Consider the following 113,382-nt stretch of genomic DNA (forward strand, 5'->3'; position numbering starts at 1 on the left):
CTATCGCCTGAAAAATTTGTTAGGGTAAGCGGCAATATTTCAGGGAGATGCTCATGACCGCCACCTTACTTTTCTCGTTTCTCTTCGCCATTACCATTTTGACGCTGACGCCGGGCTTTGATACGGCGCTGGTGCTGCGTACCGCCGCCGCGCAGGGCTGGCGACGCGCCAGCGCAACGGCCCTCGGCATAAATCTCGGCTGTCTGGTGTGGGGCGTAGCGGTAGGCTTTGGCCTCGGCGCACTGCTGCTGGCGTCGGAAATGGCCTATAACCTGTTGAAGTGGGTCGGCGCGGCCTATTTGCTCTATCTCGGCGTCAAACTGCTGCTTAATCCCCGGACGCAGGCGCAGGATGAAACGGCAGCCGAAGTGGCACAGCAGAGCTATTTCAGCTGCTTTAACCGCGGCCTGTTCGGCAATCTGCTTAATCCAAAAATCGGCGTGTTTTACGTCACCTTTATGCCGCAGTTTATTCCGGCGGGCGCGTCGGTGGCCCTCTGGTGCAGCCTGATGGCGCTGATGCATGTTGCGATTGGCCTGCTGTGGAATGCCGTACTGATCGGCGGCAGCCACTACTTCGCCGCACACCTGCGCCGCCCGGCGGTGCTCAAAGTGATGGACCGCCTGACGGGCATGGTGTTTATCGGCTTCGCGGCGAAGCTGGCACTCTCTCGCCGCTAAGGCTCAGGGTTTGGTGGCGACCAGCACCGCGCGCAGCGGCGCCGGGTAGCCTTCTACCGTTTTGCTGGCGTCTTGCGGGTCGAGGAATTCCGCCAGCGATTCGCTGGTCATCCAGCTGGTGCGGCGCTGCTCGTCGGTGGAGGTTATCGCATAGTCGACAATCTTCACGTCGACAAAGCCGCACTTCTCCAGCCAGCTCTTCAGCGCCAGCGCCGAAGGAATAAAGTAAACGTTACGCATCTGCGCGTAGCGTTCCCCAGGCACCAGCACATCCCGCTCATCTCCTTCGATCACCAGCGTTTCCAGCACCAGCTCGCCGCCGCTTACCAGCTGATTTTTCAGCTGAAGCAGGTGATCGAGCGGCGAACGGCGATGATAGAGCACGCCCATAGAGAAAACGGTATCGAACGCCTGCAGCGTCGGCAGCTGCTCGATGCCGAGCGGCAGCAGATGGGCGCGTCGGTCGTCGCCCAGCAGCTTGCGCACCGCTTCGAACTGGCAGAGGAAGAGCTGCATCGGATCGATGCCGACCACCAGATGTGCGCCTGCACCCACCATGCGCCACATGTGATAGCCGCTGCCGCAGCCGACGTCCAGCACGGTTCGACCCGCCAGCGACGAGATGTGCGGCGCGACGCGCTGCCACTTCCAGTCGGAACGCCATTCTGTATCGATCTCAGTGCCGTAGAGCGAATAGGGGCCTTTACGCCACGGCATCAGGTTGCGCAGCAGTTTCTCGATGCCCTGACGCTGACGGTCGCTGAGATCGTCGTGCTGCGCGCTGACGCTGTGCAGCAGGTCAAGCTGCTGCGGCTGCAACAGCGGCAGATGCTCAACCGACTTCTCCCAGTTGCGGAACAGGCCATGCAGGTTCTCTTTCTGCCAGGCGGCGATCTGCGCCGGCAGCACTTCCAGCCAGCTGGCGAGGGGGCCAATGGCGATTTGCTGATAAAAACGACCAAACTCAATCATTTCAACGCCACCAGCGAACCGAAGTTAAAGCACTGGAACCAGAGTTCCGCGTGAGAGAAGCCCGCCTGTTTCAGGCGCGCTTTATGCGTCTCCACGCTGTCGGTCAGCATCACATTCTCCAGCATGCTGCGCTTCTGGCTGATCTCCAGCTCGCTGTAGCCGTTGGCGCGTTTAAAGTCATGATGCATATTGAACAGCAGCTCGCCTACTTCAGCGTCTTCCAAGCTGAACTTCTCCGACAGCACCAGCGCGCCGCCGGGCTTCAGCCCCTGCCAGATCTTCTCCAGCAGCTGCAGGCGCGCAGGCGGTTCGAGAAACTGCAGCGTGAAGTTAAGCACCACCAGCGAGGCGTTTTCGATGGCGATGTCGCGGATATCGGCTTCGATGACGTTAACCGGCGTCTCGGCGCGAAAGGCGTCGATATGACGGCGGCAACGCTCGACCATAGCAGGGGAGTTATCCACGGCGATGATGGTGCAGCCGGGCGCTTTGATATTACGGCGAACCGAGAGCGTCGCGGCGCCAAGCGAGCAGCCCAGATCGTAGACCTGGCTGTCGGGCGTGACGAAACGCTCGGCCAGCATGCCGATCATCGAGATAATATTGGAGTAGCCGGGCACGGAGCGCTGAATCATATCGGGGAAGACTTCAGCCACGCGCTCGTCAAAGGTCCAGTCGCCCAGCTTATCGATGGGGGCGGAAAATAGCGTATCGCGGTCAGACATAGTAAATCCGGAAAGACAACGGAAAGGGCGCTATTCTGGCAGAAAGTGCGGCGGGCTGCACCCTTTACCCCCGCAGCCGGTTAATGCAGCGTCAGCACCAGATCCCAGGGCAGATAGATAAGATTAAACACCGCCATGCCGCACAGCGCAAACAGCGTCAGCATCATGCCATACTTGCGTCCGGCAAGCGCGCTGCGGCGCAGCCCCTGCGCATGAATGACCCGCCCGGCGAAAAAGATCAGACCGGTGAGATGCACCATCCAGATATCGGCACCGTTCATCTCCATCATCACCAGCAGCAGCAGCGCCAGCGGAATGGTTTCTATGGCGTTGCCGTGAATGCGTATCGCCACGCGCAGATCGTGAAAGCCCCCGTCGCCGAAAGCGACCCGATAGTGACGACGATAGCGCACCACGTCCAGCGCGAACTTCATCACCATCAATACGCCCAGTACCACATATAACGCGCTAATCATGTTTATCCTCTTTTATCAGAACAGCGACGCCTGCTGCGGCCAGGCGGGGCCGCTGCCGATAGCGGCGTCGATAGCCTGCAGCTGCGGCCATAAACGCTGCACCAGCGGAAACACCTGGCCCATATCCGGCGTGTGGATAAAGAACAGCGCATCGCCCTCTGCCTGCCATTGTGCCAGCTTTTCGCGCCAGACCTGAAAATATCGGTCGCTCTCGTCAACGTCGTCGCTGCCGATAAAGCGCACCATCGGCAGCTCGCCGGTACGCACCGCATGAGGAGGCACGCGCGGCTTTTGCTCGCGCGCATGCAGGGCTGCGGGGCTTTGCGATGTTGAGGCGTGCACCGGACGGCTGTCTAAAATCACCCGGTTGACGCCGCGCGCCTGCAGGCCCTGATTAAGCGCGCGCTCCGCCTCGCCCTTGGCGAAAAAAGCGGCGTGGCGCACTTCGACGCCATAGCTGAAGCGGCGCGGAAGACCATCGAGAAAGCGCCAGAGATCGGCAAGCTGCGCGGGCGAAAAGGTGGCGGGCAGCTGCAGCCAGTACTGTCCGATGCGGTCGGCCAGCGGATCGAGCAGACGCAAAAAATCACTCAGCAGGTCGTCGGTGTGCTGAAGCTGCGCCCGATGGCTGATGGTCTGCGGAAATTTAAAGCAGAAGCGGAAGTCGTCATGGGTCATATCGCGCCAGCGCTGAACGGTGTCGGGCGCGGGCAGCGCATAAAGCGTGGTGTTGCCCTCCACGCAGTGGAACAGACGGGCATAATCAGCCAGACTCTCAATGCCCCAGCGTTTCCAGTGCGAATGCTGCCACTGCGGCAGGCCAATACGAAGGGTCACGGCCTCTCCTTTCCTGTGAACGTTGCTCTCTAGAGTAGCCTGTTTAGCCGGGGGAGGAAAAACAGACGACGAAATGCGCGGTTTGGCGCGGCTCTACTTATCCTGCCTGCCTTTTTCCATTATAATGGCCGCCTTTTTTGCGGCAGCATCTCAAATGGTTACGCGGCCTGATGCTGCAGGCAGCAGCGGCAAAGTTAAAAGGATACGTTATGCGTACAGAATATTGCGGACAGCTCAATCTGTCTCATGTGGGTCAGCAAGTCACTCTTTGCGGCTGGGTCAACCGCCGTCGCGATCTGGGAAGCCTGATTTTTATCGACATGCGCGACCGCGAAGGTATCGTGCAGGTCTTCTTCGATCCCGATCGTCAGGAGGCTTTTCAGCTGGCGTCTGAGCTGCGCAACGAATTCTGCATCCAGATCACCGGCACCGTTCGCGCACGCGACGAGAAGAACAAAAATGCCGAGATGGCCACGGGCGAAGTAGAAGTGTTCGCTGAGGCGCTGACCATTATCAACCGCGCCGAACCGCTGCCGCTCGATTCCAATCAGATCAACAGCGAAGAAGCGCGTCTGAAGTACCGCTACCTCGATCTGCGCCGTCCTGAAATGGCGCAGCGCCTGAAGACCCGCGCGAAGATTTCCAGCTTTGTGCGCCGCTTTATGGACAGCGAAGGCTTCCTTGATATCGAAACCCCGATGCTGACCAAGGCGACGCCGGAAGGCGCGCGCGACTATCTGGTGCCGAGCCGCGTGCATAAAGGCAAATTCTATGCGCTGCCGCAGTCGCCGCAGCTGTTTAAACAGCTGCTGATGATGTCTGGCTTCGATCGCTACTATCAAATCGTGAAGTGTTTCCGCGATGAAGACCTGCGCGCTGACCGCCAGCCGGAATTTACCCAGATCGATATCGAAACGTCGTTTCTCACCGCGCCGCAGGTGCGTGAGATCAACGAACGCATGATCCGCCAGCTGTGGCAGGAAGTAAAAGGGGTCGATCTCGGCGAGTTCCCGCAGATGACCTTTGCTGAAGCGATGCGTCGTTACGGTTCCGACAAGCCCGATCTGCGTAACCCGATGGAGCTGGTGGACGTCGCCGATCTGCTGAAAAATGTTGAATTCCAGGTGTTCGCCGGTCCGGCCAACGACGCCAAAGGCCGCGTCGCCGCGCTGCGCGTGCCTGGCGGCGCGCAGCTGAGCCGCAAGCAGATTGACGAATACGGCAAATTTGTAGAGATCTACGGCGCGAAAGGGCTGGCGTGGATGAAGGTTAACGCGCGCGCTGACGGCCTCAACGGCGTACAGAGCCCGGTAGCTAAATTCCTCAACGAAGAGATCGTAGAGGCGATTCTGAGCCGTACCAGCGCCGCTGACGGCGATCTGATCTTCTTCGGTGCCGATCGTGCCAAAGTGGTGGCGGACGCGCTGGGTGCGCTGCGCCTGAAAGTGGGCCGCGATCTGCAGATTACCAACGACAGCGCCTGGGCGCCGCTGTGGGTGATCGATTTCCCGATGTTCGAAGAGGATGATGAAGGCGGTCTGGCGGCGATGCACCATCCGTTTACGTCGCCGAAAGAGATGACGGCAGAAGAACTGGCGGCCGATCCGCTGAGCGCGGTCGCGAACGCTTACGATATGGTCATCAACGGCTACGAAGTGGGCGGCGGTTCCGTACGTATCCACAGCGGCAAAATGCAGCAGGCAGTGTTCACCATTCTGGGTATTGAAGAGCACGAGCAGCGCGAGAAATTCGGCTTCCTGCTCGACGCGCTGAAATATGGCACGCCGCCGCACGCGGGCCTGGCTTTCGGTCTGGATCGTCTGACCATGCTGCTGACCGGCACTGAGAACATCCGCGACGTGATCGCCTTCCCGAAAACCACTGCGGCGGCCTGTCTGATGACCGAAGCGCCAAGCGAAGCTAATCCGGCTGCGCTGGCAGATCTGGGCATCCAGCTCGCGCCGAAGAAAGAAAAGTCAGAGAATAAGTAATGGGCTATAAACATCCGGTATCGGTTCTGGTAGTGATTTTCGCGCAGGATACCGGCCGGGTGTTAATGCTGCAGCGACGCGATGACAGCGGCTTCTGGCAGTCGGTCACCGGCAGTCTGGAGGCGGGGGAAACCCCGATGCAGGCGGCGCGGCGCGAAGTGCTGGAAGAGCTGGCCATCGACGTCGCGGGTGAAAAGCTGGCGCTGGAAGATTGCCATAAAGAGATCGAATTCGAGATCTTTCCGCACTATCGCCATCGCTACGCGCCAGGCGTGACGCACAATCGCGAACACTGGTTCCGCCTGGCGCTGCCTGCCGAGCGGCAGCCGACGCTCAGCGAACATCTCGCCGCGCGCTGGCTCGATCCCGCCGCTGCCGCAGCCCTTACCAAGTCCTGGAGCAATCGCCAGGCGATTGAAGAGTTTATTTAGCTGCCCGCCGTGTCTGTTCCGGCGGCATTCTGGATCGTAAAAAATTGGCGCACTCCCACCGGAGTGTACCTTGAGACTTAAACAGTCAGGCGTTATCAGCGCCGCGAGGTTGTTCACCGCCAGCGCAGCAGCCAAAGCGTACTTCTGTACGTGAGGATGACTCGCAAAGCTCGCCCCTTCAGGGGCGTTCAAGTTGTAAACAACTTGTGCGAGCACGGCCGGGGAAGAAAATCGCAAGCAAGATAGCCTGTACGATGCCTAAACTGGAGAAAAGATCTAATGGCTGGTCATAGTAAATGGGCGAATACCAAGCACCGCAAGGCGGCTCAGGACGCCAAGCGCGGTAAAATTTTCACCAAAATTATTCGTGAACTGGTTACTGCCGCGAAACTCGGCGGCGGTGACGCAGCGTCCAACCCGCGTCTGCGCGCCGCCATGGACAAAGCCCTGTCCAACAACATGACGCGTGACACCATGAACCGCGCTATCGCGCGCGGCGTGGGCGGCGAAGATGATTCCAATATGGAAACCATCATCTATGAAGGTTACGGTCCTGGCGGTTCGGCGGTGATGGTGGAGTGCCTCAGCGACAACCGCAACCGCACCGTAGGCGAAGTGCGTCACGCCTTCACCAAAACCGGCGGCAACCTGGGCACCGACGGTTCGGTCTCCTACCTGTTCAGCAAGAAGGGCGTCATCTCCTTCGCGCCGGGCCAGGATGAAGACAGCGTAATGGAAGCGGCGCTGGAAGCGGGTGCAGAAGATGTGGTGAGCTATGACGACGGCGCGATCGACGTCTTTACCGCATGGGAAGAGCTGGGCGCGGTGCGCGATGCGCTGGAAGCTACCGGCCTGAAAGCGGATACCGCTGAAGTCTCGATGATCCCCTCTACCAAAGCGGAACTGGATGCCGAAACTGCGCCGAAGCTGCTGCGCCTGATCGACATGCTGGAAGACTGCGACGACGTGCAGGAAGTCTACCATAACGGCGAAATCTCCGACGAGGTTGCGGAAACGCTGTAATGGCGTTCCCGTTTAGCCTGCACACCGGAGACGCGGCATGGCGATAATTCTGGGCATCGATCCCGGCTCGCGCGTGACCGGCTACGGTGTGATTCGTCAAACCGGCCGCCAGCTCACTTACCTGGGCAGCGGCTGTATCCGCACCAATACCACGGAGCTGCCGGCGCGTCTGAAGCTGATCTATGCGGGCGTCACCGAGATCATCACGCAGTTCTCGCCGGACTTCTTCGCTATCGAGCAGGTCTTTATGGCGAAGAATGCCGATTCGGCGCTCAAGCTGGGGCAGGCGCGCGGCGCGGCGATCGTCGCGGCGGTGAATCTCGATCTGCCGGTGTTTGAGTATGCCGCGCGTCAGGTGAAGCAGACTGTCACCGGCACCGGCGGGGCGGAGAAGAGCCAGGTACAGCATATGGTGCGCACCTTGCTCAAGCTGCCTGCCAATCCGCAGGCGGACGCCGCCGATGCGCTGGCGATCGCGATTACGCACTGCCACGTCAGCCAGAACGCGACGCGCATCAGCGACACTAAACTGCTGCTGACGCGCGGGCGTCTGCGTTCAGGCTAACCGGCTGCGCGGGTTTTCCCTGACGACGGTCGGGCCGACAAGCCGGAAAGCGCGCTAAGTCAATAAATTCAGGCTGGATATTCATCCAGCCTTTTTTATGTTATAAATCCCGCCACATTCGTTGATTAAGGAAGCGTTCAGGTGATAGGTCGTTTACGGGGCAATATTCTGGAAAAGCAGCCGCCGCTGGTGCTGATTGAAGCGCACGGCGTGGGTTATGAAGTGCATATGCCGATGACCTGTTTTTATGAGCTGCCTGAACTTAACCATGAAGCGGTGATCTTTACTCACTTTGTGGTGCGTGAAGACGCGCAGCTGCTGTTCGGCTTCAACAACAAACAAGAGCGCGCGCTGTTTCGCGAGCTGATTAAAACCAACGGCGTCGGCCCTAAGCTGGCGCTGGCGATCCTCTCCGGCATGTCGGCGCAGCAGTTCGTGACGGCGGTGGAGAAAGAGGAGATTGCCGCGCTGATCAAACTGCCGGGCGTCGGCAAGAAAACCGCTGAGCGCCTGGTGGTCGAGATGAAAGACCGCTTTAAAGGGCTGCATGGCGATCTCTTCTCCGGCGAATCCGCCTTTACCCTTACCGCGCCAGATGCCGAGCCTGCAAGTAATGATGCCGAGGCGGAAGCGGTTGCGGCGCTGGTGTCGCTGGGTTATAAACCGCAGGAAGCCAGCCGCATGATCAGTAAGGTTGGCAAGCCTGACGCAGACTGCGAAACCCTGATCCGGGAAGCGCTGCGCGCCGCCATTTGAGGTAAGTCATGATTGAAGCCGACCGTCTGGTCTCCGCCGCCAGCTATAACGAAGAAGAGAATCTCGACCGCGCTATTCGCCCTAAACTGCTGTCGGAGTATGTGGGCCAGCCGCAGGTGCGCGAACAGATGGAAATTTTCATCAAGGCGGCGAAACTGCGCGGCGATGCGCTGGATCACCTGCTGATTTTCGGCCCGCCAGGGCTGGGGAAAACGACGCTGGCGAATATTGTCGCCAACGAAATGGGCGTCAATTTACGCACCACCTCTGGTCCGGTGCTGGAGAAGGCGGGCGATCTGGCAGCGATGCTGACCAACCTCGAGCCGCACGACGTGTTGTTTATCGATGAGATCCACCGCCTGTCGCCGGTAGTGGAAGAGGTGCTTTATCCGGCGATGGAAGATTATCAGCTGGATATTATGATTGGCGAAGGCCCGGCTGCGCGCTCTATCAAGCTCGATCTGCCGCCCTTTACGCTGATTGGCGCCACCACGCGTGCCGGTTCGCTCACCTCGCCGCTGCGCGACCGCTTCGGCATCGTGCAGCGCCTGGAGTTTTATAACGTGCCGGACCTGCAGCACATCGTCAGCCGCAGCGCCGCCTGTCTGGGCCTGCCGCTGAGCGAAGAAGGCGCGCTGGAAGTGGCGCAGCGCTCGCGCGGCACGCCGCGTATTGCAAACCGCCTGCTGCGCCGCGTGCGCGACTTCGCTGAGGTGCGCGCCAACGGCGAGATGAGCGGCAACGTCGCGGCCAGCGCGCTCGACATGCTTAACGTTGACAGCGAAGGCTTCGATTATATGGATCGCAAGCTGCTGCTGGCGATTATCGACAAGTTCACCGGCGGGCCGGTGGGGCTGGATAACCTGGCGGCCGCCATCGGCGAAGAGCGGGAAACCATTGAAGATGTGATTGAGCCCTTCCTGATCCAGCAGGGCTTTATTCAGCGCACGCCACGCGGCCGTATGGCCACGCAGCATGCCTATCGCCACTTTGGCATAGCGCGTAACGAGTAATCAGACGGCGGGTTTGCGCGCCATGCTGAGGATAAACAGCAACGCGGCGCTCAGCACCACCGATGGACCGGCAGGCGTATCGTAGAAGGCGGAGAAGGTGAGGCCGCCCGATACGGCGAGTATGCCGACAATCACCGCCAGGCCCGCCATTTGCTCCGGCGAGCGCGAAAAGCGGCGCGCCGTCGCGGCGGGAATAATCAGCAACGAGGTGATGATCAGCGCGCCGACGAATTTCATCGCTACGCCAATGGTCAACGCCGTCACCAGCATCAGGATCAGGCGGGTGCGCTGAATATTGACGCCATCCACCTGCGCCAGCTCCGGACTGATGGTCATCGACAGCAGCGCGCGCCACTGCCACGCCATCACCGCCAGCACCAGGATCACGCCCGCGCCCATCCTCCATAAATCATCAGGCGTGACCGCCAGCAGATCGCCGAACAGATAGGCCATCAGGTCGACGCGCACGTTCGACATCAGGCTGACCACCACCAGACCCAGCGACAGCGCGCTGTGCGCCATAATGCCCAGCAGGGTATCGATCGCCAGGTGCGGCCGACGCTCAAGGAATACCAGCCCCAGCGCCAGGCAGACGGTCACCAGGATAACGGCATAGTAGGGATTGATGTTCAGCAGCAGGCCAAAAGCGACGCCCAGCAGCGAAGCGTGCGCCAGCGTATCGCCGAAGTAGGACATTTTGCGCCAGACCACGAACGATCCCAGCGGCCCGGCCGCCAGCGCCAGCATCACGCCGCCCAGCCAGCCCGGTAATAACAATTCAATCATGATGGACCCTGTTTTCTGCGTAGCACGATACGTCCCTGAAGATCGTGACGATGATTATGGTGATGACGGTAAATAGCCAGCTGCTGCGCGCCGCTCGGGCCGAACATGGCGATAAATTCCGGATGCTGCGACACCGCCTCCGGCGTGCCGGAGCAGCAGATATGGTGATTCAGGCAGAGCACCTCATCGGTTTTTGCCATCACCAGATGCAGATCGTGGGAGACCATCAGCACGCCGCAGTTAAGCTCGTGGCGCAGCTGGTCGATCAGATCGTAAAGCGCCACCTGGCCGTTCACGTCGACGCCCTGCGTCGGTTCGTCCAGCACCAGCAGCTGCGGCTGATTGAGCAGGGCGCGCGCCAGCAGCACGCGCTGCGTTTCTCCGCCCGAGAGCTTTTGCAGCGGCGCTTTCAGCAGATGACCAGCCTGCACGCGCTTTAGCGCCGGCAGCACGTCGGCGCGTTTCGCACCGCGGGTCAGCAGCATAAAACGCTCAACGGTGACCGGCAGCGTCGGATCGATATGCAGTTTTTGCGGCACATAGCCAATGCGCAGCGCCGGGTCGCGCTTCACCTGACCTGAGGTCGGCTCCAGCAGTCCCAGCACCACGCGCACCAGCGTGGATTTCCCGGCGCCGTTAGGGCCGAGCAGCGTAAGGATGCGTCCGGGCATCAGTGTCAGGCTAATGCCTGACAGCACGGGACGGCGTGCAAAATGCACAGAGATGTTTTCAAGCGTGACGAGTGAGGTCATGTTATTTACAGGTTGCGCAGAATTTCGAATGTTATAATATCACATCCCATCCCCAGGTCACGATGGAATGATGCATTATGTTACACATTAATAAGCGTACAGTTTTTACCCTTTCTGCGCTGGCGCTGGCCGCCTCGCTCTCTCTTCCTGCGCAGGCGAATGTCGTCGCCTCGATTAAGCCTTTGGGGTTTATCGCCGCCGCCATCGCTGATGGCGTCACGCCGGTGGATGTGCTGCTGCCGGATGGCGCCTCCGAACACGATTACTCGCTGCGTCCTTCTGACGTAAAACGTATAAAAAACGCAGACTTAGTGGTGTGGATCGGCCCGGAAATGGAGGCATTTATGACAAAGCCAGCCGCTGAATTACCCGCCAGTAAAAACCTTGAAATCGCCGATATGCAGGCGGTTAAGCCGTTGCTGCTGAAGGGCGGCGAAGACGACGATGACGATCACGACGCCGCCGCGCACCAGGGCGATGAAGCGCATGATGAAGCGGGACATCAACATCATCATGGAGAGTTTAATATGCATCTCTGGTTGTCGCCGCAAATATCCAGGCTAGCGGCGGTTGCAATCCATAGCAAATTATTGGAACTTATGCCCGAAAGCAAAGCCAAACTTGACGCTAATCTCCAGCAGTTCGAAAGCGAACTGGCGGTTACCGACAAGCACATTAGCGCGCAACTCGCGCCGGTCAGCAACAAAGGGTATTTCGTTTTTCATGACGCTTACACCTATTTTGAAAAACACTACGGCCTCTCGCCCAGCGGGCATTTTACCGTAAACCCTGAAATTCAGCCGGGCGCACAGCGTCTACATCAAATTCGAACACAGTTGGTTGAGCAGAAGGCCGTTTGCGTCTTTGCTGAGCCACAATTCAGGCCAGCCGTCATCGATGCGGTTGCCCGCGGAACGCAAGTGCGCAAAGGCACACTGGATCCGCTGGGGACGAATATCAGCCTTAGTCAGGACAGCTATGTGAAGTTTCTTTCACAGCTGTCAGGTCAGTATGCGAGCTGCCTGAATGGAGCATGAGGAATAGGTAAAAGTGCAGCAGATAGCCCGCTCTGTCGCCCTCGCATTTAACAATTTGCCGCGCCCCCACCGCGTTATGCTGGGGACTTTAACCGTTGCTACTCTGGCCGTCGCCGTCTGGCGGCCTTATATCTACCATCCCGCCGATGATGCGATGCCGATCGTTAAAAGCATCGAACTGGATAAAAATCAACTGCGTACGCTGCTGCCAGAGGCCAGCGAACCGATTGATCAAACCACCTCCGAACCTGAAGAGGAACTGCCCGGCGACGACATCGACAGCGATGTGCCGGACGTAGCGGGAACGCATGAATATACCGTCTCTTCCGGCGATACGCTGAGCAGCGCCCTAAATCAGTACGGCATCGATCTGGGCGACATCAACGCGCTGGTGAGCAGCGATAAAGAGCTGCGCAGCCTGCAGGTCGGCCAGCAGCTGAGCTGGACCTTAACCGATGACGGCGCTTTGCAGTCTCTCACATGGGATATCAACCGTCGTGAAACCCGCGTCTATCAGCGCGGTGATAACGGCGCATTCACCATGCAGACCAAAATGCAAAAGGGTGAGTGGCAGAACAGCGTATTAAAAGGCGAGGTGCATGGCAGCTTCGCCAGCAGCGCGCAGCGTGCCGGCCTGACCAGCAGCGAAGCCAGCGCGGTGATCAAAGCGCTGCAGTGGCAAATGGATTTCCGCAAGCTGCACTCTGGAGATGAGTTCAGCGTGCTGATGTCGCGTGAAATACTCGACGGCAAGAGCGCGCAGAGCCAGCTGCTTGGGGTGCGCCTGCGCTCCGGCGACAAAGACTACTACGCTTTCCGCGCCGAAGATGGCAAGTTCTACGATCGCAACGGTTCCGGTCTGACGCGCGGCTTTATGCGCTTTCCAACCGTGAAGCAGTATCGCGTCTCCTCTAACTTCAACCCGCGTCGCCTTAATCCGGTGACGGGCCGTATCGCGCCGCATAAAGGCGTGGACTTCGCGCTGCCGGTCGGCACGCCGGTGCTGGCGGTCGGCGACGGAGAGGTGGTAATGGCGAAAAACGGCGGCGCGGCAGGCAATTATGTGGCTATTCGCCACGGCCGTCAGTATATGACGCGCTATATGCACCTGAAAAAGGTGCTGGTGCAGCCGGGCGAGAAGGTAAAGCGCGGCGATCGTATCGCTCTGTCGGGTAATACCGGCCGCTCCACCGGACCGCATCTCCATTTTGAAATCTGGATCAATAACCAGGCGGTCAATCCGCTGACGGCGAAACTGCCGCGTATGGAAGGCCTGACCGGCAAAGAGCGCAGCGATTATCTGGCGCAGGTGAAAACCAATCTGCCACTGTTGCGCCTTGAGTAATCCGCTCGCAACGCTACGCCATAAGACCGACGCATAACGCGTCGGTTTTTCCATTCCGCATCGGGGATTGCAAATTTACCTGTCGCCACTATCATTAGCGCGTCATTGATTGAGGCGAGTGCATGGAAACCCCAAAAAAAAAGAATATTGAGTTTATTCCCGTTTTTGAACGTTCTTTCCTGAAACCGAAATACTGGGGCGGCTGGCTGGCAATCGGCGCGCTGGCGGGCATGGCGATGCTACCGGCGAAGGTGCGCGATCCGCTGCTCGGCAGGCTGGGAAAAATGGCGGGTAAACTGGCTAAGGGTGCCCGTCGTCGCGCGCTGATCAATCTTTATTACTGTCTGCCGGAGCTGAGCGAAGCGGAACGCAGCGATATTGTCGATGAGATGTTCGCCACGGCGCCGCAGGCAATGGCGATGATGGCGGAACTGGGCATGCGCGATCCGGCGCGGATCCGCCAGCGCGTCGACTGGCACGGCCGTGAAATCATTGACCAGCTGCAGGCGGAAAAGCAGAACGTTATTTTCCTCGTGCCCCACGGCTGGGCAGTGGATATTCCCGCTATGCTGCTCGCCTCGGAAGGGCAGATGATGGCGGCGATGTTTCATAACCAGAGCGATCCGCTGCTCGATTATGTCTGGAACCGGGTGCGGCGTCGTTTCGGTGGCCGTATGCATGCCCGCAACGACGGCATCAAACCTTTTATTAGCTCTGTGCGCCAGGGCTACTGGGGCTATTACCTGCCCGATCAGGATCACGGCGCCGAACACAGCGAGTTTGTCGACTTCTTCGCCACCTACAAAGCGACGCTGCCCGCGCTTGGCCGTCTGATGAAGGTGTGCCGCGCGCGCGTGGTGCCGCTGTTTCCGGTTTATAACAGCAAGACGCACCGGCTGGAAATCTATGTGCGTCCGCCGATGGATGACCTGCTGGAAGCGGACGACAACACGCTGGCGCGCCGCATGAACGAAGAGGTTGAAGTCTTCGTTCGCCCTCATCCAGAGCAGTACACCTGGATCTTAAAGCTGCTGAAGACGCGTAAAGAGGGCGATATCGAGCCCTATAAGCGCAAAGAGCTCTATCCAAGAAAATAGAAGAAAGGCCGCAACGGCAGACGGCTGAGCAGCTTGCTATGTGAGTAGCATGGGTCGAAGAGCAAAGCGTCCCGCGACAGGGATGTCGCGGGCCGAGCGAGCATGGATGCCTTGAGCGACTTTGCGATCGAACCATGCTACTCGCATTCGCACTGTAACCTAAACTTCCACTACCTGCGCGCGCCGCTTGCGCTCGCGTAGAAACAGCGTCACCAGCACAAACCAGAGCACGCCGCTGATGAAGTTGATCAGGCTAAACCAGGGCGTCCCGCCGTTAAAATACCCGCTTTTCGCCAGCTCAATACCGATCGCCAGCGTCAGGATGCTGATCATCCCCAGCATAGCCGCAACGCTGCCTTTGCCCGCGTCGCTGGCGTAGAGCGTCAGGCGATAAAGCCCGGCGTTAACCATCCCCGCGCCAAAGGCGTACAGACTCAGTCCGGCGGTCAGAAACAGGTAGCTGTGGCTGTTCAGCAGGTTCGCCAGCAGCGCGATGCCCAGCCCAGCGAGAATCGGCCAGGCGGCGAACTTCACCGGCTGCTCAATGGGAACGCGCCCGGCCAGCTTGCCCAGCGTAATATTCCCGGCAATCATCGCCAGAAACACCGGCAGCTGCAGCAGGGCATAGTGCATACGCGACAGATGTTCCTCATGCATCAGGATCACCGGCGAGAGCGCCACCCAGGTCAGAATGGGGATAAACACCAGCCCGATGGCGAAAGAGCCCAGCATCACCATCCGGTCGCGCGCCAGCTGGCGATAGGTGCGCGCCAGCTGCGGCAGCGCTATCGAGTGGCTTCGGTCGCCCGCGGTCTCAGGCATTACGCGCCACAGAATAATAAAGGCGAGGGCGCTGAGCAGGGCGAACAGCCAGAACATACTGCGCCAGCTCGCTGCCGTCAGCCATGCGGCGCCCGCCAGCGGGCCAGCCAGCGGCGCCAGCAGCGCGACGTTCGCCATCAGCGCCATAACGCGTACCGCCAGCGCCTCGTCAAAGGCTTCCTGAATCGCCGCATAACTGACCGCGCCAATAAAGCAGAGGCTAATGCCCTGAATAAAGCGCAGCGCGACAAATTCTCTGATGGAACCGACCCAGGTGGTCAATACGCAGGCCGCAATGAAAAAGAGAATGCCGCCCAGCATCACCGGGCGACGGCCATATTTATCGGAGAGCGGACCAAGCAGCCACTGCAGCACCACGCCGCCAAGCAGGTAGGCGGTCAGCGATGTCGACACCCACTCTGGGCCGACGGCGAACTCCTGGGTGACCAGCAGCATACCGGGCTGGATCATGTCGTGAGCGATATAGGTGGCGAATTCAAACAGCACCAGCGCCAGCGGAAACAGCAGCAGGCCTGCCGTGAGTTTGCTGACGGGTTGATAGCGCGGCATCCAGACTCCTTTTAGAAAAATAAAACGCGACCGCCAGGCGGTCGCGTTGTTTACAGCTTCAGAACAGCGGCTGGGCGCGCGTTAGTCTACGCGCAGCACCCGGCTGGTATTGGTGGTGCCGGTCGCGCCCATAACATCGCCCTGCGTCACAATGACCAGATCGCCCGAGACGAGAAAGCCTTTATCGCGCAGCAGATTGACCGCATCGTGTGCAGCCACCACGCCATCATTATCGCTGTCAAATAACACCGGCGTCACGCCGCGATAAAGCGCCGTAAGGTTCAGGGTGCGCTCATGGCGCGACATAGCGAAAATCGGCAGACCGGAAGTAATGCGCGACGTCATGAGCGGCGTGCGGCCTGACTCGGTCATCGTGATAATGGCGGTCACGCCCTGCAGGTGGTTAGCCGCATACATAGCCGACATCGCAATCGCTTCTTCGATATTGTCGAAGGTCACTTCCAGGCGATGCTTGGATACGTTCACGCTGGGGATCTTTTCCGCGCCCAGACAAACTTTCGCCATGGCGGAAACGGTCTCAGCGGGGTACTGACCAGCGGCGGTTTCCGCTGACAGCATAACGGCGTCGGTACCATCGAGTACGGCGTTAGCGACGTCCATCACTTCGGCGCGTGTAGGCATCGGATTGGTGATCATCGACTCCATCATCTGCGTGGCGGTGATGATGGTGCGGTTCAGCTGACGCGCGCGGCGAATAAGCGCCTTCTGAATGCCAACCAGTTCGGGATCGCCGATTTCGACGCCCAGGTCGCCACGCGCCACCATCACCACATCGGAGGCGAGAATAATATCGTCCATCGCTTCCTGCGTCGCGACCGCTTCGGCACGTTCGACTTTCGCTACCAGCTGCGCTTCACAGCCCGCCTCGCGCGCCAGACGACGCGCATAGTTCATATCTTCGCCGCTGCGCGGGAAAGAGACCGCCAGGTAATCGACGCCGATCTTCGCGGCGGTAATAATGTCCGCTTTATCTTTTTCGGTCAGCGCTTCAGCTGACAGGCCGCCGCCGAGCTTGTTAATGCCTTTGTTGTTGGAGAGCGGGCCGCCGACGGTGACTTCGGTGAATACCTTCATGCCCTGGACTTCCAGCACCTTCAGCTGCACGCGTCCATCGTCGAGCAGCAGAATGTCCCCTGGCACCACATCTTCTGGCAGGCCTTTATAGTCGATGCCGACTTTCTCTTTATCGCCTTCGCCTTTGCTCAGGCTGGCGTCCAGCAGGAAACGGTCGCCCACGTTGAGGAACACTTTGCCCTCTTTAAAGGTCGAGACACGAATTTTCGGGCCCTGCAGATCGCCCAGAATCGCGACGTGACGACCCAGCTTCGCGGCGATTTCGCGCACTTTATTGGCGCGCAGCTGATGATCTTCCGGGGTGCCGTGAGAGAAGTTGAGTCGAACAACGTTTGCGCCTGCGGCGATGATTTTTTCCAGATTATTATCGCGGTCTGTGGCCGGGCCGAGGGTTGTAACGATCTTGGTTCTTCTGAGACGTCTTGACATGAAGGACTCCGTTGACAAATTTGCGTATCCCCTAAAGTGGACAGGGCGTGATGATTATTCTAACTGAAGGAGAGCCTGTGATACGACTCACATTGTAAATGTGATGTTAATTTTTTTGTTTCGCTGCGTTTTCCATGGTGTCGGGCTTATCGAAACGCGAATCTTTTAAGGCCTCTTTCACTCGTTTCAGGTTTTCACGAAACGCGCCGCCGCGCTCGAGAATAAATCCGGTCGCCAGCACGTCGATAGCGGTGAGCTGCGCCAGGCGGGAAACCATCGGCAGATAGACATCGGTATCTTCCGGAACATCAAGCGTTAACGCCAGCGTGGCGACCTCGGCAAGCGGGGACGCGGGAGAAGTGATGGCTATCACAGTGGAACCGTTTACACCGGCAAGGCGAGCCAGTTCTACCATATTTTTCGTGCGGCCAGTATGTGAAATTAAAACAAAAACGTCGTCTGAACGACTATTTATACAACTCATGCGCTGGATCACAATATCCTCAGACCAGACGACCGGCAGATTAAAACGCAGAAACTTATTAAAGGCGTCGTGCGCCACCACCGCCGAGGCGCCCAGACCAAAGAACGCCACTTTTTGCGCCTGCGACAGGGCCGCTACCGACTGCTGCACCACGGCGAGATCGAGCTGGTTACGTACGCGTTGCAGACCGGCCAGCGCCGAGTCGAAAATTTTATGGCTGTAACCTGCGGTATCGTCATCTTCATCCACGTCGCGGCTGACCCAGCTCAGTCCTTTCGCCAGGCTCTGCGCCAGCTGCAGTTTAAAATCGGGGAAGCCGCGGGTGCCGAGCCGACGGCAAAAGCGATTAACGGTCGGTTCGCTGACGTCAGCGGCGCGCGCCAGGCGGGCAATGCTGGAGTGTATCGCCTCCTGCGGATCGGCGAGGATCTGCGCGGCGACCTTACGTTCCGACTTGCTGAGCGTCGCCAGCTGCGCCTCGATTTTTTCCTGAATGTTCATAACCCGATGACCGTTATCGCTTTTATCGATGCCAGCAATGGCTGGCAGAGGGGGCATAAAAGCGTGAATATACCGCGTTCACCATGACCGCGCGCAAGTATGGGTAAGCCGATACTGAAAATTTTTGTCATAATTTGAACCGGATTCGATTTTGCCGGACATCGGCCGCAACGCTACAGTGGGTAAAAGCGCACGCAGTATCACATCGGCACGCCTTATTCCGTCCAGAGTTAACTCTGCGGACCAGCATAGAGTCAGGTTTACCTGACCCCCTGAAATAAGTACATTGTGCTGAAAGAAAATTACAACACGGACCCGGTGGATGAGGATGCAAACGCCAACGGGATCATCCTGCAATGAGGAGAGGAAAATGGCGGTAACACAAACAGCCCAGGCATGCGATCTGGTGATATTCGGTGCCAAAGGCGATCTTGCGCGCCGGAAACTGTTGCCTTCACTGTATCAGCTGGAAAAAGCGGGACAGATCCACGAGGAAACCCGCATCATCGGCGTGGGACGCGCCGACTGGGACAAAGCAGCCTATACCAAAGTGGTGCGTGAAGCGCTGGAAACCTTTATGAAGGAGAAGATTGACGAAGCGCTGTGGGACAAGCTCAGCGGTCGTCTCGACTTCTGCAACCTCGACGTCAATGATACCTCCCATTTTCCCAAACTGGGCAAAATGCTCGATCAGGCAAAACGCACCACCATTAACTATTTTGCGATGCCGCCAAGCACCTTCGGCGCTATCTGTAAGGGGCTGGGCTCAGCGAAGCTGAACGCCAAACCGGCTCGCGTGGTGATGGAGAAGCCGCTCGGCACCTCGCTGGAAACCTCGAAAGAGATCAACGACGCGGTAGGCGAGTTCTTTGACGAGAGCCAGGTATTCCGTATCGACCACTATCTTGGCAAGGAAACGGTGCTGAACCTGCTGGCGCTGCGCTTCGCTAACTCTATCTTCGTCAATAACTGGGATAACCGTACGATCGACCACGTGCAGATCACTGTGGCCGAAGAGGTCGGTATCGAAGGTCGCTGGGGCTACTTCGATCAGGCTGGCCAGATGCGCGATATGATTCAGAACCACCTGCTGCAGGTGCTCACCATGATCGCCATGGCACCGCCGTCCGATCTCAGCGCCGACGCGATTCGCGATGAGAAAGTTAAAGTGCTGCGCTCGCTGCGCCGTATCGATCAGACTAACGTGCGCGATAAAACGGTACGCGGCCAGTACACCGCTGGCTTCGTGCAGGGTAAAAAAGTGCCGGGCTATCTGGAAGAAGAGGGCGCCAATAAATCCAGCTCAACGGAAACCTTCGTCGCCATCCGCGTTGATATCGACAACTGGCGCTGGGCGGGCGTTCCGTTCTATCTGCGTACCGGCAAGCGTCTGCCGACCAAATGTTCTGAAGTGGTGGTCTACTTTAAAAACCCGGAGATGAACCTGTTCAAGGATTCCTACTCCGAGCTGCCGCAGAACAAGCTCACTATTCGTCTGCAGCCGGACGAGGGCGTCGATATCGAGATCCTGAACAAAGTGCCGGGTCTGGATCACAAGCACAAACTGCAGACCACCAAGCTGGATCTGAGCTACTCCGAGACGTTCAATCAGTCGCATCTGGCGGACGCTTATGAACGCCTGCTGCTGGAGAGCATGCGCGGTATCCAGGCGCTGTTTGTGCGCCGCGACGAGGTAGAAGCAGCATGGACCTATGTCGACTCCATTATCGAGGCCTGGGCCGCCGACGGCGACTCCTCCAAGCCTTATCAGGCTGGTACCTGGGGGCCGGTGGCGTCCGTGGCGATGATCACGCGCGACGGCCGCTCGTGGAACGAGTTCGAATAATCCTGACATCAGCCCGCCGCGTGCGGGCTTTTTTGTACCTGTACGCAGGAAAGTGAACCGCAGTTTCAAAAATTATCCAGGGCGGATAGACGATGCGGAAGGCGATCCTGTATGGTAGTGACGCATTGATGGCGCGGCACACGGCAGGCGCCGGTATGGATAAGCAAGGGGAACCGATGAAGAACTGGAAGACGAGTGCTGAAAAGATTCTGACCACTGGACCTGTGGTGCCGGTGATCGTAGTGAACAAGCTGGAACATGCGGTGCCGATGGCGAAAGCGCTGGTGGCGGGCGGCGTTCGCGTGCTGGAAGTGACGCTGCGTACGCCGGTGGCGATGGATGCGCTGCGCCTTATGATTAAAGAGGTGCCGGAGGCGATCGTTGGCGCAGGAACCGTTATCAACACGCAGCAGCTGCAGGAAGTGACCGAAGCAGGCGCGCAGTTCGTTATCAGCCCTGGCGTCACTGAGTCGCTGCTTAAGGCCGCGGTAGAAGGTCCGGTGCCGCTTATTCCGGGTATCAGCACCGTTTCCGAACTGATGACCGGCATGGATTACGGCCTGCGCGAATTTAAATTCTTTCCGGCGGAAGCGAACGGCGGCGTCAAGGCGCTGCAGGCGATCGGCGGTCCCTTCCCGCAGGTGCGCTTCTGTCCGACCGGCGGCATTTCGCCCGCCAACTATCGCGACTATCTGGCGCTGAAAAGCGTGCTCTGTATTGGCGGCTCCTGGCTGGTGCCAAACGACGCGCTGGAGACGGGCGACTGGGATCGTATTACGCGTCTGGCCCGTGAAGCGGTGGAAGGCGCGAAATAATTACTGGCGGTGAGCAGGGCGCTCACCGCATGATGATTAGCCTTCGACCTTGACCGCCGCCGCGCTGGCGATAGCGCGCGCGACGGCGTCATTAATATTTTCACCGCTCGCCAGAGCGACGCCAAGACGGCGCGAACCGGCGATTTCCGGCTTACCGAACAGGCGCAGCTGCAGTCCCGCGCCCAGTGCCGCTTCTACATTAACGAACTTCAGGTTCTGGCTGTGCAGCTGCGGCAGGATCACCGCCGACGCCGACGGGCCGTACTGGCGAATACCGCCGATTGGCAGACCGAGAAAAGCGCGTACGTGCAGAGCGAACTCGGAGAGATCCTGCGAAATCAGCGTGACCATGCCGGTATCGTGCGGGCGCGGCGACACTTCGCTAAAGATCACCTCGTCGCCGCAGACAAACAGCTCGACGCCAAACAGGCCGTAGCCGCCCAGCGCCTTCACCACTTCGCCAGCGATCGCCTGCGCGCGCTGCAGCGCCACGTCGCTCATCTGCTGGGGCTGCCAGGATTCGCGATAGTCGCCATCTTCCTGACGATGGCCGATGGGCGCGCAGAAGTGAAGGCCATCAACCGCGCTCACGGTAAGCAGCGTAATCTCGAAATCGAATTTGACGACCCCTTCGACAATCACACGGCCTGCGCCTGCGCGTCCGCCTTGCTGCGCATATTCCCAGGCGTGGTCGAGCTGGCTGGCTTCGCGAATAAAGCTCTGGCCTTTGCCTGAGGAGCTCATCACCGGCTTGACGATACAGGGAAAGCCGATCTCCGCCGCCGCCGCTTCGAAACTGGCCTTGCTGTCGGCGAAACGATAGCTGGAGGTGGGCAGCCCCAGCTCTTCCGCCGCCAGCCGACGGATGCCTTCACGGTTCATGGTCAGGCGCGCGGCGCGCGCGGTAGGCACCACGCGCTGGCCCTGCTGCTCCAGCTCAATCAGCTTATCCGTCGCGATCGCTTCGATTTCCGGCACCACATAGTCGGGCTTTTCCTGCGCGATAAGCGCGGCCAGCGCCTCGCCGTCAAGCATGTTCACTACGTGGCTGCGGTGCGCCACATGCATTGCGGGCGCATCGGCGTAGCGGTCTACGGCGATCACTTCCACACCCAGTCGCTGGCACTCCAGCGCAACTTCTTTACCCAGCTCACCCGAGCCTAACAGCATGACACGCGTCGCAGCGGGACGCAGCGCAGTTCCAAGAGTCGTCATAATTTCACCTGTGAGTCAAAACGCGCGCGCAGTATAAACGAAAACGTTTGCGTTCTCATCTTCTGGCGCTTTGCCTCTCTTTTCTCACCTTGACGTTTACTGACGCCCGGTGGTGCAGAGTAGAGTCCTTGTCGCTACGAAGGAGAGAATAATGAACAACCTGTTGCAACAGCTACAGTCGCTGCTGACGAAAAAGGATCACAGCGGCGGCAACGGAGGATTAAACGAGATGCTGGCGCCCGGCGCACTGGGCGGGCTGGCAGGCTTGCTTATCGCCAGCAAAAAATCACGTAAGCTGTTAACCGAGTATGGCGGCAAAGCGCTGATTATCGGCGGCGGCGCAGCGGCAGGCGCGGTGCTGTGGAACAAATATAAACAGCGCGTGCGCGATACGCACCAGCATGAAGCCGGTTTCGGCGAGCTGCAGACCCCGGCGGATCAGCGCGCCGAACGTCTGGTCACGGCGCTGGTTTTCGCCGCCAAAAGCGACGGCCATATCGACGATCGCGAGCGTGCCGCCATAGAGCGCACAATTCATGAATCGGGCTACGGTCAGGCGGCGGAAACGCTGATCCAGCAGGCCATTAACCGACCGCTCGATCCCGCCTGGCTGGCGGCCGACGTTAAAAATGAGGATGAAGCGCTGGAACTCTATTTCCTCAGCTGTGCCGCTATCGATATCGATCACTTTATGGAGCGCAGCTACCTCACCGCGCTGGGCGACGCGTTGAAGATTCCGCAGGACGTGCGTGACGGCATTGAAAAGGATTTGCAGACGAAAAAAGCGCAGATCGCAGCGGAATAAGCCACCTGCGGCCGCCTTGCGCGGCCGCAATAACAACGCGTTACGCACAAAAATTTGGCTTCCCCGCCACCTGATGCCACCCTTAAAGAGTATTAATAACAGGGAGACGGAGCATGCAGGCCCCCAGCGCAAAAAAAATTCCTCATGAAATGACGCTCCATGGCGATACGCGCGTGGACGATTATTACTGGCTGCGCGACGACAAGCGCGATAATGAAGAGGTGCTGGACTATTTGCGTGCCGAAAATAACTACGGCAAGCAGATTATGGCGACCCAGCAGCCGTTACAGAACCGCATTTTAAAAGAGATTGTCGATCGCCTGCCGCCGCAGGACCATTCGGTTCCCTATGTGCACAACGGCTATCGCTATCAGAGTCGCTATGAAAGCGGCAACGAGTATGCCGCGTATTACCGCCAACCCGCCGAGAGCGCCGAGACCGATGAGTGGACGCTGCTGCTGGACGCTAACCAGCGCGCCTCGCACAGCGAGTTCTACACCATGGGCTCGCTCAATATCAGTCCTGACAATAAGGTGATGGCACTGGCGGAAGACTTTCTCTCCCGGCGGCAATACGGCATCCGTTTTCGCTGCCTTGAGAAAGGGAGCTGGTATCCAGAAGTATTAAACAACGCCTCGTCCAGCTTCGCCTGGGCGAATGATTCGCGCACGCTCTACTACGTGCGCAAACATGAGCAAACGCTGCTGCCTTATCAGGTCTGGCGACATGAACTTGGCACGCCGCAAAGTGACGACCAACTGGTTTATGAAGAAAAGGATGATACCTATCATCTCAGCGTGCATAAAACCACGTCTGAACATTTCATTCTGATCGCGCTGTTCAGCACCAACACCAGCGAGATCCAGCTGATCGACGCCGGTTTCCCGGACGCCACGCCGCAGGTATTTTTGCCGCGCCGTAAAGATCATGAGTACAGTCTGGATCACTATCAGCATCAGTTTTATATCCGATCGAACCGGGACGGCGAGAATTTCGGGCTTTACCGTACGCGCTGGCTGGATGAGTCGCGCTGGGAAACCCTGATCAAGCCGCGCGATCATGTCGTGATGGAAGACTTCCAGCTGTTCCGCGACTGGCTGGTAGTAGAGGAGCGCCAGCGCGGCCTCACCAGCCTGCGTCAGGTTCACTGGGAAACCGGGGAAGTGACCGGCATCGCCTTTGACGATCCCACCTATGTCACCTGGCTGGCGTTCAATCCTTCGCCGGAAACCAGCAAGCTGCGCTATGGCTACGGCTCGATGACCACGCCGACCACGCTGTTTGAGCTGGATATGGACACCGGCGAACGGCGCATCCTCAAGCAGAGCGCGATTGGCAATTTCGACCCGGACAACTACAAAAGCGAGCATCACTGGATTACGGCGCGCGACGGCACCGAAGTGCCGGTGTCGCTGGTCTATCACCGCAGGCACTACCAGCCCGGCAAAAACCCGATGCTGGTCTATGGCTACGGCGCCTATGGCAGCAATATGGAGGCGGACTTCAGCGTCAGCCGCCTTAGCCTGCTCGATCGCGGTTTCGTCTACGCGCTGGTCAACGTGCGCGGCGGCGGCGAGCTGGGACAGCGCTGGTATGACGGCGGCCGCCTGTTCAACAAGATGAACAGCTTTACCGACTTTATCGACGTCACGCAGGCGCTGGTGAAAAAGGGCTTTGGTCAGCCTGAGCAGCTCTATGCTATGGGCGGCAGCGCGGGCGGCCTGCTGATGGGTGCCGTAATCAATATGGCGCCGGAACTCTTTCACGGCGTGGTGGCGCAGGTGCCCTTTGTCGATGTGGTCACGACGATGCTGGATGAGTCGATCCCGCTTACCACGGGTGAATATGATGAGTGGGGCAACCCTAACGACGCCGATTACTACGGCTATATTCGTCAGTACAGCCCCTACGACAATGTCGAGGCGAAAGCCTATCCGCATATGCTGGTGACCACCGGGCTGCATGATTCTCAGGTGCAATACTGGGAGCCAGCGAAATGGGTGGCGAAACTGCGCGCGCTGAAGACCGACAATAATCTGCTGATGCTCTGTACGGATATGGATGCCGGTCACGGCGGTAAGTCAGGACGTTATAAATCCTATGAGGGAATTGCGCTGGAGCTGACTTTCCTGATCGCGCTGGCGCAGGGCAGCCTGCCGCCGCAGCGCGATTATTGATCGTCGCTCAGGTATCGACGCAGCGCCTGCCGCAGCGGCGGGCGCAAATCGCGCACGTTCTCCAGCACCCAGCGCAGATAGCGCGGATCTTTACGCGCAATGGCGGCGACGCTTTGACCACGATACTTGCCGAAGGGCAGCACGTCGCCCGCCACGCTGGCGGGCTGGCAGCGCTGCGCCATCTGCAACGCATCCCAGCCGGAGGTCTCCATAATACGGATCAACAGCGCGGCGGTAACGTAACAGTCGTAAAGCGCGCGGTGGGCATGCAGATCGGCGGGGGGCGATACCTCCAGCTTCAGGCTGTGGCGCAGCGCCTGATTGCCGTACTTAATGCCAGGCCAGAGCTGGCGCGACAGCATCATGGTGCAGATCCAGTCGCCGTGCATTTCCGGCAGCATGCGGCGATCGAAGCTGGCGTTATGCGCAACATAGAAAGCGCTGCCGTGATAGCGGCCAATCGCCTCTTCGATAGTGGGTTTGCCAACCACCATCGCTTCGGTAATGCGGTGGACGGCCATCGCCTGACGGCTGATTGGGCGGTCAGGCAGGATCAGATCGCTCATCGGGTTGACGATCTGGCCGTCAATCACATCGACCGACGCCACTTCCACCACGCCACCCTGTAGACCGCAGGTTTCGGTATCAATTACGCGTAGCATGAATTACTTCAGTTTGGGTTCGTAGGGCAGGCGCGAAAAGTTCAGCGACGCCTGGCGATAGTGCATCAGTCGCTGGCGAAACCAGTCGCGAAGCGCCGCAGGCTGCTCGTTTTCAACCATTTCAGCCACTACCGGCATGTTGTAGCGCTCTTTGAACGCCACGCCCGCTGCGGCCAGTTCAACATTGACTTTATCTTTCTCTTCCTGAGAAAGCAGGGCGAGGTTTTGACTCATGGTGATCTCCTGAAGACAGGGGGCAAAAATAATGCTTATCCCGCTCTGAATCAAGGGCAAAGGATAGCATCGCTGGCCCTCGACACCTTAAAAGCCACGGCGTATCCTTGCCCACGTTTGCCGCTGATGCGATGGCTAAAAGGATGATCCCATGCAGAAAAGAACCCTCTTAACAGGCGCTGCCGTCTCGCTGCTGCTGTTCAGCCAGTCGGTGCTGGCGCATGCTCACCTGAAATCGTCCCAACCGGCCGATAACGCTGTTATCGCCGCCGCGCCGCAGGCGCTGACCCTCAGCTTTACCGAAGATGTGGAACCCGCTTTTAGCGGCGTAACGCTGCTGGATGCCGGTAAAAAAACGATCGCCAGCGAGAAAGCGCAGCTGGATGCGAAGCAGCACAATCGGCTGATCGTTCCGCTGAAGGCGCCGCTGGCCGCGGGCGATTACCAGGTTAACTGGCACGTACTGTCGGTTGACGGACATAAAACCCAGGGCAGCTACCGCTTTAGCGTGAAGTAATCAGTGACTTTGCTGTGGATCCTGCTGCGTGCGCTGCATTTCGCCGCCGTGATGCTGCTGGCGGGTAGCGCATTTTACACCGCGCTGTTAGCGCCGGTACGCTATCGTCGTGCGCTGGCGCAGCGTCTCGACGCCATAATGCGCGGGTGCATCTGGCTGGCGCTGCTCAGCGGACTGCTGATGCTGGCAACCCAGCTGGCGTTGATGAGCGGCGACTGGCGCAATCTGAGCGACGCTCTGATCTGGCGTGCGGTGCTGAGCACGCGCTTTGGTGCGGTCTGGCAGTGGGAGATAGCGCTGGCCGCGGCAACGCTGCTGGCGAGTCTGCTGCGTAATGAACGACGGCAGCAGGCGTGGCTGGTGGGCGCGCTGTTGCAGCTGGGCTGTATGGCGTTGACCGGACATGCGGCGATGCGCGAAGGCGCTGTGGGCGCGCTGCAGCAGGCTAATCATGCGCTGCATCTCATCGGCGCCGCCTTCTGGACGGGCGGCCTGTTGCCGCTGCTTATTCTGATGCGCGAGGCGCGGCAGATCGATCGGCGCAGCGACGCCATTCGCACCATGATGCGCTTTTCGCGTTACGGACATCTGGCGGTCGCCGCGACGCTGCTCACTGGCGTGGTGAATACGCTGCTGATCGTCGGCTGGCCTCGCCAGTGGCATGGCGGCCTTTACAGCGAACTGTTAGTTGTTAAGGTGACGCTGGTGGCCCTTATGGTCGCTATTGCGCTGCTCAACCGTTACGTGCTGGTGCCGCGTTTTCGCCGCGCGGGGAAGGGCGCGCAACATAAATTTATTCGTATGACGCAGCTTGAACTGCTGCTGGCATGCGCAGTGGTTGGCCTGGTCAGCGTCTTCGCCACGCTGTCGCCAGCCTGAGTTTGACCCGTTTTGACTGAGTAAAAAGGTAGGCTATTTTGCTGAAGAAAGTGATCCCCGCAGTGCTGTTATTATCTCTCTGTGGCCAGGCGCTGGCGGCGGAGATTATTACCGTCAGCCGTTTTGAGGTGGGTAAGGCGGCATGGCCCTTTAGCCGTGAAGAGGTGATGTTAACCTGCGAAAAAGATGGCTCGCTGTTCGCCATTAATCCCAGCACGCTGATGCAGTATCCGCTCAATGATAAAGCCGAAGCCCGCGTGCAGGCAGGCCAGGTGAAGGCGCAGCCCATCTCTGTAATCCAGGCGGAAGACAAGGCGCATCCAGGCCAGATGATGAGCCTGCAGCCGATTATCGAGCGTACACAGGCGCTGTGCGATAAATAATCCTGACCAGGGCGCGATGCTCTTTCGCGCCTTCTTTCGATGATTCTGCCGCCAGGATCACACTCTGATCCTGCGGATCCCCTCTGCCCGGCTGTTCGCTGGCATTTCCAAAGGCGTGGTCTAATCTTAACTGGCAAGGCGAAATCGCCTGCATTAATGCCAACTTTTAGCGCACGGCTCTACAAGAGCCATTTCCCTGGACCGAATACAGGAATCGTGTTCGGTCTTTTTTTGCGCCATGAATTTAGACGGTGCATCCCGTTATCTGACCCTTTCCTGAGGCGTCTTATATCCCGACCAGCCGAGTCTCTTTTCTGAATCAGCGAACACCCCTGTTTTGTGTCGATGCAGCCATCACGTAACACACCTCTTTTACTTTACCGCGCCAGGCGTAAGCGCGTGGCCTCTTCTGGCGATAATCTGCCTGCTTCAGCAGAAACTAAATCCTGAACCGGGAGACGAATATTACTTTTCTGTCTCAGCCACCTTTCTTTTTATGTTATTTCTTTGACGTTAGTAAAAATATATTAACAGCGCGCCGGTTAAGCTTATTGCCCTGTTTCAGGTAAGTTGCTGAAGATAAAGTTATTACCCTGCGCTTCGCTGTAATATGCGATTTTAAATTATCGCTTCGCTAATAAATAAATGGGTTTTCTGGTGTGAAATAGCCTTGCAGATACAGGCTGGTCGTCTAGTATTAATCATGCAACACGAAATACGGCTGGCGTAACAGATTTATGCCGGTTGCCATTTACTGAATGACAATATGTCCAGGAGGATATTATGGCCGAGCATCGTGGTGGTTCAGGTAATTTTGCAGAGAACCCTGAAAAAGCTTCAGAAGCAGGTAAAAAAGGCGGTCAGCACAGTGGCGGTAATTTCGCTAACGACCGTGAAAAAGCTTCAGAAGCAGGTAAAAAAGGTGGCCAGAATAGCCATAGCGGCGGACGCAAGTCTTAATAAACAGAATATTTTAGAGTCTGTTTAAGCCACCAACCCCGGCATTCTATGTCGGGGTTTTTTTATGCGCTGTAACAGCACATTAGCCGCTCCTTTTAAAAAATCATGCTGAAACGTTTACAGGCAGAGCGACTATTTAAGACTTTTCATCTTGCTGGAGACGGGCGGCAAGGTAAGATCCCTGTTTTACAGGGAGGCCGTTATGAAAAATGTTGTGCTGAGCATGCTCGCTAAAATATCAAAAATCGATGCGGAAACGAAGCAGCTCACCGCGCGCGTCGAAGCGCAATCGCTGCTGATCAGCGCGCTGGTGTTAGCCGTCAGCAGGCAGGGCGGCGTAACCGAGATGATTGATAGCGCAAACAAAGCGATCAATACCGTGATTGAATCGGCCGATTCTGATGAAATGCTGAAGTCAGATGCCGCCATTCTGCTGCATGAATTCCAGGAGTTGCTGACCATATCCAGAGCGGTTGATAAAGCAGATAACGAAATCGACCAGGATGGGCTCGCTCATATCAGCGGCGTTTCTCACCTGACTGGCTCTGAACCCCAGGAAAAAGACAAGCTTTAGCCTGCCTCCAGCCCGCCTTGCGGGCTGGCTGATGCGCCTGCTTTAATATTTGGTCTCAGACACCCCTTTTATGCCGCCATCTTCCGACAGGCCGCTGCGCAGCGCTGACAGGCCTGCGCGCAGTGCTGGCAGTGATCGTGCTGATGCTGACCGCACTCGTCCGCGCACTGCTGGCAAACGTCCGCACAGAGCTGACAGAGCGCAACGGCTGATTCGCTCTGCTGCGCAATAAACTGAGCGGCCAGGCGACAAATCGCCGCGCACTGCATATCGAGCTGAATGCAGCCCCGCATCATTTCAATATTTTCTTCACGCAGACAGGACGCCGCGCAATTATCGCAGGCAGCGGCACAGGCATAACAGGCTTCCAGGCACTGTTTATATTCACTGTTCATATTTCCTCCTTATCATTTCGTGGTGACTGATTAAGCCTAAAAAATATTGGTGATTATGCAAGTCGCAGACAGAGAAGCGATTCTGCCAGCGCTACGCTAAAAAATGGCGTTGATAAAAAATAGTGTGGGTTGACCTTATAAACATTATGCTTATTTGCAGCAGGGCTGCGTCAGCCACCAAATAGCCGATAACTTTTTTTTGACGCTAAGTGTTTAATATTTCTGACGAGGCAGGGGGATCTGCCGCTTATATTTTGTCCGAAAAATTACGGTCGCGCTTTCATTTTTGTGAAACCTCTTCCAGGCTTGTCTGGCTTATTCTTGAAAAAAAGCCAGGAGATAAATATGTTTCACCATTCTTCAAAACTTCAATATCCCGTACGCGTCGATAAACCGGATCCGGAATTTGCCATGCTGCTGCAACAGGCGATTGGCGGAGTGGAAGGGGAGATTCGTGTGGCGATGCAGTACTTCTTCCAGGCCATGGGCGCCCGTGGCGACGCGCGTATTCGCGATCTGCTGATCTCTACCGCGACCGAAGAGCTGGCGCATATCGAAATGCTGGCGCATGCCGTCGCGCTGAACCTGGAAGGCGCACCGCTCTCCTATCAGGAAGCGTCGGCGAAAGATCCGGTCGTCAACGCGGTACTGGGCGGCATGAACCCGCGTCATATCCTTTCATCGGGTCTGGCGGCGCTGCCGGTCAACGCCAACGGCGTGCCTTTCGATATGAGTCATATCTATGCCTCAGGCAACGTAGCGGCTGATATGCTGGCTAACGTGACGGCCGAAGCGACAGGCCGCGTGCTGGCGACTCGCCTGTACAATCTGACCGAAGATACCGGCATGAAAGATTTCCTCTCTTTCCTGATTGCGCGCGACACCATGCACCAGCAGCAGTGGCTGGCGGTAATCGAAGAGATGGGCGGGCTTAACGCTTCGTTGCCGATTCCTAACAGCTTCCCGCAAAGTGAAGAAGCCAGCGAACACTCTTACTATGTGCTTAATACGTCGCTGGATAAACCGCTGCCGAAAGGTCGCTGGTGCGAAGGTCCTTCGTTTGACGGCAAAGCCCAGTTTACCGCTAAAGAGAAGCCTGAGCTGCTGGGCGATGAGCCGCTGCTGGGTCATGCCCGTCCAGGTTCCGGCGCGCAAAGCGAACAGGAACTTTCCGGTACCGTACCGCCTGCATTAAAACCTTAATCGCAACGTGCCCAGGGAAGGGCGCGCGCCACTGATTGATTTCAGCGCGATATATCCAGTAGCGAACCGTATTACAGATGTGTGCGGTGCGATATTTGGCCTGACAGGGACGTCACCTTATCCAGCCGCCATCCTTTTTGCTTTACGTCCTTTTCTTACGGGAAAATAAAGTATCGCCTTAACCTGCCGCAACGCCCTCCGTACCAGCCTGAATCAGAGTCCAAAAAAATATTTTTTTCGGGATTGAGCAACGCGATGAATTTAACCCCTCAGCGGCGCTTAAATGAAAAACCCCGACGGGCGCCGGGGTTAACTGAAGCACTTATTTTGTATCAAGCACCTGTTGCAGCCAGACCAGCTCATCATCGAAGCCGGACTCGCGTAACAGCTGGAAATAGGATTGCTGAATGTCGGCGGAGACAGACGCCAACAGCATACCCAGCATCCCTTTAGTTTTACAGATTTCTAATGCGGCGTTTTCGAGAGAATCAAGGTTAAAACTTACGTTATCAAGCGTTTCAGCGACCATTCTTATTCTCCTGACGGAGGTAATCAGCCATCCCTCCTTTGCTGTGTGTATCTGCTCCACATTGTGGACGGGCTGAGGTCTCACACTAACGCAGTTTTGTCTGTCAGAAACATCCTGATATCTGAACAGTAATCGTCACGCTCTGGCGCTTTTATGCGCAAAAATTACGAAAAATCTGAGTAGCAGGCAGCGAACATCGCGTCAGGCAGATCAGCCGACAAACAGCAGATGCACGAGACGCGCCAGCGATTCCAGCAGGAGCAGACTGCCGACGAAGATCAGCACTAACACGCTAATAAATTGTTTCCGGCTATTCATCACGCCTCCCTGAAGATGTGACCGGCTATACTTTAACCCGCACTTAATAAACCTCTGGTTAACAAGCGGGATCGAAATGCACTACCAGTATCTCAATGGTGAAAACTGGCAAAACATATGGGTTGTGGGCGACCTGCACGGCTGCCGCAGTCAGCTTGATGCATTGCTGCTGGAGAACGGTTTTGACAAGCAGAGCGACCTGCTGATTTCCGTCGGCGATATCATCGATCGCGGGCCAGACAGTCCCGGCTGTTTAGAGTTGTTAGAACAGCCGTGGTTCCGCTGCGTGCGCGGAAATCATGAAGAGATGGCGATTGAGGCGTTACAGTGTCACGACAGGCTGAACTGGATGATGAACGGCGGAGAGTGGTTCTATAAGCTCAAGGGAGCGAAGCTGATTGCGGCGCGTCATGCGCTCAAACGCCTAACCACTCTGCCGCTGATCCTGCATCTGCAGCTTGCGGATCGCATTGTGATAGTGGCGCACGCGGACTATCCGGCAGCGCGCTACGCCTGGGAGCAGCCGTTAGACTGGCATAAAGTGGTGTGGAACCGCGAACGCATCACCCGGCTGCAGGCGGGCGATGCGGGAAAAGAGGCGGGGGAAATAGGCGGCGCGGATGAGTTCTATTTCGGCCATACGCCGCTACAGCGTCCGCTGGAATCGGGCAACCTGCGCTATATCGATACCGGCGCGGTGTTCGGCAACCGGCTGACGCTGGTGCAGCTGCAATAAGGCTCAGCGGAACAGGCGACCGTCGCGCACCAGCTCGCGTGGGTAGCTGTTTTTAATGCGGCTGCCGACGCGTTTCGCCAGGCCGAGCGGCTGCTGCTGGTAAGTCACAATCATTTCATCACGCTGCGGCGGCGTCTCCGGGAAGATATCCCGTCCGCGATACCACTCCAGCGCCTCGTCAGCAGACAGTTCAAATGTCCGTTGCGCATCCAGCTGCGCCAGCGCGATGACCGCTTCATGCTGCCAGCGGTAGCCTCGTGCAAAGGTTTCCGCCAGCTTCAGGCCGATACGGGAGAAGCGAACGCTGCCGAGCAGCGGCGTAATTGCCTCTGGAAACAGCCAGATCTCTTTATCGCGCTGCCACAGCGTCAGTTCGTCGCTCCATTGCAGGCCGACCGACGCCGCCGCGTTAGCGACCTCTGCCGCCATCTTTTTATTCACTGGCGTAAAGGGCAGCTTGCCCAGCCTGTAGCCGGGCTGCGGCAGCGGCGCGACCGAGGCGGTTTTACGCAGCCGCGCGACGAAAAAGCCTTCGCTGTCGAACAGCTGCGGAAACACGTGCAAAAAGCCTTCCGGCGTTAAAGCCTGCGCGGCATCGGCGAAAAGCGCGTCGAGCGGAACGACCTCTACCGCCTGCGGATAGCGCGCCAGCAGCCAGGCGATCACCTGCTGGTTCTCTATCTGATTGAGTGTGCAGGTGGAATAGACCAGGATACCGCCCGGTTTAAGCGCATGGAAGGCGCTTTCGATCAGATCGCGCTGGGTGGCAGCAATCGCCTCGGTGCTGCTCAGCGACCAGTTTTTCAGCGCGTCGGCGTCTTTACGGATCACCCCTTCGCCCGAGCAGGGCGCATCCAGCAGCACGGCGTCAAACTGTTCCGGCAAGGCGGGGCCGAAGACGCGTGCGTCAAAATGGGTGAGGGCGACATTGCTGACGCCGCAGCGGCTGATATTGGCGTGCAGCACCTTGACGCGGCTCGCCGAAAATTCGTTGGCAAGGATGGCGCCGCGGTTGCCCATGCGCGCCGCTATCTGCGTGGTTTTCGAGCCGGGCGCGGCCGCCATATCCATCACCCTCAGCGCATCGGGCGCGGCGTCAAACAGCGCGCTGACCGGCAGCATAGAGCTCGCTTCCTGAATGTAAAACAGCCCGCTCAGATGCTCCGCCACGCTGCCCAGCGGCAGACTCTCATCGTCGCGCTCAATCCAGAAGCCTTCCGCGCACCAGGGCACCGGCGTCAGCCGCCAGCCATAGTCAGCCGTCTGGGTGAGGAAATCCGCTACGCTGATTTTGAGCGTGTTGACGCGGATAGTGCGACGCAGCGGTTGCTGGCTGATGGCGATAAAGCGTTGCAGCTCGGCGTCATCGGGCAGCGCGGCGCGCATCAGGTCAAGAAAGTCAGAGGGGAAAAGATCGGCCACGGGCAGGTTCCAGTTGAAACGTTGAGGTCAAAAACAGGGGCGGCAGTGTAGCACGAAAAGGGTGACGTCGCTCCAGGCCGCTGGTCCGGTAGTCAGACAGCAGGGAACAAAAAACCAGGCGCTCCGCGGCAGGGAAAACGCAGAGCGGTTTTGAACAACGCAGATACGCACCGTAAGGCCAGGGTGCGTATCTGCGTGGGACGAGCTGGCAGCAAGACCATGTTATGCGTCTTTGCGAGCGGGGCTTGAACCCTCGCTCGCACCACAATACCAGGTGTTGCCGACCAGCTTACTGTCGCGGATCGGGGATAGCCGTTCCCCAGCTGCGCCAGTTTTTCGGCGCTTCATCCTGCAGCAGGAAGTGCTTGTCTGCGCCCGCCTGCGGCGCCAGCGGCACCGTCGGCGGCGTGGCGAACTGAATGCCGCCGCGAATAAACTGCTGGAAGGTGCCGGTTTTCACCACGCCGCCAATCAGGCCGAAGTCGAGGTTATAGCCTGACGCCAGCCAGAACACGGAGTTGTTGCGCACCAGATGTTGATACTTTTTGCTGATGCGCAGCGCAATCTGCACCCTGTCCGCCATATTGCCCAGCGAAGTGCCGGTTACGGTGCCGACCTCGACGCCGCGGAACAGTACCGGCGTACCGATAGAGAGCGAGCCCGCCTCGGCGGCGTCGACATAAATCGTCAGCCCGTTCAGGTAGCGTGAATCGGTAATGGTACTCTCCTGCAGCTCGAAAATACGCGCCGGTCCTCCTTTGCCTGGGTCGACGTTGACGTAGGGCTGCAGGAGCGTCTCCAGATGATTAACGCCAGCCGGCGAGATCTCTGGCGACACTACCGAGAAGTGACTGCCGGTGCGCGCAAAGTCCTGTACATACTCTGGATAGAGCACCGCCTTCGCGACTACCTGATTATTATCTTTACTCAGAGAGAGGGACTCCACCTGGCCGATGTTAATGCCCAGATAGCGAATCGGCATCCCTTCCGACAGCTTGCTGGCGTCGTAAGTATGCAGGGTAATCTGGCTGCCGACCGCGCGCGCCGCCGTCTCGGAAGGATAAAGCGTGCGCTTGCTGCCTTTGGCGTTCGCCGCGCCGCTCATATTGTCGAAGCTGATGGCGCCGCGCAGCGCACGGTTAAGCGGCGATGCCTGTACCGTCAGGCCGCTGCCGTTAAGCTGCACGCGCGCGCCGCCTTCCGCCCAGAACACGCTCTCGCTGGTCAACAGCTTGCGATACTCCGGTTTGATATGGACGGCGATATCGAAGGCGCTGGCGCGCGGCGTGACGTCAACGATTTCGCCGACCTCATATTTGCGGTACAGCACCACCGAGCCAGCCTGCACGTCCGGCAGGCTGTTGGCGGTCAGCGTCAGGGTAGTGGAAGGGCGATCGCCGATAATGCCTTCCTCCGCTTTTTCGGCGTCGGCGAACAGCGGGTAAGCGGATTTAACCGCGCCCTGATTGCCCGGCTCAAGACGAATGCCGCCGTCGACCCATTCGCGCGCGCTGGCGCCCAGCACTTTCATGCCGTCGAGGCCAAACTTCACGTCGAGGCGACTGTTGACGATAAATTTGCTGTCGCCGTGCACCAGGTTGCGATAGGCCGGCTCAATCGCCGCGACAAACAGAATGCCTTTCTCATTCAGCTCGCGCGAAATGACCTGGCCGATCTTCATGCCGTGCAGCATGACCGGCTGACCGGCATCGATGCCATAACTTTCCGGCGCGCTGAGTTTCACCGTCAGCACGTCAGGCTTCTGCAGCAGCGACTCGCTGGCGGGCAGCACGGTAAAGTGGCTTTGCGGCTCGCCGTCGCCTGGCACCAGCTCAAGCGTATTGCCGGTCAGCAGGCTGCTGAGATTGGTATCGGTCAGGCTCACCTTCGGGCTGCGCATCTCAATGCGCGTGCCGCTGCGCATCAGATTGACGACGGAGGGATCGAGCGTCAGCTCTCCCGTGACTTTCCCGCCGCTCAGCAGATTCAGTTTTGTCAGGCTGCCGACCTCGAGGCCCTGATAGACCAGCGGCGTCCGGCCCGCTTTCAGGTTATTGCCGTCAGGCAGATCGAGCGTCACAATCACGCCGCGCTGGCTGCGCGCCAGATCGGGATAGAGCCGGTAGTTCTGGTCCGTTTTCGCCTGCGGCGAATCGTCTGGCGAGTCAAAGGCGATGGCGCCGTTGACCAGCGCCGCCAGGCTCTCCAGCTCGACCTTCGCGCCGCTGAGGCTGACGTCGGCGCTCAGGCCGGAAACATTCCAGAAGCGGCTGTTGGTTTTAACCAGATTCTTAAAGCGGCGTTCGATTAGCACATCAATGGAGACGCCGTCCGTTTTGCTGTTGATGCTGTAGTCATAGACGCGGCCGACCGGGATTTTGCGGTAGTAAACCAGCGAGCCGGAATTGAGCGCGCCGAGATCGGGCGCGTGCAGATGGATCAGCAGCTCGCCGGTATTAACGCGGTACTTGGGCTGGGTATCCTGCGCAATAAAGTTATCGCGCGGTTTGCCGCTGCCCGGCATCATGCCGATATAGTTGCCCCCCACCAGCGCATCGAGTCCCGATACGCCCGCCAGCGAGGCTTTCGGCGTCACCAGCCAGAACTGGGTGTTCTCGCGCAGCGCCTCTTTCATATCGCTTTTGATGCTCGCCTTGATCTGGATAGTGCGGTAGTCATCGCTCAGATTGATGCCCTGCACGGTGCCGACCTCCACGCCCTGATAGCGGATCGGCGTGCGGCCCGGCACGATGCCGTCCGCCGACTGGAAGTTAATGGTGATCACCGTGCCGCGCTCTTCGTAGTTAGTCCAGAGCAGCCAGCCGGCGATCAGCATCGCTACAATCGGCAGGAGCCAGAATGGAGAAACCTTACGTTTGCTGCGCAGCGTCGCGTTAGTCGGTGTAGTCGGCGTTTCCTGTTGCATGTGCATCCCAAAGCAGGCGGCTGTCGAGCCACTCAACGGCCATAATGGTCAGGATCACCGCCGAGCCGAAATAAAACGCGGCGGGTCCCATGGTAAAAGCCAGCAGCTGATCGCGATTGACCAGCGACATGGTTAATGAAATCACAAAGAGATCCAGCATTGACCAGCGGCCAACCCAGGTAACGACCCGCAGCAGGCGAATACGGGTTTTTAGACCCTGCTCGCAGCGGAAGTGAATACTTAACAGCAGCGTCAGCATGACCAGCACCTTAGTAAAGGGCACCAGAATACTGGCGATAAACACCACCGCCGCCACCGGAATATTGCCGGACGCCAGGCCAAGAATGCCGGAAAAAATCGTATCTTCGCGTCGCGAACCATTAAGGTAGACCACAGAGATAGGCAGCAGGTTAGCGGGAATAAGCAGTACAACAGAGGCGATAAGCGCCGCCCAGGATTTTTGCAGGCTGTGGCGACGCCGGAAGTCAAGGGGCGTATGGCAGCGCGGGCAGCGGCCGCGCGCGTCCGGCTCGCCGGTATTGTGGCAATTAAGGCACACCTGCAGTTTGTCGCGGGCAGAACCATACTGCTTCTGTGGATAAAAATGTTCCCAGAGCTGCTCGACGTTAAGGTGGATCAAGGTCAGCAGGCTCAGCGCCGTTAACGTCAGATAGGCGGCCAGCCCGTAGCCGACCTCCAGCGAGGCGTAATCCTGCACCTTGATCGACGCCACCGCAATGCCCACCAGATAGATGTCGAGCATTACCCACTCTTTGACCTTTTCCAGCATCAGCAATACCGGCCGCAGATTCATCCCCAGCCGGTGGCCGATGCTGAGATAGCCGATACCGACGACGAGCGCGGCTGGCGCGCCGATAGTGCAGAACGCCACCATCGAAGCAGTAAGCACATTGCCCTGTTCCGCCATCTGGATCACGCCGCCCAGCAGGCTGGCGTTAATGCGCATGCCGAGCAGGCGAATATCCACCAGCGGCAGGGTAAAGGCGAAAGGCATCAGCACCAGGATCATCGCGGCCATGACGGTCAGCCGCGTCATCGACCAGTCACGCCCGCTGATAATTTGCGCATGGCAGCGTGGACAATAGGCAGACTGATGCGATTTCACATCCGGTAAGGAAAAAAGGGTATCGCATTGCGGACAACGCTGATAACGTGCGTGGGGCAATGGCTGGCTGATAGCGTGAATTTTCATAGGGTGATGCAGGTTTCGCCCGGATATTTGTCGCTGTGACCGGATGCGGTCGTGGGGCAAAAAAACGTTTTCACGTTTCAGGCACGCCCGCAAAGGGCCCACGTTTCGATCCACAAAAATCTAAGGTTATAGCAACTAACGCGATGATTCACCTTGTGGCGGTGGATATTTAGTGCTTATTTTAACGGGCGGTTAATAAAAGCCGCTCTGTTGTTAATGTTAATGGTTAAACAATGAACAAAACTGCCTTTTACGCTGATTTGAATCGCGATATGCGCGCTTTGCTCGCGGGCGAGACCTCGTTTCTCGCCGCGCTGGGCAATTTCAGCGCGCTGCTGTATGAACGCCTCGACGGCGTTAACTGGGCGGGCTTCTACCTGCTGACTGAGGCCGATACGCTGGTGCTGGGCCCCTTTCAGGGCAAAATCGCCTGCGTGCGCATTCCGGTAGGCAAGGGGGTGTGTGGTACGGCAATAGCGCAGGATAAAGTGCAGCGCGTCGACGACGTGCACGCTTTTCCCGGCCATATCGCCTGCGATGCCGCCAGCAATGCCGAGATCGTGATTCCTCTGAAAGTAAACGGCACGCTGGTGGGCGTTCTGGATATCGACAGCACGGTGTTCAATCGCTTTGACAGCGAGGATGAAACAGGGCTGGTTGCACTGACTGATGGGCTTTGCGACGTGCTCGCGCACAGCGAGATCGAAAAATTTTTGCAGCTGACGCGCAGCTAATCGACTGGATCGCATGGCATTTGGCAATGTTGTCATTATAATGTCGCCTGTTCATGCCTGCTCTGGTCGGCAAATCCGTTGTAATCAGGAAATTTCATGGAAAATCAACCTAAGTTGAATAGCAGTAAAGAAGTGATCGCCTTTCTGGCGGAACGTTTTCCAAACTGCTTTAGCGCTGAAGGTGAAGCGCGTCCGCTCAAAATCGGCATCTTTCAGGATCTGGTAGAGCGCGTTCAGGGCGAAATGAGTCTGAGTAAGACCCAGCTGCGTTCAGCGCTGCGTCTCTATACTTCCAGCTGGCGTTACCTTTACGGCATTAAAGCTGGCGCAACGCGCGTCGATCTCGACGGCAACGCCTGCGGCGTGCTGGACGAGCAGCACGTGCAGCATGCGCGTCAGCAGCTGGAAGAGGCGAAAGCGCGCGTTCAGGCGCAGCGCGAGCAGCAGAAGGCCGCGAAACGCGAAGCCGCAGGCGAAGAGGGCGCTGAACCGCGTCGTCCGCGTCGGCCCGCCGCACGCAAGCCAGCTGACGGCGATGCGCCGCGCAAAGCGCGTCCTCAGTCGCCGCGTCCGGCCGCTCAGGATCGCAAACCGGCTCCGCGCCCGGCGGCGCAGGCTAAACCCATCACCGATACCTCAACTTTGCAACCAGGCCAGAATATCAAAGTCAAAGCAGGCAAAAGTGCGATGGACGCTACCGTTCTTGAAGTGTCAAAAGACGGCGTTCGGGTACAGCTCGCTTCCGGCATGGCAATGATTGTGCGCGCAGAACACTTGCAGTTCTGAAACGGAGGCTGACCCCGGCATGAACACCCTGTTAAAAATCGGTATGATTGTGGGCCTGCTACTGGCAGGCCCTTCATTTGGCGCAGAGAATATTACCCGCGCCGATCAGATCCCTCAGCTTCATGAAGATCCGCAGGACCCCACCGTCAGCGAACGCGTGACCTCCCGCTTTACCCGCTCTCACTATCGCCAGTTCGATCTTGATCAGGCCTTTTCGGCGAAGATTTTCGATCGCTATCTGAATATGCTCGACTACAACCACAACGTGTTGCTGGCATCAGATGTGGCGCAGTTTGCCGATAAAAAAACCACGCTCGGCGACGAGCTGCGCAGCGGCAAGCTGGACGTGTTTTACGATCTCTACAATCTGGCGCAGAAACGCCGTTTCGAGCGCTATCAGTACGCGCTTGACGTGCTGAACCGTCCGATGAACTTTACCGGCAACGACACCATCGATATCGATCGCGCCAAAGCGCCCTGGCCGAAAGATCAGGCCGAGCTGAACGCGTTATGGGACGCCAAGGTCAAATATGACCAGCTCAGCCTGAAGCTGACCGGTAAAGATGACAAAGAAATTCGCGATGTGCTGACCAAGCGCTACAACTTTGCTATTCGCCGCCTGGCGCAGAGCAACAGCGAAGATGTCTTCCAGCTGGCGATGAACGCGTTTGCGCATGAAATCGATCCGCACACCAGCTATCTGTCGCCGCGCAACACCGAACAGTTCAACACCGAAATGAGTCTGTCGCTGGAAGGCATCGGCGCGGTGCTGCAAATGGATGATGACTACACGGTGATCAACTCTATGGTCGCGGGCGGACCGGCGGCGAAGAGCAAATCGATCAGCGTCGGCGACCGCATTGTCGGCGTCGGTCAGCCAGGCAAGCCGATGGAAGATGTAATCGGCTGGCGTCTTGATGATGTGGTAGCCAAAATCAAGGGGCCGAAAGGCAGCAAAGTGCGTCTTGAGATCCTGCCTGCGGGCAAGGGCACCAAAACCCGCACTGTCTCTCTGACGCGTGAGAAGATCCGCCTTGAAGACCGCGCGGTGAAAATGAGCGTGCATAACGTCGGCAAACAGAAAGTCGGCGTACTGGATATTCCTGGCTTCTACGTCGGTCTGACCGATGATGTGAAAGTTCAGCTGCAAAAGCTGCAGAAGCAGAACGTCGACAGCGTTGTGATCGATCTGCGGACTAACGGCGGCGGCGCGCTGACCGAAGCGGTATCGCTTTCCGGTCTGTTTATCCCGAGCGGTCCGGTGGTGCAGGTGCGCGACAATAACGGTCGCGTCCGCGAGGACAGCGACAACGACGGCGTCGTCTACTACAAAGGCCCGCTGGTGGTGCTGGTAGACCGCTTCAGCGCCTCGGCATCCGAAATCTTCGCTGCGGCGATGCAGGACTATGGCCGTGCGCTGATCGTTGGCGAGCCGACGTTTGGTAAAGGCACCGTGCAGCAGTATCGATCGCTGAACCGCATTTACGATCAGATGCTGCGTCCTGAATGGCCTGCGCTGGGTTCCGTTTCCTACACTATCCAGAAGTTTTACCGTATCAACGGCGGCAGCACGCAGCGTAAAGGCGTGACGCCGGACCTGCTGATGCCGACCGGCGTGGAAGCGGCGGAAACGGGCGAGAAGTTCGAAGACAACGCGCTGCCCTGGGACAGCATCAATGCCGCGACGTATACCAAAACCGGCGACGTCAAGCCGCTGGTCGCGCAGCTGACCAAACAGCACGAAGCGCGTATCGCCCAGGATCGCGAGTTCCAGTACATCATGAAAGATATCGCTCGCTTTGATGCGATGAAGGACAAGCGCAATATCGTGTCGCTTAATCTTGCCCAGCGCGAGAAAGAGAACCACGAAGAAGATGCGCTGCGTCTGGAGCGGATTAACGCGCGCTATCAGGCGGAAGGCAAAAAGCCGCTGAAGAGCCTGGACGATCTGCCGAAGGATTATAAAGAGCCCGATCCTTACCTCGACGAGACGGTGAAAATCGCCAACGACCTGGCGCAGCTGGATAAATCACAGCCTGCTGCGTCCACTCCCGCCGCGCAGTAAGCGCAAGGGATTGAAAAGCACCGCGCCGCGGTGCTTTTTTTTGCCCAGAGGATCGGGAACGGTTGCCGAAACCAGCCGCGCGGCGAAAGCGTGACTAAATGTAAAGTTATGTCTTTTTAGGCACTTAAAGGTTAAGGTCGCTTGAAATGCGGCGCGATGACCCTAGGATAAGGATCCGCGCAGTCAGCGCATGAACAACTGAGGAAAATTAACTTTTATGATGCGTATTGCTCTTTTCCTGGTGACCAACTTAGCTGTGATGTTGGTCTTTGGGCTGATCCTCAGCCTGACAGGGATCCAGTCAAGCAGTGTTCAGGGCCTGATGATTATGGCAGGCCTGTTTGGCTTTGGCGGTGCGTTTGTTTCACTGCTGATGTCGAAGTGGATGGCGTTGCGTTCGGTCGGCGGTGAAGTAATTGAACAACCCCGGAATGAAACGGAACGCTGGCTGATGCAGACCGTTGGCCGTCAGGCGCAGCAGGCAGGTATCGCCATGCCGCAGGTCGCTGTGTACCATGCGCCCGATATCAACGCGTTCGCCACCGGCGCGCGTCGCGATGCGTCGCTGGTCGCCGTTTCCACCGGTCTGTTGCAGAACATGAGCCGTGACGAAGCGGAGGCGGTGCTGGCGCATGAGATCGCGCATATCGCTAACGGCGACATGGTGACCATGACGCTGATCCAGGGCATCGTGAACACCTTCGTGATCTTTATTTCGCGTATTATCGCGCAGGTGGCGTCGGGCTTTCTGTCCGGCAACCGTGACGGCGAAGAGGGCGGCAACGGCAACCCGCTGGTCTACTTCGCGGTGGCAACGGTGCTGGAGCTGGTGTTCGGTATTCTGGCCAGCATCATCACCATGTGGTTCTCACGTCACCGTGAGTTCCACGCCGACGCCGGTTCAGCGAAGCTGGTGGGCCGCGAGAAGATGATCGCCGCGCTGCAGCGTCTGAAAACCAGCTACGAACCGCAGGAGCCGAGCAGCATGATGGCGTTTTGCATCAACGGCAAAAACAAATCCCTGAGCGAGCTGTTTATGTCACACCCGCCGCTGGATAAGCGTATCGAAGCGTTACGCAGCGGCCAGTATCTGAAGTAATCGCAGAGCCGAAGAAAAAGGCGACTCCCTGGAGTCGCCTTTTTTATTGATGTGGCCTACTGCGTTGCGACGCGCTTCTGCGACAGGCGCGAGAGGCTGAACAGCGCGGCGACGCTGGAGAAGAGTCCCGCCAGAATCAGCGAAGCGTGCGTACCGTTCTGATCGAACATCGTGAACATCAGCGCCACCAGCGCCGCGCCGCTGCTCTGACCCAGCAGACGCGCCGTTCCCAGCATTCCGCTGGCGCCGCCGCTGCGGTTGCGCGGAGCGGAAGAGATAATGGTGTGGTTATTGGGCGACTGGAACAGGCCAAAACCGGCTCCGCACAGCGCCATACGCCAGATAATATCCCAGTCCTGCGGCTGTGCGGGCAGCAACGCCAGCAGGAAGAGCCCCGCCGCGAAAAGCGCCAGACCAATACCGCCGAGCAGCCCGGCATGAATATGCTCAATCAAACGTCCGGCAATCGGTGCCAGCACCATGGTCGCCAGCGGCCAGGGGGTCAGCAGCAGGCCGGTAGCGACTTCATTGCGCCCCAGCACGTTTTGCAGGAAAAAAGGCAGTGAAACCATCGCCAGCATCTGCGCGCAGAAAGAGCAGATCGAGGTGCAGATCGACAGGCTAAAAAGCGGAATACGCAGCAGATCGACCGGCAGCAGCGGCACTGCCAGGCGCTGCTGACGACGCACGAAGAACCAGCCGACTACCGCCAGCACTACCACCTCAGCCAGCGCCAGCGCAGGGTTTTCCCCCTGGGCGAAACCGGTCAGCCCGTAGATCAGCAGACCGAAAAAGAGCGCATTCATCAGCGCGCTCGGCACGTCGAATTTCTGCGCTTTCGCTTTCTGGCTGTTCTCCGGCAGAAAGCGCAGCGCCAGCCAGAGCGCAATGACGCCCAGCGGCACGTTGATCAGAAAGAGCCATTTCCAGCTGGCGAACGACAGGATCGCCGCGGCGACCGTCGGTCCGGCGGCGCTGGATACCGCTACCACCAGAGAGTTAATCGCCATGCCGCGTCCCAGATGGCGCTGCGGATAGATAATTCGGATCAGCGCGGTGTTTACGCTCATCAACGCCGCGCCGCCAAAACCCTGCAGCACGCGCGCCAGGGTCAGCATCGAGAGCGAAGAGGAGAGGGCGCAGAATGCCGAAGTAAGGATAAACAGGCCGAGGCCAACCTGATAGACGCGACGATAGCCCAGCATATCGCCCAGAAAAGAGAGCGACAGCAGCGAGGCGACGATAGCGATCTGATAGGCGTTAACGATCCAGACGGACTGGGCAGGACTGGCATGAAGCTCGCGCGCGATAGTAGGTAAGGCCACGTTGGCGATAGCGCCATCCAGCACCGCCATCATAATGCCCAGAGCAATAGTAAAAATAGCGCCATAGCGTTGCGGAGCGGGAAGACCATCCTGAAAAGGTGTAGGGGACATAGCGAGATAAGTAAAGTGAGTGAATATGAACATGCTAATGAATCCACTGCCAAAACGCACCGCCTTTAGACTAAAAGTCGCGGCTAAATTATGTCGTTCAATGACAGACAATGGTGCTGCGTGCGGTGACGCGCTATATTGACCGTCTGTTCCGATTTTATTAAAACAATTTCAAAAAAGGGTGCGTGATGGCCGCCAGTGAAAACGATAAACAACCCGATGCCGTTTCCTCCGTTATGAAGGTGTTCGGCATTCTTCAGGCGCTGGGCGAGGAGCGCGATCACGGTATTACTGAGCTGGCGCAGCGCGTCATGATGTCGAAAAGTACCGTTTACCGCTTCCTGCAGACCATGAAGGCGCTGGGTTACGTCACCCAGGAAGGGGAGAGCGAAAAATACTCCCTGACGCTGAAGCTGTTTGAGCTGGGTGCGAAAGCGCTGCAGAACGTCGATCTGATCCGCAGCGCGGATGTACAGATGCGTGAGCTTTCCCGCCTGACCAAAGAGACGATTCACCTTGGGGCGCTGGAAGAGGACAGCATTGTCTATATCCACAAAATCGACTCACTCTATAACCTGCGTATGTATTCGCGCATCGGTCGCCGCAATCCCTTGCACACCACGGCTATCGGTAAAGTGCTGCTCGCCTGGCGCGACCGCGCCGAGGTGAACGATATCCTCAAAGAGGTCGAGTTTAAGCGCAGCACCGCTAACACCATCGTCACGCGCGAAGCGCTTATCGACGTGCTGGATCAGGTGAAGGCACAGGGGTTCGGCGAAGATAACGAAGAGCAGGAAGAGGGATTACGCTGTATCGCCGTGCCGGTTTTTGACCGCTTTGGCGTAGTCATCGCCGGTCTCAGCATCTCTTTCCCGACGATTCGCTTCTCGGAAGAGGCGAAAAGTGACTATGTCGCCATGCTGCATCGTGCGGCGCGCACGCTCTCCGCTGAGATGGGCTACCACGACTACGCTTTCTGATAAAAAAGCGGGCAGGCGCCCGCTTTACTCTCTGACAACAGCGCGGATAAAAACCGGCCTGTTTCTTAGTTATCGATCACGTCGCCGCTCTTCTTAAGCAAGGGGCAGTCTGTCACGCCGATAACGCCGCTGTCGGTATGCAGATACTGTGCGGTAATCAGGCCGCGCGCGGTAAGGTAGCTGCACTGCAGGCCCAGGCCCGCCGCATTCTTCGTGCTGCCGGTCAGCACGCCGTAGCCGGTAAACAGCATGCCGATCCAGATCACGCCGATGAGCAAGATTGCCCGAATTAAAAGTTTCATTTTGTTCTCCATAAGATACATAACGCAGCTGTCCACTGTTTGCTGCCGCCCGTAATATTAACAGCTTGCCTCGCTTTGTCTGCTGAAGCGATCGGAGATTGCCGAAAGCGAGGCAGTCAGGGAATTCTGCATTCAGGCGTATAGCCTGGTCAGCCGCGCGCGCAACAGGTAGAATCGAGGCCATTAATATTTTTCGTTTTTGAGGCAGTTATGAACGAGTTAGCCGCAACTTCTGGTCCGCTGTTTAGCTATGGCGTACTGGCGATCATTATTATTGTGGCGTTTATCGTCTGGTTTTTCGTTAACCGGGCCAGCGTGCGCGCCAGCGAACAGATTGAGCTGCTGAGCCACCTGCTGGAAGAGCAGAAAAAACAGAACACGCTGCTGCGCCGTCTGGTTGAGAATCAGTGCGGCGAGCAGGAAAAGCAGGACCCGGAAGAGAAGCGCGATTTTATTCGCATGATCCCGGAACGCTAACGTTCTCCACCCTGGCAAGGAGGCAACATGGCCTGGCGAAATCCCTGGTACGACGGCAGTCAAGCGCACCATACACCTGAAGGCTTTCGCAATCTGGAACCCGATCTGCGCCAGCCGGGCGATCTTGACCGCTGGCGCAAAGAGCGCAAAGCGCAGGGATTGCCTTTTCCACCTCAGGCGGGCTATGAGGGTTTCAGAACAGACTGGTGGCAACCTGCCGATCTGGCCGGCACTGACGACCGGATCTGGTGGTTAGGCCACGCGGCGATACTGCTGCGCCTTAGCCAGCGCTATCTGCTGATCGACCCGGCGCTCTCTCTGCGCGCCTCGCCGTTGCCCTTTGCCGGGCCAAAGCGTAAATCACCGTCGCCGCTGAATATCCATCAGCTGCCGCGACTCGATTACGTGCTGATATCTCATAATCACTACGATCATCTCGATCTCGCCACCGTGAAGCGCATTATCCGCCGTTTCCCTGATGTCACCTTTCTGGTGCCGCTGGGGCTGGAAAAGTGGTTTAAGCGGCGCGGCGCGCGGCACGTTCGTCAGCTTGACTGGTGGCAAAGCCAGCAGGAAGCGGATCTGACGCTGACCGCCGTCCCGGCGCGTCACTGGAGCATGCGTACGCTGCACGATCGCAACCGCTCTTTATGGTGCGGCTGGGTAGTGCGCAGCAAAACGCTGAATTTCTGGTTCTCTGGCGACAGCGGTTTTTCTGAAAATCTGGCGGAGATTCCACGCAAGCTTGGTCCCTTTAATCTGGCAGCCTTGCCCATCGGCGCCTATGCACCGAAATGGTTCATGGCGAGCAGCCATATGGATCCCGATCAGGCGGTGTGGTTATGGCGACTAATCGGTCAGCCTTTAACCCTTCCGGTTCACTGGGGCGTGTTTGAACTGGCCGATGAATCGCTGGATGAACCGCCTGCGGAATTAATGCGCGCCATCCAGCGCAGCGGCGAAGATAATGGACGCTTTGCACCATGGAGAATAGGGGAGAGCCGCAGCCTGCAGAATATTAACCAGGAAAAATCCTAAATAACCGCATCTCTTCTACAGCGGCCTCTGGGTTGAAGAGATATTTTATCCGCGATCAAATAATAAATAGTAATAAGTAATAAGCGCGACTCTGCTTTTAATTGGGGCAAGGTTATCTTTTATTTTCCTGATTTTGGTGCAAAAGCATTTATTATCGGTGCCAGTGAAAATGATGACGCTCTGCCGTTAAAAAGAACGCAGGCCGCTTTGCTTTAGGTTACGGTTTCGCTTAAGAAAAAAGAATGCCATATTAATGCAATAATTTATCTTTAAATTAATCCGTTACAGTGAGCAAGGTTGGACGACGAGGCGGTTATCCGCTAGAGTTATTCGTATCATCGCAGGTTGATGGATAATGCTTTTTCGGCTACGGCATGGTCAGGTTATGTACCAAAATGAACAAAGTGTGTCACTGCTTCGCAAATTTTGTGCAGCGCGTCCATCGCCGATTAAAAATGCCTTGCCATTAATTTGCGGATATGTGATAACAATTCGTGGGTCAAACGAGGTACAGTTCTGTTTATGTATGGCATCTTCAGTAAAGAAGTTACGAGTAAAAACGTTGACGTTGAATACCGCTTCCTTGCCGAACCTTAATTAGTGCCTCATTCAGTAACGTCTCTGGTTTCTCTGTAGGTCTGCCTCCGGGCAAAATAAACACTCTAAGGAATTTGCAAAATGGCAAAGATTAAAGGTCAGGTTAAGTGGTTCAACGAGTCTAAAGGTTTTGGTTTTATTACCCCTGCTGACGGTAGCAAAGATGTGTTCGTACACTTCTCCGCTATCCAGGGCAACGGTTTCAAAACCCTGGCTGAAGGCCAAAGCGTTGAGTTCGAAATTCAGGACGGCCAGAAAGGCCCGGCTGCAGTCAACGTAACCGCTATCTGATTTCGTGCCAGCTCGGTGCCATGCACCACTGAAAACGAATCCTGTAAAGCCCTGGTCATCTGACCGGGGCTTTTTCTTTGCGCTTTCGGTACGGCAGCGAACGGAGTAAACTGCGGCGCTCTTGTTAACGGAGTCCCTATGTTGCTGATCTGCCCCCTCTGCCATCTCTCTTTACAGCCGGAAAACCGCAGCTGGCGCTGTGAAAATCGTCATCAGTTCGATCAGGCGAAAGAGGGCTATCTTAATTTGCTGCCCGTTCAGCATAAAGGTTCGCGCGAGCCTGGCGACAGCGCAGAGATGATGCAGGCGCGACGGGAGTTTCTGCAGGCGGGTCACTATCAGCCGCTGCGCGACGGCGTGGTAGCGCTGCTGCGCGAGAAGCTGCAGGATGCTTCCGCGCTGCTCGACATCGGCTGCGGCGAAGGCTATTACACCTCGGCGCTCAGTACCCTTGGCGCAGAGGTTTACGGGCTGGATATTGCCAAAAACGCAATTCGTCTGGCGGCGAAACGTTATCCGGACGTGCAGTTTTGTGTCGCTTCAAGCCAGCGCCTGCCGTTTGCCGACGCCTCGCTGGATGCTGTGGTGCGCATCTACGCACCCTGCAACGAAGCGGAGCTGACGCGCGTAATCAAGCCCGGCGGCGTGCTGCTGACGGTGACGCCAGGCGCGCACCATCTGCAACAGTTCAAGGCGTTGATCTATCGCGAAGTACAGCTCCATGCGCCGGAAGAGAAGCTTTATAGCGGCTTTAGCGAAGAGACCCAGCAGTCGCTGCGCTATGCCATGCATCTGAGCGGGGACGCGGCGGCGACGCTGTTGCAGATGACGCCTTTCGCCTGGCGCGCGAAGCCTTCGGTATGGGGTGAGCTGCAGGCGACGAAAACCTTTGAGTGCGACGCTGATTTTCGTCTGACGCTATGGCGGCGCGGTTAACGCGCCTCTACCAGCGTGTTGTAGATACGTTCCAGATCGTCGAGCTGCTGCACGGCGATCAACAGGCGGCGCTGCTCCAGCTGCATCACCAGAATGCCATCTTCTGACAGATTGATGCTTTGAATGCGCGCATAGGCTATCCACACGCCGCTATAGAACAATCCCTCGCCCTTCATCAGCAGAGTTGGCCGACGCAGCCAGAACAGCCAGCAGGCGAGAAAGCAGAGCACCATCAGCAAGGTGGTCGTCAGCTGCGGTCCCTGATGGGTCACGTTATTCCAGAGTAAAATCGCCAGCAGCCCGATGAATATCAGGCTGTCAATCTTGTGTCTGCGTCGCAGCGGCACGCTTAAACGCGTCGGGCCTTTGCGGCGCGGCAGTATAAAGTCGTTATAGAGAGAGAAAAGCAGCAGCGCGGCGATGCAGAGCGCGATGAGGCCGTCCGTTAGTGTCATCACATTCTCCTTTGGCGATGCGTCGAAAAAGCGGGGAAGTGGCCGGGCGCAGCGCGCCCGGCGAGAGAACTACAGGCCAAGCAGGCCGATCCAGTAGCCAAAAATGCCGATGGCGAAGAAGCCAACGATAATCCACAGCGCGTTGACCTTACGACGCAGCAGCCACATACAGGCGAAGGTCAGCAGCAGCGGCACGATGCCCGGCATCAGCTGGTCGAGGATGGTCTGAACCGTGGTAACGGTGGTTTTCCCGGTCTGGTCGGTAATGCGCGACACTACCAGCGGGATATTAACGTGCGTCCACTTGTTCACCAGCGCGCCCATAACAAACAGGCCAAGAATCGACGCGCCCTCCGTCAGCTTCTGCAGGAAGCCGCCGCCCATATCGCTGACGATATCGATCCCTTTGCGGTAGCCATACGCCACGCCGTAATAGCGTGTCAGCATACGCGCCAGATTAAACAGCACAAAGAACAGCAGCGGACCGAGCAGGCTGCCGCTCATGGCGATGCCTGCGCCAAGCGCGGCGAATACCGGACGCACGGTTCCCCAGAAAATCGGGTCGCCAACGCCAGCCAGCGGCCCCATCAGGCCAACTTTAATGCCGTTGATGGCGGCGTCATCGATCGCCGCGCCGTTTGCGCGCTGCTCTTCCATCGCCATGGTGACGCCCAGCACCGGCGCGGCCACGTAGGGATGCGTATTAAAAAACTCCAGGTGACGCTTGATCGCCTGCTTACGCGCCTCGTTGTTTTCCGGATAGAGACGACGGATGACCGGCACCATTGAGAAACAGAAACCCAGGGCCTGCATACGCTCGAAGTTCCATGAACCCTGAAACAGGTTCGACCGCAAAAACACGCCGCGAATATCGCCCGGGGTGAGTTTTTTTTGCGTTGTAGTTGTATCTACCATGTTGTCACCTGTTCCTTAGTCAAGTTCGTTATCGAGATCGTTGTTTGCCGGACCCGCTGCAGGCGCACCCGCTACGCGGTTATATTTCGGTGCCAGCTGGATGTAGAGCACTGCCATGACGACGCCGATGACGCCCAGCGCCACCAGGTTGAAGCTGGTAAAGGCCGCGGTAACAAAGCCGAGATAGAAGAACGGCATCAGATAGCCTGCGCGCATCATATTGATGACCATCGCGTAACCGACCACGACGATCATGCCGCCCGCGATATTCAGACCATTGGTAACCACGTCAGGAATGGAGCTAAGCAGAGAGTGAACCGCGCTGGTGCCGACCGAGATCGCCACAATCAGCGCCGGAATGGCGATACGCATCGCCTGCAACACCAGTGCCGAAACGTGGATCCACGAAATCGCCGTCAGATTGCCTTTCTCCGCCGCCTTGTCGGCCGCATGCTGGAAGGCGACGGTAATGGTACGCACGATAATCGTCAGCACCTGACCCGCCGCAGCCAGCGGGATCGCCAGTGCAATACCTGCGCCGACGCTCTGGCCACCGGCAATGACCAGAATGGTGGAGATGATTGAGGCGAGAGCGGCATCGGGCGCCACGGCGGCACCGATGTTCATCCAGCCCAGCGCAATCATTTCCAGCGTACCGCCGATAATAATGCCGGTTTTCATATCGCCGAGTACGGCCCCTATCAGGGTACAGGCGACCAGCGGGCGGTGAAACTGAAACTCATCCAGAATCGAACCCATACCCGCAATACAGGCCACGATAAATATCAGGATGATTTGTAGCGAGGTTATTTCCATCATATCCCTTCTCCTCAGGAGGATAGCGTTAACTGGCCCGCAGGCGCAGCCAGCGGCGTTTTACGCATTGACCTTCGCGATCAGGTCCATCATTTTCAGTTTTTGATCGCTGGAAACTTTACGGACTTCCAGTTCAATGTTGCGTTCATTAAGCTTGCGGAACGCCGCGATATCTTTTTCATCGACCGATACGGCGTTATTGACCTGCGTTTTTCCCTGACGAAACGCCATGCCGCCGATATTGACCGATTTAATATCGACACCCTGTTCAACCACACGCAGCACGTCGGTAGGATTGGTAAAGAGCAGCATGACGCGGTCGCGACCATATTTCGGGTTGTTCCAGACGCGCACCATCTTGTCGACGTCCACCACATGCGCGGTAACGCCGGGCGGTGCGACCTGCGTCAGCAGGGTTTTGCGAACATGATCTTTCGCCACCTCATCGCTGACCACAATAATGCGCGCAACGTTGGTCTCTTTGGTCCAGCGCGTTGCCACCTGACCATGGATCAGGCGGTCGTCGATACGCGCCAGTCCAATTTTCATATGCTCGCCCGGTGCCAGCGGTTGTGCCGGCGGCGTCGGGGCTTTTGCTGCAGGCGCAGCGGCTGGCGCAGAGGGGGCGGCAAGCTGCGTTTTCTGTGCCTTAACGCCTTCGCGACCCGTCTCTACCGCGATGCCGACCAGTTCGACAAACGAGGGGTTATCGTCACGCGCCATTAGGGTCTCAACCAGCATCGGAATATTGACCCCGGCGATAACATCGTAATTTTCTTTATCCAGCACGATACGGCTGGCAGCATTGAAAGGACTTCCTCCCCAGGTGTCGACTAAAAACAGCGCGCCTTTCGTTGTATCCAGCTTTGCCAGTTGCGCCTGATATTTTTCGATAAGCGTTTCTGCATTCTCGCCGGGCACAAAGTCGATCCATCCGACGTTCTCCTGCTCGCCCAACAGCATTTCTGCGGTTTTAAGCAGTTGTTCGGCTGCCCAGCCGTGTGTACCAATTACTATCGCAATGGTCACTTGCTACCTCCGTTCGCTAAAGAAATTCGTCTGGAGCCGACGAATCGTTATGAGTTATCGTTACGGCTATCTATGGATAAACGTAATCAAACCATCTGCATAAATGAATCATTCCCCGGATGTTTTGAATGAATGGGTGAGTCGCGATTTATTTTAGTGCGCGAAAAAATAATTTATGTGACGCTCGTCAGCTATCAGACGGCCGGACTCGCAATAAGTCCTGTTTAATTCCGCTTTCCTGCTGAATCATTTGTAAATGAAAGAAAATTTTTTGACGTAATTTACCGGCCTGTTACATTAGCGATCTGTTTATTACTCAGGAGTAACGGGTTTCAGCCCACCTTTATGGATCGTCACCGACGTCGCTTAACCACTTTGATGCGCACCTTCGCGCCTTCTCTCACGCCTGACGGCGTTTCTGTAGTTCACCCGATTGCCTTTCTGTCACGTCGCCAGACGACGCTGACACGATATCGTTCAGTCTGCCTTTCGTTCAGGAGTCAATGATGGAATTTCTCTTCGACCCCTCAATCTGGGCCGGTTTGCTCACGCTTGTCGTACTTGAAATCGTGCTCGGTATCGACAACCTGGTATTTATCGCCATTCTTGCTGACAAGCTGCCGCCGAAACAGCGCGATAAAGCGCGCCTGATCGGCCTGTCGCTGGCGCTGGTAATGCGTCTGGGCCTGCTGTCGCTGATTTCATGGATGGTCACGCTGACGCGCCCGTTATTTAGCGTAGGCGAGTTTAGCTTTGCCGGGCGTGATTTGATTCTGCTGGTGGGCGGGGTGTTTCTGCTGTTCAAGGCGACGATGGAGCTGCACGAGCGGCTGGAGAACCGTCAGTTAGAGCATCAGGGGAATCGCAACTACGCCAGTTTCTGGGCGGTGGTGACGCAGATTGTGGTGCTGGACGCGGTCTTTTCGCTGGATGCGGTGATCACAGCGGTGGGCATGGTGAACCATTTGCCGATTATGATGACGGCGGTGGTTATTGCGATGGGCATGATGCTGCTGGCCTCGAAACCGTTGACCAACTTTGTCAACGCGCATCCCACCGTGGTGGTGCTCTGTCTCAGCTTCCTGCTGATGATCGGCCTGTCGCTGGTGGCGGAAGGTTTTGGCTTCCATATTCCGAAAGGGTATCTCTATGCGGCGATCGGCTTCTCTATCCTGATCGAGCTGTTTAACCAGATCGCGCGCCGCAACTTTATGCGTCATCAGGCGCATCGCCCGATGCGTGAGCGCACCGCCGAGGCGATTCTGCGACTGATGGGCGGACGTCAGCGTCCGGCGCAGCCCGCCACCAGCGAGGAGTCGCCTGTAACGCAGGCGATGCCGCAGGAGGCCTTTAAGGATGAAGAGCGCTATATGATCAACGGCGTGCTGACGCTGGCGTCGCGCTCTATCCGCAGCATTATGACGCCGCGCGGTGAGATCTCCTGGGTAGACGCTGAGCGTCCGCTGGATGAGATCCGTATTCAGCTACTGGATACGCCGCACAGTTTGTTCCCGGTGTGTCGCGGCGAGCTGGACGAAATCATCGGCGTGGTGCGCGCCAAAGAGTTGCTGGTGGCGATTGAGCACGGTATGGATGTGGCGACCTTTGCCGCCGCGTCGCCCGCGCTCATCGTGCCTGAAACGCTGGACCCCATTAATCTGCTTGGCGTGCTGCGTCGCGCCAGGGGGAGTTTCGTTATCGTCACCAACGAATTCGGCGTCGTGCAGGGGCTGATTACACCGCTGGACGTGCTGGAAGCCATTGCCGGCGAATTCCCGGACGAGGATGAAACGCCGGAAATTATTGCCGACGGCGACGGCTGGATTGTGAAGGGCGGCACTGACCTGCATTCGTTGCAGCAGCTGTTCGACGTGAACGACCTGGTCGACCCGGATGAAGATCACGCGTCGCTGGCGGGACTGCTGATTGCACAGAAAGGGCAGTTGCCGCTGCCGGGCGAGGTGATCGATCTACCGCCGCTACACTTCACTATTCTGGAGGCGACCGATTATCGCGTCGATCTGGTGCGCGTAACGAAAGATAAGCCGCACGAGGATGAGGAAGAAGAGCAGTAAATAAAAACGGCGCTAAGGCGCCGTTTTTACTGCTTAGAGGTGAGGGAACCACCCGCTGGGTAACGTTGTTTGCCGTCTGAAAGAGATTACGGGACGCCAGTCAGCAACTGCGCCTGATGCTGCTTCAGCCAGGCGGGAAAATCCTCTATCGGCATCGGACGCGCGTAATAATACCCCTGCAACAGATCCACGCCGCGCTCGCGCAAATAGGCCGCCTGTTCGGCCGTTTCGACCCCTTCGGCGACCAGGCTGATGTTTAAACGCTGCGCCAGCGAAATCACCATATCGGTCACCGTTGCGTTAATGGCGTCGGTGCCGATCGCGGCGGTGAAAATCTTGTCGATCTTCAGCACGTCCGGCTGCAAATCTTTCAGATAAGAGAGCGAGCTGTGGCCGGTGCCGAAATCATCAATGGCCAGACGCACGCCGATGCTGTGCAGCTGCGAAATCACCTTCTGATCCACCACCGGCAGGGCGTCGCGCTCCGTCAGCTCCACTACCAGCTTCGGCAGCGGATTCGCTGGCCACCACAGCTGTTGCAGATCGTCGACGATAGCATGATCACGGAAGTGGCTGGCGGCTACGTTAATAGCGATATGGAACGACGGGCAGCGCGGCAGATTCGGCAGCTGCGCCACCGCTTTCTCTATCACAAAGCGCGTCAGCGGCGCGATAAGGTTTTGCTGCTCAGCCAGCGGAATAAAGACGTCCGGCGGGATCCAGCCCTGACGCGCGTTATGCCAGCGCAGCAGCAGCTCAATGCCGTCACAGTCGCCGCTTTGCGCATTAATCAACGGCTGGCAATACACCATAAATTCATTCGCGGTAATGCCATAGCTGATCTGCCAGCTCAGGCTCATGCGATTCGCCGTTCCCAGCCAGACGATATAGCCAATCAGCAGGCTCAGCAGCAGCGCCAGCGGCAGCTGCGACGGCAGCGTCGACATCGCCAGACGCGCCGGAGAAGGGCCATACAACGTAATAGAAAAAGGATAGCGCAGCGAGCCCTGATCGTAGCTGACTTCATCTTCCGACGGCATGGCGGGCTCAATCAACGGATTGCCATACTCCAGACTCTCGCCGCCGACGCTAAAAATAGCGCGCTCTACCCAGGGCAGCTGCGGTTCCAGCAGATAAGTGCTCATCAGCTCGATATTGATTACCTGCAAAATGCCGGAGCGGTTATCGAGCGTTTTTGGCGTCCACAGCAGCAGGATCGGCGAACCCTTCAGCAGGTAGTTATCGACCGTCAGCATCATACGCTGGTTATTAAACGCCAGCTCCGGATAGGTCTGGCTGAAAGGAATGGCGCGCGGCCCGTAGATGCTGGAGCAGTAGATGGTGTCGTTCTCTACCAGCAGCATGGCTCGCACGGTTTGCAGCGCGGAAATTTTCTCAATAAGCGGGAAACGTACATCCTGGCAGGGCACACCCACCAGACCAAGCGTATTGTTCGCCGAGACGTCGAGCGGCGAAAACATGCGGTCAAAGCGCTGAATGGCGTTATCGGCAAAATTGAGCGACTGCTGCTCAATACGTGATTTTTCTTCGAAAAAGCGAAAAGCCAGCGTCAGAATTAAAACCACAGCGGCGATCACCAACGCGATAAAGAGTCGCTTACGGCGAAACTGTCCAACATATTGCTGGGCCAAAAGCATCAGTAACCACCTTCCACACACTAAATTGAAGCAGGATAACGGGGATGTTATCGGCAAGGCCTGAGTAAGGTTTAGCCATGCTTTATAAAAAAAAAGCGGTAGTGAAAAAACCGCGCGACCTGAAAAGGTCGCGCGAATCATTACTCTATCGTTATTCTGTGCGATGAGGTAGGGCTGAGGACGTATTTCCTCACGGGCGCTTAAAAAACAGACGGCGCGGGAACATTAGTCACACTGAACTTTTATCGCCAGTCCGCCGCGCGATGTTTCGCGATATTTGGCGTTCATGTCTTTGCCAGTTTCATACATCGTTTCGATCACCTTATCGAGCGAAACGCGCGGTTCGCTGGTGCGGCGCAGCGCCATACGGGCGGCGTTGATCGCTTTCACCGAGGCGATAGCGTTACGTTCGATGCAGGGCACCTGAACCTGACCGGCTACCGGATCGCAGGTCAGGCCGAGGTTGTGCTCCATGCCAATCTCCGCCGCGACGCAGACCTGCTCCGGGCTGCCGCCCAGCAGCTCGGCCAGCCCGGCGGCGGCCATCGAACAGGCCACGCCCACTTCGCCCTGGCAGCCGACCTCCGCGCCGGAGATGGAGGCATTCATCTTATAGAGGATGCCGATGGCGCCCGACGCGAGGAAATAGCGGGTAAAAATATCGGGCGTAACGGTTTCGATAAAGTGATCGTAATAGGCGAGCACTGCAGGCACGATACCGCATGCGCCATTAGTCGGCGCGGTCACGACGCGGCCCCCAGCGGCGTTCTCTTCATTGACCGCCAGCGCGAACATATTGACCCAGTCGATCACGTTCATCGGGTCGTTAGAGTGTTTAGACGAAGAGGTCAGCAGCCGACGCAGCGAGGCGGCGCGACGCGGCACGCGCAGGGGACCCGGCAGCACGCCTTCGGTGTTCAGCCCGCGATCGATACAGGCCTGCATGGTCTGCCACACGTCAGTAAAGTAGTCGCGGATCTCGTCACGCGAGTGCAGCGCCAGCTCATTCTTCATTACCAGCCCGGAGAGCGAAAGACCGGTTTCCCGGCAGTGCGCCAGCAGCTCTTTAGCCGAATGGAAAGGCCAGGGCACGCTCACTTCATCCAGCGTCGACTGGCCAAAATGCTCTTCATCGACGATAAAGCCGCCGCCGACTGAGTAGTAGGTTTTACTTAAAATAAGCAGATCGCCCGCAAAAGCGAGCAGGCGCATGCCGTTTTCATGCAGCGAAAGGTTCTCGCTGCGAAACACCATGCCGCCTTCGCGCGGAAAGTCTACCTCATGCGCGCCGTTGGCCAGCAACAGCCGTTCGCGCTGTTCGACATCTTTAATAAACGCCGGAATGCTGTCGATATCTACCGTGGCCGGGGAAGCGCCCGCCAGCCCCATAATAATGGCGATATCGGTATGGTGGCCTTTGCCGGTCAGCGAGAGCGAGCCGTAAACATCCACGGCGATGCGCGTCACCTCCTGAAGTTTTCCCTGTTCAATCAGCAGATCGACAAACTCTTTACCTGCTTTCATCGGTCCCACGGTATGGGAACTCGACGGGCCGATGCCCACTTTGAACATGTCAAAAACACTAATCACAGGCGACACTCCTCACAAAAAAAATTTTATCTCTGCCGGGGCAGTTTATGGCGCTAATAGTAATCGTGGACCCGGGTAAATGAGCGCCTTTTCGCATGAAATAAACTAATCTTTCAGGCGAGAAATAGTTATGCTGAGAGCAAGCTCACAGCGGGCGGTTTAGCAGAAAAGATGAGACGAAGCGGGCGTCAGAACGCGATTTGCTGACTCAGGGAGCGGATAATGCCAGCCGTCATGCCCCAGACCAGATACTCCTGGTAAACAGAGAGCCAGACCGGATGACGCAGGCCAGCACGATGCACCTCCAGCGAGGCGTAGCGGTTAAGCCGCAGCGCCTCTTCCAGCGGCATTTCAAACGCGCTTTCCACCTCGTCGGGATTAATAGTGAGCGTAATCTCAGGGGAAATAACGCCAACCACCGGCGTGACGCGAAAACCGGTACTGCTGGTGACGGGCGCGAGCTGACCGAGCACCTTCACCTGATCGGGATCGATGCCGACCTCCTCCTGTGCTTCACGCAGCGCGGTGGCTACCAGCGAGGCGTCGTCATCATCCTGCATACCGCCTGGAAAGGCGACCTGACCGGCATGCTTACGCAGCTCGCGCGAACGGCGCGTCAGCAGCAATCCCGGCGCTTCGCGCGCAACGATCGGCACCAGCACAGCGGCCTGGCGACCAGCGGGACGCTGCTGCGGTTTTTCCGGCTGTTGCAGGATAAAACGGGTAACAAAGGCGTCGAGCGTTAACGGCTGCATGGTTCGTCTCCGGAAAGCGCAGGTAAAATGCGGCTGACTTTGTGTAAGGTTTCCTGATACTCCGCATCCAGCTCGCTGTCGGCAACCACGCCGCCGCCCGCCGCACAGAAGAGCTGCTGCCGCTCCGCAATCAGCGTGCGGATGGTAATGCTGGTGTCCATGCGGCCGCAGAGACTAAGGTAGCCGATGCTGCCGCACCAGGCATTGCGGCGATGCGGCTCCAGCTCGTCGATAATCGCCATCGCGCGGATTTTCGGCGCGCCGGTAATGGAGCCGCCGGGGAAACAGGCACGCAGCAAATCGCAGGCGTGCAGCGCTGGCGGCAGACGCGCGCGTATGGTGCTGACCAGATGGTGCACCGCCGGAAAAGGCTCTACCACAAACAGCTCCGGCACGCTGACGGAGCCGGGCACGGCGACGCGGCCAATATCGTTGCGCAGCAGATCGACAATCATCAGATTTTCGGCGCGATCTTTTTCCGACCGCGCCAGCGCCAGCGCTTCAAGCCGGTCGGCTTCAGCATCGGCGGCGCGCGGCCGCGTGCCTTTAATCGGCCGGGTTTCAATCTCATCGCCTTTCAGCGATAAAAATCGCTCCGGCGACAGGCTGAGAATAGCGCTGTCGGGCAGACGTAAAAAGGCGCTGAAGGGGGCGCGATTAGCCGCGTTGAGTCGGCAGAACGCCTGCCACTCATCGCCCTGATAGTGCGCCTGAAAGCGCTGCGCCAGATTCACCTGATAACAGTCGCCCGCCTGAATATAGGCCTGCACCGCATGGAAACGCCTGGCGTAGTCGCTGTAGCTGAGGTTGGATCGCCACGGGCTGGTCAGCGAGAAGGGCGCCGCGTCGCGCGCGGGCCACTGCTGCAGCCAGCGCAGCCGCGCCTGCGCATCGCCCAGCGACACCAGCGTCAGGCGCTGCAGATGGTGGTCTGCGATCAGCGCCCAGTCATAGATGCCGACGGCCATATCGGGCGTAGTCAGATCGTCAGCGGCATGCTGCGGCAGATTTTCAAAGCGCCGCCCGAGATCGTAACCGAACAGGCCGAGCGCGCCGCCCTGAAACGGCAGATCGTCGCGGCGGGCGGGATGAACGGCCAGCGCGTCGCACTGCTGCTGCACCAGCCGCAGCGGATCGTCAGAAGATCGATGCAGCGTACCGTCCGCCTCAAGCGTCGTGACGTCGCCCTGGGTCACCAGCGTGGCGCGCGGATCGGCGGTGAGCATATCGAAGCGATTATCGGCATGATCGGCGTTGCCAGAGGTAAGCAGCATCGCCCAGGGAAGGTGGGAAAGCCTGGCGAAATAGGCGCTGAGCGCATCCTGCGTATAGTGTAGACTGAGCGTTGAGACCATTATCCAGCAAAAATCAGACATCAAAGAGGGCGTTAGCCTGACATATTTTTCCCTGGCTGGCACCTGTTTGTTCCGCATGGAACCGTGCCCGCCTCGCAACCAGGAGTGAATAATGTTTACAGGTTTACCGGCACTTAGCCACGAACAGCAGCAGCAGGCGGTAGAGCGGATTCAGGAGCTGATGGCTGGCGGCATGTCCAGCGGAGAGGCGATTACTCTGGTCGCGCAGGAGATCCGTCAGACGCATCAGGGCGAACGGATCCGGGCGCTCTTCGAAGATGACGAAGACGAGGCGTAACGCCCGGCGCGGCCGTACGCTTACAGTGCCGCGATGATTTTAAGCTCGACTTTATATTTCGGGTTCATCAGCCCGGCCTGAACGGTGCAGCGCACCGGCGCATTGCCAGGCGATACCCAGGCGTCCCAGGCGCGATTCATCGCCGCGAAATCTTCCTTTTCTACCAGAAAAATCGTGGCGTCGAGGATCTTGCTCTTGTCCGAACCGACGCGCGTCAGCAGGGCGTCAATCACCGCCAGCGCGTTGGCGGTCTGCGCCTCGGCGTCAGCGTCGAGGTTTTCCGGCACGCTGGTGTAATAAACAGTATCGTTATGAATAACGGCTTCGGACATACGATGTTCGGGGTCGATACGGGTAATGGTCATTGTTTCTCCTTATTTTTCCAGTTGATAGCCTGGCATAACCCGGGGTGCGCTGTCATCAGTTGTGGAGCGGCCAGCGGAATACTGACATAATTACAGTGTTTTTGCCGAAACGGGTGAGGAAGTGTGGCGGACGATTTTGCAGTAGAAGGCGCGCTGGCGCAGGCGATTGCCGGCTTTAAGCCGCGCGAGGCGCAGCGTGAAATGGCGCAGGCAGTAGAAGAGGCGGTAAAGGCCGGCGGCGAACTGGTGGTGGAAGCGGGAACGGGAACGGGTAAGACCTACGCTTATCTCGCTCCTGCGCTGCGCGCCGGAAAGAAAGTCATTGTATCAACCGGCTCGAAAGCGCTGCAGGATCAGCTTTACGGCCGCGATCTGCCGACCATCGCGAAAGCGCTTAACTTCACCGGTAAAACCGCGCTGCTGAAAGGCCGCTCTAACTATCTCTGTCTGGAGCGGCTCGAACAGCAGTCGATGGCGGGCGGCGATCTCAACGCACAGGCGCTGGGCGATCTGGTGACCCTGCGCGGCTGGTCGTCGCAAACCGTTGATGGCGATATCAGCAGCTGCGGCGGCGTGACCGAAGACAGCCCCATCTGGCCGCTGGTCACCAGCACCAACGATAACTGCCTCGGCAGCGACTGCCCGCTCTATAAAGATTGCTTTGTGGTCAAGGCGCGCAAACGGGCGATGGATGCCGACGTCGTGGTGGTCAATCACCATCTGTTTCTCGCCGATCTGGTGGTGAAAGAGAGCGGTTTCGCGGAGCTGATCCCTGAAGCTGACGTGATGATCTTTGATGAAGCGCACCAGCTCCCCGATATCGCCAGCCAGTATTTCGGCCAGCAGATCTCCAGCCGCCAGCTGCTCGATCTGGCGAAGGACATTACCATCGCCTACCGCACAGAAGTGCGCGATGTGCAGCAGCTGCAGAAATCGGCGGATCGCCTCGCGCAGTGCGCGCAGGATTTCCGTCTGACGCTGGGCGAGCCGGGCTATCGCGGCAATTTGCGCGAACTTTTTGCCGACAATAACGTGCAGCGCATGTTTACGCTGCTCGATGACGCGCTGGAGCTCTGCTACGACGTGATAAAAATGTCGCTGGGACGCTCGGCGCTGCTGGACGCGGCGTTTGAACGCGCCGCGCTCTATCGGGGACGGCTCAAGCGGCTACGCGCCGTCAACGAACCTGGCTACAGCTACTGGTATGAGTGCAGCTCGCGTCATTTTACGCTGGCCTTAACGCCGCTCTCCGTCTCGGAACGGTTTCGCGAGGTGATGGATGCGCGTAAAGCGGCATGGATTTTCACCTCTGCAACGCTGGCGGTGAATGAAGAGATGCATCATTTCGCCGACCGCTTAGGCGTCAGCACGGCGAAAACCCTGATCCTCAACAGCCCATTCGACTATACGCGTCAGGCACTGCTCTGCGTGCCGCGTAATCTGCCGGAACCGAACCGGCCCGGCGGCGCGCGCCAGCTGGCGCGCATGATGAAACCGCTGATCGACGCCAATAAAGGGCGCTGTTTCTTTCTCTGTACGTCGCACCTGATGATGCGCGAGCTGGCGGCGGAGTTTCGCGCCAGCATGACGTTGCCGGTGCTGGTGCAGGGCGAAACCAGCAAAGGCCAGCTGCTCAGACAATTTATCGAGGCGGGCAATGCCCTGCTGGTGGCGACCAGCAGCTTCTGGGAGGGTGTCGACGTGCGCGGCGACGCGCTGTCGCTGGTGATTATCGACAAGCTCCCCTTTACCTCGCCGGAAGATCCGCTGCTGAAAGCGCGGATGGAGGACTGTCGCCTGCGCGGCGGCGATCCTTTCAGCGACGTTCAGCTGCCGGATGCGGTCATTACCCTGAAACAGGGTGTAGGGCGATTGATCCGCGACACGGACGATCGCGGCGTGCTGGTGATTTGCGATCAGCGGCTGGTGTCGCGTCCCTATGGCGCGCTGTTTCTCAACAGCCTGCCGCCGACGCCGCGCACCCGCGATCTCGCACGCGCCATCGCTTTCACGCAGCAAGCGAAACAGTAATTTTCCTTTGGCTGTGCTAACATGCGCGCCGTTTTGAATGACCCGAGGTTGTTATGTCTTCCCGAATCCTGGCGCTGGACACTGCGACAGAAGCCTGTTCAGCCGCGCTGCTTAACCAGCAGCAGATCGATGCCCGTTTTGAAATCGCGCCGCGCGACCATACGCAGCGTATTCTGCCGCTGGTCGAAGAGCTGCTGCTTGCGCAGCAGCTGGAGCTGACGGCGCTCGACGCGCTGGCGTTTGGCCGCGGTCCCGGCAGCTTTACCGGCGTGCGTATCGGCATCGGTATCGCGCAGGGCCTCGCGCTGGGCGCGATGCTGCCGATGATCGGCATCTCAACGCTGGCGACGCTGGCGCAGGGCGCTTATCGTCAGCAGGGCGCAACGCGCGTGCTGGCGGCGATCGACGCGCGTATGGGCGAGGTCTACTGGGCCGAGTATCAGCGCGACGCGCAGGGCGTCTGGCACGGCGAAGCCAGCGAAAGCGTGCTGTCACCGGAAGCGGCGCTGGCGCGCATGCAGGCGCTGGAGGGCGAATGGTTTACCGCCGGCACCGGCTGGCAGGCCTGGCCGCAGCTGCAGCAGGGCCATGCGTTAACACTCAGGGAGAGCGGCGTCGAACTGCCCGCCGCAGAAGATATGCTGCCGCTGGCGCAGCAGGCGTGGCAGCGGGGTGAAACCGTTCAGCCTGAGCACGCCGAACCGACCTATCTGCGCAACGAAGTGGCGTGGAAAAAATTGCCAGGCCGCTGATGGCGGCGCAACTTATTGCGGTCGCTCCAGTCTAACAAACATCTTTTAGGAGAACGCCTATGTCAGTATGTCATAAAGGAATGTCCGGTGTTTTGTTAGCGTGCGCACTGCTGCTCAGCGGATGCGTAACGGTGCCGGATACGATTAAAGGAAGCTCCGCGCTTCCCCAACAGGATCTGGTCCGGGTGATGAACGACCCGTCGCTCTATGTCGGTCAGGAGTCCCGCTTCGGCGGAAAAGTGGTTAAGGTGACCAACCTTAACGGCAAAACCCGGCTGGAGATCGCCACCCAGCCGCTGGACGACAGCGCCCGTCCACGCTTAGGCGCCGCGTCCGTCGGTCGTATTTATGCCGATATCAATAACTTCGTTGATCCCACCGATGTTAACAATCAGTACGTTACCGTACTGGGCAACATCAAGGGAACCGAGAAGGGGACGATCGGCGCAGCCAGCTATAACTTCGTGGTGGTCGATGTACGCGGCTATCAGCGCTGGCATCTGACGCAGCAGATCAATACGCCGCCGCAGCCGATTGATCCCTGGATCTGGTATGGCCCGTCACGCCATCACCCCGGCTACTGGGGACCCAATCCCTACTGGGGAATGAACAGCGGCCCCGCTCAGGTGGAAACTATTCTGACGGAATAGGTGTTTAATGCGCTATTCAGGCCCGGCCGCGCTTGCCGCGACCGGGCTTTTTATTGTCGCTGAAAAGCGGGACGAAAATTAGTGATGCGCTTCGCAACCTCAGCAGGCCGAATCGGGCAAACTGGTACAATGAGTTAAAATATTGTTAACTGGCTGGGTGTTGAGGGTGCAATGGAAAAACAATATATAAATCGAGGTGAACCCTTGAACAAGGTCTGGCTGAAACGCTATCCGGCAGATGTGCCCGCCGAAATTAACGCGGATCGTTATACCTCTTTGGTCGATTTAGTTGAACAGGCCACACAGCGCTACGCCGATCAGACGGCCTTTATCAATATGGGGCAGCCTCTTACCTATCGGCAGCTTGAACAAAAGAGCCGTGCTTTCGCCGCCTACCTGCAGTCCAGCCTCGGCCTTAAAAAAGGCGATCGCGTCGCTCTGATGATGCCGAACCTGCTGCAGTATCCGGTGGCGCTGTTCGGTGTGCTGCGCGCGGGCATGGTGGTTGTAAACGTTAATCCGCTCTATACGCCACGCGAACTCAAACATCAGCTTAACGACAGCGGCGCCAGCGCCATCGTGATCGTCTCGAACTTTGCCCATACGCTGGAAAAAGTCGTGGCGGAGACGGCGGTCAAACACGTTATCCTTACGCGTCTCGGCGACCAGCTCAGGCCGGTAAAAGCCACGCTGGTTAACTTTGTCGTTAAATATATTAAAAAGATGGTGCCTAAATACCATCTGCCGGGCGCGGTAAGCTTTCGCCATGTGCTGCAGCAGGGCGAGTCGATGCCCTATCAGCGTCCCGACGTTTCCAATGACGACCTGGCGTTCCTGCAATATACCGGCGGCACGACCGGCATCGCCAAAGGCGCGATGCTGACCCATCGCAATATGCAGGCCAATCTTGAGCAAACCAAAGCGACCTACGGCAAACTGCTGCGTGACGGCAAAGAGAACGTGGTCACCGCGCTGCCGCTCTATCACATTTTTGCGCTGACCGTGAACTGCCTGCTGTTCCTGGAGCTGGGCGGTCAGAATTTGCTTATCACCAATCCGCGCGATATTCCCGGCTTCGTGAAGTCGCTGTCAAAGTTTCCCTTCACGGCGATCACCGGCGTCAACACGCTGTTTAACGCGCTGCTGAACGACGCGCAGTTTAATAAGCTCGACTTTTCGACGCTGCGCCTCTCGGCAGGTGGCGGCATGGCGGTACAGAAGGCGGTGGCGGAGCGCTGGGAAAAGCTCACCGGTCACTATCTGCTGGAAGGGTACGGCCTGACGGAGTGTTCGCCGCTGGTCTCGGTCAATCCCTATGACATCACCGAGCATACCGGCAGCATTGGTCTGCCCGTGCCATCGACCGATGTGCGCGTGGTTGACGATCAGGGCAACGATGTCGTTCCCGGCGAGCCAGGCGAGCTGTGGATCCGCGGTCCGCAGGTGATGGCGGGTTACTGGCAGCGGCCGGACGCCACCGAGGAGGTGCTGAAAAATGGCTGGCTCCTCAGCGGCGATATTGTTACCGTTGACGCACAAGGCTTTATCCGCATCGTCGATCGCAAAAAAGATATGATTCTCGTCTCGGGCTTTAACGTCTATCCCAATGAGATTGAAGATGTCTTAATGCAGCATCCCAAAGTGCGGGAAGCGGCGGCGATCGGCGTGCCAAGCGATCTCTCGGGCGAAGCGGTAAAAGTCTGCATCGTGAAAAAAGACGCGTCGCTGACCAAAGAGGAGCTTCTTGACCATTGTCGGCGCCAACTGACAGGCTACAAGGTGCCGAAAATTATCGAGTTCCGCGACGAGTTGCCCAAAAGCAACGTGGGCAAAATCCTGCGGCGCGAACTGCGTGATGAAGCCCGGCCCAGCGCAAGCTGACGCCATAAGATTTCTGGTTGAACGCCGGCGAAGCCCGGCGTTTTTATTGATGATGAGATGGAGCGCCGCGCGCAGTTTGTCGCGGTGAAAACAAGATTTGAATTATTCGCTGATTGACCAAAACGAGCAACTGGCCGCCGTGTGCCAGAAGGCCCGCCAGCATGCGGCTGTCGCGCTGGATACCGAATTTGTCCGCACCCGCACCTATTATCCGCAGCTGGGGCTGATCCAGCTGTTTGATGGCGAACAGCTGGTGCTGATCGATCCATTAACGATCAGCGACTGGACGCCGTTTATCGCTCTGCTGAGCGACACGCAGGTGACAAAATTTTTGCACGCGGGCGGCGAGGATCTCGAGGTCTTTCTACACCGTTTCGGCGTGCTGCCGCAGCCGATGATCGACACGCAAATTCTGGCGGCGTTCAGCGGTCAGCCGCTCTCATGGGGCTTTGCCGCCATGGTGGCGCATTTTACCCAGACGACGCTGGATAAGAGCGAATCGCGCACCGACTGGCTGGCGCGTCCGCTGACTCAGCGTCAGTGCGACTACGCCGCGGCGGATGTGCACTATCTGCTGCCTATCGCGCATCAGCTGATGACCATGACCAAAGAGGCGGGCAATATGGCTGCGGCGCTCAGCGAGTGCGAACAGCTCTGCCAGCGACGTCTCGACGTGCTGCAGCCGCAGGAAGCCTGGCGCGAGATCACTAACGCCTGGCAGCTGCGTCCTCGTCAGCTGGCGGCTTTGCAGCTGCTCGCCGCATGGCGTCTCAACGTGGCGCGCGAAAAAGATATGGCGGTGAATTTCGTGGTGCGCGAGGAGAATCTGTGGAAAGTGGCGCGCTTTATGCCGGGCTCGATGGGCGAGCTGGATCACCTCGGCCTGTCGGGCCATGAAATCCGCTTCCACGGCAAAGCCTTGCTGGCGCTGGTGGCTGACGCGCAGGCGCTGCCAGAAGAGGCACTGCCGCCGCCGCTGGGCAATCTGGTGGATCATCCGCACTACAAAAACGTGTTTAAAGCGATAAAAGCGCTGGTGCAGGAAGTGAGTCAGGAGACCGGCTTTAGTCAGGAGCTGCTGGCGTCACGTCGTCAAATCAATCAGGTATTAAGCCAGCACTGGGGACTTAAACCGCAAACGCGCGTGCCGGAATTGCTGGCAGGCTGGCGCGGCGATCTGTTTAAAACCCGCATCGACGCTATTCTGGCTCAGTTCTGACAGAAAACATTCCCCTGCTCTGAAGCAGGGGAACATCAGGAACTGCACACGATCATTTGGCCGCTTCTTCCGTTTCCGGTAGCGTCACGTTCAGCTCCAGAATAGAAATATCATCGCCTTTCTGGTCAAGTTGAACGGTGACCATATCGGGATCGATCTTCACGTACTTGCAAATCACTTCCAGGATGTCGCGCTTAAGCTGCGGAAGATAGTGGGGCTCACTGTCGCCCCTTCTGCGTTCTGCCACGATAATCTGCAGCCTTTCCTTGGCTATGTTGGCAGTGTTCTTCTTCCGGGATAAAAAGAAATCGAGTAATGCCATGGTTTATCCCCCGAACAGGCGTTTCAGGAAACCCTTCTTCTCTTCTTCAATAAAGCGGAAGGGACGTTCTTCGCCGAGTAACCGATCTACGGTATCAGCATAGGCTTTGCCGGCATCGGAATTCGTGTCGAGGATCACTGGTTCGCCCTGGTTAGAGGCGCGCAGCACCGACTGGTCTTCCGGAATAACGCCAACCAGTGGAATGCGCAGGATCTCAAGCACGTCTTCCATGCTCAGCATATCGCCACGATTAACGCGGCCAGGGTTATAACGGGTCAGCAACAGGTGCTCTTTAACCGGCTCGAGGCTGTTTTCGGCGCGGCGGGATTTCGAGGCGATAATACCGAGGATACGGTCGGAGTCGCGCACCGAAGAGACTTCCGGGTTGGTGGTGATAATCGCCTCGTCGGCAAAGTAGAGCGCCATCAGCGCGCCGGTTTCAATCCCCGCCGGGGAGTCGCACACGATAAAGTCAAAATCCATCGCGGCCAGATCGTTCAGCACTTTTTCCACGCCTTCGCGGGTCAGCGCATCTTTATCGCGGGTCTGGGAAGCGGGCAGAATGTGCAGCATCTCGGTGCGCTTGTCTTTAATCAACGCCTGGTTCAGCGTGGCATCGCCCTGAATAACGTTTACGAAGTCATAAACCACGCGGCGTTCGCAGCCCATGATCAGGTCGAGGTTACGCAGACCAATATCGAAATCGATAACGACCGTTTTTTTGCCTTTTTGCGCTAAACCGGTGGCGATGGCCGCGCTTGACGTGGTCTTGCCAACGCCCCCTTTACCGGATGTAACTACAATAATGCGTGCCATAAATATTGATTTCCTTAACAGAAGAAAAGGGGCCTAATTAAGTGTCTGGATAGTCAGCGCGCCTTCTGCGAGGCTCAGGCGCGCGGCTTTACCAAAAAATTCCGCCGGGATTTGATCCATGATCCAGTACTCGCCGGCGATGGAGACCAACTCTGCTGCCAGGTTGGTGCAGAAAATCTGGCTGTTGCGATCGCCGCCAGCGCCAGCCAGCGCGCGTCCTCGCATCATGCCGTAAATATGAATATTGCCGTCAGCGACCAGCTCAGCGCCGGCGCTTACGCTGTTGGTAACGATTAGATCGGCATTGCGCGCGTAAATCTGCTGTCCGGAACGCACCGGCGTCGTGATAATGCGCGTTTTGCTGGCCGGCGGTTCTGCGGGCGCGGCGGGCTGAACCTCAGGTGCGGGCGCTTCGCTACGCTTGATGCTCTCTTTGCCTTCCGCCAGAACAGGCAGGCCCGCGCGAGCGATCATGCGCTTCAGCGCGTCATCTTTGCAGCCGCTGACGCCAACGATGCGCAATCCGGTCGCGGCAATCGCCTGCTGGAGCTGCTTCCAGTTGACGTTGCCGTTGAGCGCCGCCACATTAAGTACCACCGGCGCGTTTTTTAAAAAGTCTGGCGCCTGATCGATTTTGTCCTGAAGCGCCTTGCGAATCACTTCAGGTTCGGGATGGTGCAGATGAACAACAGACAGGGTAAAACTGCTACCTTTGAATTCGATTGGCGTTTGTGACATCTGTCCCACTCAGTCCTGTTTTCTCGCCCGGCGAACAAACGTCGATAAAATCATCATTTCAGTCCATCCGGTGAATATTCGAAGTTCTGCAAGCATGTTATAGTTACTGTTATTTCCAGGCAAGCCACCATCCAGGTTTATTCGAGTAAAAAATATGTTTTGTGTGATCTACAGAAGCCCGACCCGCGACCAGACTTATCTTTATGTTGAAAAAAAGGACGATTTTTCCCGCGTGCCTGAAGAGCTGCTGCGCGGCTTCGGCAAGCCGCAGCTGGCGATGGTGCTGAAGCTGGATGGCCGCGATCGGCTGGCCAACGCAGACATCAATAAAGTTAAACAAGCGCTTAGCGAGCAAGGCTATTATTTACAAATGCCGCCGCCGGTAGAAAGTTTGCTGAAAGTTCATCTTGAGTCGGCAAAAAAAGATTAATTCAGATTCATCTGTAAATATAATCAGTGGTCCCTGCTTCTTCAGCATAATTATATATAACCTTTTCCAGCAAAAATAATGGCGCGATTACCGCGCCTTTTACTGTTCATTATTCTTTATTGCCCTCTGAGTGGCGATAAATTCACCGTTTCGGCAGCATATATTCACCCTTTTTTGACAATTTACGCACACTAATCTTTGCTAAAGCATCTTATTATGGCCGTTACGGCGGGCGAAGGATCCGCTGAACCGCAAACATCAACATGCCGGCGTCGCTGGCATCACATAAACCAGAGCAGGGGATTAGCATGTATCAGCATCGTAACTGGCAGGGCGCCTTGTTGGATTATCCGGTCAACAAAGTGGTCTGCGTCGGCAGCAACTATGCGAAACACATTAAGGAAATGGGCAGCGCTACGCCAACCGAGCCGGTGGTTTTTATTAAGCCAGAAACGGCAATTTGCGATCTGCGCCAGCCGCTCTCTATTCCATCCGCTTTTGGTGAAGTTCACCATGAAGTTGAACTCGCGGTACTGATTGGTGCCACCCTGAAACAGGCGAGCGAAGATCATGTGGCGAAAGCGATCGCCGGTTATGGCGTGGCGCTTGATCTGACGCTGCGCGATCTGCAGGCGAGTTATAAAAAGGCGGGCCAGCCGTGGGAGAAATCCAAGGGCTTCGATAACTCTTGTCCGCTTTCCGGCTTTATTCCCTCAGCGGAATTTCCGGGCGACCCGCAGGATACCGAGCTGAAGCTGGTGGTGAACGGCGAAGTGCGCCAGCACGGCAGAACGTCCGATATGATCCACAGGATCCTGCCGCTGATCGCCCATATGAGTCAGTATTTCACCCTGCGCGCCGGCGACGTAGTGCTGACCGGAACGCCGGAAGGGGTCGGCCCACTACGCTCCGGCGATACGCTGGAAGTGTCGCTGGCTGGACACGGCATCAGCACGCGCGTGCTGTAATGCTTGCAACGCCGCGCCTGACCCGATATAAGGTGCGGTTTTGTGATTAACCCGGACGCAGCCATCATGAGTGAACTTCCTTTCTGGCAGACTAAACGCCTCGATCAAATGAACGACGACGAGTGGGAATCCTTGTGCGATGGTTGCGGCCAGTGCTGCCTTAATAAGCTGCAGGACGCCGACACGGATGAGATCTATTTTACCAACGTCGCCTGCAACCAGCTCAATATCAAAACCTGCCAGTGCCGCAACTATGAGCGCCGCTTCGAATATGAAGAGGACTGCATCAAGCTGACGCGTGAAAATCTGACGCAGTTTAACTGGCTGCCGCGCACCTGCGCCTATCGTCTGCTGGGCGAGGGCAAAGCGCTGCCGGCATGGCATCCGCTGCTGAGCGGTTCAAAGTCAGCGATGCACGCGCAGCGCATTTCGGTACGCTATATCGCGGTGCGGGAAAGCGAAGTGCGCGACTGGGAAGACCATATTATCGATCGACCCGACCGCAACGGTTAACAGATAAACAGGCTGCCCAGGCAGCCTGTTCTGTTTTAGCGGGAGAAGATGTCGCGGCGTTTTGGCTTGAACGGCTGGGCGATCAGCACTGCGATCGCCACAATCAGGTAGGCGGCGAAAACCACTATCATCCACTGCGGCATGCTCAGCGTCAGAAAATCCCAGTTGCGTTCGGCGCAATCTCCGCTGGCGACAAACACAGAGGGCAGCCACTTGTCCAGCGGCAGCCAGCCGGGAAAACGTGCGGCAAAGTCGCAGGTCGTAAACGGATTGGGATGCAGCTGCAGCATCGTGTGGTCATATGAAAGCCGCAGTCCTTCGCAGGCGCTGTAGATCCAGATAGCCAGTCCAGCCCAGCGCAGCGGCGATTTAGGCGCGATGGCGCCGACGATGCCCGCACCCATGACGCCAAACAGCGCGCAGCGTTCATAAATACACATCACGCACGGCTTCAGGCCCATAACATGCTGGAACCATAATGCTGTTAGCTCCAGCGCCAGCGCCGTTATCGCCAGCAGTAACCAGGCGGCGCGGCCGCGCGAACATTGATTCAGATATCGCAACATCTTGCTTTCCCTGTAAACGGTAATGCCACGCAGTGTAAACCAAAAGCGCGGCGGTGCCAGCCCGGCATCAAGGTAAAATCGTGCTCAATTCCGACTTAACCTGATCCAGGGCAGAATTTACATCGATGGCGCGGCGAGCCAGCCCCAGTGCAGCAGCATTTCCGTGAAGGGTATCAGTAACCAGTGGATGCAAAAATAGCCTGTCAGCGACATCACGACGGTGAAGGGCAGCGCCATCCACACCATACGCCCATAAGAGAGGCGTATCAGCGGCGCCAGCGCTGAAGTGAGCAGGAAAAGAAACGCCGCCTGGCCATTTGGCGTCGCGACCGATGGCAGATTGGTGCCGGTATTGGTGGCGACGGCCAGCAACTGGTACTGCTGCAGATCGATTGCCCCCTGGCTGAAAGCCTGTTTCGCCTCGTTGATAAATACCGATCCGACAAAAACGTTGTCTGATATCGACGAGAGAAGTCCATTGAAGATGTAATACCAGCTGAGCTGCGCGTGCGGATCAGACTGCAGGACAAAGGTGATAAGTGGGCTAAAGAGCTGCTGCTCGACGATGACGGCAACGATGGCGAAAAACACCGTCAGCAGAGCGGTAAAGGGCAGCGCTTCGGTAAAGGCCTGGCCGATAGTATGTTCATCCGTTACGCCACACAGCGACGTGGCGAGCACGATCACCGACAGCCCAATCAGGCCGACCTCCGCCAGATGCAGCGCCAGCGCGACGATGAGCCAGCAACCGATAGCCGCCTGAATCCACAGCTTCAGCCGATCCTGGCGCGTACGCTGCGTCGCCGCCTCAAGTTCGCTCTGCAGCAGAATGGTACGCACCTCATCCGGCAGCGTGGCGCCGTAGCCGAACAGGCGACAGCGCTCTACCAGCACGCTGGTGAGTATGCCGCACAGCAGCACCGGCACCGTTACTGGCGCCATGCGCAGGAAGAAGCGGACAAAATCCCAGCCTGCCGCATGGGCGATAATCAGGTTTTGCGGCTCGCCCACCATGGTCATTACCCCGCCCAGCGCGGTCCCGACGCCCGCCTGCATCATCAGGCTGCGCAGAAATGCACGGAACTGCTCCAGCGTGGCGCGCTGTTCATGCTCCTCTGCGGCGTAATCGGGGTCAGAAGAGACGCGGTGGTAGATCTGATAAAAGCCGACGGCGACGCTGATGACGACGGCGACCACGGTCAGGGCATCAAGAAATGCTGAGAGAAAGGCGGCCGCCAGGCAGAAGGTCAGACTGAGCAGTACCTTCGACCGCAGCGACAGCAGCAGCCGTGTAAACATGAACAGCAGCAGCTGCTTCATAAAAAAGATGCCGGCCACCATAAAGATCAGCAGCAGCAACACCTCCAGATTACCCGCCAGCTGCTGTTTAACCTGTTCAGCGCTGGCCATGCCGATGGCGATCGCTTCCAGCGTCAGCAGACCACCGGGCAGTAACGGGTGACATTTCAGCGCCATGCCGAGCGTGAAGATAAACTCGGCAATCAGCAGCCAGCCGGCGAGAAACGGGCTGACCAGGAAGAAGAGCAGCGGATTGATAACCAAAAACGTCAGCAGCAGCGTTTTGTACCAGTTGGGCGACTGCCCGAGAAAGTTGCGGTGCAGCGCCTGGCCCCAGGTGATTTCCATGGCAAAGGTCCTGTGCGGGAAGAAGAGAATGAGCAAAGGGTAATAAGCGAAACAGCGAGGCGCAATCTCGTCTTGCAGGATTGCGTACGGCTGCCGGTTTTTGCACCAGCGCGCGCTTTTAATCCTTGTGCGGTCTATAACACACCCAGGGCGTCTGGTATGATGAGTGCCATATCGACAAAGAAAGCAACGAGAAAACATCGCTATGGTCATTAAGGCGCAGAGCCCTGCGGGATTTGCTGAAGAGTATATTATTGAAAGCATCTGGAACAGCCGCTTTCCTCCTGGATCAATCCTTCCCGCTGAACGTGAGCTTTCTGAACTTATCGGCGTAACCCGCACCACGCTGCGTGAAGTTCTGCAGCGCCTGGCGCGAGACGGCTGGCTGACGATTCAGCACGGTAAACCCACCCGCGTCAATGACTTCTGGGAAACCTCCGGGCTGAATATTCTTGAAACGCTGGCGCGTCTCGACCATGACAGCGTGCCGGTGCTGATCGACAACCTGCTGTCGGTGCGCACCAATATCGCCTCTATCTTTATCAGCCGCGCGCTACGTCATCATCCCGATAAAGCCCGCGCGGTGCTGGAGAGCGTCGCCGGTATCGATGATCAGGCCGATGCCTATACCGAACTCGACTACCGCGTGTTCCGCGGTCTGGCTTTCGCTTCTGGCAACCCGATTTACGGACTGATCCTGAATGGTCTGAAGGGGCTCTATACCCGCGTAGGGCGTCACTATTTTTCGAATCCTGAAGCGCGTGAGCTGGCGCGCAATTTCTACTCACGGCTTGAAGCGCTGTGCGTGAAAGAACCGTCGCAGGATCAAATTGTCGATGCGGTGCGCGAATACGGTCGTCGGAGCGGCGAAATCTGGCACAGTATGCAGAAAAGCATGCCGGATGACCTGGGCAGCAAACGCTAAAAAAGAAAACCGGACGCCGTCCGGTTTTTTTTCAGCCCGCATTCATGCTCACGGAGTGGGTAGCCTCAACAGAAGAGCAAAGCGTCCCGCGGCAGGGATGCCGCGGGCCGAGCGTGCAGGGATGCCTTGAGCGACTTTGCGATCTGTTGAGGCTACTCGCGACAGCGCCTGTTTTATCGCTATAAAAAAACCGGACAGCGTCCGGTTTTTCCTCTTGCGAAGACCTTAAAGTGCGTTGCCGCGCGTCGGACAGCGATCCAGCAGTTCAACGCTGCCATCTTCGTTCTGCTGTTCGAGGATCACATCAAATCCCCACAGCCGGTGCACATGCTTCATCACTTCGCGGCGGCTCTTGTCGAGCGGCGTGCGGCTTTGCGGCACGTAACGCAGCGTCAGCGAGCGGTCGCCACGCAGGTCGACGTTATAGACCTGAATATTCGGCTCCAGATTGCTCAGGTTATACTGCGCGGAGAGCTGCTGGCGGATCGCGCGATAGCCCGCCTCATCATGGATGGCGGCGATCTCCAGATAGTTATTGCGATCGTCGTCCAGCACCGTAAAGAGGCGGAAATCACGCATCACCTTCGGCGACAGGAACTGGCTGATAAAGCTCTCGTCTTTGAATTCGCGCATTGCAAAATGCAGCGTTTCCAGCCAGTCGGAACCGGCGATATCGGGGAACCAGTAGCGATCTTCTTCTGTCGGCGACTGGCAGATGCGCTTGATATCCTGGAACATCGCGAAGCCCAGCGCGTAAGGGTTAATGCCGTTATACCAGGGACTGTTATAGGGCGGCTGAAACACCACGTTGGTGTGGCTGTGCAGGAACTCGATCATAAAGCGCTCCGACACTTTACCCTCATCATAAAGATGATTGAGGATAGTGTAGTGCCAGAAGGTCGCCCAGCCTTCGTTCATCACCTGCGTCTGTTTTTGCGGATAGAAATACTGACTCACCTTACGCACAATGCGCAGGATCTCGCGCTGCCACGGCTCCAGCAGCGGCGCGTTCTTCTCCATAAAATAGAGCAGGTTCTCCTGCGGCTCCGACGGGTAGCGCGCCGCCTCGACGTGCACCGCCTCTTTCTCGCGGCGCGGCAGCGTGCGCCACAGCGTATTCACCTGGCTTTGCAGATACTCTTCGCGACTCTTCTGCCGTGCTTTCTCTTCCTGTAAGGAGATTTTCTGCGGGCGCTTATAGCGATCGACGCCGTAATTCATCAGCGCATGGCAGGAGTCCAGCAGACGCTCGACCTCTTCGACGCCGAAGCGCTCTTCGCATTCAGAGATATATTTTTTCGCAAACAGCAGGTAATCGACGATGGAGCTGGCATCTGTCCAGCTGCGGAACAGATAGTTATTCTTGAAAAAAGAGTTGTGGCCGTAGCAGGCATGCGCCATCACCAGCGCCTGCATGGTCATGGTGTTCTCTTCCATCAGATAGGCGATGCAGGGATTGGAGTTAATAACGATCTCATACGCCAGCCCTTGCTGTCCGTGCTTATAGCGCTGCTCGGTTTCAATAAACTTTTTACCGAACGACCAGTGAGCGTAGTTAATGGGCATACCCACGCTGGAGTAGGCGTCCATCATCTGCTCAGAGGTAATCACTTCAATCTGGTGGGGATAGGTATCGAGTCGGTAGAGTTTGGCTACGCGGTCAATTTCCGCAAGGTAGACATCGAGCAAATCAAATGTCCAGTCCGGTCCATCGCTGAGTCGTTTGCTGTCCTTAATCGGATCGTCAAAGATTGTCGTCATAGCGCACCTCTGTTTTGCAAACAGGCTTGCCCGATGCGAGCAGCCGGTTCCGGTAATTTCAAGGCTCGTCCCTAAGAAAGAGAACCCCAAAAACGGAGTGAACACTTCAATGATAGCCCACTGTTACCTATCTGATGGCGGAACTCAATCGAATTATTCGGCAGAAAATCATCTGAAAATAAGCGGAAAAGCATTTGATGAGCTGATGTCATCCCGAAAGGCGTAAAGTCGGGATAAAATGCTGTTTATAAGTGGATTGTATGGCGTCAACTTATTCTCCTGAAATAAGTGATTATTGCCGGGTACGCTATTATTAACTGCTAAGAACCGTTAAAAAAACGCATAAGTTACTGATTTTCACCCAGCCATAAGATTTTAGTGTTCGAAAAAGTGAAAAACATGTGAAATAAGTTAATGAGGTGAGGGCTTCTGTCGGCAGTTGGTAATGTGCTGATATTGCCCTGTAGTCTAGTGAATTATGCTTTTGAATTTGCCGGTGGGGGCGATATGCACGTAGTGATTTTAGGTAGTGGTGTGGTTGGCGTGGCGAGCGCCTGGTATCTGGCGCGCGCGGGACATCAGGTAACGGTGCTGGACCGCCAGCCCGATGCCGCGCTGGAGACCAGCGCGGGCAATGCGGGGCAGATATCACCCGGCTATGCGGCGCCCTGGGCCGCGCCGGGCGTGCCGCTCAAGGCCGTTAAATGGATGTTCCAGCGCCACGCGCCGCTGGCGATCCGCCTTGACGGCAGCAGCTTCCAGCTGCAATGGATGTGGAACATGCTGCGCAACTGCGATATGCAGCACTATCAGCAGAACAAAAGCCGGATGGTACGTATCGCCGAATACAGCCGCGACTGTCTGAAGGCGCTGCGCGAAGAGACCGGCATCGCCTATGAAGGACGTCAGGGCGGTACGCTGCAGCTGTTCCGCACGCAGCAGCAGTTCGACAGCGCCAGCAAAGATATCGAGGTGCTGCGCGAGGCGGGCGTGCCTTACGAACTGCTCCATGCGCATGAGCTGGCGCGCGTTGAGCCGGCGCTGGCGACCACGCAGCATAAGCTCACCGGCGGCTTGCGTCTGCCTAACGATGAAACTGGCGACTGCCAGCTCTTTACCCAAAAGCTGGCGAAAATGGCGCAGGAGGCAGGCGTCGTGTTCCGCTTCAATACGCCAGTAGATCAGCTGCTGCGCGAAGGTAATCGCATCTACGGCGTTAAGTGCGGCGATGAGATCGTTAAAGGCGACAGCTATGTGGTGGCCTTTGGTTCTTACTCCACCGCGCTGCTGAAGCATATTCTTGATATCCCGGTTTACCCGCTTAAAGGCTACTCCCTGACAATTCCGGTAAAAAACCCGGAAGCCGCGCCAGTTTCCACTATCCTGGATGAAACCTATAAGGTGGCGGTCACCCGTTTTGACAACCGTATTCGCGTCGGCGGCATGGCGGAAATCGTTGGTTTTAACAACAAACTCTTGCCTGCGCGTCGGGAAACGCTGGAGATGGTGGTCCGGGATCTTTATCCTGAGGGCGGTCATATTGAACAGGCCAGCTTCTGGAGCGGCCTGCGTCCTATGACGCCAGACGGAACGCCGATCGTCGGCCCGACGCCGCTCAGCAATCTCTACCTGAATACCGGACACGGCACGCTCGGCTGGACCATGGCTTGCGGATCCGGTCAGCTGCTGGCCGATGTGATCAGCGGTAAAACCCCGGCGATCGCTGCCGACGATCTGTCGGTGTTCCGCTATCTGCCTGGTTTTACACCGTCATCTTCACCATTACGCAACGCGAACGCCACGCGTTAACATTCAGGGAGAGGGAGTATGTCACGTCCAGTTTTCGCCACCGTAGATCAGCAGGCGCTGCGCCATAATCTGGCGATTGTGCGCCAGGCGGCGCCCGGCGCGCGCGTCTGGTCGGTAGTGAAGGCCAATGCTTACGGCCATGGCCTGGCCCGCGTATGGGAGAGCCTGGCGCAGACCGATGGCTTCGCGTTGCTGAATATGGAAGAGGCGATACTGCTGCGCGACAGCGGCTGGCGTAAACCGATCCTGCTGCTGGAGGGCTTTTTCCATGCTGAGGATCTGGAGCTGATCGATCGCTATCGCCTGACGACCAGCGTGCACAGCAACTGGCAGATCAAGGCGCTGGCGGAAGCGCAGCTCTCCGCGCCGGTAGACATCTATCTCAAGGTCAACAGCGGCATGAATCGCCTCGGCTTCCGGCCGGAGCAGGCGCAGGCTGCTTATAAAAAGCTGCGCGCGCTGCCAGGCGTAGGCGATATCATGCTGATGGCGCATTTTGCCGATGCGGAAAACCCGGATGGGCTGATTGAGCCGCTGCAGCGTATCGAACGCGCCGCCGAAGGGCTGGATATCCCTCGTTCGCTCTCCAATTCCGCCTGCACCCTGTGGCATCCGGAAGCGCATTACGACTGGGTGCGCCCCGGCATTATTCTCTACGGCGCATCGCCCAGCGGCGACTGGCAGGATATCGCCAGCACCGGACTGAAACCGGTCATGACGCTGAATAGCGAAATTATCGGGCTCCAGCAGCTGAGTCGTGGGGATGGCGTCGGCTACGGCTATCGCTATCACGCGCAGCAGGAGCAGCGTATCGGTGTGGTCGCCTGCGGCTATGCCGACGGCTATCCACGCCATGCGCCCAACGGCACGCCGGTATCCGTCGATGGCGTGATGACGCAGGTGATTGGCGCCGTCTCGATGGATATGATCACCGTCGACTTAACGCCTTGCCCTCAGGCAGGCATCGGTTCGAAGGTTGAGCTGTGGGGTGAACAGGTGAAGATCGATCAGGTAGCGAAAGCGGCCGGCACGGTAGGCTATGAGCTGATGTGCGCCCTTACGCCGCGCGTGCCGGTTAAGGTTATTTAAGCGCGGTCAGCGAACCGTGCATCTTCTTGCTGCAGCGCCAGGCGATTAACGCCAGCGCTGCGCCCGCCAGCATCATCAGCGCCAGCGCGCTCTTTTCTGCCACGGGCAGCATCACAATCAAGAGGCTGCCCGCCGCGCCGCCTGCCATCTGAATAAAACCCTGCAGCGCCGCTGCCACGCCAGCCTGCTGCTGGTAAGGCTCCAGCGCATAGCTGGTGGCTGGCCCGACGGTGAACGCCAGCCCTGCGACCGAAATGGCGACCGGCAGCATATAGAGCGCCCAGTGAGTCTGCACGCTTTCCGGCAGCAGATGCATGCCAGCAAACAGCAGCAGCGCGCCCGCCAGCATAGTGACGAAGCCCATCGCCAGACAGAACGGCCGTCCCGCTTTGCGGATGGTTTTATTGACGAAGGCGCTCACCAGCATGATCCAGAAACCATTAGCACCAAAGGCGAACGAGAACTGAATCGGCGTCAGGCCGCCTTCTGTCATCAGCACATGCGGCGCTAGCGAAACATAGGTCAGCACCATGCCGAGTGCGCCGGCATTCGCGAAGGCGAAGGCGAGAAAGCGCGGCTGACGCAGGATAGCGCCATACTGCGCCAGCGGCAGCCCTTTTACCCGCAGCGTATTGGCGGGCCGCGTTTCCGGCAGCCAGAGCAGCACTATAAGCGCGATAAGCAGGCCGTAAGCGCACAGGAACCAGAAGGGCGCGCGCCAGCCGAAGGCGCTGGCGAGCAGGCCGCCCAGCAGCGGCGCCAGAGCGGGCACAATATTCAGCGCGCCGTTGAGAAAGCCGTAAGCGCGCGCCGCTTCGTCGCCGCTCAGGCGATCGCGCACGCCGCTAAAAGCCACGACGGCGCTGCAGCACACCGCGCAACCCTGAATCAGCCGCGCAGAGAGAAACATCGGCCAGTTGCTGGCGGTCGCCGCAACGATACTGCCCGCCACATAGAGTGCCAGGCCCGCTAAGGCAATGGGTTTGCGTCCGTAGTTATCGACCAGCGGACCGGTAACCAGCTGCCCTAAACCCATCACCAGCAGAAAGATCGGAATGGTGGTCTGCACCAGGCTGACCGGCGTATTCAGGCCGATCGCGATATCGGGCAGGGTAGGGAGATAGAGATCGATGCCCAGCGGCGCCAGCAGCACCAGGCTCAACAGCATCAGGGTAAATTTTTGCATAAAAACCAGAAGGTAAACGCTCTGTTAAAACAAGCGGGAAGGGTAATGAGTTGGGGGCGAAAAGAAAAGCGAAAAATGCGATGCCCGCCGTAAAGCGGGCATCCGGACGAACTTAGTACGCGCCGTCGCGGCGCAGCACCACACCTGCGGTTTTAAACAGAATAGCAATATCGGTCCACAGCGCCCAGTTCTTCACATACCAGGAGTCGAAGTAGACGCGGGTATCGTAGTCGATATCGTTACGTCCGCTGACCTGCCACAGGCCGGTCATGCCTGGTTTCGCCATCAGATAGTAATCGACATCGCCCGCATAGCGCTCCAGCTCCGCCTCAATAACCGGACGCGGCCCGACAAGGCTCATCTCGCCGCGGATTACGTTCCACAGCTGCGGCAGCTCATCGAGACTGGTTTTGCGCAGGAAGCCGCCGATTTTGGTGATGCGCGGATCCTTTTTCAGCTTAAAGTCTTTGTCCCATTCGGCGCGCGCCTCTGCGCTGGTGGCCAGCAGCTGCTCCAGCACCTCTTTCGAGTTGGTCACCATGGAGCGGAATTTCAGACATTTAAACTTCACGCCGTTCTGACCAATACGCTCGTGACCGTAGATAGCGTTGCCGCCGTCGCGTTTCACCATATAGCAGAGCAGACCGAAGACGGGTGCCAGGAACAGCAGCAGCAGCGAGGCGACCACAATGTCGAAACAGCGCTTCAGGAAGCGGGAAGAGCGCTTGGCGAGGCTGTTGCTGACGCGCAGGATCATCACTTCATGGCTGAAGATAAACGACATGTCGGTGCCGTAGAGCGGTACGCCGCGCAGGGTAGGGATCACGGAAATCGATCGGCAGTTCATCTTCGACAGGAACTTCAGCCAGGTATCGCGTACGACCTGCTGCTCAAATTCAGTGGCAACGATAAACTGCACGTTGTCGCGGTCAATGGTCTGCCAGTTAATATCCTGCTGTTTAATAACTGGCACGCCGTTAACAGACGGCGGCGTATTTTCTTCGTCGGTGCTGATAAACGCCTGCACGTTATAGCCAAGGATCTCTTCGCTCTGCAGTGCAGCGTAGGCTTCCATAGCGTTTTTACCCGAACCGATGATGATAGTCTCTTTCTGCCACTGGCCGGCGCGGTTAATGGCGCGCTTAACGCCTGCACGCATCAACGGCAGCAGCAGCAGCGCGTAGGTCCAGCTAAACAGCCACACCATGCGCGAGAAATCCCACTTGGAAAAGGCGATCAGCGCCAGATCCAGCAGCGAAAAGACGAACAGCGTTTTAACCACTTCCTTCAGTTCAAACCAGAAAGGCTTGCGATAGGTGTAGTGACGCATGCGCATCCAGAAATAAGCGGTGCACAAAACAGAAAGCGCAAACTGCGCAATAAAACGATATTCAATTTGATGGGGCGGAATAAACCCATCCAGATCGCCCCAGATCCCCTGAATAGTCGCAGCGGATAAAAACAGCGACAGATTAAGGGCAATCAGATCGGAAAAGCTTAACGCAAGCTTTGCGATGATATTTTTTCGCGTTCCGCTCCATGAGCGGCTCGCATCATTCATTACCAGTGTACTTGCCATAACACCTGCTCTCTTTTTTCTTAAGTAAAAGATGGCCTGACCAGAATCAAGTACGCGCTCAGGAGTGGACAACTGAAAAAGCAGAACAATCGTTTTCAGTTCATTACAGTCGTTAGAGCCATACAGGCTGCAGTGAAAAGATAATTAAATTACGTGATTGTTATCACGAAAAGCTGCAGCAGCGATTAAGAGTATGCAGGAGATATTTGACAGAGTTAATACGGAACAAATCCGAAAAAACTATTTTTGCCTAAAGTTTTATATTGGTAAGTATTTGAAATAGCTGCTTAAAATGACGTGGGAGCTGAAAATAACCAAATACTCCAGACTGCTTTTTCAGAATTACCGCCAGGAATGGTCGCTGGCGGCGAAAAGTTAACTCAGGCAGGTTTTTTTAATACCCACTGGTCTTGCTGTTTATCGTAATGCCCAATTTGCAGATCCACCGGTTCGCCATCAATCCATGCGGGTACGCTGGTATCGTGGTCCCAGCCGTCGAGCTGATAACTCAGATCGGGATTGGTTTGACAGGGGATGCTGACGGTCTGCAGATTATCGCTGTCGAGTTCGGCATCAATTATCTCATAACGACCAATTTTAACGACGTGTCCCATAACTTTCTCCCGTTCGCTGGGCCAAATAATGAGCATAGCCGTTTCCGCTGGAATATCGAGTCGTAGCGTCTCGGATTATTCTCGCTCTTCAGCGACGCGCACGCCGATTTTAACGATGCGGTTATCTTCTTTTTCCGCCACTGTCCAGGTAAGGTGATTCCACTCCACATGGTCACCAACTACCGGCGTTCCGCCAAGCATGCTCATTATCAGCTGACCGAGCGACTGCTGATCGTTAGTATCTTCTCCCAGCTCCAGCCCATAAATCTGTGCGACATCGCGCAGGCGCGCTTCAGCATCAAGAATAAAGTCGCCGAAGAAGCGCTGATCCAGCGAGACAGGCGGCGACTGGCTGAACATTTTACCCAGCGCGGGGAGATCGCGTTCGCGACCAATCACACAGATGACATCGCCCTCTTTCAGACGCGTATTACTGTTAGGGTGCATCAGCGCATTATCACGGAACAGCGCGGCGATACGGGTTTCGCGCGGCATCTGCAAATCGCGCAGCGCCGCGCCAACGCACCATTTGTCGGCGCTGAGCTGATAGACGAACTGCTCCCAGGGATTTTCCGGATGGATATCCAGCCCGACGCGGCTGATGGGCGACGCCGTTGGCGGCACCACGACGCGCGCCTTTTTCGCCGCAAAGCCAAGCGACGTCCCTTGCAGCATCAGCGACACCAGCACCACAAAGAAGGCGATATTAAAGTAGAGCGAAGCGTTTTCCAGGCCAGCCATCATAGGAAAGACCGCAAGGATAATCGGCACCGCGCCGCGCAGGCCGACCCAGCTAATAAAAATGCGCTCACGCCCGGTAAAGCCGCGGAACGGCAGCAGGCCCACCAGAATCGACAGGGGGCGCGCCACCAGGATCAGCCACAGCGACAGAATCATCGCGGGTACCGCGATGTGCCACAAATCAGAGGGGGTCACCAGCAGGCCCAGCACGATAAACATGCCGATCTGACTGAGCCAGGCCATGCCGTCGAAGGTCTGCAAAATACCGTGGCGGTTACGAATCGGTCTGTTGCCGAGCAGAAAGCCGCAGAGATAAACCGCCAGAATGCCGCTACCTTCCAGCATTGTGGTCAGCGCGAACACCAGAATACCGCCGCTCAGCGCCAGCAGCGGATAGAGCCCGGGAGCCAGACTGATGCGGTTAATAAGCTGCTGCAGCGCCCAGCCGCCACCCAGCCCCAGCACGATGCCCAGACCGAACTGCTGCACCAGATGCACCAGAAACATCCAGTCGAGTCCGGTTTCCCCTTTCTGGATCATCTCAATCAGGGTAATGGTCAGGAATACCGCCATAGGATCGTTACTGCCCGATTCAATCTCCAGCGTAGAGCTGACGCGTTCGTTCAGGCCTTTGTCGCCCAGCAGCGAGAAAACCGCCGCAGCGTCGGTAGAACCGATGATCGCGCCGATAAGAAAACCCTGCATTAAATCGAGACGGAACAGCCAGGCGGCGGCCAGTCCGGTCAGGCCGGCGGTAATCATTACGCCGACCGTCGCCAGCGAGAGCGCCGGACCCAGGGCAACCTTGAAAGAGCTGGCTTTGGTGCGCATACCGCCGTCAAGCAGGATCACGGCCAGCGCCAGGTTAGAAATCAGATAGGCGGCGGGGTAGTTGTCAAAGGCGATGCCGCCGATACCGTCGACGCCTGTCAGCATGCCTAAAGCCAGAAAGATCACCAGGATCGGAATGCCGAGTCGTGAAGAGAAAGAACTGAGTAAGATGCTCGACGCAACCAGCACAGAACCGATGATAAAAAGGCTATAGACAATGTTGTGGTTCAATGTGGTCTCCTGCGGTTACGACAAACATAAGAAGGCTGGTGCCGGGAAAGGCCGGGCATCTGAAAAAGAACATGCGTAATCAGCAAGTTGTCATCACGTTAACTTTAATTATACGAATTGATTTTCCTGTTTAAGCTGAGGCTTAATGTGCAAAAAAAAGGCATTGTTCGTCAAGGGGATTAATGGCGGGTATTTTAGCAGATATTCGTGCGATCAAATAAAAAGCCGGTCATAGACCGGCTCAGAACGTCAGGCTTCGGCTGCCTGTTTGTGAAACAGCTCGCGAAACACAGGATAGATATCTTCTGGCTCGCGAATATGCTGAATGGCGAAATTATCAAATACCGACTGCAGATGTTCATACTCGCGCCACAATGTCTGATGTGCGCGTCGGGTGATCTCGATATAGCTGTAGTAGCGCACCACCGGCAGAATATTCTTCGCCAGAATTTCGTGACAAAGCGGCGAATCATCCGCCCAGTTGTCGCCATCTGACGCCTGCGCCGCATAGATGTTCCACTGCGCCGGGTCGTAGCGCTCCTTAACCACCTCGTCCATCAGCTTCAGGGCGCTGGAGACGATAGTGCCGCCCGTTTCCTGCGAATAGAAAAACTCCTGTTCATCCACCTCTTTCGCCTGCGTATGATGGCGAATATAAACCACATCCACGTTTTTATAGGTCCGGCTCAGGAAGAGATAGAGCAGGATATAGAAGCGCTTCGCCATATCCTTCGTCGCCTGATCCATCGAGCCGGAGACATCCATCAGGCAGAACATCACTGCCTGGCTGGAAGGTTCAGGACGTTTTTCAAAGTTTTTGTAGCGCAGGTCGAAGGTGTCGATAAAGGGCACGCGCTCAATGCGCGCGCGCAGTTCGGCAATCTCCTTGCGCAAGCGCTCCTCTTCCAGCAGCTGCGCCGGCTCCGCTTTTTCTATCGCCGTCAGCGCCTCTTCCAGTTCATGCATCATGCGCCGCTTGCCTGCGGTCATCGCGGTTCGCCTCGCCAGCGAGTTTTGCAGCGAGCGCACCACGCTGATATTGGCGGGCACGCCGTTAGAGGTGTAGCCAGCGCGATGGGTTTTATATTCGTTGAGCTGACGATGCTGATTCTTACGCAGATTCGGCAGCGCCAGATCCTCAAACAGCAGGTCGAGATACTCATCTTTGGAGATCTGGAAAACAAACTCATCCTGGCCTTCGCCATCCTGACTGGCGTTGCCCTGACCGCTGCCGCCACCACCACCGCCACCCTGAGGCCGCTCGATACGGTCGTTCTGCACAAAGTGGTCATTACCCGGATGAACGCGATGGCGACTGCCGCCGCGTCCCTGATGGAAAATCGGCTCGTTAATATCATCAACGGGAATCGAGACGGATTCGCCACTTTCAACGTCGGTTACCGAACGCTTATTGATGGCCTCCGAGATAGACTGTTTGATTTGCGACTTGTAACGGCGCAAAAAGCGCTGTCGGTTGACTGCGCTTTTATTCTTGCCGTTGAGTCGCCGATCGATGAAGTAGGCCATAAAACTCCCCCAAACGTTGTAAGCAGGTCGGGCTGTGGCCCGACCTTATGGGTTTAATGCCAGCGCATCAACGTGCTTACGCGGTGTGATTATGACGATTTACGCACGCGCAGATACCATTCGCACAGCAGACGCACCTGCTTGCGGGTATAGCCTTTCTCCATCATGCGATCGACAAAATCGTCGTGTTTTTTCTGTTCATCCGTGGAGGTTTTGGTATTGAACGAGATAACCGGCAGCAGCTCCTCGGTGTTAGAGAACATTTTCTTCTCAATCACGGTGCGCAGCTTCTCGTAACTGGTCCAGTTGGGATTGCGCCCGCTGTTCTGCGCGCGCGCGCGCAGCACGAAGTTCACAATCTCGTTTCGGAAATCTTTCGGGTTGCTGATCCCGGCCGGTTTCTCGATTTTTTCCAGTTCCGCATTCAGCGACTCGCGGTCGAACAACTGTCCGGTATCGGGATCGCGGTACTCCTGATCCTGAATCCAGAAATCGGCGTAAGTCACGTAGCGGTCAAAGATGTTCTGGCCATATTCAGAGTAGGACTCCAGATAAGCGGTCTGAATCTCTTTACCGATAAACTCGGCGTATTTCGGAATCAGATAGCCCTTCAGGTGTTCCAGATACTTCTCAGCCTGGTCCTGCGGGAACTGTTCACGCTCAATCTGCTGCTCCAGCACATAGAAAAGATGAACCGGGTTCGCCGCCACTTCGGTATGGTCGAAGTTAAAGACGCGCGACAGAATTTTAAACGCGAAGCGGGTCGACAGGCCGTTCATGCCCTCATCCACGCCCGCGTAGTCGTGATATTCCTGCCAGGATTTGGCTTTGGGATCGGTGTCCTTCAGGCTTTCACCGTCATAAACGCGCATTTTTGAATAGATGCTGGAGTTTTCCGGCTCTTTCAGGCGCGACAGAATAGAGAAACGGGCCAGCGTTTCCAGCGTGCCGGGCGCGCAGGGCGCGGTAGCCAGCTCGCTGTGGTTAAGCAGTTTCTCGTAGATTTTGATCTCTTCGGAAACCCGCAGGCAGTAAGGCACCTTGACGATATAGACACGGTCAAGGAACGCCTCGTTGTTTTTGTTGTTGCGGAAGGTTACCCATTCCGATTCGTTGGAGTGCGCCAGGATAATACCGTTGAACGGCAGCGCGGAGATCCCCTCCGTACCGTTATAGTTCCCTTCCTGCGTCGCCGTCAGCAGGGGATGCAGCACCTTAATTGGCGCTTTAAACATCTCGACGAATTCCATAATACCCTGGTTGGCGCGGCACAGTGCGCCGGAATAGCCATAGGCATCGGGATCGTTCTGCGCATGGTTTTCCAGCTTGCGGATATCCACTTTACCCACCAGCGCGGAGATATCCTGGTTGTTCTCGTCGCCAGGCTCGGTTTTCGCGATCGCCAGCTGCTCAAGAATCGACGGCCAGACTTTCACGACTTTGAAGCGAGTAATGTCGCCGCCGAATTCATGCAGCCGTTTAGCGGCCCAGGGCGACATAATTGTGCCGAGATAACGACGCGGCACGTTGTACTCTTTTTCAAGAATGTTGGCGTCTTCCTGCGGATTAAACAGGCAGAGCGGATGATCGTTGACCGGGCTGCGTTCGCCGTCGGCGCTCAGAACGTAAATCGGCACGCGCTGCATCAGCGCTTTCAGACGCTCCGCCAGCGATGATTTACCCCCGCCTACCGGCCCCAGTAAATAGAGGATCTGTTTTCTCTCCTCCAGACCCTGAGCGGCATGTTTCAGATAGGAAACGATCTGCTCTATAGCTTCTTCCATGCCATAGAACTCTTCGAAGGCCGGATAGCGGCCAATCACACGGTTAGAGAATATTCTGGAAAGGCGTGGCTCCTGAGCAGTGTCGACCATTACTGGCTCACCAATAGCCATTAAGAGTCGCTCTGCGGCGTTGGCGTATGCACTGCGATCCTGCTTACAGATGGCAAGGAATTCCTGCAGTGTGAACTCTTCGTCCTTGGCAGCTTCATAACGCTGACGATAGTGATCGAATATATTCATAGCGATGCCCGTCCTTTCGTTTTTAGCACAGGTAAAGGAGCGTAATTAAAGGCTCATGCAGCTCCCGGAAGATATTCTGATTTGAGTACAGCAACCCTTATGCCAACCTGATGTATTGTTATCGGGGTACACACTTCTTATGGTCACTCTGCTCGTATAAAGTCTTACGGCTTACTCTTAACTGTAGAAGGCATTTAGGAAATTTCCTCCGCATAATTTTGCTATCTGGCGATATATCAATAACAAAGTCAGATTGTTGCAAAGCCAGGCTTGCGCTATTCAAAGGGAAAAGAGAGTAGAATCCGGCAGATGTGCCGCTTTCAGCCGCTCTGCTAAAGAGCACCGCAGATTATGGTTAAACAGGCGAGCAAAAATCGTTAAACTTCGTAGTGATTTTTATATTTATGGAAGAAATAAATTGTGAACCATTTCAAACTTAAAGCGCATGGCGCAATTATTTGCGCTCTTTTTTTTGCTAATACCGCTGCTGCTGAAAGCTTCTCATTAGGCGCATCAGTGATTTACGCCCAGTCCCCCTACCGTGGCGGACAGGATCGCTATTTACCGCTGCCGGTTATCAATTATGACGGCGATAATTTCTGGTTCCACAGCCTGCAGGGCGGCTATTACCTGTGGAAGGATCCGCAGAACCAGCTCTCGCTGACGCTGCTGGGATCGCCCCAGGAGTACGATCCGGGCGATAACGATCTGGGCGATATGAAAGACCTTGATAAGCGTCGTATGACGCTGATGGGCGGCGCCACCTACAGCCATATGGCGGATTGGGGCATCCTTCGTACGGCGCTGCTGGGCGATGTGCTGAACAACAGCAACGGCATTATCTGGGATCTGGCCTACCTCTATCGCTTCGAGTTCGGCGACTTTAGCCTGACGCCTGGCATTGGTGCCATGTGGAACAGCGCAAATCAGAACCGCTACTATTATGGCGTCTCCAGCCATGAAGCTGCGCGTACCGGCATCAACCGCTATCAGCCTGACGACAGCTGGTCTCCTTACGTTGAACTGGGCGCCAGCTATCAAATTTCGCCGCAGTGGAATGCCAGCCTGGTGGGCCGCTATACCCGCTTCGATAGCGAGATCAAAGACAGCCCGATGATCGACAAAAGCGGGCAGACCACGCTCTGGACAGGTATCAGCTATACCTTCTGACGTCACCGTTATGGGGCGGATTTTTAACCATGGCACTATTCTGGTGCCCTGATTTGATGCAGGAGTAAAAGGATGGATAAAGCGATCGCTTTTGATGACCACACACGACTACCCGCTATTGGTCAGGGCACCTGGTATATGGGCGAGGAGGCCGCGCGCCGCCGTGAAGAAGTCGCCGCGCTGCAGGCGGGGCTGGATGCAGGATTAACCCTGATTGACACGGCGGAGATGTACGCGGAAGGCGGTGCGGAAGAGGTCGTAGGCGAGGCGCTGCGTGGACGACGCGACAGCGCTTTTGTCGTCTCTAAAGTCTATCCATGGAACGCAAGTGAAGTGGATGCAGTCGACGCCTGCGAGCGTAGTCTGAAACGGCTCGGCACCGACCGGCTGGATCTTTATCTGCTGCACTGGCGGGGCAACGTACCGCTTGAAGAGACGATCCGCGCGATGGAGAGGCTACAGCAGCAGGGCAAAATTTTGCGCTGGGGCGTCTCTAATTTTGACGTCGACGATTTGCAGGAGTTGCTGAGCGAGCCGGGCGGCACAGCCTGCGCCACCAATCAGGTACTTTACCATCTCGCTTCGCGCGGAATTGAATTCGATCTCCTGCCAGAGTGTCAGCAGCGTCAAATGCCGGTGATGGCCTATTGTCCGCTGGCACAGGCGGGAAGGCTGCGTCAGACACTCTTCTCTGACGCTACGCTGCTGGAGATTGCCCAACAGAAGGGCATCAGCGTAGCGCAGCTGTTGCTGGCGTGGGTTATTCGTAACGAGGGCGTTATCGCGATCCCTAAGGCCAGTTCGCTGGCGCATGTTCAGGAGAATGCGGCCGCGCTGCAGGTCCGGCTGAGCGATGAAGAGCTGGCGCGGATCAACAAAGCCTTTCCGCCGCCGCAACATAAGCTGGCGCTGGATGTGGTGTAAAAATCAGGCAAAACATAATTTCTGTCAGTGCCGGGCTGTCGTGGATGACGCGGACCGATCGCAAAGTCGCTCAAGGCATCCTTGCTCGCTCGGCCCGCGCCATCCCTGGCGCGGGACGCTTTGCTCTTCAGTCCGCGTCAACCACTCCTTAGCTTCCAGACTTGCCTGAAAAATTATTAAGCTTTTTGCCGCAGCCGGAAGGTGGTTGCCAGCCGCGCCGGTTTTTCGCCTGCGCTGCGCATTGGCTTATTGATACGTGCCGTCTCTACGCACACCATGGTCTTATAGCCGTCATTCGCCATATCCGCCATGCTGCAGGAGAGTTCCACGCCCGGATTCCAGGTAACCACATCGCTGTGATGATGGTGATAGACCTCGATGACGCGCTGTCCTTGCTTATCGTGAACCAGCGAACAATCTTCCGGCTGAGTGAAGACACGGTCAATGCGACCGGGATAGGTCTGTTTGCCGCTGGAGGCCTGTTCGCTGTTATTGTCCACCTTGTCAATAAAGCGTGTGCCCAGTCCGCTCACCTCGACGTCGGCGATATCAGCTACCTGGAAATAAGTGTGCAACGCGCCGGTAGCGGTAAAGTCGCCGTGCGCTTCAAGCTCGATTTCGCAGTGCTTGCCCAGGCGGAAACGGGCGAAAAGGGTAAAGTCATGCGGCCATAGCTTTTTCGTTTGCGCCGTGCTTTCCAGCACAAACGTCAGCATCACGTTCTCGTCATTCTCATCGTGCGCCGAAAGCGTCCATGGTTGATTACGGGCGAAACCGTGCGCCGGTTCGCCTTCCGGCCCAAACCATGGCCAGCAGATCGGCACGCCGCCGCGAATGGCTTTACCCGCTGAAAAAAGCGACTTTTCGCTCAGCCAGATCACCGGCTTTTCACCGCTCGGCTGCCAGGCGATCAGGTGCGCGCCCTGAAGGGTTATCGCAGCACGAACCTGGGGATGACTCACCACGATGACCGGCAAATCACCAAGCTGGCGCTGCGAGAGATAGGGGGTAATTTGCTTCACCACCGGCAGGGAGAAAATTTTATCTTGCATAACCGAATCCTTCCTGTTGCTACGATAAAAAAGGGCGACCGAAGTCGCCCTTATTGTCTGTCGTGACCGGTATGCTTATTTAGCAACCAGCGCGATCAGGTCGAGAACTTTGTTTGAGTAGCCGGTTTCGTTGTCGTACCAGGAAACCAGTTTCACGAAGTTGTCGTTCAGCGCGATACCTGCTTTGGCATCGAATACAGAGGTCAGCACTTCGCCGTTGAAATCGGTAGAAACCACGTCATCTTCCACGTAGCCCAGCACGTCTTTCATCTCGCCTTCTGCAGCCGCTTTGATCGCTTCACAAATTTCTTTGTAAGAAGCCGCTTTTTCCAGACGTACGGTCAGGTCAACCACAGAGACGTTTGGAGTCGGTACGCGGAACGCCATACCAGTCAGTTTACCGTTCAGCTCCGGCAGGACTTTGCCCACGGCTTTCGCTGCGCCAGTAGAAGACGGGATGATGTTCTGAGATGCGCCGCGGCCGCCGCGCCAGTCTTTGTGAGACGGGCCGTCAACGGTTTTCTGAGTAGCGGTAGTCGCGTGAACGGTCGTCATCAGACCTTCGACGATGCCGAATTTGTCGTTGATAACTTTCGCCAGCGGTGCCAGGCAGTTGGTGGTGCAGGAAGCGTTGGAAACGATATCCTGGCCTGCATATTTGTCGAAGTTAGCGCCGCGAACGAACATCGGGGTGTCGTCTTTAGACGGACCGGTCAGAACGACTTTTTTCGCGCCAGCAGTGATGTGTTTACGTGCGGTTTCGTCGGTCAGGAAGATACCGGTCGCTTCAGCAACAACGTCAACGCCTACTTCGTCCCACTTCAGGTTAGCCGGGTCTTTCTCAGAGGTAACGCGGATTTTTTTGCCGTTAACGATTAACGCGCCGTCCTGCACTTCAACGGTGCCGTTGAAGCGGCCGTGCGTTGAGTCGTACTTCAGCATGTAAGCCATGTAGTCCGCGTCTAACAGGTCGTTGATTGCAACGATTTCGATGTCAGAACGCTGCTGAGCAGCACGGAAAACGATACGGCCGATACGACCAAAACCGTTGATACCTACTTTGATAGTCATATATTCCACCAGCTATTTGTTAGTGAATAAAAGGTTGGCTGTAAAATTACAAAAACCTTACCAGGCGTCAAGCGGAATCGTGTCAATAGTTGCGACAGGTCAATCCGTTCGACAGGAATAATTTGATGCGCAACCGCTTGCGCAACAAACGTGTTGAGGTGATGCTGAAACCCGAGAGCTGAATATAAAGGGATAGCATTAGCAAAAGGTGATCGAGGTCACAAATCTACGCTGCGAAAAAGAAGTCTGTCGACTAAGCACGAAAAAAGCCCCGGTAATGTTATTCGTTTGTTAGAATATTAGTCGATTTTTTCAGAATGACACTCTCCGGAACCACTCAAATGGCTAAAGAAACCGCATCCGAAGCAAAAATTGCGCAATTGTCTGAAATGCAGCGCTATGTTACTCAACATCGTGGCACTGAACCGCCTTTCAGCGGCGCGCTTCTGCACAATAAACAGGAAGGCATCTACCACTGTCTGGTCTGCAACGCGCCGCTGTTTCTCTCGGAGACAAAGTATGACTCCGGCTGCGGCTGGCCGAGCTTCTATCAGCCGGTCAGCGATGACGCGATTCGCTATCTGGAAGATGACTCTCACGGTATGCACCGCATTGAGATCCGCTGTAACAACTGCGACGCCCATCTGGGACACGTTTTTCCAGATGGTCCGCAGCCGACCGGCGAGCGCTACTGCGTAAACTCGGCGTCGCTGAGTTTTACTGACGAACAGGGCGAAGAAAAGCAGGGGTAAAGGATGAAACAACAGCTCGAAACCATGCTCGACGCCATGACGCCTGAGGTTTATGAGCGCCTGGCGACGGCGGTGGAAACCGGCAAGTGGCCAGACGGCGTGGCGCTGACTCAGGAGCAGCGTGATAACTGCATGCAGCTGGTGATGCTCTATCAGGCACGCCATAACGAGGCGCCGCAGCATATGACTATCGGCAAAGGCGGCGAGATGGTGACGAAATCGAAAAGAGAGCTGAAGGAAGAGTTCGGCATCGATAGCGAGATTACACGCATCAACCTGCACTAAGCATAAGGCCGACGTTGCGTCGGCCTTATTGTATTTAATTAAATCAGCACGGCGCCTTGCGCCTTCATCTGGGCGAAAGCGATCTCGCTGTCTTCCGGACTGAGATTCACGCCGCGGCAGCCTTCTTTTACCACGGTCACCTGATAACCCAGCTCCAGCGCGTCCAGCACGCTGTATTTCACGCAGTAGTCCGTTGCAATCCCCAGCATCACCAGATGGGTAATGCCGCGCGCCTGCAGCCAGCTGTCCAGTTCGGTTTTGCGGCGATGACCGTTGTCGAAAAAGGCGCTGTAGCTGTCGACATCGACATCCTGACCTTTATGAAATACCGCGTCGATCAGGTTGCGATCGAGGCCGGGGTGAAGTTCGGCGCCAGCAGAGCCCTGAATGCCATGATCCGGCCACCAGATCTGCGCCAGCCCGTTCAGTTCGCCCAGCGTATAGACCGGCTCGCCGGAAACCGATGCGAAGCTGCCATGGTTGGCCGGATGCCAGTCCTGGAGCGCCAGCACATATTCGCCTCGGGCGCGAAATTCCCGCGCATAACGATTAGCGACCGGTACGGTCATATCGCCTTCGTGCACGGCCATTGGACCGCCCGGACAAAAGTCGTTTTGGATATCTATGATAATGAGGGCCTGCTTCATAACAGGTGGCTCCGTAATTAGTCTTCGGTCAGTTCACCGCGCAAGTTTTGCTGCATCCTGGCGCGAATCTGATCGCAGGAGAGCGCCTGACTCAGTAAAAAGTGGAGCTTGGTCAGCGCGGCTTCCACCGTTAAATCAAATCCGCTAATAACGCCCGCATGCTCAAGAGCGTTGCCGGTGGCGTAGCCGCCCATATTCACCTTGCCCGAAATACACTGGGTCAGGTTAACCACGACAATGCCGCGATCGCTGGCCTGCTGCAGCTCGGCAAGGAACTCGGCATTCTGCGGCGCATTGCCGACGCCATAGGAGCGCAGAATAAGCGCTTTAACCGGCTGGCGTAAAAAGTTGCGCACCACGTCCGCCGAAATGCCCGGATAAATGGTGACGACACCGATAGGCTGAGGCGTAATGGTATGCACCTTCAGCGGGCCTTTTCCTTGCGGCGCGGGCGGCGTATTCAGACGACGAATATGGATGCCCGCCTCCAGTAGCGCAGAGAGGTTCGGCGACGCAAAGGCGTTAAAGCCGTCCGCATGCGCTTTTGTGGTGCGGTTGCCGCGATAGAGCTGATTGTTGAAAAACAGCGATACCTCGTTAACGGGATAGTTCGCCGCAACGTAGAGGGCATTAAGCAGGTTCTGCTGGCCATCGGAGCGTAGCTCCGCCAGCGGGATCTGCGAGCCGGTTACGATCACGGGCTTCGCCAGGTTCTCCAGCATAAACGACAGGGCCGACGCGGTGAACGCCATGGTATCGGTTCCATGCAGGATAACAAATCCATCGTAACGATCATAATTTTGTCGAATATCTTCCGCGATCGACTGCCAGTCTTCGGGTGTCATATCGGAGGAGTCGATTAGCGGATCGTATTCGTGAATAGTGAAATCGGGCATTTCAGGGCGGTGGAACTCCGGCATATTCGCCAACTGCTGCTGCAGATGACCTGAAACCGGTATATAGCCCTGTGCAGAGCGCTGCATGCCGATGGTGCCGCCCGTATAAGCGACATAGATATTTTTCTTTTGCATCACAAACTCAGACTTGCCGTAAAACGCGCAGTATAAGGGGAAAGCAGGGGAAAAGCAGCCCGGTCTACGACCGGGCTGCGAGCTTTATCGCACTTCGCCGCAGTTCAGACAGAACGCATAGCGATTTTGCGGATCGTTGAGATTATTCAGCAGGCCAGGCTGTTGCTTCATGGCGCTCATCACATCCAGCATTGGCGCAGGCAGCCAGGCTTTCAGCGTTGTCGGCAGCACAGCCTGTGCCGAGGCGCTGACCTGGTTAAGCAGCATATCGAACATGCCGGGCTGATCCTGATACCAGGCCAGCTGCGGCTTCGCGACTTTCGCCAGTTCGCCCGCTTTTTTCACGGCGTCGTCAAAGTCGCCCAGCGCATCCACCAGACCGTTGGCTTTCGCATCACTGCCGGTCCAGACATGGCCCTGCGCGATAGCGTCGATTTGCTCCGGCGTTTTATGACGCGATGCGGCAACCAGACCGACAAAGTTGCGGTAGCCGTTTTCAATCGTCAGCTGCATCAGCTGCTGGACCTCGGTCGGCAAGGCTTTGGTAGAGGCGACGTCCGCCAGCGGCGAAGTAGCAACGCCATCCGTATGCACGCCGATGCTGTCCAGACTGTTTTCCAGCGTATTGATCACGCCGAAAATACCGATCGAACCGGTCAGGGTGCTGGGGTTCGCAACGATATAGTCGGCTGGCGTCGAAATCCAGTAGCCGCCTGAAGCCGCCATGCCGCCCATAGAGACGACGACGGGCTTACCGGCCGCGTGTGCCGCCGCCAGCTCTTCGCGGATCGCTTCAGAAGCCGTGACGCTGCCGCCAGGGCTGTTGACGCGCAGAATAATCGCTTTGATTTTAGGATCGAGACGGGCATCGCGGATCTGCGAGGCGGTGGTGTCGCCGCCAACGTTGCCCGGGGTCTCTTCGCCGTCCATAATCGCGCCGCTCGCCATCACAACCGCGATGTTGCCATCCCGCTGGGTCGGTTGTTTAACGTTGTAGTCATAGATGCTGACGCTGTGATAGTCGTTACTGGCTTTATCCCAGCCGAAGGTTTTCACCAGCTCCTGATCGGCCGCCGCACGGCTGTCCAGCACGTCCACCAGTTTGTTATTCAGCGCATATTTGGCCGTATCGCCGTTCACCGCCTCAAGGCCAGCAATAACGGCCGCCGCGCCAGGGAAGAGCTGTTCCGGCGTAATCTGACGGTTGCCCGCCACGGTATTCAGGTAGTTCTGCCACAGCTGACCGACCCAGCGGCTGTCGGCGTCACGCGCCGCCTGCGACATATCGTCGCGCAGGAAAGGCTCGACCGCTGACTTATAGGTGCCGACGCGGAAGACGTGGGAGTTCACCTTCAGCTTATCCAGCAGCGTTTTATAGTAGAGGCCGTTAGTGGCGAAGCCGTGCAGATCGACGGTGCCCTGCGGAGAAAGGTAGATTTTGCTGGCGTAGCTGGCGAGATAGTATTGCGCCTGACTATAGCTGTCGCCCAGTGCAAAAATGGGCTTGCCGCTGTCGCGGAACTCGCGCAGTGCTTTGCCAACATATTGCAGAGAAGGCTGATCGCCACCGGCGAATTCGCGCAGATCCAGCACCATGCCGGTAATATTTTTATCGCTCTTCGCCTGACGGATGGCGTCGACCACATCGAACAGCGAGTTCTCCTGCAGGCGATCGCTATTCGCGCCCAGCAGCTGACGTCCCAGCTTGCTCAGCTTATTGCTGACCGAAGGCTTATCCACCAGCACGCCGGTAAGATCGACTTTCAGCGCGCCTTGTTGCAGCGGCGTCGAGTTGCTGCCGGAACCGCTGACCTGCAGCCAGATGCCGACGCCAATCAGGATTAAGAAGATCAGGAACAGATTGAGAATAAACTCCCTGATAAAATTCAGCACTCGCCATGTCCATCGGAACAGACCGGCAATAATTCGCCACAATGTGCGCATCAGACTCTCCATTTTCGCTAGCGGAAAGCGGTCGCCGCGCGGCTCCGCCTTCCATGACGCCCTCATCCTAAAGAGCGGCGTGGAAAATGTCAGCAGGAAATCGCGGCGGACTGTTACAAAAGATCAGGCTGTGCCAGGATTAGCCAACGCGTTATGACATCAGGAGAAAACCATGGATGCACTTGAATTACTGGTCAATCGTCGCTCTGCTTCGCGTCTGACCGAGCCGGCGCCTTCCGGCGAGAGTCTGCAAAACATTATCCGGGCCGGGATGCGTGCGCCGGATCACGGCACGCTGCAGCCGTGGCGCTTTGTGATCGTTGAGAATGAAGGGCGCGATCGTCTGAGCGCGCTGCTGGAAGAGGCGGCGCGTGAGGCGCAGCTGGATGACAAGGCGATTGATAAAGCTGCGCGCTCGCCATTCCGCGCGCCAATGATCATCACCGTTATCGCCCACTGCGAAGAGCATCCTAAGGTGCCGCGCTGGGAGCAGGTGGTGTCAGCGGGATGTGCAGTGATGGCGATGCAGATGGCGGCAGCGGCGCAGGGCTTCAACGGCATCTGGCGCAGCGGCCCCTGGACCGACAATGCGCGCGTGCGCAGCGCCTTCAACTGCCGTGAACAGGACGCTATTGTTGGCTTCCTCTACCTTGGCACGCCGCAGTTAAAATCCAGCACCACCGTAATTCATCCCGACACCGCGCCTTTTGTCAGCTATTTCTAGCTGACGGCTCCTCTCTTCATATGACAGCTGAGCGGGTTGCGCGGATCCTGTGCGACCGATCCAGAAGTGGCCCGCCAGAGCTTACCTCCGTATCAGGAAACGTCTAAGATAGCGCAGCGCCTCTGTCGCGTTAGCCGAATGACCTTCATACCCTGAAGTAAAGGATCTTTCTGACCCATGCGTTTGTTTATTGCGGAAAAACCCAGCCTTGGCCGCGCGATCGCCGATGTGTTGCCTAAACCCCACCGTCGCGGCGAAGGCTTTATCGCCTGCGGCGACGATCAGGTCGTTACCTGGTGCGTCGGGCATTTGCTGGAGCAGGCGCAGCCGGACAGCTACGACAGCCGCTATGCGCGCTGGTCGCTGGCCGACCTGCCGATCATCCCGCAAAAATGGCAGTTACAGCCGCGCCCTTCGGTGGCGAAGCAGCTTAAAGTGATCGAGAAGTTGCTGAAGCAGGCCAGCGAGGTGGTACATGCTGGCGACCCCGACCGCGAAGGGCAGCTGCTGGTGGATGAAGTGCTGGACTATCTGCAGTTGCCGGCGGAAAAACGCAGCCGCGTCCAGCGCTGCCTGATTAACGACCTCAATCCGCAGGCGGTGGAGCGGGCAGTAAGCCGCCTGCGCGAAAACCGCGAATTTATTCCGCTGTGCGTTTCGGCGCTGGCGCGCGCGCGCGCCGACTGGCTCTACGGCATTAATATGACGCGCGCCTGGACGCTACTGGGACGCAATGCGGGCTATGACGGCGTGCTGTCGGTCGGCCGCGTGCAGACGCCGGTTCTTGGCCTGGTGGTGCGCCGCGATGAAGAGATTGAAAACTTCATTCCCAGGGATTATTTCGAAGTAAAAGCCCATATCGTGACGCCAGATCAGCAGCGCTTTGTCGCCAGCTGGGTGCCCAGCGACGCCTGCGAGCCCTGGCAGGATGAAGAGGGGCGTCTGCTGCACCGTGCGCTGGCGGATCATGTCGTCGCCCGCATTGCAGGTCAGCCTGCTCTCGTCACCAGCTATAACGATAAGCGCGAAGGCGAGGGCGCGCCGCTGCCTTTTTCGCTCTCCAGCCTGCAGATCGAGGCGGCGAAGCGCTACGGACTGAGCGCGCAAACGGTACTGGACACCTGCCAGAAGCTCTATGAAACCCATAAGCTGATCACTTATCCGCGTTCTGACTGCCGCTATCTGCCGGAAGAGCATTTTGCCGGTCGTCACGCAGTGCTAAAGGCGATTCAGGCGCATGCGGGCGCGATGACGCCGCCGGACGACTTTAGCGCCGATCGCCGTAACCGCTGCTGGGATGACAAGAAGGTCGATGCCCACCACGCCATTATCCCTACCGCCCGCGCCAGCGCGGTGCGGCTGACGGAGAACGAGCAGAACGTGTATGCCCTGATCGCGCGCCAGTATCTGATGCAGTTTTGTCCCGACGCGGTCTTTCGCAAATGCGTGATCGAGCTGGATATCGCGGGCGGCAAGTTTGTCGCCAAAGCGCGCTTTCTTGCCGAGGCGGGCTGGCGCGCGCTGCTGGGCAGCAAAGAGCGCGACGAGGAGAATGACGGGACGCCGCTGCCGGTTGTGGCGAAGAATGACGAACTGCTCTGTGAGCGTGGCGAGGTACTGGCGAAGCAGACCCAGCCGCCGCGCCCGTTTACCGACGCGACGCTGCTGTCCGCGATGACCGGCATCGCCCGCTTTGTACAGGATAAAGAATTAAAGAAAGTGCTGCGTGCGACCGATGGTTTAGGAACGGAGGCCACGCGCGCCGGGATTATCGAGCTGCTGTTCCGCCGCGCATTTCTGGTAAAGAATGGACGCTATATCAACGCAACCGCCGCAGGAAGGGCATTGATCCATTCGCTGCCGGAGCTGGCGGCCCGTCCCGATATGACGGCGCAGTGGGAATCTACCCTGACGCGCATCAGCGAGAAAGCGTGCCGCTATGAGGAGTTTATGCAACCGCTGGTCAGTACGCTGACCGAACTGATCCATCAGGCGCGCCAGCAGCCCAGTGCGATGGCCTTTCGCGGGCTGCCCGCAACAGGGCAGAAGAAACGTCCGAAACGGACGGCGAAACGAAAAGAGAAGGAGAGCGAGTAATGCGTTATTTCGCCGGTTTTTGGGTTATTGCGGCGCTGTTAAGCGGTTCAGCCATGGCGAATCCTGTGCACTCGCATCAGCAGGAATATAACGCTGGCGGTAATGCGGATGTGGTGGTGGATATGCCGCCTGAAGTCTGGACGCAAAATCAAAGCGCGCCGAGCTGCCAGCAGTGCTGTATTTTTGAGAATCGTAATTACAGCGAGGGTGCGGTGGTGAAGTCGGAAGGGGTGCTGCTGCAGTGTGCGCGTGATGAAAAGGTGCTCGGCACCAATCCGCTAATCTGGAAAATCGTGAAGTAAGCGGCGTGGCGCATCGCCACGCCGGCGCGTCAGAACTGGAAGGTTGACCAGACCGGCGCGTGGTCGGACGGTTTTTCCATGCTGCGGATTTCGTAGTCGATCCCTGTCTCTACGCAGCGCGCGGCCAGCGGCTGGCTGGCCAGCAGCAGATCGATACGCAATCCGCGATTGTCATCGAAGCCTCTTGAGCGATAGTCGAACCAGGAGAAGCGGTCGCTGACTTCAGGATTTTTTTCGCGGAAGGTATCCACCAGACCCCATTTCAGCAGGCGATCCATCCACTCGCGCTCTTCCGGCAGAAATGAGCACTTGCCGGTGCGCAACCAGCGTTTACGGCTATCTTCGCCAATGCCGATATCGAGATCGGTGCTGCTGATGTTCATATCGCCCATAATCAGCACCGGCTTATCTGCCAGCAGACTCTGCTCCAGGTAGGATTGCAGATCGCGATAAAATTTCTCTTTCGCCGGAAATTTTACCGGATGATCGCGGCTCTCTCCCTGCGGGAAATAGCCATTGATCACGGTAATGTCGCCTATCGGACTCGGAATTTCCGCCATGATCAGACGCCGCTGCGCCTCGTCATCGTCGCCGGGAAAGCCGCGGCGCACCGATACCGGTTGTACCTTGGTCATCAGCGCCACGCCGTAATGGCCTTTCTGGCCGTGATAAAAGACGTTATAGCCGAGTTTCGCCACCTCTTCGAGGGGGAACATATCGTCATGCACTTTGGTTTCCTGCAGGCCGATAACGTCTGGCTGATGCTGTTCAACCAGCGCTTCAAGCTGGTGGGGCCGGGCGCGCAACCCGTTGATGTTGAATGAAACAAATTTCATGGCGTGGACCAGTGTTCTGCGAATGTTGCGCCGGATGGTAGCGATTTTTCAGGAAAAAGTCATGGAGATGCGTGCGATGCTGCGCCCGAAACTTCAGTCGACGCTTCTCACCCTTCTCCGCTGTAATTTCCGGGAAAAGCTGAGCGATAAATGAAATACAGGAGAATATAGAAGGATGGTGGTGGGAGAAGGATTATTCGGCGCGTTGCGCCTCACCCTCCGGACCGCGCGATGCGCGTTGTCTCGCTGCGCTCGACCCGAACCTTCGGTCGAAGTTTCTCATCCTTCTCCGCTGTAATTTCCGGGAAAAGCTGAGCGATAAATGAAATACAGGAGAATATACAAGGATGGTGGTGGGAGAAGGATTCGAACCTTCGAAGTCTGTGACGGCAGATTTACAGTCTGCTCCCTTTGGCCGCTCGGGAATCCCACCTGGGATATGTTGGTAATGACCGGTCAGGCGAACATGTGATTCAGATGGTGGTGGGAGAAGGATTCGAACCTTCGAAGTCTGTGACGGCAGATTTACAGTCTGCTCCCTTTGGCCGCTCGGGAATCCCACCACTGGCCTGAATCATTGTGCCTGAAAGCGGGGCGCATCATACCAAATGCGTTCAGGGTGTAAAGCGCCCAACAGAAAAATGTGAACCGTTTGCCCACTTTTTGCCCGTGGCGCTGAATTCACAGGCAATTCAGCGCCCGATGCGCTTAAAGAATAATCGTGCGGTTGCCGTAAACAAACACGCGCTGCCCTAGCACTTTATAAAGCGCGCGGCTTAATACGTTCTTTTCTACGTCGCGTCCGGCGCGCATCATCTCTTCAGCCGTGTAGCTGTGATCAACGTTAATCACGTCCTGCATGATGATTGGGCCTTCATCCAGATTATCGTTCACGTAGTGCGCCGTTGCGCCGATGATCTTTACGCCGCGCTCGTAAGCCTGATGATAAGGGCGTGCGCCGATAAACGCAGGCAGGAACGAGTGGTGAATATTGATGATCTGGTTCGGGTAGCGCTGCACAAACGCGGGCGTCAGCACACGCATATATTTTGCCAGCACCACATAATCAGGCTGATAGCGATCAATCTCGTCCGCCATACGGTTGTCATGCTCTTCGCGCGACAAACCTTCATGGCTGACCAGAACGAAAGGAATATCGAAACGCTCAACCAGCGAACGCAGGGTGTCGTGATTGCCGATAACCGCGGCAATCTCCATATCCAGTCCGCCAAAGGCGCTCTTCATGAGCAGGTCGCCAAGGCAGTGCGCCTCTTTGGTAACCAGAATCACCACGCGACGGCGGCCTGCGCTGTTCAGCTCGCGGGTCGATCCGGTCGGCAGCGCGCTGTCTAAATCCGCCAGCAGCGTGTTGTCGTTGAAAATGCCTTCCAGTTCGGTACGCATAAAAAATCGCCCGGTACGATGATCAACAAATTCATTGTTTTGCACGATATTTAGCTCGTGCTTGTAACAGATATTCGTAATTTTAGCGATTAGACCTTTCGCGTCAGGGCAAATGGTACGTAAAACTTTTCGTTGCATAGTTTGCGCTTGCATCTCGATCAGAGTCCTGTCAAAGCGATTGGGTAAAACCGTTGGGCCGTATGCTGTTCAGCCACAACATTTCTTGTATTTTTTATCGGAGCCACATGGACAGCGATCGTTGCGCCCTACCTGAGGCGCCGTTCCGTCGACATAGTACCAGCGATGATCCTCGCGAAGAAAGCGAGAACGCTCGTGGATAGCGCGTATCTGCGAATTTTCGCGGTAACGCGCAAAAAAAGTGACGAAAGCTTCATTATCATGGCTTCCATGATTACAACAGGTTACATTCAGGCTCAGCCATTCGGTACCGGCGAAACTTTCGGATAATCGCTGCGCCATCTCAGGCTCACGCTGGCTCGGATGCCAGCTGGCGATCAGCCAGTCGCTGTTTTGCATGGCGTAAGCGGTGTAGCGCGAGCGCATTAACTGCTCAGCCGATTCAGGCAGCTGCTCGCCCGCCAGAAAGGGAGCGCAACATAGGCTATACTGCTTCCCGCTGCAGCAAGGACAGGGTTCGGACACAATAACTCCTGTGAGCGATAAAATAGAATGACGCCATATGGTAGCCGACCTGGCGCAGTGAAGCTATGCACAGTCGTCGGCGGCAGAGGGTAAATGAGAAAGGTTAAAATTGGACTGGCGTTAGGGTCAGGCGCAGCCAAAGGATGGGCGCATATTGGTGTCATCAATGCGCTGACGCGAGCGGGCGTCGAAATAGACGTGGTGGCGGGCTGCTCCGTCGGTGCGCTGGTCGGCGCGGCTTACGTGAACGATAAGCTGCCGCAAATGGAAAAATGGGTCAGCGCTTTTCGCTACTGGGACGTTATTCGCCTGATGGATCTCTCCTGGCAGCGCGGCGGGTTACTGCGCGGCGAACGCGTTTTTAATCATGTCCGACAGTTGATTACCCATAATGCGCTCGAGAGCTGCGGCAAGCCTTTCGGCGTAGTGGCGACAAATTTAAGCACCGGCCGGGAACTATGGCTGACCGAAGGCGATCTACATCAGGCTGTGCGCGCATCCTGTAGTATGCCAGGCTTATTACCGCCGGTCGGCTACAATGGTTACTGGCTGGTCGATGGGGCGGTTGTGAATCCCGTACCCGTTTCGCTTACGCGAGCGCTTGGCGCGGATATCGTTATTGCTGTTGATCTCCAGCATGACGCGCATCTGATGCAGCAGGATCTCCTGTCAGTGACGCCGCAAAACAGCGACGAAGCGGTTTCGGCCGCGGCCCTTAGCTGGGCCAAAAAAATACGTCAGCGGCTGGTAGGCTTGACTCACCGCCGCGCAACGCAAACGCCGGGTGCGATGGAGATTATGTCGACATCCATCCAGGTGCTGGAAAATCGCCTGAAGCGCAACCGTATGGCAGGCGATCCTCCCGATGTCCTGATTCAGCCGTTTTGTCCGCAGATTTCAACGCTGGACTTCCATCGCGCTAAAGAGGCTATCGAGGCAGGCAAGGCCGCCGTTGAGAAAAAAATGGATGAACTATTACCGCTGGTGCGAAACAGATAATCAGGTTGTTCATTCACAGGTGTTACTTCGGCTAATTCTGAAAGGCGCAACTGCGTTTTATGAACCACTATTGATTGATCTGGTACGCAGGGGGAAAGAATGGAGAAACCACTAATCGGCAAAAAGATACTCATTGTCGAAGATGAGGTCGTTTTCCGTTCTCTGGTAAACAACTTCTTGCTGGCGCTTGGCGCCAGTACGTTTGAAGCCGGCGACGGCATTGATGGGATTAGTCATCTGCAGCAGCACGCTGTGGATTTGGTGATCTGCGATCTGGAAATGCCGCGCATGAACGGCATTCAGTTTGTGGAGCATATTCGTACGCGCGGCAACAGCGTGCCGATTCTGATTATCTCTGCCACCGAAAACATGGCGGATATTGCCCATGTGCTGCGCCTCGGCGTGCAGGATGTGCTGCTTAAGCCGCTGAAAAATTTCGAGCGCTTCCGCGAAGCGGTCTATGAATGTCTCTATCCTTCCATGTTCACCTCTAAGGTGGAGGAGGATGAGCAACTATTCCAGGACTGGGATGCGCTGGTGCGCGACCCGGCCGCCGCGGCAAAACTGCTTAAGCAGCTGCAGCCGCCAGTACAGCAGACGGTCGCCAGCTGTCGCATCAATTACCGCCAGCTTACCATGGCTGAACAGCCGGGGCTGGTGCTGGATATTGCGGCGCTCTCAGATAAAGATCTCGCGTTCTACTGCCTTGACGTAACGCGCGCTGGCGATAACGGCGTGCTGGCCGCGCTGTTACTGCGCGCCTTATTCAACGGCCTGCTGCAGGAGCAGCTTTCGGGTCAGAAGCAGCGACTGCCAGAGCTAAACGGGCTTTTGCGGCAGGTCAATTTACTGTTGCGTCAGGCGAACCTCACCGGACAGTTTCCGCTGCTGGTGGGTTACTACCATCGTACCTATAAAAACCTCATTCTGGTTTCTGCTGGATTAAACGCGACGCTTCATGTTCACGCCCACCAAATTCAACTCAGTAATGGCGTTCCCCTTGGCACTATGGGAAGCACCCACCTTAATCAAATCAGTCAGCGAGCCGACAACTGGCAATGCCACGTCTGGGGCGCTGGCGGCAGGATCCGTCTGATGTTAGCGGCTGAAGAATAGGCGAAAAAATTTAATTTCGTCAGGGTCTGAAGACAGGTCCAGAGGTTAGCTTTACACTTGGGTAATAGTCTTAAATTCTGCGGATTGACTCCTTCCAGGATAAATCCGTTCGATGGTAACTGATATACTCATTTCCGAATTTCAACCGACATATCAAGTATTAACTTGAACGGCCTATAAGAGAGGTATCTTGATGTCTGCCTATAAGTCCAAAGTAAAAAAAGCGGTAATCCCTGTAGCAGGTTTGGGCACCCGTATGCTCCCTGCGACAAAAGCGATTCCGAAAGAGATGTTACCGCTGGTCGATAAGCCGTTAATTCAGTATGTCGTTAACGAGTGCATCGCAGCAGGAATTAACGAAATTGTGCTGGTTACGCACTCTTCTAAAAACTCCATTGAAAACCACTTCGATACTAGCTTTGAGCTGGAAGCGATGCTGGAAAAACGTGTTAAGCGTCAGCTGCTGGACGAAATCCAGTCAATCTGTCCGCCGCACGTTACCATCATGCAGGTGCGTCAGGGCATCGCGAAAGGCCTCGGCCACGCGGTAATGTGTGCACATCCGCTGATTGGCGATGAGCCGGTCGCAGTGATCCTGCCTGACGTAATCATCGACGAATATGAATCTAACCCGACCAAAGATAACCTGGCGGAAATGCTGAGCCGTTTCGACGAGTCAGGCCGTAGCCAGATCATGGTTGAGCCGGTCGCAGACGTCACCGCTTATGGCGTAGTTGACTGCCAGGGCGCTGAGCTGCAGCCGGGCGACAGCGCGCCGATGGTGGGCGTGGTTGAGAAGCCGAAAGCCAACGAAGCGCCGTCTAACCTCGCGGTTGTAGGTCGTTACGTTCTTTCTGCGGACATCTGGCCTCTGCTGGCGAAAACGCCTCCGGGCGCAGGCGGCGAAGTTCAGCTGACCGACTCAATCGCCATGCTGATGGAGAAAGAGACGGTAGAAGCTTACCACCTGAAAGGCGTAAGCCATGACTGCGGTAACAAACTGGGTTATATGCAGGCATTCGTTGAGTACGGTGTTCGCCATCCGGTACTGGGCAAAGATTTTTCTCAGTGGCTCGATAGCGCAGTTGGCAATAAAAAGTAATTCATAAACACAGGATAACTCAATGAAAGTCACTGTATTTGGTATCGGCTATGTCGGTCTGGTTCAGGCTGCGGTGTTGGCCGAAGTCGGACATGACGTTCTCTGCATTGATGTCGACGCAAAAAAAGTCGAAAACCTGAAAAAAGGCATCATCCCCATTTTCGAACCCGGCCTTACGCCGCTGGTTATGTCGAACTATGAGGCCGGTCGCCTTAAGTTCAGCACAGATGCGGAAGAGGGCGTCAATCACGGTGTGATGCAGTTTATCGCCGTGGGCACGCCGCCGGATGAGGACGGTTCGGCTGACCTTAAATATGTGACCGCCGTTGCTCGTACCATTGCGCAGCATATGAAGGATCACAAGGTTGTGCTGGATAAATCCACCGTTCCAGTTGGAACAGCGGATAAAGTGCGTCGCGTGATGGAAGAAACCCTGCGCGATCGCGGCGTCAGCCTGACGTTTGACGTCGTATCTAACCCGGAGTTTCTCAAGGAAGGCGCAGCCGTTAACGACTGTATGCGTCCTGAGCGCATCGTGGTGGGTACGGATAATGATGAAGTTGAAGAGCTGTTGCGCGAACTCTATGAGCCGTTCAACCGCAATCACGATCGAATGATCGTGATGGATATCCGCAGCGCGGAGCTGACTAAATACGCGGCGAACTGCATGCTGGCGACCAAAATCAGCTTCATGAATGAGATTTCCAACCTTGCCGAGCGTCTGGGTGCGGACGTCGAGAAAGTGCGTCAGGGCATCGGTTCTGATTCACGTATCGGCTACCACTTTATCTACCCTGGCTGCGGCTACGGCGGTTCCTGCTTCCCGAAAGATGTGCAGGCGCTGATCCGTACCGCTGAGTCGATTGGCTACAAACCGCGCCTGCTGCAGGCGGTGGAAGATGTCAATGACAGCCAGAAAACCAAGCTGCCTACTTTTATCAAGCGCCACTTCGGCGACGATTTAAGCGGTAAAACCTTCGCCCTCTGGGGTCTGTCGTTTAAACCGAACACCGACGATATGCGTGAAGCCTCCAGCCGCGTGCTGATGGAATCGCTGTGGGAAGCAGGCGCAAGCGTTCAGGCGTTCGATCCGGAAGCGATGGATGAAGCGCAGCGTATCTATGGTCACCGCAGCGATCTGAAGCTGATGGGTACCAAAGAAGCGGCGCTGCAGGGTGCGGATGGCCTGGTGATCTGTACGGAGTGGCAGAATTTCCGTGCGCCGGACTTCGACGTTATTAAAAATTCCCTCAAACAACCCGTGATTTTTGATGGTCGCAACCTGTATGATCCAGAGCGTATCAGCAAACGCGGTTTCGTTTATTATGCAATCGGCCGCGGAGCATCTATTCAAATTGCGTAATTAACGAGGGAAGTATGAACATTCTGGTGACTGGCGCCGCAGGCTTTATTGGATTTCACGTTACTCAACGCCTGTTGGCCGCCGGTCACCAGATTGTCGGCATCGATAATCTGAATGACTATTATGATGTCGGTCTGAAACAATCACGTCTTGATTTAATTTCGCAGCACCCTGGCTTCACGTTTATTAAAATGGAGCTGGCGGATCGCGCAGCCATTGCCTCGCTATTCGAACAACACGCTTTTCAACGCGTCATTCATCTGGGCGCTCAGGCGGGGGTTCGTTATTCTATCGACAATCCCCACGCTTATGCAGACGCTAACCTGATTGGTCATTTAAATATTCTGGAAGGGTGTCGCCATCATAAAATTGAGCATCTGCTCTATGCATCCTCCAGTTCTGTTTATGGACTAAACCGCAAAATGCCGTTTTCTACGGACGACAGCGTAGACCATCCCGTATCGCTTTACGCGGCGACAAAAAAAGCCAATGAACTGATGTCGCATACTTATTCGCATCTTTATCAGCTGCCCACTACCGGTTTACGCTTTTTTACCGTATATGGACCCTGGGGTCGGCCGGATATGGCGCTGTTTAAATTTACGCGCGCGATGATTGCCGGTGAAGCGATTGATGTTTATAACCGCGGCGAGATGAAACGCGACTTCACCTATATTGACGATATTGCCGAAGCCATTGTGCGCCTGCAGGATGTTATTCCGCAGAAAGATGAAAGCTGGACGGTGGAAAATGGCTCGCCTGCTACCAGTTCCGCGCCTTACCGCGTATATAACATCGGAAACAGCCAGCCGACCACCCTGATAAAATATATCGAGGCGATTGAAAAGGCGCTGGGCGTGACGGCGAAAAAAAATCTGTTGCCTATGCAGCCGGGCGACGTGCTGGAGACCAGCGCGGATACCACAGCGTTATACAAGGCGATTGGCTTTAAACCGCAAACCAGCGTGGAAGAGGGCGTAGAACGCTTTGTTAGCTGGTATCGTGAGTTTTATAACGTCTGATAAAAAAGGAAGCCTGCGCTTCCTTTCCCTGATTAATCTGGGGGTCACATAACAAGTGTGACCCAAATGATAGAAGCACCGTCAGTTATTAAAGCAGAAAGCTGTCCAGCTGTTTACCTTCTTCTTCAATCGCTTTTTTGATTACGGCTGGCGTGCGTCCCTGACCGGTCCAGGTACGGGTTTCGCCATTTTCATCCACATACTGATATTTAGCCGGACGCGCAGCGCGTTTTGTTTTAGCTGGCGCTTTATTTTCAGAAATTGTGCTTAACAGCTCATTGGGATCGATTCCATCAGCCAGCAGCATTTCTCTGTATTGTTCAAGTTTACGCGTGCGTTCTTCACTTTCTGCTTTCGCATGCGTCTCTTCTTCGCGGCGTTCATTAACCACAACCTCGAGTTTTTCCAGCATTTCTTCCAGCGTTTCCAGTGAACACTCTCGAGCCTGCGCGCGTAATGTACGGATATTATTAAGGATTTTTAGTGCTTCGCTCATTGTCCTGATCTCTGAATATATTAATGAAGAGGTGTTCTGCCAGCTAATAATAGTGGTGGCAAAAAATTACTGCAATAGTAAATAAGTGGAACAGGAAAGAATGATAATTAAATTTACCATTGAGGTTTAATCAAAGGAAACGATAAGCCGGTTGATATTCGCCCATTAGCACGATATGAAAATCTGATACGTTAAAGCGAGCAGGGCGTTCAGTCAGAAGCGAGGCGAAGCCCGCGTCTCAGCGTAAGACAGCTTCTTCGGCAATTAAGTCCCGGCTTAATGATTAAAAAATTCTGCAGAGACGAAGCGGTTTTTTATCCCGCGCTGGCGAAGTTGTAAACAGCTTGTGTAAAATAATCGCCGCCATAATTTGTGTTTAACTGTGATAGAATTCCGCCCATTCGGTTTGCAATGCTTTGAGAAATCACGCTAATGGCTCAGCTCTATTTTTATTATTCCGCAATGAATGCAGGGAAATCTACCGCCTTATTACAGTCATCTTACAATTATCAGGAACGCGGCATGCGGACGCTGGTCTATACCGCTGAAATTGACGATCGTTTCGGCGCGGGCAAGGTCAGTTCCCGTATTGGTCTTTCATCGCCTGCGGCACTGTTTAATGCGCAAACGCGGCTGGATGAGGAGATTGCGGCCGAACATGCGCGTCAGCCGGTGCACTGTGTGCTGGTGGATGAGTGTCAGTTTTTAACGCGTGATCAGGTCAAGGCGCTCTCCGACGTTGTCGATAATATGGATATCCCGGTGCTCTGCTACGGGCTGCGCACCGATTTCCGCGGCGAGCTCTTTGGCGGAAGCCAGTATCTGCTTGCCTGGGCCGATAAGCTGGTGGAGTTAAAAACCGTCTGCCACTGCGGAAGAAAAGCGGGCATGGTATTGCGGCTCGACGCCGAAGGCCGTCCCTTCAGCGAAGGGGAACAGGTGGTGATCGGTGGCAATGAGCGTTATATCTCGGTATGCCGCAAGCACTACAAGCAGGCGATAGAGCAGGGCTCGCTGGCGGCTATCTACGGCCAGCATAAGCCCGCTTAATGTGATCGTTTACAGCAATAAAAAAACCCGCCGAAGCGGGTTTTTTTTCAGGCTGGTAATCAGGCTTTCTTCGCTTTCTTCTCTGCTTTCTCCAGTTTCACCGGCTGTGCGGCCTGAGCCTGCGCCACGTCGGAGAAAGGCTCGGCATATTCGCGACCGTAGAAGGTGTCCAGCATAATCTGTTTCAGTTCGGCAATCAGCGGATAGCGCGGGTTAGCGCCGGTGCACTGGTCGTCGAAGGCGTCTTCAGCCAGCTTGTCCACTTTAGCCAGGAAGTCCGCTTCCTGTACGCCCGCTTCGCGGATAGAAGTGGGGATGCCCAGCTGAGTTTTCATTTCATCCAGCCATGCCAGCAGCTTCTCGATTTTCTGCGCGGTACGGTCGCCAGGCGCCGCCAGGCCTAAATGGTCCGCGACTTCCGCGTAGCGACGGCGCGCCTGCGGACGGTCATACTGGCTGAACGCCGTCTGCTTGGTCGGGTTGTCGTTGGCGTTATAGCGGATAACGTTGCAAATCAGCAGCGCATTCGCCAGGCCATGCGGAATATGGAACTCAGAACCCAGCTTATGCGCCATTGAGTGACACACGCCGAGGAAGGCGTTGGCAAAGGCGATACCGGCGATGGTCGCAGCATTGTGCACGCGTTCACGCGCTACCGGGTTTTTCGCGCCTTCCCGATAGCTGGCCGGCAGGTTTTCTTTCAGCAGCTTCAGCGCCTGTAGTGCCTGACCGTCGGAGTATTCATTAGCCAGCACTGAAACATAGGCTTCCAGGGCGTGAGTAACCGCATCCAGACCACCGAAGGCGCAGAGTGAGCGAGGCATTTCCATCACCAGGTTGGCGTCGACGATCGCCATATCCGGCGTCAGAGCGTAGTCCGCCAGCGGATATTTCTGACCGGTTGCGTCATCCGTTACTACCGCAAACGGGGTCACTTCCGAGCCGGTGCCTGACGTGGTAGTGATGGCGATCATGCGCGCCTTCACGCCCATTTTTGGGAACTTATAGATACGTTTACGGATATCCATAAAGCGCAGCGCCAGCTCTTCAAAATGGGTTTCAGGATGTTCATACATCACCCACATGATTTTCGCAGCATCCATCGGGGAGCCGCCGCCCAGCGCGATAATTACGTCTGGTTTAAAGCTATTCATCTGTTCAGTGCCTTTACGCACGATGCTCAGCGTCGGATCGGCTTCTACTTCAAAGAACACTTCGGTTTCAATGCCGTGCGATTTCAGCACGCGCGTAACCTGATCGGCATAACCGTTGTTGAACAGGAAGCGGTCAGTGACGATAAAGGCGCGTTTCGCACCGTCGGCGGCCACCTCTTCCAGCGCAATCGGCAGCGAGCCGCGGCGGAAGTAGATGGACTTCGGAAGTTTATGCCACAACATGTTTTCAGCTCGCTTAGCCACGGTTTTCTTGTTGATAAGGTGTTTCGGTCCCACGTTTTCAGAAATGGAGTTACCGCCCCAGGAGCCGCAGCCCAGCGTCAGCGAAGGCGCCAGCTTGAAGTTATAAAGGTCGCCGATACCGCCCTGAGAGGCTGGCGTATTAATCAGGATACGCGCGGTTTTCATGCGGTCGCCGAAGTAGTTCACGCGTGCTTTCTGGTTGTCCTGATCGGTATAGAGACACGAGGTGTGACCGATGCCGCCCATCGCTACCAGTTTCTCCGCTTTCACAACGGCGTCTTCGAAATCTCTGGCGCGGTACATTGCCAGCGTCGGTGACAGTTTTTCATGGGCGAAAGGCTCAGATTCATCGACCAGCTTCACTTCGCCAATCAGAATTTTGGTGCTGCCCGGCACGCTGATGCCTGCCAGCTCGGCAATTTTAAAGGCGGGCTGACCGACAATCGCCGCGTTAAGCGCGCCGTTTTTCAAAATGACGTTTTGTACGGCTTTCAGCTCTTCGCCCTGCAGCAGATAGCCGCCATGGCTGGCGAAACGCTCGAGCACCGCGTCATAAACGGAATCAACCACGATAACAGACTGTTCAGATGCGCAAATGACGCCGTTATCAAAGGTTTTCGACATCAGGATAGACGCGACGGCGCGCTTGATATCGGCCGTTTCGTCAATCACCACCGGCGTGTTGCCCGCGCCGACGCCGATCGCCGGTTTACCAGAGCTGTAAGCGGCTTTCACCATGCCGGGGCCGCCTGTCGCCAGGATCAGATTGATATCAGGGTGATGCATCAGCTGATTAGAGAGCTCGACGGACGGGGTGTCGATCCAGCCGATAATATCTTTAGGTGCGCCTGCGGCAATCGCGGCCTGCAATACAATATCAGCTGCTTTATTGGTAGCGTCTTTCGCACGCGGATGTGGCGAGAAGATAATGCCGTTACGCGTTTTCAGGCTAATCAGCGCTTTGAAAATCGCCGTTGAGGTTGGGTTGGTGGTTGGAACGATACCGCAAATCAGGCCGATCGGCTCTGCGATAGTGATGGTGCCGAACGTATCGTCGGTATCCAGCACGCCGCAGGTCTTTTCGTCTTTATAAGCGTTATAGATATATTCTGAGGCAAAGTGGTTTTTAATAACTTTATCTTCGACGATACCCATACCCGATTCAGCGACCGCCATTTTAGCGAGAGGGATGCGGGCGTCAGCGGCGGCAAGGGCGGCAGCGCGGAAGATTGCGTCAACCTGTTCTTGAGTGAAACTGGCGTATTCACGCTGTGCTTGTTTTACGCGTTCTACCAGTGCGTTAAGTTCAGCGACATTAGTAACGGCCATGGTGCTCTCCTGAAGGAAGTTAAACTCTGTTAGTAAACCTGCCTGGAGTCCTGATTATAGCCATGCTGCGCTAATATTTTGGTCTAAGCCAAAAAGACAGAATTTTTGTCGGCTTACTGAAAGAGTTTTTGCCCTGGTAAAGAACCTTACTGTTTAGTTTCGATGTGAAAAGATTACCTGGAATGGGGTAGGTCAATATTGATGTAAATCAATTTAAGCCCAAGCTGACTCCTTTCAGCAGCCATTTTTGCTAAAGTTTGCGCATCAACGCGCGTCGCCCCTCTTTATTCTTCTTTCGCATGACTTGCCGGCGTAACAGACTCGCTCTTCTGCCGTAATGCAGCAGAATTTTCTGTTGCCCCGACTGGTTAACGGCCTGGTTTTTGCGTAAATTAAGGGCGATTTCTTTTCCTCATCGGAGCGAACCGTGAACCCTGCTTTGCTTGATCTTTCGGGCTATATCAAATTCTTTGTTGGCCTGTTCGCGCTGGTGAATCCAGTCGGCATTATTCCGGTTTTTATCAGCATGACCAGCTATCAGGCGGCGGTTGAGCGTAATAAAACCAATATGACCGCGAATCTTGCGGTCGCCATTATTCTCTGGACCTCGCTGTTTCTCGGCGACGCTATCCTGCATATCTTTGGCATTTCTATCGATTCTTTCCGCATCGCGGGCGGCATTCTGGTGGTAACCATTGCGATGTCGATGATCAGCGGCAAGCTGGGCGAAGATAAACAGAACAAACAGGAAAAATCAGAAACCGCCATCCGCGAAAGCATCGGCGTGGTGCCGCTCGCGCTGCCGCTTATGGCAGGACCAGGCGCCATTAGCTCGACCATTGTCTGGAGCACCCGCTATCACAGCTGGCAAAACCTGCTGGGCTTTAGCGTCGCGATTGCTCTGTTCGCTTTTTGTTGTTGGCTGCTGTTTCGCGCCGCGCCGCTCATGGTGCGCGTGCTTGGCCAGACCGGCATCAACGTTATCACACGTATTATGGGTTTGCTGCTGATGGCGCTGGGAATTGAGTTTGTCGTCACAGGCATCAAAGCGCTGTTTCCCGGCCTGGTAAATTAATCGCTGCTTAATTTCCTTCGCAAATCTCCTTATGTCTCTTAATGGTGCAATTGCTTCTTTTATTGCACCATAACCATGCAATTATTCCTGCGGCTTAATCGTCTGCAAAAATTATTAAGTAAATTACTAGTCTGCCTGTCGCACCAGGCACGATCTCATCTCGCTGTGACTATTTTCACATCATAAAATGTCAGCTTCTGCAGAAATGCCACAATAAACTGGCACGAAAGCTGCAATTACTTGCTTTTTGTTTTTACAAAGATGAAAAACGCAGAAGGGTCGCGCATTTTAAAGAGTGAAAGAAGGGTAAAGCGCCTGTAAAGCTGGTAAAGCTGATAAATGGCTGTAGAAACAGTGTGATAAGCCTTATTTCCCCGTAAAAATTAACGCTATGCTCCCGCATGCAGACGTG

Annotated in this window: 109 protein-coding genes, 2 tRNA genes and 1 other RNA gene; 59 read left to right on the top strand and 53 right to left on the bottom strand. The window is 56.6% G+C overall.

Annotated elements, in window-relative coordinates; all coding sequences use genetic code 11:
* Positions 1–53 precede the first annotated feature (53 nt).
* Positions 54–680: a LysE family translocator gene (locus D7S44_RS08380; RefSeq protein ID WP_120453821.1), complete on the top strand. Its 627-nt coding sequence runs from the start codon at positions 54–56 to the stop codon at positions 678–680.
* 3 nt (positions 681–683) lie between these two features.
* Here the strand turns inward: D7S44_RS08380 and cmoB are convergent, their stop codons facing one another.
* The 4 genes from cmoB to D7S44_RS08400 form a co-directional block, all read right to left on the bottom strand.
* Positions 684–1,652 carry a tRNA 5-methoxyuridine(34)/uridine 5-oxyacetic acid(34) synthase CmoB gene (gene cmoB, locus D7S44_RS08385; protein WP_120453823.1) on the bottom strand — a complete coding sequence of 323 codons (969 nt, stop codon included), beginning with the start codon at positions 1,650–1,652 and terminating at the stop codon, positions 684–686.
* Complete coding sequence (cmoA, locus tag D7S44_RS08390; protein ID WP_120453825.1) at positions 1,649–2,377, bottom strand: carboxy-S-adenosyl-L-methionine synthase CmoA; 729 nt, start codon at positions 2,375–2,377, stop codon at positions 1,649–1,651. The genes cmoB and cmoA overlap by 4 nt, the downstream gene beginning before the upstream one ends.
* Positions 2,378–2,457: 80 nt before the next feature.
* Positions 2,458–2,853 (bottom strand): MAPEG family protein, encoded by a 396-nt coding sequence (locus D7S44_RS08395; protein ID WP_120453827.1) that lies wholly within the window; start codon positions 2,851–2,853, stop codon positions 2,458–2,460.
* A 15-nt stretch (positions 2,854–2,868) separates the two neighbouring features.
* Complete coding sequence (locus D7S44_RS08400) at positions 2,869–3,690, bottom strand: DUF72 domain-containing protein (protein WP_120453829.1); 822 nt, start codon at positions 3,688–3,690, stop codon at positions 2,869–2,871.
* A gap of 209 nt (positions 3,691–3,899) precedes the next feature.
* On the opposite strand from D7S44_RS08400, the gene aspS reads away from it, so the two are divergent.
* From aspS to ruvB, 6 genes are all read left to right on the top strand, one after another.
* Entirely contained in the window at positions 3,900–5,681 is a 1,782-nt protein-coding gene (gene aspS, locus D7S44_RS08405) for an aspartate--tRNA ligase (protein ID WP_120453831.1), read from the top strand.
* On the top strand, positions 5,681–6,112 hold the full coding sequence (gene nudB, locus D7S44_RS08410; protein WP_120453833.1) for a dihydroneopterin triphosphate diphosphatase: 432 nt from the start codon (positions 5,681–5,683) through the stop codon (positions 6,110–6,112). The genes aspS and nudB overlap by 1 nt, the downstream gene beginning before the upstream one ends.
* A gap of 279 nt (positions 6,113–6,391) precedes the next feature.
* Positions 6,392–7,135 (top strand): YebC/PmpR family DNA-binding transcriptional regulator, encoded by a 744-nt coding sequence (locus D7S44_RS08415; protein ID WP_033746507.1) that lies wholly within the window; start codon positions 6,392–6,394, stop codon positions 7,133–7,135.
* Positions 7,136–7,172: 37 nt separating this feature from the next.
* Positions 7,173–7,700, top strand: coding sequence for a crossover junction endodeoxyribonuclease RuvC (gene ruvC / locus D7S44_RS08420; RefSeq protein ID WP_120453835.1), 528 nt, complete (start codon positions 7,173–7,175; stop codon positions 7,698–7,700).
* Positions 7,701–7,841: 141 nt separating this feature from the next.
* Positions 7,842–8,456: a Holliday junction branch migration protein RuvA gene (ruvA, locus tag D7S44_RS08425; RefSeq protein ID WP_120453837.1), complete on the top strand. Its 615-nt coding sequence runs from the start codon at positions 7,842–7,844 to the stop codon at positions 8,454–8,456.
* Between the two features lie 8 nt (positions 8,457–8,464).
* Positions 8,465–9,469 carry a Holliday junction branch migration DNA helicase RuvB gene (gene ruvB / locus D7S44_RS08430; RefSeq protein ID WP_120453839.1) on the top strand — a complete coding sequence of 335 codons (1,005 nt, stop codon included), beginning with the start codon at positions 8,465–8,467 and terminating at the stop codon, positions 9,467–9,469.
* On the opposite strand, the gene znuB is transcribed toward ruvB, so the two are convergent.
* Positions 9,470–10,255 carry a zinc ABC transporter permease subunit ZnuB gene (gene znuB, locus D7S44_RS08435; RefSeq protein WP_120453841.1) on the bottom strand — a complete coding sequence of 262 codons (786 nt, stop codon included), beginning with the start codon at positions 10,253–10,255 and terminating at the stop codon, positions 9,470–9,472.
* Positions 10,252–11,007 (bottom strand): zinc ABC transporter ATP-binding protein ZnuC, encoded by a 756-nt coding sequence (gene znuC / locus D7S44_RS08440; protein WP_120453843.1) that lies wholly within the window; start codon positions 11,005–11,007, stop codon positions 10,252–10,254. Before znuC ends, znuB begins: the two co-directional genes overlap by 4 nt.
* Positions 11,008–11,084: 77 nt before the next feature.
* Between znuC and znuA the strand changes: the two genes are divergently transcribed.
* From znuA to lpxM, 3 genes are all read left to right on the top strand, one after another.
* The gene (znuA, locus tag D7S44_RS08445) at positions 11,085–12,044 is read left to right on the top strand and encodes a zinc ABC transporter substrate-binding protein ZnuA (RefSeq protein ID WP_120453845.1); all 960 of its coding nucleotides are present in this window, start codon (positions 11,085–11,087) and stop codon (positions 12,042–12,044) included.
* Between the two features lie 13 nt (positions 12,045–12,057).
* Positions 12,058–13,389, top strand: coding sequence for a murein DD-endopeptidase MepM (gene mepM, locus D7S44_RS08450; protein ID WP_120453847.1), 1,332 nt, complete (start codon positions 12,058–12,060; stop codon positions 13,387–13,389).
* A gap of 122 nt (positions 13,390–13,511) precedes the next feature.
* Positions 13,512–14,486: a lauroyl-Kdo(2)-lipid IV(A) myristoyltransferase gene (gene lpxM / locus D7S44_RS08455; protein WP_120453849.1), complete on the top strand. Its 975-nt coding sequence runs from the start codon at positions 13,512–13,514 to the stop codon at positions 14,484–14,486.
* 159 nt (positions 14,487–14,645) lie between these two features.
* Here the strand turns inward: lpxM and D7S44_RS08460 are convergent, their stop codons facing one another.
* From D7S44_RS08460 to D7S44_RS08470, 3 genes are all read right to left on the bottom strand, one after another.
* Entirely contained in the window at positions 14,646–15,878 is a 1,233-nt protein-coding gene (locus tag D7S44_RS08460; protein WP_120453851.1) for an MFS transporter, read from the bottom strand.
* 81 nt (positions 15,879–15,959) lie between these two features.
* A complete protein-coding gene (gene pyk, locus D7S44_RS08465; RefSeq protein WP_120453852.1) occupies positions 15,960–17,402 on the bottom strand; it encodes a pyruvate kinase in 1,443 nt (480 codons plus the stop codon).
* 106 nt (positions 17,403–17,508) lie between these two features.
* Positions 17,509–18,387, bottom strand: a complete 879-nt coding sequence (locus D7S44_RS08470; protein WP_167456962.1) for a MurR/RpiR family transcriptional regulator — start codon at positions 18,385–18,387, stop codon at positions 17,509–17,511.
* A gap of 370 nt (positions 18,388–18,757) precedes the next feature.
* Between D7S44_RS08470 and zwf the strand changes: the two genes are divergently transcribed.
* Together zwf and D7S44_RS08480 are read left to right on the top strand one after the other, a co-directional pair.
* A complete protein-coding gene (gene zwf / locus D7S44_RS08475; RefSeq protein ID WP_120453854.1) occupies positions 18,758–20,233 on the top strand; it encodes a glucose-6-phosphate dehydrogenase in 1,476 nt (491 codons plus the stop codon).
* Between the two features lie 176 nt (positions 20,234–20,409).
* A complete protein-coding gene (locus D7S44_RS08480; RefSeq protein WP_120454212.1) occupies positions 20,410–21,048 on the top strand; it encodes a bifunctional 4-hydroxy-2-oxoglutarate aldolase/2-dehydro-3-deoxy-phosphogluconate aldolase in 639 nt (212 codons plus the stop codon).
* 36 nt (positions 21,049–21,084) lie between these two features.
* Here D7S44_RS08480 and purT read toward each other — a convergent pair whose 3' ends face one another.
* Positions 21,085–22,263, bottom strand: coding sequence for a formate-dependent phosphoribosylglycinamide formyltransferase (gene purT / locus D7S44_RS08485; RefSeq protein ID WP_120453856.1), 1,179 nt, complete (start codon positions 22,261–22,263; stop codon positions 21,085–21,087).
* A gap of 151 nt (positions 22,264–22,414) precedes the next feature.
* Between purT and D7S44_RS08490 the strand changes: the two genes are divergently transcribed.
* Positions 22,415–23,068 (top strand): tellurite resistance TerB family protein, encoded by a 654-nt coding sequence (locus D7S44_RS08490; RefSeq protein ID WP_120453858.1) that lies wholly within the window; start codon positions 22,415–22,417, stop codon positions 23,066–23,068.
* A gap of 113 nt (positions 23,069–23,181) precedes the next feature.
* Positions 23,182–25,245, top strand: coding sequence for a prolyl oligopeptidase family serine peptidase (locus tag D7S44_RS08495; protein ID WP_120453859.1), 2,064 nt, complete (start codon positions 23,182–23,184; stop codon positions 25,243–25,245).
* Here D7S44_RS08495 and exoX read toward each other — a convergent pair.
* Both exoX and D7S44_RS08505 read right to left on the bottom strand, forming a co-directional pair.
* Complete coding sequence (gene exoX, locus D7S44_RS08500) at positions 25,239–25,907, bottom strand: exodeoxyribonuclease X (RefSeq protein ID WP_120453861.1); 669 nt, start codon at positions 25,905–25,907, stop codon at positions 25,239–25,241. The genes D7S44_RS08495 and exoX overlap by 7 nt on opposite strands.
* Before the next feature lie 3 nt (positions 25,908–25,910).
* Complete coding sequence (locus D7S44_RS08505) at positions 25,911–26,141, bottom strand: DNA polymerase III subunit theta (RefSeq protein WP_120453863.1); 231 nt, start codon at positions 26,139–26,141, stop codon at positions 25,911–25,913.
* Between the two features lie 151 nt (positions 26,142–26,292).
* Between D7S44_RS08505 and copC the strand changes: the two genes are divergently transcribed.
* The 5 genes from copC (at position 26,293) to iraP (ending at position 29,454) form a co-directional block, all read left to right on the top strand.
* A complete protein-coding gene (gene copC / locus D7S44_RS08510) occupies positions 26,293–26,658 on the top strand; it encodes a copper homeostasis periplasmic binding protein CopC (RefSeq protein WP_120453865.1) in 366 nt (121 codons plus the stop codon).
* 3 nt (positions 26,659–26,661) lie between these two features.
* On the top strand, positions 26,662–27,537 hold the full coding sequence (gene copD, locus D7S44_RS08515; protein ID WP_147402092.1) for a copper homeostasis membrane protein CopD: 876 nt from the start codon (positions 26,662–26,664) through the stop codon (positions 27,535–27,537).
* Positions 27,538–27,572: 35 nt separating this feature from the next.
* On the top strand, positions 27,573–27,920 hold the full coding sequence (locus D7S44_RS08520) for a YebY family protein (protein ID WP_120453867.1): 348 nt from the start codon (positions 27,573–27,575) through the stop codon (positions 27,918–27,920).
* 783 nt (positions 27,921–28,703) lie between these two features.
* Positions 28,704–28,880: a con-10 family general stress protein gene (locus tag D7S44_RS08525; protein WP_120453869.1), complete on the top strand. Its 177-nt coding sequence runs from the start codon at positions 28,704–28,706 to the stop codon at positions 28,878–28,880.
* A 202-nt stretch (positions 28,881–29,082) separates the two neighbouring features.
* A complete protein-coding gene (gene iraP / locus D7S44_RS08530) occupies positions 29,083–29,454 on the top strand; it encodes an anti-adapter protein IraP (protein WP_120453871.1) in 372 nt (123 codons plus the stop codon).
* Positions 29,455–29,522: 68 nt separating this feature from the next.
* On the opposite strand, the gene D7S44_RS08535 is transcribed toward iraP, so the two are convergent.
* A complete protein-coding gene (locus D7S44_RS08535) occupies positions 29,523–29,849 on the bottom strand; it encodes a four-helix bundle copper-binding protein (protein WP_120453873.1) in 327 nt (108 codons plus the stop codon).
* Positions 29,850–30,194: 345 nt separating this feature from the next.
* Between D7S44_RS08535 and D7S44_RS08540 the strand changes: the two genes are divergently transcribed.
* Positions 30,195–31,052, top strand: coding sequence for a manganese catalase family protein (locus D7S44_RS08540; RefSeq protein ID WP_120453875.1), 858 nt, complete (start codon positions 30,195–30,197; stop codon positions 31,050–31,052).
* A 322-nt stretch (positions 31,053–31,374) separates the two neighbouring features.
* On the opposite strand, the gene D7S44_RS08545 is transcribed toward D7S44_RS08540, so the two are convergent.
* Positions 31,375–31,581, bottom strand: a complete 207-nt coding sequence (locus D7S44_RS08545) for a hypothetical protein (RefSeq protein ID WP_120453877.1) — start codon at positions 31,579–31,581, stop codon at positions 31,375–31,377.
* A 394-nt stretch (positions 31,582–31,975) separates the two neighbouring features.
* On the opposite strand from D7S44_RS08545, the gene D7S44_RS08550 reads away from it, so the two are divergent.
* On the top strand, positions 31,976–32,635 hold the full coding sequence (locus tag D7S44_RS08550) for a metallophosphoesterase (protein ID WP_120453879.1): 660 nt from the start codon (positions 31,976–31,978) through the stop codon (positions 32,633–32,635).
* Positions 32,636–32,638: 3 nt separating this feature from the next.
* Here the strand turns inward: D7S44_RS08550 and rsmF are convergent, their stop codons facing one another.
* The 3 genes from rsmF to yebS form a co-directional block, all read right to left on the bottom strand.
* Entirely contained in the window at positions 32,639–34,063 is a 1,425-nt protein-coding gene (gene rsmF / locus D7S44_RS08555; protein WP_120453881.1) for a 16S rRNA (cytosine(1407)-C(5))-methyltransferase RsmF, read from the bottom strand.
* Positions 34,064–34,346: 283 nt separating this feature from the next.
* Positions 34,347–36,983, bottom strand: a complete 2,637-nt coding sequence (locus tag D7S44_RS08560) for a PqiB family protein (RefSeq protein WP_120453883.1) — start codon at positions 36,981–36,983, stop codon at positions 34,347–34,349.
* On the bottom strand, positions 36,952–38,196 hold the full coding sequence (gene yebS / locus D7S44_RS08565; RefSeq protein WP_120453885.1) for a membrane integrity lipid transport subunit YebS: 1,245 nt from the start codon (positions 38,194–38,196) through the stop codon (positions 36,952–36,954). Before yebS ends, D7S44_RS08560 begins: the two co-directional genes overlap by 32 nt.
* Positions 38,197–38,429: 233 nt before the next feature.
* Here yebS and D7S44_RS08570 point away from each other — a divergent pair, with 233 nt between their 5' ends.
* From D7S44_RS08570 to htpX, 4 genes are all read left to right on the top strand, one after another.
* The gene (locus tag D7S44_RS08570; RefSeq protein ID WP_120453888.1) at positions 38,430–38,930 is read left to right on the top strand and encodes a GAF domain-containing protein; all 501 of its coding nucleotides are present in this window, start codon (positions 38,430–38,432) and stop codon (positions 38,928–38,930) included.
* A 96-nt stretch (positions 38,931–39,026) separates the two neighbouring features.
* On the top strand, positions 39,027–39,716 hold the full coding sequence (gene proQ / locus D7S44_RS08575; RefSeq protein ID WP_120453890.1) for an RNA chaperone ProQ: 690 nt from the start codon (positions 39,027–39,029) through the stop codon (positions 39,714–39,716).
* A 19-nt stretch (positions 39,717–39,735) separates the two neighbouring features.
* On the top strand, positions 39,736–41,781 hold the full coding sequence (prc, locus tag D7S44_RS08580; RefSeq protein WP_120453892.1) for a carboxy terminal-processing peptidase: 2,046 nt from the start codon (positions 39,736–39,738) through the stop codon (positions 41,779–41,781).
* Between the two features lie 217 nt (positions 41,782–41,998).
* Positions 41,999–42,880 carry a protease HtpX gene (gene htpX / locus D7S44_RS08585; RefSeq protein ID WP_120453895.1) on the top strand — a complete coding sequence of 294 codons (882 nt, stop codon included), beginning with the start codon at positions 41,999–42,001 and terminating at the stop codon, positions 42,878–42,880.
* Between the two features lie 56 nt (positions 42,881–42,936).
* Here htpX and D7S44_RS08590 read toward each other — a convergent pair whose 3' ends face one another.
* Positions 42,937–44,316, bottom strand: coding sequence for an MFS transporter (locus tag D7S44_RS08590; protein ID WP_120454217.1), 1,380 nt, complete (start codon positions 44,314–44,316; stop codon positions 42,937–42,939).
* A 188-nt stretch (positions 44,317–44,504) separates the two neighbouring features.
* Here D7S44_RS08590 and kdgR point away from each other — a divergent pair, with 188 nt between their 5' ends.
* Entirely contained in the window at positions 44,505–45,296 is a 792-nt protein-coding gene (gene kdgR / locus D7S44_RS08595) for a DNA-binding transcriptional regulator KdgR (protein WP_120453896.1), read from the top strand.
* A gap of 65 nt (positions 45,297–45,361) precedes the next feature.
* Here the strand turns inward: kdgR and D7S44_RS08600 are convergent, their stop codons facing one another.
* On the bottom strand, positions 45,362–45,598 hold the full coding sequence (locus tag D7S44_RS08600; RefSeq protein ID WP_120453903.1) for a YobH family protein: 237 nt from the start codon (positions 45,596–45,598) through the stop codon (positions 45,362–45,364).
* 210 nt (positions 45,599–45,808) lie between these two features.
* On the opposite strand from D7S44_RS08600, the gene D7S44_RS08605 reads away from it, so the two are divergent.
* The 5 genes from D7S44_RS08605 to rlmA all read left to right on the top strand — a co-directional run bounded on the left by D7S44_RS08605 (position 45,809) and on the right by rlmA (position 48,937).
* Positions 45,809–46,075 (top strand): YebO family protein, encoded by a 267-nt coding sequence (locus tag D7S44_RS08605; protein WP_120453905.1) that lies wholly within the window; start codon positions 45,809–45,811, stop codon positions 46,073–46,075.
* A 27-nt stretch (positions 46,076–46,102) separates the two neighbouring features.
* Positions 46,103–47,113, top strand: coding sequence for an MBL fold metallo-hydrolase (locus D7S44_RS08610; protein WP_120453906.1), 1,011 nt, complete (start codon positions 46,103–46,105; stop codon positions 47,111–47,113).
* A 522-nt stretch (positions 47,114–47,635) separates the two neighbouring features.
* The gene (locus tag D7S44_RS23865; protein ID WP_370661853.1) at positions 47,636–47,710 is read left to right on the top strand and encodes a DUF2627 domain-containing protein; all 75 of its coding nucleotides are present in this window, start codon (positions 47,636–47,638) and stop codon (positions 47,708–47,710) included.
* Positions 47,711–47,791: 81 nt separating this feature from the next.
* Positions 47,792–48,001: a transcription antiterminator/RNA stability regulator CspE gene (cspE, locus tag D7S44_RS08620; RefSeq protein ID WP_003852684.1), complete on the top strand. Its 210-nt coding sequence runs from the start codon at positions 47,792–47,794 to the stop codon at positions 47,999–48,001.
* A 138-nt stretch (positions 48,002–48,139) separates the two neighbouring features.
* Positions 48,140–48,937: a 23S rRNA (guanine(745)-N(1))-methyltransferase gene (rlmA, locus tag D7S44_RS08625; protein WP_120453908.1), complete on the top strand. Its 798-nt coding sequence runs from the start codon at positions 48,140–48,142 to the stop codon at positions 48,935–48,937.
* Here the strand turns inward: rlmA and D7S44_RS08630 are convergent.
* From D7S44_RS08630 to manX, 4 genes are all read right to left on the bottom strand, one after another.
* Complete coding sequence (locus D7S44_RS08630; RefSeq protein WP_120453910.1) at positions 48,934–49,392, bottom strand: DUF986 family protein; 459 nt, start codon at positions 49,390–49,392, stop codon at positions 48,934–48,936. The genes rlmA and D7S44_RS08630 overlap by 4 nt on opposite strands.
* A 69-nt stretch (positions 49,393–49,461) precedes the next feature.
* On the bottom strand, positions 49,462–50,307 hold the full coding sequence (locus D7S44_RS08635) for a PTS mannose transporter subunit IID (protein ID WP_120453912.1): 846 nt from the start codon (positions 50,305–50,307) through the stop codon (positions 49,462–49,464).
* Between the two features lie 15 nt (positions 50,308–50,322).
* The gene (locus tag D7S44_RS08640) at positions 50,323–51,123 is read right to left on the bottom strand and encodes a PTS mannose/fructose/sorbose transporter subunit IIC (protein ID WP_120454219.1); all 801 of its coding nucleotides are present in this window, start codon (positions 51,121–51,123) and stop codon (positions 50,323–50,325) included.
* Between the two features lie 60 nt (positions 51,124–51,183).
* Positions 51,184–52,152 (bottom strand): PTS mannose transporter subunit IIAB, encoded by a 969-nt coding sequence (gene manX / locus D7S44_RS08645; protein WP_120453914.1) that lies wholly within the window; start codon positions 52,150–52,152, stop codon positions 51,184–51,186.
* 506 nt (positions 52,153–52,658) lie between these two features.
* Between manX and D7S44_RS08650 the strand changes: the two genes are divergently transcribed.
* Positions 52,659–54,227 (top strand): TerC family protein, encoded by a 1,569-nt coding sequence (locus tag D7S44_RS08650; protein WP_120453916.1) that lies wholly within the window; start codon positions 52,659–52,661, stop codon positions 54,225–54,227.
* An 86-nt stretch (positions 54,228–54,313) separates the two neighbouring features.
* Here D7S44_RS08650 and D7S44_RS08655 read toward each other — a convergent pair whose 3' ends face one another.
* The 4 genes from D7S44_RS08655 to pabB form a co-directional block, all read right to left on the bottom strand.
* Entirely contained in the window at positions 54,314–55,885 is a 1,572-nt protein-coding gene (locus tag D7S44_RS08655) for an EAL domain-containing protein (protein ID WP_120453918.1), read from the bottom strand.
* 225 nt (positions 55,886–56,110) lie between these two features.
* The gene (sdaA, locus tag D7S44_RS08660; RefSeq protein WP_120453920.1) at positions 56,111–57,475 is read right to left on the bottom strand and encodes an L-serine ammonia-lyase; all 1,365 of its coding nucleotides are present in this window, start codon (positions 57,473–57,475) and stop codon (positions 56,111–56,113) included.
* Positions 57,476–57,663: 188 nt separating this feature from the next.
* A complete protein-coding gene (locus tag D7S44_RS08665; RefSeq protein ID WP_120453922.1) occupies positions 57,664–58,230 on the bottom strand; it encodes a CoA pyrophosphatase in 567 nt (188 codons plus the stop codon).
* Positions 58,218–59,588, bottom strand: coding sequence for an aminodeoxychorismate synthase component 1 (gene pabB / locus D7S44_RS08670; RefSeq protein WP_120454222.1), 1,371 nt, complete (start codon positions 59,586–59,588; stop codon positions 58,218–58,220). Before pabB ends, D7S44_RS08665 begins: the two co-directional genes overlap by 13 nt.
* A gap of 109 nt (positions 59,589–59,697) precedes the next feature.
* Between pabB and D7S44_RS08675 the strand changes: the two genes are divergently transcribed.
* Positions 59,698–59,883 (top strand): YoaH family protein, encoded by a 186-nt coding sequence (locus D7S44_RS08675; RefSeq protein ID WP_120453924.1) that lies wholly within the window; start codon positions 59,698–59,700, stop codon positions 59,881–59,883.
* A gap of 20 nt (positions 59,884–59,903) precedes the next feature.
* Here D7S44_RS08675 and D7S44_RS08680 read toward each other — a convergent pair whose 3' ends face one another.
* Positions 59,904–60,248 carry a RidA family protein gene (locus tag D7S44_RS08680; RefSeq protein WP_120453926.1) on the bottom strand — a complete coding sequence of 115 codons (345 nt, stop codon included), beginning with the start codon at positions 60,246–60,248 and terminating at the stop codon, positions 59,904–59,906.
* 123 nt (positions 60,249–60,371) lie between these two features.
* Between D7S44_RS08680 and yoaA the strand changes: the two genes are divergently transcribed.
* The 5 genes from yoaA (at position 60,372) to rnd (ending at position 66,781) form a co-directional block, all read left to right on the top strand.
* Positions 60,372–62,279, top strand: coding sequence for a DNA repair helicase YoaA (gene yoaA, locus D7S44_RS08685; protein ID WP_120453928.1), 1,908 nt, complete (start codon positions 60,372–60,374; stop codon positions 62,277–62,279).
* A 53-nt stretch (positions 62,280–62,332) separates the two neighbouring features.
* Entirely contained in the window at positions 62,333–63,031 is a 699-nt protein-coding gene (gene tsaB, locus D7S44_RS08690) for a tRNA (adenosine(37)-N6)-threonylcarbamoyltransferase complex dimerization subunit type 1 TsaB (RefSeq protein ID WP_120453930.1), read from the top strand.
* 59 nt (positions 63,032–63,090) lie between these two features.
* Complete coding sequence (locus D7S44_RS08695; protein ID WP_120453931.1) at positions 63,091–63,681, top strand: Slp family lipoprotein; 591 nt, start codon at positions 63,091–63,093, stop codon at positions 63,679–63,681.
* A 204-nt stretch (positions 63,682–63,885) separates the two neighbouring features.
* On the top strand, positions 63,886–65,562 hold the full coding sequence (gene fadD / locus D7S44_RS08700; protein WP_147402093.1) for a long-chain-fatty-acid--CoA ligase FadD: 1,677 nt from the start codon (positions 63,886–63,888) through the stop codon (positions 65,560–65,562).
* A 97-nt stretch (positions 65,563–65,659) separates the two neighbouring features.
* A complete protein-coding gene (gene rnd, locus D7S44_RS08705; RefSeq protein WP_120453935.1) occupies positions 65,660–66,781 on the top strand; it encodes a ribonuclease D in 1,122 nt (373 codons plus the stop codon).
* 52 nt (positions 66,782–66,833) lie between these two features.
* Here the strand turns inward: rnd and minE are convergent, their stop codons facing one another.
* Genes minE through minC form a run of 3 tightly spaced genes read right to left on the bottom strand, consistent with a single transcriptional unit; the run spans position 66,834 to position 68,657 of the window.
* The gene (minE, locus tag D7S44_RS08710; protein WP_033746630.1) at positions 66,834–67,103 is read right to left on the bottom strand and encodes a cell division topological specificity factor MinE; all 270 of its coding nucleotides are present in this window, start codon (positions 67,101–67,103) and stop codon (positions 66,834–66,836) included.
* A 3-nt stretch (positions 67,104–67,106) separates the two neighbouring features.
* On the bottom strand, positions 67,107–67,919 hold the full coding sequence (minD, locus tag D7S44_RS08715) for a septum site-determining protein MinD (protein ID WP_120453937.1): 813 nt from the start codon (positions 67,917–67,919) through the stop codon (positions 67,107–67,109).
* A gap of 33 nt (positions 67,920–67,952) precedes the next feature.
* Positions 67,953–68,657 carry a septum site-determining protein MinC gene (gene minC, locus D7S44_RS08720; RefSeq protein ID WP_120453939.1) on the bottom strand — a complete coding sequence of 235 codons (705 nt, stop codon included), beginning with the start codon at positions 68,655–68,657 and terminating at the stop codon, positions 67,953–67,955.
* 154 nt (positions 68,658–68,811) lie between these two features.
* Between minC and D7S44_RS08725 the strand changes: the two genes are divergently transcribed.
* The 3 genes from D7S44_RS08725 (at position 68,812) to D7S44_RS08735 (ending at position 70,568) form a co-directional block, all read left to right on the top strand.
* Entirely contained in the window at positions 68,812–69,087 is a 276-nt protein-coding gene (locus tag D7S44_RS08725; RefSeq protein ID WP_120453940.1) for a YcgL domain-containing protein, read from the top strand.
* A 308-nt stretch (positions 69,088–69,395) separates the two neighbouring features.
* On the top strand, positions 69,396–70,055 hold the full coding sequence (locus D7S44_RS08730) for a fumarylacetoacetate hydrolase family protein (protein WP_120453942.1): 660 nt from the start codon (positions 69,396–69,398) through the stop codon (positions 70,053–70,055).
* Between the two features lie 66 nt (positions 70,056–70,121).
* A complete protein-coding gene (locus tag D7S44_RS08735) occupies positions 70,122–70,568 on the top strand; it encodes a cysteine cluster protein YcgN (RefSeq protein WP_120454224.1) in 447 nt (148 codons plus the stop codon).
* 35 nt (positions 70,569–70,603) lie between these two features.
* Here the strand turns inward: D7S44_RS08735 and dsbB are convergent, their stop codons facing one another.
* Together dsbB and nhaB are read right to left on the bottom strand one after the other, a co-directional pair.
* Positions 70,604–71,134: a disulfide bond formation protein DsbB gene (gene dsbB / locus D7S44_RS08740; protein WP_120453944.1), complete on the bottom strand. Its 531-nt coding sequence runs from the start codon at positions 71,132–71,134 to the stop codon at positions 70,604–70,606.
* Between the two features lie 117 nt (positions 71,135–71,251).
* Positions 71,252–72,781 carry a sodium/proton antiporter NhaB gene (nhaB, locus tag D7S44_RS08745; protein WP_120453946.1) on the bottom strand — a complete coding sequence of 510 codons (1,530 nt, stop codon included), beginning with the start codon at positions 72,779–72,781 and terminating at the stop codon, positions 71,252–71,254.
* A 205-nt stretch (positions 72,782–72,986) separates the two neighbouring features.
* Between nhaB and fadR the strand changes: the two genes are divergently transcribed.
* Positions 72,987–73,706 (top strand): fatty acid metabolism transcriptional regulator FadR, encoded by a 720-nt coding sequence (gene fadR / locus D7S44_RS08750; RefSeq protein WP_120453948.1) that lies wholly within the window; start codon positions 72,987–72,989, stop codon positions 73,704–73,706.
* Positions 73,707–73,931: 225 nt separating this feature from the next.
* Here fadR and D7S44_RS08755 read toward each other — a convergent pair whose 3' ends face one another.
* Complete coding sequence (locus tag D7S44_RS08755) at positions 73,932–75,467, bottom strand: SpoVR family protein (RefSeq protein ID WP_120453950.1); 1,536 nt, start codon at positions 75,465–75,467, stop codon at positions 73,932–73,934.
* A gap of 507 nt (positions 75,468–75,974) precedes the next feature.
* Between D7S44_RS08755 and D7S44_RS08760 the strand changes: the two genes are divergently transcribed.
* Entirely contained in the window at positions 75,975–77,276 is a 1,302-nt protein-coding gene (locus D7S44_RS08760) for a D-amino acid dehydrogenase (protein ID WP_120453952.1), read from the top strand.
* 18 nt (positions 77,277–77,294) lie between these two features.
* A complete protein-coding gene (dadX, locus tag D7S44_RS08765) occupies positions 77,295–78,365 on the top strand; it encodes a catabolic alanine racemase DadX (RefSeq protein WP_120453954.1) in 1,071 nt (356 codons plus the stop codon).
* On the opposite strand, the gene D7S44_RS08770 is transcribed toward dadX, so the two are convergent.
* The 6 genes from D7S44_RS08770 to yeaG all read right to left on the bottom strand — a co-directional run bounded on the left by D7S44_RS08770 (position 78,358) and on the right by yeaG (position 87,098).
* Positions 78,358–79,551, bottom strand: a complete 1,194-nt coding sequence (locus D7S44_RS08770) for a multidrug effflux MFS transporter (RefSeq protein WP_120453956.1) — start codon at positions 79,549–79,551, stop codon at positions 78,358–78,360. The two genes, dadX and D7S44_RS08770, sit on opposite strands and share 8 nt — an antisense overlap.
* A gap of 112 nt (positions 79,552–79,663) precedes the next feature.
* On the bottom strand, positions 79,664–81,130 hold the full coding sequence (gene wbaP, locus D7S44_RS08775; protein WP_120453958.1) for an undecaprenyl-phosphate galactose phosphotransferase WbaP: 1,467 nt from the start codon (positions 81,128–81,130) through the stop codon (positions 79,664–79,666).
* A 380-nt stretch (positions 81,131–81,510) separates the two neighbouring features.
* Entirely contained in the window at positions 81,511–81,744 is a 234-nt protein-coding gene (locus D7S44_RS08780; protein WP_048784520.1) for a DUF1480 family protein, read from the bottom strand.
* 75 nt (positions 81,745–81,819) lie between these two features.
* Positions 81,820–83,547: a potassium/proton antiporter gene (locus D7S44_RS08785; RefSeq protein WP_120453960.1), complete on the bottom strand. Its 1,728-nt coding sequence runs from the start codon at positions 83,545–83,547 to the stop codon at positions 81,820–81,822.
* Positions 83,548–83,796: 249 nt separating this feature from the next.
* A complete protein-coding gene (locus D7S44_RS08790; protein WP_120453962.1) occupies positions 83,797–85,074 on the bottom strand; it encodes a YeaH/YhbH family protein in 1,278 nt (425 codons plus the stop codon).
* Between the two features lie 89 nt (positions 85,075–85,163).
* Positions 85,164–87,098 (bottom strand): protein kinase YeaG, encoded by a 1,935-nt coding sequence (gene yeaG / locus D7S44_RS08795; RefSeq protein WP_120453965.1) that lies wholly within the window; start codon positions 87,096–87,098, stop codon positions 85,164–85,166.
* Positions 87,099–87,518: 420 nt separating this feature from the next.
* Here yeaG and D7S44_RS08800 point away from each other — a divergent pair, with 420 nt between their 5' ends.
* Together D7S44_RS08800 and D7S44_RS08805 are read left to right on the top strand one after the other, a co-directional pair.
* Positions 87,519–88,268 carry a MipA/OmpV family protein gene (locus D7S44_RS08800; RefSeq protein ID WP_120453966.1) on the top strand — a complete coding sequence of 250 codons (750 nt, stop codon included), beginning with the start codon at positions 87,519–87,521 and terminating at the stop codon, positions 88,266–88,268.
* Between the two features lie 72 nt (positions 88,269–88,340).
* A complete protein-coding gene (locus D7S44_RS08805) occupies positions 88,341–89,192 on the top strand; it encodes an aldo/keto reductase (RefSeq protein ID WP_120453968.1) in 852 nt (283 codons plus the stop codon).
* Positions 89,193–89,368: 176 nt separating this feature from the next.
* Here the strand turns inward: D7S44_RS08805 and D7S44_RS08810 are convergent, their stop codons facing one another.
* Positions 89,369–90,244 carry a D-hexose-6-phosphate mutarotase gene (locus tag D7S44_RS08810; protein WP_120453970.1) on the bottom strand — a complete coding sequence of 292 codons (876 nt, stop codon included), beginning with the start codon at positions 90,242–90,244 and terminating at the stop codon, positions 89,369–89,371.
* A 75-nt stretch (positions 90,245–90,319) separates the two neighbouring features.
* The gene (gapA, locus tag D7S44_RS08815; RefSeq protein ID WP_120453972.1) at positions 90,320–91,315 is read right to left on the bottom strand and encodes a glyceraldehyde-3-phosphate dehydrogenase; all 996 of its coding nucleotides are present in this window, start codon (positions 91,313–91,315) and stop codon (positions 90,320–90,322) included.
* 341 nt (positions 91,316–91,656) lie between these two features.
* Here gapA and msrB point away from each other — a divergent pair, with 341 nt between their 5' ends.
* Together msrB and D7S44_RS08825 are read left to right on the top strand one after the other, a co-directional pair.
* Positions 91,657–92,067: a peptide-methionine (R)-S-oxide reductase MsrB gene (msrB, locus tag D7S44_RS08820; RefSeq protein ID WP_120453974.1), complete on the top strand. Its 411-nt coding sequence runs from the start codon at positions 91,657–91,659 to the stop codon at positions 92,065–92,067.
* A 3-nt stretch (positions 92,068–92,070) separates the two neighbouring features.
* A complete protein-coding gene (locus D7S44_RS08825) occupies positions 92,071–92,352 on the top strand; it encodes a YeaC family protein (RefSeq protein WP_120453976.1) in 282 nt (93 codons plus the stop codon).
* Between the two features lie 38 nt (positions 92,353–92,390).
* Here D7S44_RS08825 and pncA read toward each other — a convergent pair whose 3' ends face one another.
* The 3 genes from pncA to sppA all read right to left on the bottom strand — a co-directional run bounded on the left by pncA (position 92,391) and on the right by sppA (position 95,974).
* Entirely contained in the window at positions 92,391–92,999 is a 609-nt protein-coding gene (pncA, locus tag D7S44_RS08830) for a bifunctional nicotinamidase/pyrazinamidase (protein WP_120453978.1), read from the bottom strand.
* 17 nt (positions 93,000–93,016) lie between these two features.
* Positions 93,017–94,030, bottom strand: coding sequence for an asparaginase (ansA, locus tag D7S44_RS08835; RefSeq protein ID WP_120453980.1), 1,014 nt, complete (start codon positions 94,028–94,030; stop codon positions 93,017–93,019).
* A gap of 84 nt (positions 94,031–94,114) precedes the next feature.
* Positions 94,115–95,974 (bottom strand): signal peptide peptidase SppA, encoded by a 1,860-nt coding sequence (gene sppA / locus D7S44_RS08840; protein ID WP_120453982.1) that lies wholly within the window; start codon positions 95,972–95,974, stop codon positions 94,115–94,117.
* Positions 95,975–96,146: 172 nt separating this feature from the next.
* On the opposite strand from sppA, the gene D7S44_RS08845 reads away from it, so the two are divergent.
* The 3 genes from D7S44_RS08845 to D7S44_RS08855 all read left to right on the top strand — a co-directional run bounded on the left by D7S44_RS08845 (position 96,147) and on the right by D7S44_RS08855 (position 99,097).
* Positions 96,147–96,698: an NAD(P)H nitroreductase gene (locus tag D7S44_RS08845; RefSeq protein WP_120453984.1), complete on the top strand. Its 552-nt coding sequence runs from the start codon at positions 96,147–96,149 to the stop codon at positions 96,696–96,698.
* Positions 96,699–96,875: 177 nt separating this feature from the next.
* Positions 96,876–98,795: a DNA topoisomerase III gene (locus D7S44_RS08850; protein ID WP_120453986.1), complete on the top strand. Its 1,920-nt coding sequence runs from the start codon at positions 96,876–96,878 to the stop codon at positions 98,793–98,795.
* Positions 98,795–99,097, top strand: coding sequence for a YnjH family protein (locus D7S44_RS08855; protein ID WP_120453988.1), 303 nt, complete (start codon positions 98,795–98,797; stop codon positions 99,095–99,097). Before D7S44_RS08850 ends, D7S44_RS08855 begins: the two co-directional genes overlap by 1 nt.
* Positions 99,098–99,126: 29 nt before the next feature.
* On the opposite strand, the gene xthA is transcribed toward D7S44_RS08855, so the two are convergent.
* Complete coding sequence (xthA, locus tag D7S44_RS08860; protein WP_120453990.1) at positions 99,127–99,933, bottom strand: exodeoxyribonuclease III; 807 nt, start codon at positions 99,931–99,933, stop codon at positions 99,127–99,129.
* Between xthA and D7S44_RS23490 the strand changes: the two genes are divergently transcribed.
* On the top strand, positions 99,932–100,087 hold the full coding sequence (locus D7S44_RS23490; protein WP_158591233.1) for a hypothetical protein: 156 nt from the start codon (positions 99,932–99,934) through the stop codon (positions 100,085–100,087). The two genes, xthA and D7S44_RS23490, sit on opposite strands and share 2 nt — an antisense overlap.
* 22 nt (positions 100,088–100,109) lie before the next feature.
* Here the strand turns inward: D7S44_RS23490 and D7S44_RS08865 are convergent.
* From D7S44_RS08865 to D7S44_RS08885, 5 genes are all read right to left on the bottom strand, one after another.
* Positions 100,110–100,237: non-coding RNA, RtT sRNA (locus tag D7S44_RS08865), on the bottom strand.
* Positions 100,238–100,281: 44 nt separating this feature from the next.
* Positions 100,282–100,366 (bottom strand) — tRNA-Tyr (locus D7S44_RS08870).
* 45 nt (positions 100,367–100,411) lie between these two features.
* Positions 100,412–100,496, bottom strand: a tRNA-Tyr gene (locus tag D7S44_RS08875).
* 145 nt (positions 100,497–100,641) lie between these two features.
* Complete coding sequence (gene purU, locus D7S44_RS08880) at positions 100,642–101,490, bottom strand: formyltetrahydrofolate deformylase (RefSeq protein WP_120453992.1); 849 nt, start codon at positions 101,488–101,490, stop codon at positions 100,642–100,644.
* A 54-nt stretch (positions 101,491–101,544) separates the two neighbouring features.
* The gene (locus tag D7S44_RS08885) at positions 101,545–102,000 is read right to left on the bottom strand and encodes a YchJ family protein (RefSeq protein ID WP_120453994.1); all 456 of its coding nucleotides are present in this window, start codon (positions 101,998–102,000) and stop codon (positions 101,545–101,547) included.
* Positions 102,001–102,093: 93 nt separating this feature from the next.
* On the opposite strand from D7S44_RS08885, the gene rssA reads away from it, so the two are divergent.
* From rssA to D7S44_RS08910, 5 genes are all read left to right on the top strand, one after another.
* Positions 102,094–102,999, top strand: coding sequence for a patatin-like phospholipase RssA (gene rssA / locus D7S44_RS08890; RefSeq protein ID WP_120453996.1), 906 nt, complete (start codon positions 102,094–102,096; stop codon positions 102,997–102,999).
* 99 nt (positions 103,000–103,098) lie between these two features.
* The gene (gene rssB / locus D7S44_RS08895; protein WP_120453998.1) at positions 103,099–104,115 is read left to right on the top strand and encodes a two-component system response regulator RssB; all 1,017 of its coding nucleotides are present in this window, start codon (positions 103,099–103,101) and stop codon (positions 104,113–104,115) included.
* 193 nt (positions 104,116–104,308) lie between these two features.
* Positions 104,309–105,217, top strand: coding sequence for a UTP--glucose-1-phosphate uridylyltransferase GalU (galU, locus tag D7S44_RS08900; RefSeq protein ID WP_120454000.1), 909 nt, complete (start codon positions 104,309–104,311; stop codon positions 105,215–105,217).
* 22 nt (positions 105,218–105,239) lie between these two features.
* Positions 105,240–106,580 (top strand): UDP-glucose dehydrogenase family protein, encoded by a 1,341-nt coding sequence (locus tag D7S44_RS08905; protein ID WP_120454002.1) that lies wholly within the window; start codon positions 105,240–105,242, stop codon positions 106,578–106,580.
* 14 nt (positions 106,581–106,594) lie between these two features.
* Entirely contained in the window at positions 106,595–107,602 is a 1,008-nt protein-coding gene (locus tag D7S44_RS08910; RefSeq protein WP_120454004.1) for an NAD-dependent epimerase, read from the top strand.
* A gap of 88 nt (positions 107,603–107,690) precedes the next feature.
* On the opposite strand, the gene hns is transcribed toward D7S44_RS08910, so the two are convergent.
* The gene (hns, locus tag D7S44_RS08915) at positions 107,691–108,098 is read right to left on the bottom strand and encodes a histone-like nucleoid-structuring protein H-NS (RefSeq protein WP_120454006.1); all 408 of its coding nucleotides are present in this window, start codon (positions 108,096–108,098) and stop codon (positions 107,691–107,693) included.
* A gap of 432 nt (positions 108,099–108,530) precedes the next feature.
* Here hns and tdk point away from each other — a divergent pair, with 432 nt between their 5' ends.
* Positions 108,531–109,148 carry a thymidine kinase gene (gene tdk, locus D7S44_RS08920; protein WP_120454008.1) on the top strand — a complete coding sequence of 206 codons (618 nt, stop codon included), beginning with the start codon at positions 108,531–108,533 and terminating at the stop codon, positions 109,146–109,148.
* Positions 109,149–109,207: 59 nt separating this feature from the next.
* Here the strand turns inward: tdk and adhE are convergent, their stop codons facing one another.
* Complete coding sequence (adhE, locus tag D7S44_RS08925; protein ID WP_120454010.1) at positions 109,208–111,895, bottom strand: bifunctional acetaldehyde-CoA/alcohol dehydrogenase; 2,688 nt, start codon at positions 111,893–111,895, stop codon at positions 109,208–109,210.
* Between the two features lie 427 nt (positions 111,896–112,322).
* On the opposite strand from adhE, the gene D7S44_RS08930 reads away from it, so the two are divergent.
* A complete protein-coding gene (locus D7S44_RS08930; protein WP_120454011.1) occupies positions 112,323–112,970 on the top strand; it encodes a YchE family NAAT transporter in 648 nt (215 codons plus the stop codon).
* Positions 112,971–113,382 lie beyond the last annotated feature (412 nt).

Origin of the sequence: Pantoea piersonii, assembly GCF_003612015.1 — a bacterium.
Lineage (GTDB): Bacteria > Pseudomonadota > Gammaproteobacteria > Enterobacterales > Enterobacteriaceae > Pantoea > Pantoea piersonii.

Coding starts and splice junctions, on each gene's coding strand:
- D7S44_RS08380 (WP_120453821.1), top strand. CDS start 54: ATGACCGCCACCTTACTTTTCTCGTTTCTCTTCGCCATTACCATTTTG.
- cmoB (WP_120453823.1), bottom strand. CDS start 1,652: ATGATTGAGTTTGGTCGTTTTTATCAGCAAATCGCCATTGGCCCCCTC.
- cmoA (WP_120453825.1), bottom strand. CDS start 2,377: ATGTCTGACCGCGATACGCTATTTTCCGCCCCCATCGATAAGCTGGGC.
- D7S44_RS08395 (WP_120453827.1), bottom strand. CDS start 2,853: ATGATTAGCGCGTTATATGTGGTACTGGGCGTATTGATGGTGATGAAG.
- aspS (WP_120453831.1), top strand. CDS start 3,900: ATGCGTACAGAATATTGCGGACAGCTCAATCTGTCTCATGTGGGTCAG.
- nudB (WP_120453833.1), top strand. CDS start 5,681: ATGGGCTATAAACATCCGGTATCGGTTCTGGTAGTGATTTTCGCGCAG.
- D7S44_RS08415 (WP_033746507.1), top strand. CDS start 6,392: ATGGCTGGTCATAGTAAATGGGCGAATACCAAGCACCGCAAGGCGGCT.
- ruvC (WP_120453835.1), top strand. CDS start 7,173: ATGGCGATAATTCTGGGCATCGATCCCGGCTCGCGCGTGACCGGCTAC.
- ruvB (WP_120453839.1), top strand. CDS start 8,465: ATGATTGAAGCCGACCGTCTGGTCTCCGCCGCCAGCTATAACGAAGAA.
- znuB (WP_120453841.1), bottom strand. CDS start 10,255: ATGATTGAATTGTTATTACCGGGCTGGCTGGGCGGCGTGATGCTGGCG.
- znuC (WP_120453843.1), bottom strand. CDS start 11,007: ATGACCTCACTCGTCACGCTTGAAAACATCTCTGTGCATTTTGCACGC.
- znuA (WP_120453845.1), top strand. CDS start 11,085: ATGTTACACATTAATAAGCGTACAGTTTTTACCCTTTCTGCGCTGGCG.
- lpxM (WP_120453849.1), top strand. CDS start 13,512: ATGGAAACCCCAAAAAAAAAGAATATTGAGTTTATTCCCGTTTTTGAA.
- D7S44_RS08460 (WP_120453851.1), bottom strand. CDS start 15,878: ATGCCGCGCTATCAACCCGTCAGCAAACTCACGGCAGGCCTGCTGCTG.
- pyk (WP_120453852.1), bottom strand. CDS start 17,402: ATGTCAAGACGTCTCAGAAGAACCAAGATCGTTACAACCCTCGGCCCG.
- D7S44_RS08470 (WP_167456962.1), bottom strand. CDS start 18,387: ATGAACATTCAGGAAAAAATCGAGGCGCAGCTGGCGACGCTCAGCAAG.
- zwf (WP_120453854.1), top strand. CDS start 18,758: ATGGCGGTAACACAAACAGCCCAGGCATGCGATCTGGTGATATTCGGT.
- D7S44_RS08480 (WP_120454212.1), top strand. CDS start 20,410: ATGAAGAACTGGAAGACGAGTGCTGAAAAGATTCTGACCACTGGACCT.
- purT (WP_120453856.1), bottom strand. CDS start 22,263: ATGACGACTCTTGGAACTGCGCTGCGTCCCGCTGCGACGCGTGTCATG.
- D7S44_RS08490 (WP_120453858.1), top strand. CDS start 22,415: ATGAACAACCTGTTGCAACAGCTACAGTCGCTGCTGACGAAAAAGGAT.
- D7S44_RS08495 (WP_120453859.1), top strand. CDS start 23,182: ATGCAGGCCCCCAGCGCAAAAAAAATTCCTCATGAAATGACGCTCCAT.
- exoX (WP_120453861.1), bottom strand. CDS start 25,907: ATGCTACGCGTAATTGATACCGAAACCTGCGGTCTACAGGGTGGCGTG.
- D7S44_RS08505 (WP_120453863.1), bottom strand. CDS start 26,141: ATGAGTCAAAACCTCGCCCTGCTTTCTCAGGAAGAGAAAGATAAAGTC.
- copC (WP_120453865.1), top strand. CDS start 26,293: ATGCAGAAAAGAACCCTCTTAACAGGCGCTGCCGTCTCGCTGCTGCTG.
- D7S44_RS08525 (WP_120453869.1), top strand. CDS start 28,704: ATGGCCGAGCATCGTGGTGGTTCAGGTAATTTTGCAGAGAACCCTGAA.
- iraP (WP_120453871.1), top strand. CDS start 29,083: ATGAAAAATGTTGTGCTGAGCATGCTCGCTAAAATATCAAAAATCGAT.
- D7S44_RS08535 (WP_120453873.1), bottom strand. CDS start 29,849: ATGAACAGTGAATATAAACAGTGCCTGGAAGCCTGTTATGCCTGTGCC.
- D7S44_RS08540 (WP_120453875.1), top strand. CDS start 30,195: ATGTTTCACCATTCTTCAAAACTTCAATATCCCGTACGCGTCGATAAA.
- D7S44_RS08545 (WP_120453877.1), bottom strand. CDS start 31,581: ATGGTCGCTGAAACGCTTGATAACGTAAGTTTTAACCTTGATTCTCTC.
- D7S44_RS08550 (WP_120453879.1), top strand. CDS start 31,976: ATGCACTACCAGTATCTCAATGGTGAAAACTGGCAAAACATATGGGTT.
- D7S44_RS08560 (WP_120453883.1), bottom strand. CDS start 36,983: ATGCAACAGGAAACGCCGACTACACCGACTAACGCGACGCTGCGCAGC.
- yebS (WP_120453885.1), bottom strand. CDS start 38,196: ATGAAAATTCACGCTATCAGCCAGCCATTGCCCCACGCACGTTATCAG.
- D7S44_RS08570 (WP_120453888.1), top strand. CDS start 38,430: ATGAACAAAACTGCCTTTTACGCTGATTTGAATCGCGATATGCGCGCT.
- proQ (WP_120453890.1), top strand. CDS start 39,027: ATGGAAAATCAACCTAAGTTGAATAGCAGTAAAGAAGTGATCGCCTTT.
- prc (WP_120453892.1), top strand. CDS start 39,736: ATGAACACCCTGTTAAAAATCGGTATGATTGTGGGCCTGCTACTGGCA.
- htpX (WP_120453895.1), top strand. CDS start 41,999: ATGATGCGTATTGCTCTTTTCCTGGTGACCAACTTAGCTGTGATGTTG.
- D7S44_RS08590 (WP_120454217.1), bottom strand. CDS start 44,316: ATGTCCCCTACACCTTTTCAGGATGGTCTTCCCGCTCCGCAACGCTAT.
- kdgR (WP_120453896.1), top strand. CDS start 44,505: ATGGCCGCCAGTGAAAACGATAAACAACCCGATGCCGTTTCCTCCGTT.
- D7S44_RS08600 (WP_120453903.1), bottom strand. CDS start 45,598: ATGAAACTTTTAATTCGGGCAATCTTGCTCATCGGCGTGATCTGGATC.
- D7S44_RS08605 (WP_120453905.1), top strand. CDS start 45,809: ATGAACGAGTTAGCCGCAACTTCTGGTCCGCTGTTTAGCTATGGCGTA.
- D7S44_RS08610 (WP_120453906.1), top strand. CDS start 46,103: ATGGCCTGGCGAAATCCCTGGTACGACGGCAGTCAAGCGCACCATACA.
- cspE (WP_003852684.1), top strand. CDS start 47,792: ATGGCAAAGATTAAAGGTCAGGTTAAGTGGTTCAACGAGTCTAAAGGT.
- rlmA (WP_120453908.1), top strand. CDS start 48,140: ATGTTGCTGATCTGCCCCCTCTGCCATCTCTCTTTACAGCCGGAAAAC.
- D7S44_RS08630 (WP_120453910.1), bottom strand. CDS start 49,392: ATGACACTAACGGACGGCCTCATCGCGCTCTGCATCGCCGCGCTGCTG.
- D7S44_RS08635 (WP_120453912.1), bottom strand. CDS start 50,307: ATGGTAGATACAACTACAACGCAAAAAAAACTCACCCCGGGCGATATT.
- D7S44_RS08640 (WP_120454219.1), bottom strand. CDS start 51,123: ATGGAAATAACCTCGCTACAAATCATCCTGATATTTATCGTGGCCTGT.
- D7S44_RS08650 (WP_120453916.1), top strand. CDS start 52,659: ATGGAATTTCTCTTCGACCCCTCAATCTGGGCCGGTTTGCTCACGCTT.
- D7S44_RS08655 (WP_120453918.1), bottom strand. CDS start 55,885: ATGCTTTTGGCCCAGCAATATGTTGGACAGTTTCGCCGTAAGCGACTC.
- D7S44_RS08665 (WP_120453922.1), bottom strand. CDS start 58,230: ATGCAGCCGTTAACGCTCGACGCCTTTGTTACCCGTTTTATCCTGCAA.
- D7S44_RS08675 (WP_120453924.1), top strand. CDS start 59,698: ATGTTTACAGGTTTACCGGCACTTAGCCACGAACAGCAGCAGCAGGCG.
- D7S44_RS08680 (WP_120453926.1), bottom strand. CDS start 60,248: ATGACCATTACCCGTATCGACCCCGAACATCGTATGTCCGAAGCCGTT.
- tsaB (WP_120453930.1), top strand. CDS start 62,333: ATGTCTTCCCGAATCCTGGCGCTGGACACTGCGACAGAAGCCTGTTCA.
- D7S44_RS08695 (WP_120453931.1), top strand. CDS start 63,091: ATGTCAGTATGTCATAAAGGAATGTCCGGTGTTTTGTTAGCGTGCGCA.
- minE (WP_033746630.1), bottom strand. CDS start 67,103: ATGGCATTACTCGATTTCTTTTTATCCCGGAAGAAGAACACTGCCAAC.
- minD (WP_120453937.1), bottom strand. CDS start 67,919: ATGGCACGCATTATTGTAGTTACATCCGGTAAAGGGGGCGTTGGCAAG.
- minC (WP_120453939.1), bottom strand. CDS start 68,657: ATGTCACAAACGCCAATCGAATTCAAAGGTAGCAGTTTTACCCTGTCT.
- D7S44_RS08725 (WP_120453940.1), top strand. CDS start 68,812: ATGTTTTGTGTGATCTACAGAAGCCCGACCCGCGACCAGACTTATCTT.
- D7S44_RS08730 (WP_120453942.1), top strand. CDS start 69,396: ATGTATCAGCATCGTAACTGGCAGGGCGCCTTGTTGGATTATCCGGTC.
- D7S44_RS08735 (WP_120454224.1), top strand. CDS start 70,122: ATGAGTGAACTTCCTTTCTGGCAGACTAAACGCCTCGATCAAATGAAC.
- dsbB (WP_120453944.1), bottom strand. CDS start 71,134: ATGTTGCGATATCTGAATCAATGTTCGCGCGGCCGCGCCGCCTGGTTA.
- nhaB (WP_120453946.1), bottom strand. CDS start 72,781: ATGGAAATCACCTGGGGCCAGGCGCTGCACCGCAACTTTCTCGGGCAG.
- fadR (WP_120453948.1), top strand. CDS start 72,987: ATGGTCATTAAGGCGCAGAGCCCTGCGGGATTTGCTGAAGAGTATATT.
- D7S44_RS08755 (WP_120453950.1), bottom strand. CDS start 75,467: ATGACGACAATCTTTGACGATCCGATTAAGGACAGCAAACGACTCAGC.
- D7S44_RS08760 (WP_120453952.1), top strand. CDS start 75,975: ATGCACGTAGTGATTTTAGGTAGTGGTGTGGTTGGCGTGGCGAGCGCC.
- dadX (WP_120453954.1), top strand. CDS start 77,295: ATGTCACGTCCAGTTTTCGCCACCGTAGATCAGCAGGCGCTGCGCCAT.
- D7S44_RS08770 (WP_120453956.1), bottom strand. CDS start 79,551: ATGCAAAAATTTACCCTGATGCTGTTGAGCCTGGTGCTGCTGGCGCCG.
- wbaP (WP_120453958.1), bottom strand. CDS start 81,130: ATGGCAAGTACACTGGTAATGAATGATGCGAGCCGCTCATGGAGCGGA.
- D7S44_RS08780 (WP_048784520.1), bottom strand. CDS start 81,744: ATGGGACACGTCGTTAAAATTGGTCGTTATGAGATAATTGATGCCGAA.
- D7S44_RS08790 (WP_120453962.1), bottom strand. CDS start 85,074: ATGGCCTACTTCATCGATCGGCGACTCAACGGCAAGAATAAAAGCGCA.
- yeaG (WP_120453965.1), bottom strand. CDS start 87,098: ATGAATATATTCGATCACTATCGTCAGCGTTATGAAGCTGCCAAGGAC.
- D7S44_RS08805 (WP_120453968.1), top strand. CDS start 88,341: ATGGATAAAGCGATCGCTTTTGATGACCACACACGACTACCCGCTATT.
- D7S44_RS08810 (WP_120453970.1), bottom strand. CDS start 90,244: ATGCAAGATAAAATTTTCTCCCTGCCGGTGGTGAAGCAAATTACCCCC.
- gapA (WP_120453972.1), bottom strand. CDS start 91,315: ATGACTATCAAAGTAGGTATCAACGGTTTTGGTCGTATCGGCCGTATC.
- msrB (WP_120453974.1), top strand. CDS start 91,657: ATGGCTAAAGAAACCGCATCCGAAGCAAAAATTGCGCAATTGTCTGAA.
- D7S44_RS08825 (WP_120453976.1), top strand. CDS start 92,071: ATGAAACAACAGCTCGAAACCATGCTCGACGCCATGACGCCTGAGGTT.
- pncA (WP_120453978.1), bottom strand. CDS start 92,999: ATGAAGCAGGCCCTCATTATCATAGATATCCAAAACGACTTTTGTCCG.
- ansA (WP_120453980.1), bottom strand. CDS start 94,030: ATGCAAAAGAAAAATATCTATGTCGCTTATACGGGCGGCACCATCGGC.
- sppA (WP_120453982.1), bottom strand. CDS start 95,974: ATGCGCACATTGTGGCGAATTATTGCCGGTCTGTTCCGATGGACATGG.
- D7S44_RS08845 (WP_120453984.1), top strand. CDS start 96,147: ATGGATGCACTTGAATTACTGGTCAATCGTCGCTCTGCTTCGCGTCTG.
- D7S44_RS08850 (WP_120453986.1), top strand. CDS start 96,876: ATGCGTTTGTTTATTGCGGAAAAACCCAGCCTTGGCCGCGCGATCGCC.
- D7S44_RS08855 (WP_120453988.1), top strand. CDS start 98,795: ATGCGTTATTTCGCCGGTTTTTGGGTTATTGCGGCGCTGTTAAGCGGT.
- D7S44_RS23490 (WP_158591233.1), top strand. CDS start 99,932: ATGGCGTGGACCAGTGTTCTGCGAATGTTGCGCCGGATGGTAGCGATT.
- xthA (WP_120453990.1), bottom strand. CDS start 99,933: ATGAAATTTGTTTCATTCAACATCAACGGGTTGCGCGCCCGGCCCCAC.
- purU (WP_120453992.1), bottom strand. CDS start 101,490: ATGCAAGCGCAAACTATGCAACGAAAAGTTTTACGTACCATTTGCCCT.
- rssA (WP_120453996.1), top strand. CDS start 102,094: ATGAGAAAGGTTAAAATTGGACTGGCGTTAGGGTCAGGCGCAGCCAAA.
- rssB (WP_120453998.1), top strand. CDS start 103,099: ATGGAGAAACCACTAATCGGCAAAAAGATACTCATTGTCGAAGATGAG.
- galU (WP_120454000.1), top strand. CDS start 104,309: ATGTCTGCCTATAAGTCCAAAGTAAAAAAAGCGGTAATCCCTGTAGCA.
- D7S44_RS08905 (WP_120454002.1), top strand. CDS start 105,240: ATGAAAGTCACTGTATTTGGTATCGGCTATGTCGGTCTGGTTCAGGCT.
- D7S44_RS08910 (WP_120454004.1), top strand. CDS start 106,595: ATGAACATTCTGGTGACTGGCGCCGCAGGCTTTATTGGATTTCACGTT.
- hns (WP_120454006.1), bottom strand. CDS start 108,098: ATGAGCGAAGCACTAAAAATCCTTAATAATATCCGTACATTACGCGCG.
- tdk (WP_120454008.1), top strand. CDS start 108,531: ATGGCTCAGCTCTATTTTTATTATTCCGCAATGAATGCAGGGAAATCT.
- adhE (WP_120454010.1), bottom strand. CDS start 111,895: ATGGCCGTTACTAATGTCGCTGAACTTAACGCACTGGTAGAACGCGTA.